Origin of the sequence: Actinomadura sp. 1N219 (assembly GCF_044326405.1) — a bacterium.
In the GTDB taxonomy this organism is placed as follows: Bacteria; Actinomycetota; Actinomycetes; order Streptosporangiales; family Streptosporangiaceae; genus Spirillospora.
In genome coordinates, this window is the sequence record NZ_JBIRAY010000002.1 from 627,713 (window position 1) to 721,434 (window position 93,722).

Below are 93,722 nucleotides of genomic sequence, written 5' to 3' on the forward strand. Positions count from 1 at the left end.
GCCCCGGCATGGTGATGCTGCGGCCGACGACCGCGCCGATGCTCCCGGACGACGACCTGTACGACACGCTCCGGCACGTGCGGGACCTCGGCGAGAAGGACCTGTCGCTCGCCGTCGAGCTGGCGGGAGAGCTGGGCGTGGACGTCCCGCTCGCCCGGCTGTCCCTCGACAGTCTCGCCACCGGCCTCGGCCTGATGGGAGAGAACGATGGATGAGCGGAGCGAACCGGGGGGCGTGGGGGGTCGTCCCCCCACAAGAGGCAGGGATGAGCGGCGGGAGCGGGGGCTGGAGATGATGCGGGAGGTCTACGGGTGGGAGGTCGGCGACGCGCCCGGCGACTTCTTCGGGATCACCGTCGACCACCTCTTCGGCGAGATCTGGACGCGCCCCGGGCTGAGCATGCGCGACCGGCGGCTGCTGCTCGTCGGCGTCCTGGCCGGTCAGGGGCTGAACGACGTCCTCGACATCCAGATCCCGGCGGCGCTGGCCCGCGGCGACCTGTCGCCGGACGAGCTGCGCGAGATCGGCGTCTTCCTGACCCACTACGTCGGCTGGCCGCTAGGGTCCAGGCTGTGCGTGCAGATCGACCGGCTGATCGCCGAGCACGCGAAACGCCGGTAGGCCGAAAAGTCGGCACTTAGGCGGAACCTGGCGGGCGGAGCGAGCGTCCAAAGTCCATGCGTGGACGTTCCTTCGTGTCGGTCGCGACCGTACTGGTGCTCGCCGGATCCGCAGGCTGCAGCAGGTCGTCCGGCCCCCATGACCCACCGGTTCCGGCGCCGCCGATGCGGCTCGTCGCCTATGACGGCTGCGACGCCCTCCTGGACGGTCTGCGCAAGGCGACGGCGGACAAGGTCGGCCCGTACGGGCTGAGCGACGGCGTCCCGATGTTCGGAGTGCCCGAGGGCGACACCGCGCTGCGGAAGGGCCCGCAGGCGGCCCAGGCTCCGGGCGGGGCGCAAGGTTCGCCGCCGCAGCATTCCACGACCAACTCCCACGAGGCGGGCGCGGACGAGCCCGACCTCGTCAAGACCGACGGCCGCCGGATCGTGACGCTCGCGGACGGCGAGCTCCAGGTCATCGACCCCGCCACCCGCAAGGTCGCGCACACGCTGGACATCCCGGGGCCCGAAGGGATCGGCCCGCACGGCAACGGGCAGATGCTGCTGAGCGGCGACCGCGTGCTCGTGATGACCCAGCGTCCGATGATGATCCCCTACGGGCGCCCATCGGGCCCGGAGCTGGACGGCTCGTCCAAGCCCGCGCGGCCCGGCGAGCCGGGGCGGCCGACGCCGTCGACCCGGCTGACGCTGATCGACATCTCCGGTGCCCCGAAGGTCGTCGGGACCATGACGACCGAGGCCGACTACATGGACGCGCGGCAGAGCGGCTCCACGGTGCGGGTCGTGATGCGGTCCAGCCCGCGGATCGACTTCCCGACCCGCGACGGACACGCCCCGAGCGAGGGCCCGCGGGACGAGGAGAAGGCCATCGCGGCGAACCGGGCGGCCGTGATGAAGGCGCCGCTCGACTCATGGCTCCCCGCCTTCCAGGTGGACGCCGGAAACGGCAGTGCCGGGAACGGCGGCTCCGGGAAGAAGTACCAGCCTCCCTGCGACCAGGTCAGCCGTCCGGCCTCGTACGCTGGCTCGTCCATGCTGAGCGTGCTGACGTTCGACCTGTCGCAGGGGATCGGTGACCCGCAGGCCATCGCCGTCACCGCCGAGGGGACGACCGTCTACGGCAACGGGAAGAGCCTCTACGTCACCGGCACTCCCCCGCAGCCGTTCGTCCCGATGCCGAGGAGGTCGTCGGCGAAGCCGCCCGAGCAGCGCACCGACGTGTACAAGTTCGACGTCGGCGGCAAGGGGCGTCCCCGCTATGTGGCGTCCGGTTCGGTGAAGGGCGACCTGCTCAACCAGTACTCGATGTCGGAGCACGACGGGAACCTGCGCCTGGCGACGACGACCAGCCGGTTCGACCCGGGCAACCGGTCGTCGGAGAGTTCGGTGTACGTCCTCGCGCAGCGCGGCGCCCGCCTCGACGAGATCGGACGCGTCGACGGCCTCGGCAAGGGCGAGCGGATCTACTCCGTCCGGTTCATGGGCGCCGCCGCGTACGTCGTGACGTTCCGGCAGGTCGACCCGCTGTACGTGCTCGACCTGACGGACCCGCGCCGCCCCCGCCGCACCGGCGAGCTGAAGATCCCCGGCTATTCCGCATACCTGCATCCGGCCGGCGACGGACGGCTCATCGGCGTCGGGCAGGACGCCGACGGGTCCGGCCGCAGGCTCGGCCTCCAGGTCTCGCTGTTCGACGTGAAGTCGGCGCCGCGGCGCCTGGACGCCTACCGGCTCCCGGGGGCCAACGCCGCCGCGGAGTTCGAGCCGCACGCGTTCCTGTACTGGCCCGCGACGGGCCTGACGGTCATCCCGGGCACCGGCGGACGGGACGGCGGAGGCGAGGCGCTCGTCCTCAAGGTCGAGGGCGACAAGGTGCGCCGCGTGGGCACGGTGACCCACCCGAAGGACGGCGACTACGGGCGCTCGATCCGGCGGTCGCTGATCGTGGGCGACACGCTCTGGACGATCTCCGACGAGGGCGCCCGTGCGACGGGCATCGCCGACCTGAAGGAACGCGCCTGGCTCGCCTTCGACTAGCGCGGGCGGGGCGAACCCCGGCGTCGGCTAGCGCAGGCCGGTCGGGCGGTGCAGCGCCGTCTGGATGAGGCGGTCGACCAGCGCCGGGTAGTCGAGCCCGGTCGCGGCCCACATCTGCGGGAACGCCGACGCGGGCGTGAAGCCGGGCATGGTGTTGATCTCGTTGAGGATCCACCGGCCGTCCGGCGTGTGGAAGAAGTCGACGCGGGCGAGGCCCTCGCAGTCGAGGGCGTCGAACGCCCGGACGGCGAGGCGGCGGACCTCCTCGATCGCGGCGGGCGGCAGGTCCGGCGGGATCGCCATGCTGGTGGCGCCGTCGAGGTACTTGGTCTCGAAGTCGTAGAAGTCGTGGCCGCCCGCCATCAGCACCTCGGCGGGCAGGCTCGCCTCGGCGGGTCCGTCGTCGAGGCCCTGCAGCACGCCGCACTCGACCTCGCGGCCGTCGACGGCGGTCTCCACGATGACCTTCGGGTCGTGCTCGCGGGCCGCGTCCACGGCGGCCTCCAGGTCGGCCTCGCCGGTGACGCGGCTGATGCCCATGCTGGACCCGGCGCGGGACGGCTTGACGAACACGGGCCGGCCGTCCGCGAGGCCCAGCTCCTTGATTTCGTCGATCTTGCGCTTGCGCTCGCGCCGCCACTCCCGGTCGCCGACCAGGACGTACGGTCCGACGGGCAGCCCCTGCGCCTGCCAGACGAGCTTCATGAACCCCTTGTCCATGCCGACCGCGCTGGCCAGCACCCCGGCCCCGACGTAGCGGACGCCGGCCAGGTCGAGGAGGCCCTGGATGGTGCCGTCTTCCCCGTAGGGGCCGTGCAGGAGCGGCAGCACCACGTCGACCTCGGCGAGCCGCTCGGGGACCTTGCCCTGCTCGACGACCATCAGGCCGCGGCTGTCGGGATCGAACGGCAGCGCGAGGACGCCGCCGGAGCCCGTCACCTCGGGCAGCCGGCCGTCCTCGATCGCGAGCCGCAGGTCGTGGGGCGGCAGCACCCAGCGCCCGTCGCGGGCGATGCCGATCGGCACCACCTCGTACCGGTCCCGGTCGATGGCGGCCAGGACGGCCCCCGCGGTGACGCAGGAGATCGCGTGCTCGGAGCTGCGTCCGCCGAAGACCACGGCCACGCGGATCTTTGATGCCTGGGACATGGGGCCCGACCTTACCGCCGATCAGCCGGGGTCGGCCATGAGCGGCCGGGCGCGGCGACAACGTCGGACCTGTGGCATGTCACACCCCGTACCGCTCGGGCTTCGGAGAGCGGGAGATCAGCGCGATGGCGGCCTCCTTGATCGGCATGCCGTGGTGCAGGACGGCGGTGACGGCCTCGGTGATCGGCATCTCCACGTTGTGCTTGCGGGCCAGCTCCAGCACCGCCTCGGACGACTTGACGCCCTCCGCGGTCTGCTTGGTGACGGCGACGACCTGCTCCAGCGTCATGCCGCGGCCCAGGTTCTCGCCGAACGTCCGGTTCCGCGACAGCGGGGACATGCACGTCCCGACGAGGTCGCCCATCCCGGCGAGCCCGGCGAACGTGTGCTCGTCGGCGCCGAGCGCGGCGCCGAGCCGGGCGATCTCGGCGAGCCCGCGCGTCATCAGCAGCGCCTGCGTGCTGGCGCCGAACCCGAGCCCCACCGACATCCCCACGCACAGCGCGACGATGTTCTTCACCGCTCCGCCGAGCTCGCAGCCGACGACGTCCGTGGTGGTGTAGACGCGGAAGTACGGCGTCATCGTCGCGGTCTGGAGGCGCTGCGCGGCGTCCTCGTCCACGCAGGCGGCGACGGCCGCGCCGGGTTCGCCGCCGGCGACCTCGCGGGCCAGGTTCGGGCCGCAGAACACCCCGACGCGCTCCTCGGGGACGTCCGCGACCTCGGCGATGACCTCCGACATCCGCCGGGACGTGCCGAGCTCGACGCCCTTCATCAGGCTGACGAGCACCGTGTCCGGCGGCAGCAGCGGCACCCACGCGGCGAGGTTCTGCCGGAGCGTCTGCGCCGGGACGGCCAGCGCGACGAAGTCGGCGCCCCGGAGGGCCTCGGCCGGGTCGAGCGTCGCGCGGACGGCCTCGGGCAGCGTCACGCCGGGCAGGTAGTCGGGGTTCTCGTTCCGCTCGTTGACGGCCTCGACGACCTCGCGGCGCCGTCCCCACAGGACGACGTCGCCGCCCGCGTCGTGCAGCAGCTTGCTGAACGTCGTCCCCCAGGACCCGGCCCCCATCACCGCGGTGCGGAACGTCACGAGCCGTCCGCCTTCGGCTCGGCGGGTTCCGCGGGGCCGAGGGCCGCGGCGGCGCGGCGCTCCTCCAGGACGCGGTGGTGGTCGTAGCGGTCCTTCGGCGGCTCCTGGCCGCGCAGGTCGGCGAGCAGGCCGGTGATGGCGGCCATGATGTCGCCGGTGGCGGCGCGCAGCGTCTCCCGGCTGAGCGGCTTCCCCTGGTACGCCGACAGGTCGACGGGCGGCCCGGCGACCACCTTCATCTTCTTGCGGGGGAACGGGTGGAACCCCTTCTTCAGGCTGCCCGCGAGGCCCGTCTGCTCGGCCTTCTTGTACGGCATCAGCTCGTGCGCGCCCCAGTTCGCCACCGGGACGACCTTCGCGCCCGTCTTCAGCGCCAGCCGCGCCACCCCGGTCTGCCCGGTCATGGGCCACAGCTCGGGGTCGCGGGTGCAGCTGCCCTCCGGGTAGACGACCAGGCATTCGCCGTCCAGCAGGGCCTGCTCGGCGTCCTTGAGCGCGAGGGCCGCGTCGTCGTGGTCGCGGTAGACGGGGATCTGGCCGGTGCCGCGCAGGACGCTCCTGATGAACCTCACGTCGAACAGCGTTGATTTCGCCAGGTAGACGGGATAGCGGCCGGACGCGCAGACGAAGTGCGCGAGCGCGAGCGGGTCGGCCTCGGAGATGTGGTTGGCGGCGATGACGACGCCGCCGTCCCCCGGCACGTTGCCCCGGCCCCGCCAGTCACGTTTCAACAGCCCGAACAGCACCGGGCGCAGGATGACGATCGTGAGCTTCCGCCAGCCCGGCGAATACGCGTGGCCCATGGCTCGTCTCCTCCTCATCCGTTCCGACGTGAACGCGGGGTGTACTCAAGTGTCGCGGTTGCGTGCGCATAGTGTCGAGTTGCCATGTCTACCGCAGAGGACTTCCAGTGGTCGCTCGTCGTGCCGGTCAAAGTGCTGGCCCGGGCGAAGACCCGCATGTCGGCGGCCGCGGGCCCGCACCGCGAGCGGCTCGCGCTGGCGGTGGCGGCCGACACGGTCGCCGCGGCGCTGCGCTGTGACCGGGTTCGCACCGTGATCGTCGTCACCGACGACCCCCTTCCCGCCGCCGAGCTGGCCGCGCTCGGCGCCCGCGTCGTGCCCGACGTCCCGGACGCCGGCCTGAACCCGGCGCTCGTCCACGGCGCCCGCCGGGGCCGCGAGTTCGCCGCGGCCGCGGGCGTGTCCGCGGGCGTCGGCGCGCTCTCCGCCGACCTGCCCGCTTTGCGCCCCGTTGAACTCGCGCGCGTCCTGGACGCGGCCGCCGGGTCGCCCGAGGCGTTCGTGCCGGACGCGGCGGGCACCGGGACGACCCTGTACACGGCGCGTCCCGGCGTCCCGTTCTCGCCCGCCTTCGGCGCCGACTCCCGCGCCGCGCACCGCGCGCGCGGCGCCCGCGAGCTCCTGCTGCCCGGCACCGACACCGTCCGGCGCGACGTCGACACGCTCGACGACCTCCGCGCGGCGCTGGCGCTCGGCACCGGCCCCCGGACCGCCGCCGTCGCCGCCGAACTCCCCGCCCTCGCCTAGAGCCCGGATATGCCTATGGTTGCGGTATGCAAGGCACGGTGAAGGACTACGACGCGGAGTCCCGCTCGGGCAGCGTGCTGCTCGACGACGGGACGGAGCTGCCCTTCGACGCGGACGCGTTCGCGGCCGGGGGCCTGCGCCTGCTGCGCTTCGGCCAGCGGGTGAACCTCGCCCTCGACGGCGACCGCATCTCAGTGGTGACGCTCTCAACGTTCCCGCTCGGCTAGTTCAGAAAAAACCTCAGCCGGGGCCACGGGTTGTGCGGCCGGAGGCCCCCAAGGGCCGGAGGTCGCACGACCCGAGCACGGTGGGTGCGTTTCACGAGACGCGCCAGCGGCTCGGGAAACGTGGCCCGCCGTGCCTGACGGGGGTTCCAGGGGGTCGCCCCCCTGGAAAACTGCGACAGCGCCCGGGTCCGTGTCGGCACGGGCCCGGGCGCTGTCGCGGTGAGGCTACTTCTTGCCGGCCACCAGGTTCTTGAAGTCCGCGCCGGCCTTGAACTTCGGCACCTGCGTCGCGGGAACCTGAATGGTCTTGCCCGTTGAAGGGTTGCGGGCCGTACGGGCAGGCCGGTCGGCCCTCTCGAACGAACCGAACCCGGTGATCGCGACCTTGTCGCCCTTCGCGACGGCGGTCTGGATCGCCTCCAGGATGGCGTCGACGGCCTCGGCTGCGGCCTTCTTGCTGCCCAGCCGGTCAGAGATGGCGTCGACCAGCTCACGCTTGTTCATGGGTTACTCCTCTAGTTCCCCCCTTGCCCGAACGAAACTATGGGACCCTCGGCATGGACACAATCACCTGCACGCACGAGTTGGCGTGTCGCTGGCGTTTTGTCGGCCTCGCCCCCGTCTCGCCGGGTGACCGGACCGGATCCGGCCACTGCGCACGCTAACCGACGTCAGGGGTCTCGTGGAAATCGGCGAGGAACGTCTCCAGCCTGCGGGCGGCCAGTCCGGGGTCCCTTTTCGCCAGATCGGTGATCGCCAGCAGGTGGCGGATCAGCCGCCGGCGATCGGGCGCGGGCAGCGGCGCGACGGCCCGGTGGGCGTCGCGCAACTGCCGCGCGAGCTGGGTCAACGCAGGGTCGTCCCATTCGGGACCGGCCCACGGGACCGGCGTCAATAGGTCCTCCGAACGGTCGAACGGGTCTTCGCACTAAGGGAATTGTCCCTGCTCGCGGTTCCCGTCCGTCCACCCGGGGGCGGAAAGAGCCCTGAACGCCCTGCGCCAGGGCGCTAGACGGTCGTCGGGAACCAGTCGCGGCGGTCGGCCTCGAAATCGGTTATCGCGTCGGCGTGGCGGAGGGTGAGGCCGATGTCGTCCAGGCCCTCCATGAGGCGCCAGCGGGTGTAGTCGTCGATCTCGAAGGACGCGGCCCGGCCGTCCCAGCGGACCTCGCGGTTCTCCAGGTCGACGGTGATCTCCAGCGCGGCGTCCTTCTCGATGCGCGTCTGGAGGTCGTCGACCTCCTCGCCGGTGAGGACGACGGGCAGCAGGCCCATCTTCGTGGAGTTGTTGCGGAAGATGTCCCCGAAGCGCGGCGCGATGACGACGCGGAATCCGTACTGCTGCAGCGCCCAGACGGCGTGTTCGCGGGACGACCCGGTGCCGAAGTCGGGCCCGGCGACCAGGACGCCCGCGCCGTCGTGCCGGGGCTGGTTCAGGACGAAGTCCGGGTCCTCGCGCCAGGCGGAGAACAGGCCCTTGTCGAACCCGGTGCGGCTGACCTGCTTCAGCCAGACGGCCGGGATGATCTGGTCGGTGTCGACGTTGCTGCGGCGCAGCGGGACGCCGCGCCCGACGAAGGTGGTGAAGGCTTCCATTTTCGATTCCTCAGAGGTCGGCGGGGGCCGTCAGGCGGCCGGTGACGGCGGTGGCGGCGGCGACGGCGGGCGACACCAGGTGGGTGCGGCCGCCGGGTCCCTGCCGGCCCTCGAAGTTCCGGTTGGACGTGGACGCGCTGCGCTCCCCGGGCGTGAGCTTGTCGGGGTTCATCGCCAGGCACATCGAGCAGCCCGCCTCGCGCCATTCGGCGCCGGACGCGGAGACGACCTCGTCCAGGCCCTCGGCCTCGGCCTGCTTCTTGACCTTCATGGAGCCGGGGACGACCAGCATGCGGACGCCGTCGGCGACCTTGCGGCCGCGCAGGACGTCGGCGACGGCGCGCAGGTCCTCGATGCGGCCGTTGGTGCAGGAGCCGACGAAGACGGTGTCAACGGCGATGTCGCGCAGCGGCGTCCCGGCGGTCAGGCCCATGTACTCCAGGGCGCGCTCGGCGTTCTGGCGCTTCACCGGGTCGTCGAAGGAGGCGGGGTCGGGCACGGAGCCGGCGAGCGGCAGGCCCTGGCCCGGGTTGGTGCCCCAGGTGACGAACGGAGTCAGCTCGGCCGCGTCGATCACGACCTCCTGGTCGAAGACGGCGTCGTCGTCGGTGCGCAGGGACGTCCAGTACTCGACGGCCCGGTCCCAGTCGTCGCCGGACGGCGCGTGCGGGCGGCCCTTGAGGTACTCGAAGGTGGTCTCGTCCGGCGCGATCATCCCGGCGCGGGCGCCCGCCTCGATGGACATGTTGCAGACCGTCATGCGGCCCTCCATCGACAGCGACCTGATCGCCTCGCCGCGGTACTCGATGATGTGGCCCTGGCCGCCGCCGGTGCCGATCCGCGCGATGATCGCGAGGATGAGGTCCTTGGCGGTGACGCCCTCGGGCAGCGCGCCGTCCACGGTGACGGCCATCGTCTTCGGCTGGATCTGCGGCAGCGTCTGCGTGGCGAGGACGTGCTCGACCTCGCTGGTGCCGATGCCGAACGCGAGCGCGCCGAACGCGCCGTGCGTGGACGTGTGCGAGTCGCCGCACACGACGGTCGTGCCGGGCTGGGTGAGGCCGAGCTGCGGGCCGATGACGTGGACGATGCCCTGCCCGTCGTCGCCCATCGGGTGCAGCCGGATCCCGAACTCGGAGCAGTTCTTGCGCAGCGTCTCGACCTGGGTGCGGGACACGGGGTCGGCGATGGGCTTGAGCAGGTCCGTCGTCGGGACGTTGTGGTCCTCGGTGGCGATCGTGAGGTCGGGGCGGCGGACGGCGCGGCCCGCCATCCGCAGCCCGTCGAACGCCTGCGGGCTGGTGACCTCGTGCACCAGGTGCAGGTCGATGTAGAGGAGGTCCGGCTCGCCCTCGGCACGCCGTACGACGTGCGCGTCGTACACCTTCTCGGCCAGTGTTCGGCCCATCGCTCTCCCACCTCGCTGTGTGACGGTCGTCTGGTCGCCTTCGCCGACTTGCATCTCAAATAACGAGACGGCAATATCAAGGCATGGACAACTCTAGCGGAGTCGGCGTACTTGACAAAGCGGTTCTCGTGTTGAATGCGCTGGAAGCCGGGCCCGCGTCGCTCGCGCAGCTCGTCTCGACGACCGGACTGGCCCGTCCCACCGCGCACCGGCTGGCCGTCGCGCTGGAGCACCATCGTCTCGTCCACCGGGACACGCAGGGACGTTTCATCCTCGGGCCGCGGCTCGCCGAGCTGGCGGTCGCGGCCGGTGAGGACCGCCTCCTCGCGATCGCCCAGCCGGTGCTGGCCCAGCTCCGCGACCTGACGGGCGAGAGCGCCTCGCTGTTCCGCAGGCAGGGGGACGTCCGCGTCTGCGTGGCCGCCGCCGAGCGCACCAGCGGCCTGCGCGACACCATCCCGGTCGGCGCGGCGCTCCCGATGACGGCGGGCTCGGCCGCGCAGGTCCTGCTGGCCTGGGAGGAGCCCGACCGGCTGCACCGCGGGCTGCGCGGCGCCAAGTTCGAGGCGGCCACGCTGGCGTCCGTCCGCCGTCGCGGCTGGGCGCAGAGCGTCGGCGAGCGCGAGCAGGGCGTCGGCTCGGTCTCCGCCCCGATCCGCGGCGCCGCCGGACGGGTGATCGCCGCCGTCTCGGTGTCCGGTCCGCTCGAACGGCTGACCCGCTCCCCCGGCCGCCTCCACGCGGCCCCGGTCGCGGCCGCCGCCGAGAAGATCTCGGACGGGATGCGCCGCACCGCGTCCTGACCCCCGTCCTGACCCGCCCCGCGCGCTCCGCAGCGCCCTGACCTGACCCGACGTTCCCCCATAACTCGGACACCCATTGGATAGTGCCGGTATCTAATTGGCCGCCCCCGATACCGTTAACCTCCGGTAAAGGGGGTGCGGCGGTGCAGATCTCCGAGCTCAGTGATCGGAGCGGCCTCACGGTCCAGACGATCAAGTTCTACATCCGGGAGGGCCTGCTCCCGAAGGGCTCGGCGGTGAGCGCGACGCGGTCGGAGTACGACGGCCGCCATCTGGAGCGGCTGCGGCTGATCAGCGCGCTCCGCGAGGTCGGCGACCTGCCGGTGTCGGCGATCCAGCAGATCATCGCGGCGATCGAGGACGACCGCGTCACCCTGCACGACCTGTTCGCCACCACGCAGCACGCCATCGGCCCGCACGTCGCCGCGCCCCACGACCCGCACTGGCGCGCCGCCCGCGAGGACGTGGACGCCCTCGTCCGCGAGCTCGGCTGGGACGTCGGCGACCGCGCCCCCGCCCGCGACCTGCTCGCCCACACGTTCGTGGCGCTGCGCCGCCTCGGCTTCCCGATCACCCTGCGAGACCTGCGCCCCTACGTGAACGCGGCGCGGGACGTGGCCGAGCACGAGATCGGCCGCGTCGCCGCCGGGACGCCCCGCGCCCGGACCGTCCATTCGCTGCTCGTCTCGACCGTCCTGTACGAGCAGGTTCTTACGGCCCTGCACCGGCTCGCGCAAGAAGACGCCTCGTCCCGTCGCTTCGGCAAATCCTGAACCGGCGCCGATCCGCCCCGCCCCGGCCCCGACCTGCGACGTTGTCACAATTCCGGGATATCAAGTCGGAATTGGCATTCATATACCCGGCGGTAGGGCATTTGCGTTCATCGCCTAATATGAATGGACGATGACCGCCACCCAGCCACCGGGGCCCCGCGGCGGCAGGTGGGCCGATCGCCTGCTGGCCGAGGGCAGCGACCCCGACCCGCGCTTCTCGCTCGCCAACGAGCGCACCTTCCTCGCCTGGATCCGGACGGCGCTGGCACTGATCGCCGCCGGCATCGGGCTCGCGCTCGCCGACGACCTGGTCGAGGCGCCGCTCCGGCACGTCCTCGCCGTCGGCTTCGCCGGGGCCGGAGCCCTCGTCGCCGCGCTGGCGTTCCGCCGCTGGCTGCGCACCGAGCGCGCCCTGCGCCGCGCCGAGACGCTCCCGCCGCCCGCGCTCGCCCCGATCATGGCCTACGGGCTGGCCGCCGCCGCGATCGTGCTGCTGGTGGCCGTCCTGGCGACCCGGTGAGGCTCTGGGATCCGGGCGCGCAGCCGGAGCGGACGGCGCTGGCCTGGTCCCGCACCACGCTCGCCCTGGTCGGCGCGGGACTGCTGTGCGTGCGGCTCGCGCCTTCGGTGTCCGGGGCCGCGGTCGCGGCGGCCGTCGTCTGCGGCGGCACGGCGCTCCAGCTCCGCCGGACCCGGGCGAGCTTCCACCACCGGCGGCGCCGCCTCGCCGCGGGCGACGGCGCGGCCGACCCCGCCTCCATCCTGATCGCCACCGCGCTGACGATCCTGCTCGCCGCGACGGCCGTCCTCCTCGCGCTCTAGCCATGCCGTGGCCGCATGATGGCCATGCGAAGTCTTCGCTGGTGTCATAGCGGATGGCCGCCTAGCGTCGAACCGCCAACTTCGTCGGACAAATCAAGAAGGAAGTCACGGATGCGCGTCACGTTCGACAATCCCGAGAGCGTCCCTCCGCCGCCGAGGCCCGTCTACTCCCACACCGCGCTGGTGACGCCGGGCCCGCTGCTGTACGTGTCGGGGCAGGTCGCCCTGGACGAGAACGGCAAGATCGACGCGCCCGGGGACATGAAGCGCCAAGCGGAGGTCGTGTTCACCTACATCGGGAAGATCCTCGCCGCGCACGGGGCGGGCTTCGCCGACATCGTCAAGGTCCAGACGTTCCTCACCGACATCGACCTGCTGCCGGACTACGTGGCGGGCCGGGAGCCGTTCCTCAAGGACCTCCGCCCGGTGAGCACGACCGTCGAGGTGTCCCGCCTGTTCCACCCGGACGCCCTGCTGGAGGTCGAACTCGTCGCCATCCCCGGCGCCTGACGACGTCGTCTATGGGCGCAGCTCTCCGGCCACGTCCCGCAGGTCCGCCAGGAAGGCGGTGACGGCCGGGGACCTGCGCGCGTGCCGTCCCACGGCGGCATAGACCGTCCTGCGCGGCTGATCGGGGGCCACGCCGCGCAGGACGACGCCGTCCCGCGCCACCGCCGTCGCGGCGAGCGCCGGGACGAGCGTCACGCCGAACCCCTCCGCGACCAGCCCCAGCTTGGAGATCCACTCGGCGGCCCTGATCGGCGTCTCCGGCACGAACCCGGCGACCTCGCAGCGGGCGCGCATCGTGGCGACCGCCTCGGGGTCGTCGGCGACGATCCACGGCTCGTCCGCCAGATCGGCGAGCGAGACGCGCCGCCGGGTCGCGAGCGGATGGGTGCTGGGCAGCGCGACGAGGAGGGCGTCGTCCGCGAGCGTGACCAGCTCGTCGGCGGCGATGGACGGATGCTTGTGCGTGCTGACCACCGCGATGTCGAGGTCGCCCGCCTCCAGCATCGGCAGCAGCCGCTCGGTCATGCCCTCCCGCAGCAGCGGCCGGACGCCCGGATGCCGGGCCCGGAACCGGGCGAGCGCCCGCGGCACCAGCGCGGCGTTCGCCGTGGGGAACGCGCCGAGCCGCAGCGTCCCGGTGTCGAGGCGGCGCAGCCCGTCGAGCGCGCGGGCGGTGTCGGCGAGCCGGTCCAGGAGCCCGCGCGCGTGCGGCAGCAGGTAATCCCCGGCCGGAGTGGGCCGGACGCCCCGCGCGCCGCGCGCGAACAGTTCCACGCCGCACACGTCCTCCAGCGCCGCGATCTGCCGGGACACGGCGGACTGCGTGTAGCCCTCGGCGGCCGCGGCGGCGGTGAACGAGCCGAGGTCGGCGACGGCGACGAACGTCCGCAGCAGGACGGGATCAAGGGCTTCGGCGCGCACGTCCCGGAGCATACGTGCACGCCGACGGCGGATAGGGTCGTGCGCATGCCCGAGAGCAGGCCGTTCGTCAGCCTCGCCACCGATTTCGGCGCCGCCTACACCGGCATCTGCGCGGGCGTCGTGCACTCCATCGCCCCGGCGGCGACCGTGCTCGTCCTCTCCGACGAGATCACGCCGTACGCGGTCGCCGAGGGCGCGATGCTGCTCCGGCAGGCGCTGCCCTACCTCCCGGTCGGCGTGCACGCCGGGATCGTCGACCCGGGGGTCGGCACGCGGCGGCTTCCCGTCGCGATCGAGACCGGACGCGGGGACGTCCTCGTCGGCCCCGACAACGGACTGCTCGTCCCGGCGGCGGAGGCGCTGGGCGGGGTCGTCCGGGCGCGCGTCCTGGAGAACCCGGCGTACCGGCTGCCCGGCGGCGTGTCGGCGTCGTTCCACGGACGCGACGTCTTCTCCCCCGCCGCCGCCCACCTCGCCGCCGGCGTCGACCTGGCCGAGTTCGGCGCGCCCGCCGAGCCGCTGCCGCTGGACGTCCAGGCCCCCGTGGTCGCGGCCGGTGAACTGACAGCCCTGATCCTGTACACCGACCGCTTCGGCAGCCTCGTCCTGAACGCAGGCCCGGACGACCTGCGCGCCGCGTTCGGCCCGCTGGAGCACGGCACGCCGCTGGAGCTGGCCTGGCCCGACGGCGGCTTCGAGCGGGTCACGTTCGAGGAGACGTTCGGCGGGGTCGCCCCTGGTGAGCCGCTCGTGTGGGTCGACTCGTCCGGACTGCTGGGCCTGGCGGTCAACCGGGGCTCCGCCGCCGACCGCTTCGGCCTCCGCGAACCGGGCGCCGTCACGCTCCGTCCGGCAGACTGACCGCCGTGGAAGATCTCGACGTCGTCGCGTGGATCCAGGTGTCGGACGGGCGGATGCTCGCCGTCCGCTCGCGCGGCCGCGACCTGCTCTACCTGCCGGGCGGCAAGCGCGAGCCGGGCGAGGACGACTGGTCGGCGCTGTCCCGGGAGGTCCGCGAGGAACTCGACCTGGAACTGGACGAGGCCACGTTCCGCGAGCTCGGCGTCGTCCGCGCGCCCGCCCACGACCAGCCTCGCCATGCCCATGTGCGCATGGCGTGCTTCACGGCGTCCTACCGGGGCGCGATGGCGGCGACCGGCGAGGTGGACGAGTACCGCTACGTCGGCCAGCGCGAACGCCACCTCCTCGCCCCCGCCGCCCAGGCCGCCCTCGACCTGGCCGACCGCCACGGCCTCCTCACCTGATCGTCACTGGCGCCACTTCCGGCCCAACTTCCCCTGCGGCCTCCGTTTTGATGATCTGACGACGCGCGACGCCATCGATTGGGCGACCTGATGCCCGAGTGTGGCCATTTCCAGCACGGACGGCCGATTTGCGAAAATTATCCGGCTAAGCTGTGCCGCCGATCACGCCACATGAGATGCCGGGGGATCACATGGCGGAGGTCCATCACTTTTCCTACGGGCTGCTGACGCCCGTCCTTGCCTATGCCCTGTCCGTCACGGGTTCGCTGCTCGGACTGCTGTGCACCGCGCGGGCGCGGGGCTCCGCCGGCCGCTCGCGCGGCGCGTGGCTGATCCTCGCGGCGCTGGCGATCGGCGGAACCGGGATCTGGGTGATGCACTTCATCGCGATGCTCGGCTTCAACGTCCAGGGCGCCGAGATCCGCTACGACGTTCCGCTCACGATGCTGAGCTGCGCCATCGCCGTCGTGATGGTCGCGATCGGGCTGTTCATCGTCGGTTTCGGGGTCGCGGGCCGGGGCTCGATCGTGACCGGCGGCGTCATCACGGGGGTCGGCGTGGCGAGCATGCACTACATGGGCATGGCGGCGATGAACATGTCCGGGCATGTCGGCTACCGGTCCGACCTGGTGGCGCTGTCGGTGGCGATCGCCGTGGTGGCGGCCTCCGTGGCGCTCTGGTTCGCGCTGAGCATCCGGGGCGGATGGACGACCGCGGGGGCCGCGCTGATCATGGGTGTCGCGGTGACCGGCATGCACTACACCGGCATGGCGGCGATGCACGTCACCGTCCACGAGGACATGGCGGCGCCCACCGGAGCGACCGCCACGGACTTCCTGATGCCGCTCATCGCCTGCATCGGCGTGGTGTCGGTCATCATGCTGGCGATCATCGCGATGGCCCGGACCGAGGACGAGCTGCGCGTCGACGCGGCCCTGCGGGAACGGATCCGGGTGCGGCAGGCCGGACGCGCGTCCCATCCGCCGAACATGCCGACGGGTCCGGTCGAGCCGCCGCGGACCCGTTCCACCGGCGAATGGTTCGACGGCCGCGCCGACCCTGACGGCGTCGGCCGGGAGTACGTCCCTTAGTCCGTCTCAGGGTCGTCCCCTACGCCCGGGGCGGTACCGGGAGGGGCCTGCATGGTCGGACCGCTGTAGATCATGTGTCTCTTCCCGGCCGATGCCCAGCGGTATGCCGTACACGCAGCATCATCGGCATGACGAACACGACGCAGACCCTCACCCGTCCGGACGCCCCCTCCTCCGCCTCAGCCCACGCCGGCCCGCCGAAGCTCACCCCGGTCGAGCTGCGCGCCGCGCAGATCGAGACCCTCGAGACCCCGCGCCTGAAGTACGGCTTCCTCGCCCGGATGCTGTTCAAGCAGATGGACCTGGTCTACGGCCGCGAGCGCACGCTCGTGAAGTTCACGATGCTGGAGTTCATCGCCCGTGTCCCCTACCAGGCGTGGGAGCGGATGGGCTACCTCTCGATGTCGCGCCACCGCCGCCGTTCCGCGCTCGCCAAGCGCGTCTACGAGCGGATCGTGGAGACCCGCGAGGAGCAGGACAACGAGCAGTGGCACCTGCTGATCCTCCAGGACATCGTCCAGCGGGACGGGACGAAGCAGTCGTTCGTCCTGCACCGGCTGGCGCCGTGGCTCGTGGCGTTCTTCTACTACCACGTGTCGTGGCTGCTGTTCCTGGTGCGGCCCGAGCTGAGCTACCGCCTGAACGCCGACTTCGAGGACCACGCCGAGCACGAGTACATGTCGTACGTGGCCGAGCACCCGGAGCTTGAGCACGTCCCCGCGCCGACGACGTACGCCGCCGAGTACGGCGAGTACGCCTCCGTCGCGGACCTGCTCCGCCAGATCGGGCACGACGAGCGCGTCCACAAGCTGGACAGCCTGGTGAACATGCGCGCGCCCCGCTTCCAGGACGTCCCGGACGCGAAGCACACGGCTATGACAGCTCGTCGATGATCTTCTCCAGGGCGCTGCGGACGCAGCGCCGCTCCTCCTCCGTCAGCGCGGCGGCGACTCGCTCCTCCAGTCGCCGCCGCGCCTCCTCTATGGGCGCCCGCACCTCGCGGGCCTTGCCGGTCAGGTAGAGCCGGACGAGCCGCGCGTCGGACGGGTCGCGCCGCCGGACGACGAGGTCCGCCGACTCCATCCGGGTGGCGGTGTTGACGATGGTCGGCGTCGTCAGCCCGAGCCGCGTCGCCAGCTCGCCGGGCGTCAGGCCGTCCTCCTCCCACAGGATCTCCAGGACGAGGTTCTGCCCGACGCGCACTCCGTGCCTGCTCATCGCCGCGTCGGACGCGGCGCGCAGCAGCTTGTGGGCCCGCGCGGCCAGCCGCACCAAGTCTTCCATACGGAAATCATAGTGATCGCTACACCCAGTTACTAAAGCAGTCACTTGACTATCGACCTGTCCGCCCATACAGTTAAGAATGTGCTTAACAATGAGGAGACCCCGGACCGGGTGTTCCACGCGGTCGCCGACCCGACGCGGCGGGCCATCGTGGAACGGCTGACCCGCGGACCGGCGTCGGTCAGCGAACTGGCCGGCCCGCTGCCCATGTCGCTCCCCGCGGTGGTGCAGCATCTGCAGGTCCTGGAGGCCGCCGGGCTGGTCCGGTCGGAGAAGGCCGGACGGGTCCGCACCTGCCGCCTCGAACCCGCGGGCCTCCGGACGGCCGAGGACTGGCTGCGCCGGCAGCGCACGGCCTGGGAGAGCCGCCTCGACCGCCTTGGCGACGTCCTCACCGAAACCGCCCATGACCCGGACGAAAACGACGAAGGAGCACTGTCATGACCGAGCATTCCGCCCTGCACTCGACGTTCACCCTGGAGCGCGTGTACCCGGCGACGACGGGCCGGGCGTTCGCCGCCTGGGCCGATCCCGCGTCCAAGTTCCGCTGGTTCGCCAATCCCGGCGACGAACACGACCTCGACTTCCGCCCCGGCGGGAGGGAATCCCTTCTGCACCACGGCAAGGACGGCAAGCCCACGCTGCGGTTCGAGTCGCTCTACAACGACATCGTGCCGGACGAGCGGATCGTCTATTCGGGCACGCTCTTCGCAGACGACCGGCCGGCCACCGTCTCGATCACGACCGTCGAGTTCGAGACGTCCGCCGAAGGCACGCGACTCGTCCTCACCGAACAGGGCACGTTCCTGGACGGCCTGGAGGAGCCGGCCTGGCGCGAGCAGGGCACCGCCGACTGGCTGGACAAGCTGACGGCGGAACTCACCTGAAGGAAGGACCGTCGTTCCGTGGCCGACTTCGTCGAGAACCCGAGCACCTGACGCTAGCCGTGACCAGTGGTGCCGTGCGCGCTGTGGCGCTCCCGGTCGGCGGCCGCGGCGCCGAGGATCATCTCGTCCACGACCCAGCGGGCCTCCGGGGACAGGTCGACGAGCGCGCGCAGCACCTCGGGCCGGATGACGCCGTTCTCGACGTCGCGCCGCAGCGCCTTGAGCGTGAGGTCCTCCCCGATCGGCTCGGCCTCGCTCGGGAAGCCGAAGAACCCGATCGGCACGCCGAAGAACGTGGCGAGCGCCGTGAGCGTCTTGAGCTGCGGGTTCTCCTGCCGTCCCGTGCGCAACTTCCACACGGTGGTGGACGAGATGTCCTCGCCGGTGGCGTGCGCGATCGCGGCGGCGGTCTCCACGTTGTTGCGCGGCGGGTCCGCGTGCGCGGGCCAGAGGTTCCGGATCAGCCATTCGACCTTGTCGGCCAGCGACGCGGCCGGCGACACCTCGTCCGTGCGGTCCCGCATCATGACCTCCCACCCGTGCTCAGTGATTTTAGTTGACCACAGACGCGCCGATCAGCCAAGGACACACGCCCCCTCCGAAAGTCGCACCGCTCCGACCCTCCGTCACGACTATCGGCACCCGGCTCCCTCCGTCCGGCGCTGCCCCGCCGCGGCGCCCCTCCGCTGGAATCGGGGAGAACGGAAAGGGGCGCCCACGTGACCGAGTTCGCCGCACGAACCGAAGACCTGCGCAAGACCTACGGGACGGGCGACGCCCGCGTGACCGCGCTGGACGGCGTCACGGTCGGCATCCCCCGCGAGCGGTTCGTCGCGGTGATGGGCCCGTCCGGGTCGGGCAAGTCGACGCTCATGCACGTCATGGCCGGTCTCGACTCGCCCGACGCGGGCCGCGTCCACATCGCCGGCACCGAGATCACGGGCCTGGACGACCGCGGCCTCACCCGGCTCCGCCGCGACCGGATCGGCTTCGTGTTCCAGGCGTTCAACCTCGTCCCGACCCTCACCGCGCTGGAGAACATCACGCTCCCCGCCGACATCGCGGGCCGCGGGCTCGACCCGGCCTGGCTGGACGAGGTCATCGGCACGGTCGGGCTCCGCGAGCGGCTCTCCCACCGTCCGGCCCAGCTCTCCGGCGGCCAGCAGCAGCGCGTCGCCTGCGCCCGCGCCCTCGCCGGACGCCCCGAGCTGATCTTCGCGGACGAGCCGACCGGCAACCTCGACTCCCGCTCCGGCGCCGAGGTCCTCGCGTTCCTGCGCCGCTCCGTGGACGAGCTGCGCCAGACGATCGTCATGGTCACCCACGACCCGTCCGCGGCCGCGCACGCCGACCACGTCATCACCCTCACGGACGGCCGCGTCATCGACCAGACCTGAGAGTGAGGCCGCGCCCGCTCGGGTCTCCCTCTCAGGTCGCAGTCCCTCATCCTCTCCGGTGAACCTTGCCAAGAACCGTTGCAAAGGCCCTTTGCAACTCCTACGGTCCAAGGCATGAAGGAACAGCCGCCGCCCGAGACGATCACCGATCCGCAGCAGGTGCGGCTGCTCGCGCACCCGCTGCGGCAGCGGATCGCGGAGCTCACGCGGCGCGGTCCGGTCTCGTCCACCACCCTCGCCCGCGAGCTCGGCCAGAGCACCGGCGCGACGAGCTACCACCTGCGGCAGCTCGCCAAGCACGGGTTCGTCGAGGAGGCCCCGGAGCTGGCGCGCGGACGGGAGCGCTGGTGGCGGGCCGTGCCCGCCGACCGGCGGCTGCCCCCGCGCAGCGAGCAGTCCCCGGAGCTGCGCCGGGCGGTGGATGAGCTGACCCGCCTGGAGTTCGCGAACGAGCTGGACATGCTCACCCGCTACCAGCGCGAACGCGACCGTCTCGGCGAGCCGTGGTCGGACGCGCTGCTCTTCTCGTTCGCCACCGTCACGCTCAGGCCGGAGGAGGCCCGTCCCTTCTTCGAGGAGTACATCGCGCTCCTCTACCGCTACAAGCGCTCCGACGACGACCCGCCGCCGGACGCCCGCACCTTCCACGCCAGATTCCTGGCATTCCCCGAAGTCTGAAGTCCGGGCCGCCGAGTTGCCCCTCGGCGGCCCGGACGGGCGGGGCCCGCATCACCACGCCGAACGGCGTGTTTCGCACGCGACAACGAACCCCACGGAAAGGAGAGCACTCCATGCTGCTCTCACGCAAACACCGATCGGACGCGCCGCGGGCCCGCCTGCCGAAATGGGCGGTGCCGCTGAAATGGGCGGTGCTGCTGCTCTGGGTCGCGATCACCGTCCTGGCCGTCCCGGCCGCGAGCAGCCTGCCGGACGTCGTCGAGGGGAAGGCGTCCGCCGAACTCCCGCGCGGCGCCCAGTCCACGAAGGTCGAGGAGCTGGCCCCGCGCTTCTCCGGCGGCGAGCTGGCCCCGGGCATCGTCGTCTACGCCCGCTCCTCGGGCATCACGCCCGCCGACCGGGCGAAGGCCGAGACCGACCGCCGCGCGCTCGCGCCCATCGCCGCGCGGCCGATCGCGCCGCCGCGACCGTCCGGCGACGGCAAGGCGCTGATGCTGAACGTCCCGCTGCCGGACGACGACACCCTCACCGACAAGGCCGAGAAACTCCGCGACCAGTCCCGCGCCGGAGCACCCGACGGCCTGGACGTCCGCCTGACCGGCCCCGCCGGTTCCGCGCTCGACGTCGGCGACGCCTTCGAGAGCATCGACAAGCCGATCCTCATCATCACGATCCTCGTGGTCACGGCCGTCCTCCTGCTCACCTACCGCAGCCCGATCCTGTGGCTGCTGCCGATCGTGAACGCGGCGATCGCGCTCCAGGCGGCGAACGCGGTCGTCTACCTCCTCGGCAAGCACGCCGGGCTCTACGTGGCGGACGGCATGTCCACCATCCTCAACGCGCTCGTGTTCGGCATCTCGACCGACTACGCGCTGCTCCTCCTGGCCCGCTACCGCGAGGAACTGCGCCGCCACCCCGACCGCCACCGGGCGATGGCGATCGCGCTCCGCCACGCCGCCGCCCCGATCGTCGCGTCCGCCGCGACGGTCTCCCTCGGCCTCCTCTGCCTGCTCGCCGCCGACATGGGCTTCAACTACGCGCTGGGCCCGATCGGCGCCATCGGCGTCCTCGCCGGGCTGGTCGTCGTCATGACCCTGCTGCCCGCCCTCCTCGTGATCTTCGGACGCTGGATCTTCTGGCCCCGCATCCCCCGCTACGGCGATGCCCCGCCCACCCGAGGCGCGTGGTACCGCGTCGGCGACCGCATAGCGGCGCATCCGCGCCTGGTCTGGATCGGCGGCCTGGCCGTCCTCGGCGGGCTCGCGGCCGCCGCCCTCGGCATCAACACGGGCCTGGACCGCGCGCACTTCCTCACCGACACGCCCAGCTCCACGATCGGCGAACGCCTCCTGACAGCGCACTACCCCGGCGGCCAGGGCCGCCCCCTCCAGGTCATCACCGAAAAGCCAGAGACACCCCACGTAACCGCAGCCCTCCGCGACGCCCAAGGCGTGGCCCGCGTAGAGAACGCTCAACCGTCGAAGGACGGGCGTCTCACCAGGCTCGAAGTCGTCCTCGAAGACCCGCCGGACAGCGCAGCGGCGAAGCAGACCGTCCGCGACCTCCGCCGGACGATCCCGGACGCCACCATCGGAGCGAGCACCGCGAGCGAGATCGACCTGGCCGACGCGCAGTCCCATGACCGCCGCGTCGTCATCCCCCTCGTCCTGGCCGTCGTGTTCCTCATCCTGATCGCGCTGCTCCGCGCCCTGGTCGCCCCGATCCTGGTGATCGCCACGGTCGTGGCGTCCTACTTCGCCGCGCTGGGCGCGTCCTGGCTGCTGTTCCGGTACGCCTTCGACTTCCCGGCCCTCGACACGCAGGTCGCGCTCATGGGCTTCCTGTTCATGGTCGCGCTGGGCGTGGACTACAACCTGTTCCTCGTCGCCCGCGTCCGCGAAGAGGTGAAGAGAACCGACCACCGGACCGGCGTCCTGCGCGGCCTCGGCGTCACCGGCGGCGTCATCTCCAGCGCCGGACTCGTCCTGGCCGCGACGTTCGGCGTCCTAGGCGTAATGCCGATAACGATGATGGTGCAGATCGGCGTCCTGGTCTCCCTGGGCGTCCTCCTGGACACCTTCTTCGTCCGCTCGATCATCGTCCCGGCCCTGGCCCTGGACACCGGCCCCCGCTTCTGGTGGCCCACCCGCCCGAGGTGACCATCCCGGACGTGCGGGGCCGCGGTGCCAAAAGCCACCGAAGCCCCGCACGCCCACATGCAAGACCGTGCCGGGTGAGATCGCGGCTACGACTTCTCAGCCGTCACCATCACCGGGTGGCCGTCGGGGTCGGCGACGTAGGCGATGCGCTCGCCCCAAGGGGTGTCGGCGGGCGGCATGAGCACCGGATGTCCGAGTGCGGCCAGTTCCTCGACCGAGGAATCGACGTCATCGCAGTACACGCAGAGCTCGAAGAAGCGCCCGGAGATCGGTCGCTGCGGGAGCCCGTGAATGCCGGCGCCGCCGTCCGGCAGGACGCCCAGCCCGATGGACGAGCCGTCTCCCAGCCGCAACGCGACGTAGGTCGCCGTTCCGCCTTCCTCGAACCGGTAGGTCTCCTGGAAGCCGAGCGCATCGCGGTAGAACTCGAGCGAGCGCTGCAGGTCATCACAGGCCAGCATGGGAAACGCCGATCGAAAAGCCATGCCGCGACGCTACCGCCGGCCAGTGACAATTCCGAGAGCCGGGACCGGCGGACTGCGGGAGGGGCGCCTTCTAGTCTGGTGGGGTGCGACTCGACCTGATCGCGATCGTCGTGGACGACTATGACCGGGCCATCGAATTCTTCACCGGCGCCCTGGGCTTCGATCTCGTCGAGGATTCCCCGTCGCGCACCGGCGACGGCCGTCCCAAACGGTGGGTCGTCGTCCGTCCACCGGGCGCCGAGACCGGAATCCTGCTGGCCCGCGCGGACGGCGACCGTCAAACCGCCGCTGTCGGAGAGCAGGTCGCGGGCCGCGTCGGATTCTTCCTCCGGGTGGACGACTTCGACGAGGCCCACCGGCGGATGAAGGCCGCAGGCGTCGAATTCGTCACCGCACCTCGCACCGAGCCCTATGGGCGGGTCGCCGTGTTCGTCGACATAGCCGGCAATCGGTGGGACCTCCTGGGGCCCGCCTGAACACCAACCGACGACATGGTCGTGCAATAGGGTTGCCTTTACCTGGAATCGGGGACCCGCCTGCTCGGAGCGGCCGGCGTGCGAGCCATTGGGAAGGACCTATGTCGGCTGCGCTGCTCAACGTCGTGATCGGCCTGGTGACCAGCGTCTTGAGCGGCGGAGGCGTATGGCTGCTGAACCGCGCGAAGCACGCGCGGACGCTGCACCGGAAGGCCGCTTTCTTCGGGCTCGAAGGCGGTGCGCCGTGTGTCGTGGTGATGAACGACAAGTACAGCAAGACCGGCAGCACGGCCCAGGACGACGTCCACGCCCTCGTCGAGATCGCGATGCTCGGGAGAGAACTGGGCAGTCCCGTCGCCATCCGCCAGGCGCGGGAGTTCCGGGAAGGCAACGGCTCCAGCACCGAATTCTGCATCGGCGGCCCGTCGGGCGGCTCCAATCCGCGGACCGGCGGACATCTGGCCGCGCACCTGCCCGGCGTCACCATCCTGCCCTACGGCGACGGCGACGACTCAACGGCGTTCCTGATCGGCGGTGAGAAATTCCGGTACGAGCGGGGTCGGCGAGAACGCGCTCTGGTGGCCAAGTTCCGTCCCGACCCCGATTCTCGGCCGGTCTTCCTCATTTCCGGGCAGACCGCCCTCTCCAACCGCGCCGCCGTCCACTTCCTGAAACGACGGCACCGCGACCTAGCCGAATCATTGGAGAGCGCCGAAAGGTTCTGCCTGATCATCCGAGCGGACGATATAGAAACGTACGGTCACGAGGCGGCCACGCTAGAGCGTGACGTCACTCATGCCGCCTTCGTCCCGGCAAACGGCGGCGACGAAACGTAAGGAAACACGCGATCAGATTCCCTCTTCGAGGGAAGGCCGGTCATGCCACAAACCCAAAAGCCGCAGATCAGACGATCTGCGGCTGCTTCATTCGCGTACCCCCGAGCGGATTCGAACCGCCGTTACCGCCTTGAGAGGGCGGCGTCCTAGGCCACTAGACGACGGGGGCCTGCCTGTTCACCCACGCGATCTCCCGCGAGGACCCCACCCACCTTACCGGACGCCACCACCCACCTCGACCGAGTTTCCACCCACCACACCAAGGAGCTTCACCTGGCAAGAGCCTGCACCGTTGGCAGCGACCGCAACCACAAGGGGGCGTGGGGGCGGAGCCCCCACATCGGGGGTCTGGGGGTCGCCCCCCAGATAAACACAAGATCCGGCGAAGGCGGCCCAAGGGCCGACGAGTAGGGGTACCCCCGAGCGGATTCGAACCGCCGTTACCGCCTTGAGAGGGCGGCGTCCTAGGCCACTAGACGACGGGGGCGTGTGTCCGCTGTGTACGGACGCAGCTGGGGTACCAGGACTCGAACCTAGACTAAGTGAACCAGAATCACTCGTGCTGCCGATTACACCATACCCCAGTGAGGTACGGGCGCCCGTGCCGTTTGAGGCCTGGGTCGCTCGCGCCTCGATGAGAATACAGGACCTTGGGACTGCGACCAAAACGATTGGCGCAGCCGGCTCGCCGGGCCGGAGCCCCCGTCCGCCCGGCCCGGCGAGCCGTCATCCAGGCGAGTCTGCGGACGACTCGGCGGGCGACTCCGCGGGCGGGTCCGTGGGTTCTATGGCGAACAGTTCGAGCTGGACGTCGTCGGGGTCGCGGAAGCACAGGACGGGCCCGAACGGCGTATCGGCGACCGGCGAACAGGTGACGCCGAGGTCGACGAGGCGGGCGTGCCACTCTTCGAGGGCGGCGCGGTCGGCGACAGCGAAGGAGAGGTGGTCGAGGCCGGCGCGGCGGTGGTCGAAGGGGCCGGCGGCGTCCCGGTGCTGGACGAGGCCGAGGACGGTCAGCCGGTCGGGGAGGATGCAGATGGTCTCCAGCCAGCGGTCGTCGTCCTGCACGTAGAACGGGGTGAAGCCGAGGACGTCCCCGTACCACTGGACGCTCCTGTCCCGGTCGGTGACAGAGAGGGAGAGGTGGGAGAAACCGGTGACCGACGGCGGCATGCGCGCTCCTTTACTCCGGTTCGGAGTATCGACGATACTCTGGATCGGAGTATCGTCAAGCCCCATGCCACGGGAACTCACGACGACGTCCTTCGCGATCCTGTCGTTGCTGGCCGTCCGTCCCTGGACGACGTACGAGCTCAAGGAGCAGATGAAGCGCGCTCTGCAGTCGGTGTGGCCGCGGGCGGAGAGCGTCCTGTACGAGGAGCCGAAGAAGCTGGTCGAGCACGGGCTCGCCCGGTCGCGCACCGAGTACACGGGGCGGCGCAAGAGCACGGTCTACGAGATCACCGAAGAGGGGCGCGCCAGCCTGCGGCAATGGCTGGACGAGCCCGGCGCCGGACCCGTGCTGGAGTTCGAGGCCCTGCTCAAGGTGGCCTTCGCCGACCACGGCGATCTCGAACAGTTGCGCTCGACGCTGCGCCGCATACGGGACGACGCCGCGCGGCGCGTCGCCATCACCGAGGCCAGGATGGCCGAGTACGAGGAGGGCGGCCCGTATCCGGATCGGCTCCCCGTGATCGCGCTGCCCTCGAAGTTCCTGCGGGAGCAGAACGCGCTGCTGCTGCGCTGGGCCGAATGGGCGCTGGCCGAGGTGGAGCACTGGGACGGCGTGACCCCGCAGACCGGCGCACGCGTCCCACCGGACGCCTTCACCGGATAACGCCGCGCCGGAGCCCGCGCGATCACCGCAGCCCGCGCGGTCAGCGCGGTCAGCGCGGTGGGGCGGTGGGGCGGTCAGCGGGTGAAGTCGGGTGGGCCTATGTGGTGCCGGCCCCAGTCGACGAGGGGACGCAGCCGCCGCCATGATTCGCGGACCCGCGTCACCACCTCCGGCGTCTCCATCCACGGGTCGGCGGGCCAGCCTTTGTGGGCGTAGAGGGAGCGGTGCCGTAGCAGGTCCAGCCGTGGATGGTCTTCGGGCGTGCCGCGCGGACGGGTCTTGAGCCTGTCCCCCGCGATCTCCATCCCGGCGGAGCGCAGGTCGTCCACGATGCTCTGGAGTTCTGGGCCGTAGAAGTCCGAGCCGACCGCCTCGCGGTAGCGGCGGAGCTGGTCGGGCGTGGGGGCGTACATGCCGCCGGCGACCATCAGCCCGTCCGCGTCGACCTGGACGTAGAACCCCTCACTCGTATGGCCGCCCTGGTGCGTCTTGTACGGCGTCTTGTCCTTGCTGAACCGGACGTCCCGGTACGGACGGAAGAGCTTGACCGCGCCGAACTCCTCCTCCAGTTCGGCGCACAGCTCGACCAAGGGTTCGCGCACGTGGCGCTCGTACGTTTCCTTGTGCGCCGTCCAATACGCCTTGCTGTTGTCGACCTGCAAGCCCTCATAGAACGAGAACGCCTCGTCGGTGAAGCCGCCGATCGGCATGGCTCTCCCCTTCAGTCCCGGGCGACGACGCGGTTGGTCAGGCTGCCGATGCTCTCCACGGTGACGGTGACCTCGTCCCCGATCTCCAGGGGTCCGATGCCGGCGGGCGTGCCGGTGAGGATCACGTCGCCGGGCAGCAGCGTCATGACCTGGCTGACGTACTCGACCAGGGCCGGGATGTCGTGCAGCAGCAGGGAGGTGCGGGAGTCCTGCCGGACCTCGCCGTTGACGGTCGTGCTGATGGCCAGGTCGGCGGGGTCGGCCTCCGTCTCGATCCACGGGCCGATCGGGCAGAACGTGTCGAAGCCCTTGGCCCGCGTCCACTGCCCGTCCTTCGCCTGCACGTCGCGGGCCGTGACGTCGTTCGCGCACGTGTAGCCGAGAATGACATCGGCGGCGCGGGACGCCGGGACCTCGCGGCACATCCGGCCGATGACGACGGCCAGCTCGCCCTCGAAGTCGACCCGCTCGGACAGCTTCTGCGGGTAGGCGACCGCCTCGCCCGGCCCGATCACGGCGGTGGACGGCTTGGAGAACACCACCGGCTCGGCGGGCGGCGTGTCACCGCCCATCTCGCGGACGTGGTCGGCGTAGTTCTTGCCGATCGCGATGACCTTGCTGGGCAGGATCGGCGCGAGCAGCCGGACGTCGGCGAGCGGGAGGCGCTGTCCGGTGAACGTCAGATCACCGAACGGGTGGGCCGCGATGGCCGCGACGGTGTTCTCCTCCACCACGCCGAAGGACATGCCGTCGTCGGTGGAGAACCTGGCGATACGCATGGTCGAGAGCCTAGCCCCTGCCAGGGACACGCCCCTGACGACCCTGAGACGGAGCGTGCACCGGCGGTCAGAAGCCGCAGGGCCGGCCGTTGAGTTCGCAGCCCTTCGGGGCGGACGTCGCGCCCGACGCGCCGAACTGGACGTCCCACGTCCCGCCGGGCGGGATCGCGGGCGCGCCGTCCAGGTTCGTGATCTCGACGCTCGAGCCGCCGCTGACGAGCCGCGCGCCCCAGATGTTCTTCACGACCGCGCCGGGGACCTGGAACGTGAGACGCCACGTCCGCATCGGCCGGCCGGTGTCGTTCGTGATGACCATCTTGCCCTCGTAGTACCCCTGGCTCTGCTGGACGAGCTGGTACGTGATGCCGTCACCGTCCTGCACAGGGCCGATCGGCACGCTCGGCGCGGCCGGAGCCTGGGACGCGGGCGGCTGTCCGGGCACACCGCCCGAGGGACCGGCGGTCGACGGAGGCGTCGCGGGCGCCTCGCTGGGCGGCGGCCCGCCGGGGTCGCCGGGCGACGACGGAGCGGCGGACGCAGGAGACGACGGTGCGGGCGCGGCCTTCCCCGTCGTCTCGGAGCCGCGGTTATAAAGGAGCACACCGACCGCGGCGACGGCGAGGAGCAGCACTATGCCGATCAGCGCGACCAGCAGCAGCGGACGACGTGAGCGGGACTGCCCGGACGGCCCGACCGGCCCGACCGGCGGCACTCCCCCGGACGGCGATGCGGCCTGCGGCATCGCCGGTGCGGTCGCCTCGTAGGACGGCGGCACCGTCGACTCAGCGGAAGGCGGCGGCGCGTACGCCTGCGCCTGCGGCTGCCCTTGCGCCTGCGCGGGGGCCGGGGTCGCAGCGCCGGGGTTCGTCGACTCCGCCTCGGCGCCGAACTGCTCCGTCCAGGGCGCCTCCTCGACCACGGGCCGCGCGGCCTGCGGTTCGGCGGGCGGAGGCGGCGCCTGCTCGTGCATCGCCGCCTGTTCGGCCGCGGGAGCCTCCTCGACTTCCTCGGGCACCGTGACCGGCTCGGACGCCGACGCCTCCTGACCGGGAGCGGACGCCTCCGGGCCGGGCATCTCGAAGGCCATCACCTTCGGCGGCACGCGAATGTCGGAGACGGTGACGGACGCGCGATCCTCCTGCTCGTCCTCCGGATCGTCTACCGGGTCGTCCTCCAGGTCGTCCTCCAGGTCGTCCGCCGGGACGTCTTGGAGCGTCGCGTCCGCGAGCCCTCCCGCGCTCTCCGCAGGGCCCTGGACGTCGTCGTCCTCGGGGTCGTCGACCGGCACGTCGGCGAACGTCGCTCCCAGGTCGTCCTCCGGCGCGACGTCCTGGGAGGTCACGCCGGGGTCGATGAGATCGTCCACGGGCTCGTCGACGATGGTCGCCTCCGGCCCCGGCTCGGCGGCGGGCTGGGGATCCGCGACCGTTCCGGGGACGCGGAACTCGGCGGTGGTCTTGTGGTCCGGGGGCACGTACCCGGGCTCCTCGCCGCTCACTTCGTCCACCTTCCGCTGTCGTCGATCTCATGGTGTCCGACGATGAGCACGGCGGTTCGGTTCATGACGAACCGGGAGGTGTCCGAAAGGCCTCAGCCCGTGGGGGCGGGTTCCAGCCCGCGCCGCGCCGCCTGCCGCAGCTGCCGGTTGAGCATGTCGGTGATCAGCTCGATGGCGTCGGGGGTGGTGGCGTCCTGCGCGCCGCTGAGCCAGCGGGTGGCCTCGGCGAGCAGGTCCTCGGCCGAGTCGGCGTCGGAGTCGGCGTCGGCCAGGCGGCCGAGGACGGCGCCGAGACGCAGCGCCGCGTCCGCGCGGCCCGATTCGGCGGCCCGCCGGTACCAGCCGGCGGCCTGCTCCAGGTCGCCCTCGCGCTCGTAGGTCTCGCCGAGGCCGAACGCCACGTCCGCCCACGTCCCGTCCGTCGGACGCCCAAGGTCCTCGGGGCTCCAGGGTCGGACAGGCATGCGATCACTCCGGCGGGTCGGTCAATTGAGAGACGGCACGTGGAACCATCACACGTGCCATCCGGGTCCCATGATCGACGCATCGCTCGAAATCCGCCACCGCTTTTCTGACTTTCGGCGAAATTTCTGCGTAGCGACACCGATACCGGCGGAAAGACGCTCGTTTCCGAGCGGACGGGTCAGCTCACGGAGTAGCGGGCGAGCGCGTCCTCCAGCCCGTCGTGCCCGCTGGTGAAGGAGCGCGGCCGAGCCTGGGAGCCCTCGACGCCCGCATCCAGCAGCACGGGGACGGACCGCGGGTCGGGCAGCACGCCGTCCCCCAGCCGGACGGGATCGCGCAGGACCGTCCGCACACCGGGTTCACCCGACACGAAGTCGCCGAGGACGAACCCTTCGGATTCGTTCCACACGAGGGCGCGGAGCCCGAGGACGAACGTCGCGTCCCGCGGATCGCATGGATCGAGCCATACGTCCGAGAGCCGCACCCCGCCGGCCTGCAGCGCGTCGGCGACGCCGGTGATGTATCCGCGGGTGGCTTCGACGAAGGGGTCCGGGTGAGGCAGAGGTCGAATGTGGCCGGTCACGGGAGATCGTCCCTCTCTTCTCTTGTCCAGGCAGACTTCCGTCCCTAGAAGTATGAGGGAAAAAATCCCTTATGTCCCGTTCAGTGGCGGAGAAATCTGGCCGAAGGCAGCGCAAAATCCCCCCTTCACCCCATTCCTCCCTTCCGTACCGTTCGTCGCTCTCGTTACCGGCCCGTCGGGGCGCGGCGGGACGCCGCCGGCGTGCCACAGGGGGTGCCTGCACGCCGACGGCTCGGCTGCTTGCGACGCGTGTCGCTACACGAGTCGCTCCACGGATCGCTCATCGCGCCGCGATGGCGGACGGATGGCGGAACCGCGGGCGCGGCACCGCGGAGACGAGGTGGGGGACGACGATCACCACGGCGCAGCCCCCCGTCGAGTAGAGCGCGGTCATCCGCGCGGAAGCGCCCGCCCGCCGTCCCAGCTCGGCCGTGGCCACCAGCACCGCGATCCCGGCGACCACGACGGGCCAGTCGACACCGGGCCGGACGGCCCGCACCGAGCGGGTCTCGCCGATAGGGGTCAGCACCATGAGCGGATGGGCATGCTCGCTCGGCGCCACATCGATCCGGCTGTCTTCCACCTCGAATTCTCCTTAGGTCAGCGGCCCGCCCCGCGGCGACCGGAGATCATGTGCCAGGGCCGCCCGCCGGCGGCTCTCCGGCTGGTAGCACCACGTTGACGAACAGCGCCCTGCGGCCGAGAGGCGGCGCCGGGGCGTTCATCCGGGTGCGGAACCTCAGGTCCTTCGTGCGAAGGCCCATGAGGAGGACGTAGAGCGTCAGGAACAGGAACAGTGCCGCGGGACCGAGGACCCACAGGACGACTGCAGCGGTCATGTTGATCCCTCCTCCGACTGGTTGCCGATATCCGTCACATCCACGACATCCTGCTGCTAGTGTTATCCGAGTTCTCTGCTGGTGAACTTATACCAACAAGTCTCTCACTCAAAGTGTTACCATTGCCAGGGATTACAAACACGTTGGTCGGGAACGACTTGTTCAGATCATGAAGACCGGTTCTGTGCAGGTTCCTCGTCCGGTGAGGGTGCACGGCCGGGTGGACAGGCCGGGAAGGAGCGGATCCGATGCCTCGCACGACCCCACTCCGCTGGCGCGACATAGCCGATGACCTGCTCCGTCGCATCGAGTCCGGCGATCTCACACCGGGCGACGGCTCGAACTCCCGGCGGCGCCTGCCACCCGAGAAGGATCTGGAGAGCCACTACAGCGCGTCCCGCAACACCGTCCGGGACGCGCTGTCCTACTTGCAGCAGCAGGGATACGTCGTCTCGGAACAGGGGAAGGGGACGTTCGTCCTCCGCCGGCCCGACATCGTCCACGTCACGCTGTCCGCCGTGGACCTGGGTCTCGGGCCGGGCGCCGGGTCGGGCGAGTGGTACAACCGCGACGCCCACGTCCCCAGGGACCGCGAGGTCACGGTGTCACCGGTCAAGGTGGAGGTGCAGGAGGGCACCAGGGTCATCGCCCGGTACCTGCAGACCAACGCCGACGCCGAGTTCATCTCCCGCCACCAGGAGCTCTTCCAGGACGGACGCCCCCTCGCCCTGCAGACCTCGTTCTACCCCCTCGACTTCGCCACCGGCGGCGCGTCCCGCCTCCTCTACCCGCGTGACATCCCGGAGGGTGCCGTGGCGTACCTGCAGGAGACGCTCGGCTACAGCGAGGTCGGCTTCCACGACGAGATCAAGGCCCGGGTGCCGAACGAGCACGAGAAGCGGTTCTTCGGCCTGGGAGAGTCCGCCGCAGACGCGGTGTTCGAGGCCGTCCGGACGGCGTACTCCCCCGACGGCACGGCGTTCCGGCTCACCGTGACGGTCTGGCCCGCCGACCGGACCCGGCTGCACTACAACGACGGGCAGGTCCCCGACGACGTGCTCAGGGCGCCCGGACTGGGGGCGTCCAAGGGCGCTCCGGGCAAGCCACAGCGGGCCGCCGACGCCGAAAGCGGATAGGGCGCCGCCGTCCGACGACGGTGGCCGTCCCAGACCTATCCACGCGCCCCCTTCCCGACCGATCTCGATGCCGGGTTCCTCCCCAGGACCGGCCGGGAAGCGGGGCCTCGGTATTTTCGGAGTGCAGGAACACATGGACACAGAAGCCGGAGCCCGCCAGCGCAGTCGGGCTCCTCACCCCAGGTACGACATCCGCCTCGCCCGGCTGGAGGAACCCGACCTCGCCCAGCAGGCCAAGACCGACATCGCCCAGCAGGACAAGGCCGACATCGACCTCGTCCTCGAGCTCATCGACCACGCCGCCGACTGGCTGCGGGACAAGAAGAACACGACGCAGTGGGCCCGGCCGTGGCCGAGTCCGTACGGCCGGTGGAAGCGCGTCCACGACGCCATCCGCGACGAGGAGACCTGGCTCCTGTTCCATGGGACGCGCCCGATCGGGACCGTCAGCATCAAACTGGAAGGCCACGAGGAACTCTGGACGCCGGAAGAACGCGAAACCGAGGCCGTCTACCTCCACCGCCTCGTCATCCACCGCGACTACGCGGGCGGCGGCCTCGGCACCGAGCTGATCGACTGGGCGGGCCGCAAGGGCGCGTCACTCCAGCCCGACGCCGAGCTGGTCCGGATCGATGTCTGGACCGACAACGGCGAACTCCACGACTACTACCGCCGCCAGGGCTTCAAGGACGTCGCCGTCCGCACCACCAGCGACAAGACGCCGTCCGGTGCCCTGTTCGAGAAACCCCTGGAACCGTCCGCGCCCGCCGCTCACCCGCACATCGTCGAATCGCAGCTCGCCAGGGTTCCTCGGCACCCGATCGGGCCTCTAGTCATCCCCGGCCCGAAGAACTCGCTCCCGCACCCCGCCGGATCACGGAGCTGACGACGCCCTGGCCGCTTGCGGCCACCGAACCGGGCTGGGAGCCGGCGGTCAGACGAAGCGGACGAGCATGAGGTCGCTGTCGGGGCTCTCGCGCCAGTAGACGGCGCCCGGTTCGCGGGACATGCCCTCGATCTCGCCGGCGATGATCAGCGCCCGGTTGATGCAGTCGGTCTTGTTGTAGCCGGTCAGCTCCTGAAGGCGCTGGAGCGACTGGACGGCCTTGCCGGTCAGGTTGATCGTCACGCGTTCGGGCTGCGGAACCGGATCGCCGCGGTGGGGCGGTTCGCCGTCGTTCATGCTTCCCCCGGAAGTATCGGACGCTGCTCGGGAGTTCGTCATGAGCGCATTCTCCAATCCGGGGGCGGCAGGCTCGCCGTCCGTCCGGCGCGAGGCGCCCGGGTGTCAACCGGCCAGCAACGATACAGCCTTCCGTCAGCAAACCCATGCCCCACGCTGAGGGTGCACGTCTAGTGGTTCCCCGCCGGACGATCGGAAAACCTCCGCCATCTCGACTCCGCATCACTGTTGTCATCAAGATACCAGAAACTCACCTGTTTTTATACAGTCTTCGTATGGCCATCGCATGCATCGATGCGTAGTCTGTCGGATGGGGGAGAAGTGGGGACACGACGCCGGGAGGGCGGGCGCACACGCCGCACCTTTCCGGGGGAAGGACTACTTCGTGAGCACCGACCGATTCGGGGCGCGGCTGCGGAGGCACACGGCCTCCCGCGGCGGCACGCCCTCGCGGGACACCGCTCCGCGGGGCGGCACCAGCCTGCTGAGCGCGAGGGTCACCACGCCCGCGACGCTCCTGGCCGTGGTCCTGGGGTACGCGCTGGACGGCTCGCCCGGCGCCGTGATCACCGGCGGCCTGACGTTCCTGACGTTCCCCGTGGTGAGCATGACCAACGCGTTCGTCCAGTACCTGCGGGCCGGGACGCTGCAGGCGGCGCCCGAGCCGCCACCGACCGAGCCCGCGTCGGCGCTGACGGTCGCCGTCCCGTCCGGGGAGATGGTCGAGACGCCGCCGGCCGCCGACTACGACGGGACGACCTTCTGGGGGTCGCTGGCGCCGGACGAGCAGCGCACCCTCGTCGCCCTGGCGCGGCGGCACGTGTTCCGCAAGGAGGACGTGCTGTGCTGCGAGGGCGGCCCCGCCACCGAGGTCATCGTGATCCTGTCCGGCTGGACGCGGGTGTGGGTCGACGAGGGCCCTGACCAGCGGATCCTCGCGTTCCGGGGCGCGGGCGAGCTGATCGGCGAGCGGGCGGCGCTGATGGTCAAGGACCGGTCGGCCAACGTGACCGCCGAGGGCGACGTCGAGGCGCTGCGGGTCGGCGCGCGCGACTTCGGGATCTTCCTGGACGCGCATCCGCGCGTCCGGGCCGTCCTGGAGCGGCAGGTCTACCGGAGGCAGGTCGAGCGGCCCGAGGCGCCCGAGCGACCCGAGCAGGCCGAGGGGCCGGAGCAGGCCGAGCGGCCCGAGCAGGGCGGGCGGCCCGAGGTGCCCGCGCCCCGCGCTCTGCCGGACTGGTCCGGCGGCAACTGCACGATCCTGATCACCGACATCACCGGGTTCAGCTCGCCCACGCGCACCGACGCCGACCGCAGGCACGTCCTGGACGCCATGTACCGCCTGCTGGACGAGTCGTTCACCGCGTCCGGCCTCTGCCTGGCGGACTTCTACCAGGAGGACCGCGGCGACGGCGCGCTCATCGTCGTCCCGCCGACGACGCCGACCGAGGCGGTCGTCGACCCGATGCTCGCGCACCTGGCCGTGGCGCTGCGCCGCCACAACCGCCGCGCCGCCGACGCCGCCCGGATGCAGCTGCGGGCCGCGCTGCACGTCGGTCCGGTGCAGCGCGGGCCGAAGGGCGTGTCCGGCATCTCGATCATCACGGCGCGGCGGATGGTGGACGCGCCCGCGGTGAAGAAGCGGGTCGCCGACACGGGCGCCGACCTGGCCTTCGTCACGTCCGACTTCGTCTTCGAGACCGTGATCACGTCCGCGCCGGGATTCGTCGACCCCGGCCGCTACGCGCGGGTACGGGTGCGGGTGAAGGAGACGTCGCAGTCGGCGTGGCTCACGCTCGAAGGCGGCGAGTCGCGGCTCCGGGCCGTCTGAAGCCCGCCGTCTGAAGCCCGCCGGGCGTCAGGCGGCGACCAGGTCCTGGTAGTCGGGGTGCTTGTCGATCCACCGCTTGATGAACGGGCAGACCGGCACCACCGACAGGCCCCGCGCGCGGACGTCGTCCAGGACGCCCCGGGCGAGCGCACCGCCGACGCCCTTCCCCTCGAACGCGGACCCGACCTCGGTGTGGACGAGGGCGACGGCGCCCTCCTGCAGCTCGTACTCGACGAACCCGGCGAGCTCGCCGTCCAGCCTGATCTCGTAGCGGTTCTGCCCGGCGTTGTCGGTGATCTCGGTGCTCATGCCCCCGATAATGCCCACCGGGTCGAAGTAATTCCCCGGGCAAGCGGTTAGCCCGCCTCGTAGCCTGCTCGGAGGAGGCAGTAGGTGACGGCCTCCTCCAGGGCCTGCCAGGACGCGGCGATGACGTTGTCCTCGACGCCGACCGTGCCCCATTCGCGTTCGCCGTCCCCGGACTCGACCAGCACTCGCGTGCGGGCGTCGGTGCCGTGCGCGCCCTCCAGGATGCGGACCTTGTAGTCGACCAGCTCCAGCCGCGCCAGCTCCGGGTAGAGGCGGCCGAGCGCGATGCGCAGCGCGTTGTCGAGGGCGTTGACGGGGCCGTTGCCCTCGCCGGTGGCGATGATCCGCTCGCCCTTGGCGTGCAGCTTGACGGTGGCCTCGCTGATCATGGACCCGTCCGGACGGCGCTCCACGATGGACCGCCACGACTCGACCTCGAAGTGCCGCTGCCGGACGCCGGTCAGCTCCTCGCGCAGCAGCAGCTCGAACGAGGCGTCGGCGGCCTCGAAGGTGTAGCCGTCGGACTCCAGCTTCTTGACCTTGTCCACGACGGCCTTGGCCTTCTCGCCGGACAGGTCGTAGCCGAGCTCGCGTCCCTTCAGCTCCACGGACGCGCGTCCGGCCATGCTGGACACCAGCATCCGCATGTCGTTGCCGACGGCGGCCGGGTCGATGTGCTGGTACAGGTCCGGGTCGACCTTGACGGCGGACGCGTGCAGCCCCGCCTTGTGCGCGAACGCCGACACGCCCACGTAGGGCTGTTGGGAGCCGGGCGCGATGTTGGTGACCTCGGAGACGGCGTGCGCGATCCGGGTCATCTCGGCGAGCTGTGCGTCCGAGACCAGCGGCATCCCGCGCTTGAGCTGCAGGTTCCCGACGACGGTGAACAGGTTGGCGTTGCCGCTGCGCTCGCCGTACCCGTTCGCGCACCCCTGGACGTGGGTCGCCCCGGCCTTCACGGCGGCGAGCGAGTTCGCGACCGCGCAGCCGGAGTCGTCGTGGCAGTGGATGCCGACGCGGACGCCGAGCGACACGACGTCGTGGACGACGTCGGCCAGCTCGTCCGGCAGCATGCCGCCGTTGGTGTCGCACAGCGCGACGACGTCCGCGCCCGCCTCGGCGGCGGCGCGGACGGCCTCCAGCGCGTACGCGCGGTTCGCCTTGTAGCCGTCGAAGAAGTGCTCGGCGTCCAGGAAGACTCGTTGGCCCTCCGCACGCAGGTGGGAGACCGTGTCGCGGATCATCGCGAGGTTCTCCTCCAGGGTGGTGCGGAGGGCCAGCTCGACATGCCTGTCGTGACTCTTGGCGACAAGGGTCACGACGGACGCGCCGGAGTCGCGCAGCGCGGCAACCTGAGGGTCGTCGGCGGCCCGCACACCGGCCCGGCGGGTCGCGCCGAACGCGGTGAGCTGCGCGTGCGTCAGGTCGAGCTCTGTTCGAGCGCGCCTGAAGAACTCGGTGTCCTTGGGGTTGGCTCCGGGCCAGCCGCCCTCGATGAAGCCCACGCCAAGGTCGTCCAGGTGCCGCGCGATGGCGAGCTTGTCGGGCACGGAGAGGTTGAGCCCCTCCTGCTGCGAGCCGTCGCGCAGGGTGGTGTCGTAAACGTGGAAAGCGTCGCCTTGCATTGCGTGGTACCCCCAAGGGGCTGCGCCAGGACACAAAAAAGACCCCTCACGGACGTGAGAGGTCTGCGCGCCGGCGCTGTCCCGTTAGCTGCTGCCGGCGCGCCAGCCGATAATCACGAGGCTGTCGCGCATGATGTGCGCCAGTCTGCCACATGGTTCACGTTCGTGGGACATCCGTCTCAGATAGCGAGACGGGCGGGTGGGCGCCGAGACGCGGCAGCCCCGGCGCGCACGGCACCGGAGCTGCGGAAACGCGAATCAGACGATCTTGTGGACCCAGCCGTAGGGGTCGGGACGGGTGCCGTACTGGATGCCGACCAGCGCCTCGCGGAGCCGCATCGACACCTCGCCCGGCTCGCCGTCGCCGATCGTCCACTCGCGGTCGGCGCCCTTGACCCGGCCGACCGGGCTGATGATCGCGGCGGTGCCGCAGCCGAACACCTCGGTGATCTCGCCGGACCTGCAGCCCGCCTCCCACTCCTCGATGCTGATCTTGCCCTCCTCGGCGGGGATGCCGAGGTCGGGCGCCAGCTTGAGCATGGAGTCGCGGGTGACGCCGGCGAGGAGCGTCCCGGTGAGCGCGGGCGTGAGGACCCGGGCCTGCGTGCCGGCGCCGTAGACGAACAGCAGGTTCATCGAGCCGACCTCCTCGACCCAGCGGTGCTCGACCGCGTCCAGCCAGACGACCTGGTCGCAGCCCTCCGCGACGGCCTGCGCCTGCCCGGCGAACGAGGACGCGTAGTTCCCGCCGGTCTTGGCCTCGCCGGTGCCGCCCGGCGCGGCGCGGGTGTAGTCCTGCGACAGCCACACCGAGACCGGCTTGATCCCGCGCGGGTAGTACAGGCCGGACGGGGACGCGATGACCATGAAGAGGAACTCGTTCGCAGGGCTGTTGACGCCGAGCGCGCGGGTGGTCGCGAACATGAACGGGCGCAGGTAGAGGCTGTGCCCCTCGGTGTCGGGCACCCAGTCCTTGTCGGTGCGGACGAGGAGTTCGATCGCATCCACGAACAGCTGCTCGGGGATCTCCGGCATCGCCATCCGGCGCGCCGACCGGTTCATCCGGGCCGCGTTCATGAACGGGCGGAAGGTGACGACCGAGCCGTCCGGCTGCTTGTAGGCCTTGAGGCCCTCGAACAGCTCCTGGGCGTAGTGGAACACCTGGCTGGCCGGGTCCATCGGGATCGGACCGTACGGCTCGAGTCTCGCGTCGTGCCAGCCCCGGTCCGCGGAGTACCGGATCGTGACCATGTGGTCGGTGAAGTACCGGCCGAAGCCGGGATCGGCCAGGACGCGCTCGCGTTCGGCGGCGGTCGCGGGCCGGTCCGTGCGCGTGATCTCGAAGTCCAGGGTGTCGCTCATCGCGGTTCTCGTCCTCTCGCGGATCGCCGGCACGGCCCCATCGCCGTTGCGGCTTCCTAGTCCCTATTGTCGTACTTCGTCCAGACTCACTCCTTCACCGACCACTCATCCTCCGGCGCGGGGCGACCCGGGGAGGAAGAGTGTTCGTCACGGCGCACACTAAACCGGGCGCGCCGCGAGGGCACGCCCGGAGTTTCTCTGTTCCGCTGACCGGCAGAGAGGCGCGCCCTCAGCCGGATACTCGCTTGGCGATCGCGTCGCCGATCTGGGACGTGGACCGCTCGCCGAGGGCGGCGCGCTCGGCGAGGTCGTCCGAGACGGCCTGCTCGACGCGGCGGGCGGCGTCGCCCGCGCCGATGTGGTCGAGCAGCATCGCGACGGACAGGATCGTCGCGGTCGGGTCGGCCTTGCCCTGCCCGGCGATGTCGGGGGCGCTGCCGTGCACCGGCTCGAACATCGACGGCGCGGTGCGGTCGGGGTTGACGTTGCCGGACGCGGCCAGCCCGATGCCGCCGGCGATCGCGGCGCCGAGGTCGGTGATGATGTCGCCGAACAGGTTGTCGGTGACGATCACGTCGAACCGCTGCGGCTGCGACACGAAGAACATGGTGGCCGCGTCGACATGCAGGTAGTCGGTCGTGACCTGCGGGTACTCCTGCGCGACCTGCTTGAGGACGCGCTGGTACAGCTCTCCCGCGAACGTCAGGACGTTGTCCTTGTGGACGAGCGTGAGCCGCTTGCGGGGACGCGCGGCGGCGGCCTCGAACGCGTACCGGACGACCCGCTCGACGCCGAAGGCGGTGTTGACGCTCTCCTGCGTGGCGACCTCGTGCGAGGTGCCCTTGCGCAGGACGCCGCCGACCCCGGTGTACGGCCCCTCGGTGCCCTCCCGGACGACGACCATGTCGACGTCTTCGGTGGTCACGCCCGCCAGCGGCGTCACGACGCCCGGGAACAGCTTCACCGGGCGGAGGTTGACGTAGTGGTCCAGCGCGAACCTGGCCCGCAGCAGCAACCCGCGCTCCAGCGTCCCGCTCGGCACGCTCGGGTCGCCGACGGCGCCCAGCAGGATGACCTCCTGCTCGCGCAGCTCGTCCAGGACCGAGTCGGGCAGCGTCTCGCCGGTCCGGTGCCAGCGTGCGGCGCCGAGGTCGTAGGACGTCCGCTCGAACGCGAGTCCGCTGGACGGCGACACGGCGTCGAGGACCTTCAGCCCTTCGGCGACCACCTCGGGACCGATCCCGTCACCCGGGATGACGGCCAGACGAACACTGCGGGAAACCATGCGGGCACTCTACTGCAAACGTCTCAGTGCGTGGGCTTTGATCTCACATCTCGGGACGATCGTCGCGTTTCAGCAGGGAGCAGTCACCGCACATCCCGCCGCCCGGGACGCGGTAGTACAGGCAGCAGCTCCGCCGGACGTACCCGTCCGGCCCGAACGCCCCCGCCCCGGCCAGCGGCTCCCGCGCGAGCAGCGCCCGGACGACGTCGCGCCGCGCCGCGTCGGGCGGCCCCACGTTCAGGCTCCCGGCGAGAGCGGAGGCCGCATTGCCCCAGACCAGGCCGTCCGCGAGGCCGACGAAGGTCGACATCGCATCGCGAAGTGGCTTGAGCAGGCCGTCCACGACCATGGGCCGGATCAGTGCGGCGGCCTGGGCGGCGTCGTCCACCCGCCACCCGGACGGCTCGTCCAGCCGGAAGGCGATCGGCTCCCCCGGCGCCCAGCGCCAGCGCAGCCCGGCCAGGTCGGGCACGATCCCGCGAGCCGCCGCCGCGACGACCGGCGACCAAAGCCGCGCCGCAAGCCCTTGAAAGACCAGCGACCCCGCCACCCGCCGCTCTCCCGTGCCGAGCCGCTGGGCGTAGTCCCCGGTCAGCGCGACGAGGCGAGCGGAATCGCCAGGAAACGGCTCCCAAGCGAGGCCGTCCTCCGCCCCGGTGGCGATTTCGAAGTACGGCCCGAGCCGGGCCACCTCCCCCAGCACCCGGGCCACCTCGGCGGAACCCACGTCGAGCGCCATGGCCCCAGTGTCCCAGGGTGCGAAGGAGGAGAGGACGCTAGTCGGCCCTTCTGTCCAAGGCCGCTTGCAGGGCGCGGGCGGCTTCTTCTTCCGCGTCGTCGTTGGGGGCGTTGTTCAGGGTGTCGTACATGGTGATCCGCTCCGTGTCGCTGTGCTGAGACCAGTGGGGCCGCCGGGACGCCGTGGTTCGCACGGTCCGGCGCCGAGATCGGACTCACGGCCAGGCAGAGCCTCCGCAGCGGGTGCCGGCCTGCCGATGATCAGGCCCCGCTGCGGCAGCGAAGGATTACTACGAAGCGCCGCATGACTACCTGCGAGATTACCCCCGGTGCGGCGGACTGTCCCGACCCGTGGCGGAAAATCTCACGATCTGAGACGTGGAGCGCGTGAGAACCGCCACGGGTTGGGACGTGCCAGGAAAATCAGCCTTCGAGGTCGACCCGGCGGCCCATGTCGGCGCCGACCGCTGCGGTGATGGCGTCGACGAGCTGCGGCGGGATGGCCGAGTCGACGGTCAGCGCGATCAGCGCCTTGCCGCCCTTGGCGTCCCGGCCGACCTGCATGCCGGCGATGTTGACCTGCTCGTCGCCGAGGATCTTGCCGACCGCGCCGACGATGCCGGGACGGTCGACGTAGGAGAAGAACGCCATGTGCTCGGTCGGGACGAGCTCCATGTTGTACCCGTTGATCTCGATGATCCGCTCGGCGTGCTTCGGGCCGGTGAGCGTGCCGGACACCGACACGACGCCGCCGTCGGCCATCGTGCCGCGCACCTGCACGACGTTGCGCCAGTCGGGGCTGTCCTCGCTGGTGGTGAGGGTGACCTCGACGCCGCGGTCGCGGGCGAGGAGGGGGGCGTTGACGAACGTGACCGTCTCCTCGATCACGTCCAGGAACATGCCCTTGAGCGCCGCGAGTTCGAGGACCTTGACATCGTGTTCGGCGATCTCGCCGCGGACGACGACGTCGAGGCGGACGGGGACGCCGCCCGCGAGGGAGGTGAAGATGCGGCCGAGCTTCTCGGCGAGCGGCAGGCCGGGCTTGACGTCCTCGGCGACCGCGCCGCCCTGCACGTTGACCGCGTCCGGGACGAACTCGCCGGACAGCGCGAGCTTCACCGACCGGGCGACCTGCGTGCCGGCCTTCTCCTGCGCCTCGTGGGTGCTGGCGCCGAGGTGCGGGGTGACCACGACGCTGTCGTGGTGGAACAGCGGGCTGTCGGTCATCGGCTCGGTGGTGAACACGTCGATGCCGGCGCCGGCGACGCGGCCGTCCTTCAGCGCGAGGTCGAGGGCCTCCTCGTCGACGATCCCGCCGCGGGCGGCGTTCACGATCCGCACGGTCGGCTTGACCTGGCGCAGCTCGCGGTCGCCGATGAGGCCGAGCGTCTCGGGCGTCTTCGGCAGGTGGACGGTGATGAAGTCGGACTCGCGGAGCAGCTCGTCCAGCGTGACGAGTCTCACGCCGAGCTGGGCGGCGCGGGCGGCCTGCACGTACGGGTCGAACGCGATCACGTTCATGTCGAAGGCGGCCAGGCGCTGCGCGACGAGGACGCCGATGCGGCCGAGGCCGAGGACGCCGATGGTCTTGCCCTGCAGCTCGACGCCGGTGTACTTGGACCGCTTCCACTCGCCCTGCTTGAGGGCGCCGTGGCCCTGCGGCACGTTCCGGGCGGTGGCGAGCAGCAGCGCGATCGCGTGCTCGGCGGCGGTGACGATGTTGGACGTGGGCGCGTTGACGACCATGACGCCGGCCTTGGTCGCGGCCTCCACGTCGACGTTGTCGAGGCCGACCCCCGCGCGGGCGACCACCCGCAGCCTGGCGGCGTGCCGGAACACCTCGGCGGTGACCTTGGTGGCGCTGCGGACGATCAGCGCGTCGACGTCGGCGACGGCGGGCAGCAGCCGCTCGCGGTCGGCGCCGTCGACGTGGCGGACCTCGTAGTCGGCTTCCAGCACGGCGATGCCGGCGGGGGAGAGTTCTTCGGCGACGAGGACGACGGGCTTGCTCAAGGCAGACAGTCCTTCGGAAAGTGGATGGCCGTGTGAGTGTGTGCAGGTGACGTCACGGGTCACCTCGTCGTGCCCTCGCCCCCAGGCGTCGAGTCTATCTCCCGGCGGCGGGCGCGATTCGCGGCAGGGAGACACCTGCCGGTAAGTCCTTCTTTGCCGGGATGCGCGCAGGGCGAGGCCCCGTCCGCGCCTGCGGCGTCCCGCGGTCTGGTCCGGTCGAGGCCGGGCCGGTCCGGTCCAGGCCGGCGATCAGGTCGTGGGCGGTCCGGGCAGGGCCGAGCCTGGGCGGTCAGGCCGCGTTGGGCTCGGGCATCGCGAGCAGGACGCACGCGACCCGCTCCGCGTCGGCGACGTGGACGTGCGGGACGTCCACGTACACGCGCAGCGGCCCGGCGGGCAGCCCCAGCTCGTCGGCGACCTGGACCTGCACCTCGCGAAGCGGGATGTAGGTCAGGTAGCCGCGGTAGACGTTCTGCGACCGGAACATCGCCGTCATGATCAGCCGGTAGCCGCGGATGCGGAAGGACAGCGCCGTCAGGCTGGGCAGTCCGTCCGCCGGCTCGCCGGGGATCGTCAGCGAGATCCACGCGCTGGTCGTCCAGGGCCTGGCCCGCAGCAGGTCGACGACCCAGCGGATCTGGTCGTTGCCCTCGAGGTCGTGCAGCCGCGGCCAGTACCGCCCGCGGACGACGCGGCGGGTGCGCTCCTGGGCCCGCCGGACGATCCGCGCGCGGTCGCCGTGCTCGTGCAGGATCGGGTCCTCCCAGCTCAGCGAGGTGACCTCGAACAGCAGCGGCGGTCCCTCGATGATGGGGCCGCCCTCCTCGAGGCCGGCCTCGCCGGCCGTCCAGACGTGCCGCAGGACGCCGATCCATGCCTGTCCGCAGCTCTCCCAGCGCCGGACGTCCTTCTCCTCGTCCGCCGGCACGTCACGACTCCCCGCCGCAATTCGTCCCTTGGCCCGCATTGCGGATCCGGGAATAGGCCGCACGCGGCATTGGCGCGCGGGGGATGATTTCCGCGTCGTCTCCGGCCCGTGGCTCTCCGTCGTTCTTGAACAGCATCACACCACTCATGCTCTCCGCCCCAATGCCGCCACGGCGGCGGTCGCACGAGTGTTTGCGCGGGGTCCCCGCGCCGGCCGCGGCCGTCACGGCTTTCTTCAAGTATCAGGCAAGAAGCGCTAAAACGACAGAGCAATTTAGCCAGAAGGTGCCTTCACCGTCATTCTGACCCGCGCTTCGATGATCGGTCACTTGGACAATCTGTCCAAAATGTCGTGATTATCGTGGGTTGCGGGTCCCGGACGTGCGGTGCAGCACGATGTAGCCGTCCCGCCGGAAGACCTCGCGGTACCCCTCGGCCTCCAGTTCCGCCACCCGCCGCCGCTGGTCGGCCACGCTCGGGAACGGGAACTCCAGCCGTCCGACGTAGGCGACGACCCAGGGCGCGCCGCGCGAGTGATCGTCCCACAGCAGGACGCGGGCGCGGGACGTCAGCGCCGGGCCGACGCCGTTGGCCGCCTCGACGAGCGCGCCGTCCGGGATCTTCGAGGCCGCGGCGGACGCGGCGCGGGCGCGGTCGTTCTGCGCCCACAGCGCGGGATCGGCCAGGTGGCGGTACGCGAAGAACGGCACGCAGACGACCATCGCCGCCAAGATCGCAGCCGTAGGCAGCATGGACGGGCCCCGTCTCAAGGCAGGGATTCTGCCGCGCAGCCGGGTCGCGCCGTCCACCGCCGCGAGGACGAGCACGGCGATGATGAACGCGTTGTAGTGGTAGTGCGGCTCCCACCAGTTGCTGAAGCGGCTGTTGAGCATCCGTTCGGCCAGTAGGGGCAATGCGGTCAGAGTCAACGGCGATGCCAGCGGAAGCAGAAGCAGCGGAAGGACGACCAGCGCCATTGTCAGTACCTTCTGCGGCGGTGTGCCGAGAACGGCGACGACGTCCCACGGATGGGTCAGCGCATGGACGGCCGCATGGGGCAGGTCCGGGCCGAGCGACCCGTACGCCCAGTAGTAGTCATTGTCCCCGCCGAACGCAGCAATGATCACGCGAGAGGACACCCACGTGGCGACGAGCCCGACGACGACATAGGCGAGTCCCGTCCGCCGCTCGCCTTTCGGCAGCAGGTCGCGCAGCCGCCTGGGCCGTCCTTCGTGCCGGGTGAGCAGGTACAGGCCGAAGCCCGCGAGGAGCAGCCCCATGTCCTCCTTGACCAGCAGCAGGACGAACGCCGCCAGCGCCGCCTGGCCCCGCCGTCCGGCGTCGTGGCGCTCCACCATCAGCGCCGACAGCAGCGGGACGAACGCGACCTCGTGGAAGTCGAACGCGAGCGCCTCGGCGATCGGCCACGACAGCGCGTAGGCCCCGGCGGCGCAGTACGCGGCGCGGGCGCCGAGCCTGCGCTCGGTGAACCGCCAGATCGGCACGATCGCGAGCGCGAGCAGGACGGCCTGCGCGAGCAGCAGCGTCACCGGCCCGTCGTGGATCCAGTACAGCGGCGCCAGCAGGACGAGGATCGGCGAGAAATGGTCGCCGAGGACGGAGAAGTCGGGCCCGAACTCGTTGTGGACGCCCTTCACCATCGCGACCGGCCACTCGAAGCGGCTGTACGAGCGGATCGCCTGGTCGAAGATGACCAGGTCGTAGCTGCCCGACCGGAACGCCCGCAGCCGCATCAGCGAGTACGCCGCGTACAGCACGGTGCTCGCGACGATCATCGCCGTGAGCGCCGTCCGCCGGCGTCCGGCCCCTCCCCCGCGGCCCGCCGGGACCTGCTCGGCAGGCCCCTCCACCGCAACCGCCTCAGCCACGCGCCGGACGCTATCAGCAGCGTCCGGCGCGCGACCGACCCCCTAGCGGTGCTCTAGGACAGGACGCGGTGCGTCATGGGGAGGCGGTCCCGGGTGAACGTGGCGGCGACGAGGGCCGCGGCGCACGGGATGAGCACGCCGATGGCGAGCAGCAGCGTCCACGGGACGTCGATGATCGTGCCGTGATCGGCGACGCCCGCCTGCTCTGGCTGGCTCGTCAGCGGCCGCGCCACCGCGAGGCCGGGGACGAGCCCGCCCGCGATGCCGAGCCAGCAGCCCAGCACGGCGACGAACAGCGCCTGGCACATCGTCAGCACCCGCCAGGTCAGCGGGCGGGCGCCGACCGCGGCGAGGGTCGCGAGGTCGGGTCTGGCGTCGGCCGCCGCCAGGCTCGTGGCGATCAGCGCGCCGCCGAGCGCCAGGACGGCAGCCACCGACGCCAGCAGCAGCGTGACCGTGCCGAAGGATTCGGTGAAGCCCCGCTCGACGTACACGGCGTCCGAGTACGGGTTGTAGGGCGTCATGGTCTTCGTCAGCCGGGCCTCCTCGGCCTTCGTGACGCGGTGGTCGGCGCGGTCCACGCCGAACGCCTCCGTCCCGACGGGCAGGCCGATGCGCTCGGCGAGCTTCGGCGGGACGATGGCGCGCACGCCCGGATCGCCGCCCGCGGCGACGGCCGGCAGGCCCTCGACCCGCCTGAGCGTGCGCTCAGCGCCGTCGTCGTCCCACACGAACACCCTGCCGGTCGTCGTCCCGCCGTCGGTGGGCTTCGCGCCGAACAGGACGACCTTGCCGGCGTCCAGCGCGGACGTGACGGCGGGGTCGTCGCGGCCGAGCAGCATGCGCGCCTCGCGGGCGCCCCCGACGACGTTGTCCAGGAGGACGGTCATGCCCGCCGGGTCCTCGCGGGCGATGAAGCTGAGGGCCGGGCATTGCGCCGTGTCGGCGCTCAGGCACGTCCCGCCGACGCCGGGCAGGGTCTTCAGCGGGAGGACGGGGACGCCGGGCAGGTCGCGCCGGATGGCCCGCTCCGCCTCGTCCGCCTGGGTCTGCGGGGCGCGGATCAGCGCGCTTCCCATCGGCAGCGTCGCCTGGTATTCCAGCCGGCTCTGCCGGAAGTCGCTGGCGCCCCCGATGGCCAGCGCGGTGATTCCGGCGACGGCCGCGGTGATCGCGGCGACCGCCGGCGCGGTGCGGGCGCGGTTGCGGGCGCCGTCCCGGACGGCGAGCCGCAGCGGCAGCGGGAGGCGAGGCGCGAGCCGGCCGGCTGTCCCGACGATCCACGGGCACGCCAGGACCAGGCCGACGATGATCGCCGCCGCGCCGAACGCGGCCCCGAACTCGCGCAGCGGGACGACGCCGACCAGGGCCGTCGCGACGCCCGCGAGGACGAGCACGCCGCCGGCGATCGGCCAGCCGCGCCTGGACCGGCCGGGCGGGTCGCGGCGTCCGGCGAGGGCGGCGGTGACGTCCATCCGGGCGGCCTGCGCGGCGGGCAGCAGCGCGGCCAGCACCCCGCTGCCCGCGCCGAGCAGCATCGTCACGGCGACCTGGAGCCACGGCACGCGGAACGGCCCGAACGGCTCGCCCCCCGCGGCTTCGAGGGCCGGGACGGCCGCGGCCGCGGCGAGCGTCCCGAGGGCGGCCCCGCCCACCGCGGCGATCCCGCCGAGGACCAGGCCGGACGCGAGGACGACGGCGCGCAGGTGCCGGTCGGTCCCGCCCGCCGCGGCGACGAGCGCGAGGTCGCGGCGACGCCTGCGGGCGTCCACCACCAGCGCCGGCCCGGCGAGGAGGACGACCTGCAGCAGGATCATCGTGATCGCCATCCCGGTGATGGCGCTCTCGGCGGCGCCGCCGCCCGAGTCTCCGGTGCTCTCCTTCGTCCCCTGGCCCGTCCGCCACAGGACGGCGAGCGCGACGATGGCCGCGACCGGCAGCCCGATCATGCACAAGATCAGCGCGGTGCGGCCCTTGGCCCGCAGCGCGTCCTGCCGGGCGATGCGCAGCGCGAATCGGTAGCGGTTCACGGCGCCTCCTGGAGGAGGGTCTCGGGGCCGGTGCGGCCCGGCGTGGCGTCGACGACCCGGCCGTCGCGCAGGAACACGACCCGGTCCGCCCAGGCGGCGTGCCTCGACTCGTGCGTGACCATTAAGCAGGACGCGCCCGCGTCGCAGCGGCCGCGCAGGACGCGCATGACGTCCTCGCCGGTGTGGCTGTCGAGCGCGCCGGTCGGCTCGTCGGCGAGGACGAGCCGGCGGTCGCCGACCAGCGCGCGGGCGATCGCGACGCGCTGCTGCTGGCCGCCGGACATCTCGTCCGGGAACCGGCCCGCCAGGTCCTCGACGCCGACCTCCGCCAGCGCCTCCCCCGCCTCGCGGCGGGCGCGGCGGGAGCGGACGCCGTCGAGCTCGCGGGGCAGCATGACGTTCTCGGCGGCGGTCAGGCTCGGGATGAGGTTGAGGTCCTGGAACACGTACCCGACGCCGCGGCGGCGCAGGGCGGCCCGTCCGGACGGGCGGAGCGCGCCGAGGTCGGCGCCGTCGAGGAGGATACGTCCGGACGTCGCCCGGTCGAGGCCGCCGGCGAGCGTCAGCAGCGTGGACTTGCCGGACCCGGACGGCCCCATCACGGCGACGAACTCCCCGGCCGCGACGTCCAGCGTCACGTCCCGGAGGGCGTGGACGAGGGCGGGTCCGCTCCCGTGGTCGCGGGATACGTCCCGCATGGCGAGCAGGCTCATCGCCGGGCCTCCTCGTCGGTCTCCACCGGCAGGTGGGCCGGCGCCGCCGGCGGCGTGGCGCGGGCGACGTAGGTCTCGCAGTGGTCGAGCCAGCGCACCTCGGCCTCCGCCTGGAAGATCATGGATTCGAGGACGAGCCGCCACGCGCGGTCGCCCTGCTCGGCGGGGACGGCGGGCGCGTCGGCCTTCAGCCGGGTGAGGTCCTGGAGGGCGCGCAGCGTGGCGCCGCGCTGGGTCTGGACGACCTGCGCGACGTCCACGCCGGGCGTGGTGACGGCCATCGCCAGCTTGATCGCCAGCTCGTCGCGGGGCCGGTCGGCGCGGACGAGCGGGGTGGCGAACCACCGCCGCACGTCCGCCTCGCCCGCCGGGGTGATCCGGTAGACGAAGCGGCCCTCGTCGTCGGCCCCGACGCGGGTGACGAGCTCGTCGCGTTCGAGGCGGGACAGGGTGGAGTAGACCTGGCCGATGTTGAGCGGCCAGGTGGCGCCGGTGGACGACTCGAACTCGGCGCGGAGCTGGTAGCCGTAGCGGGGCCCCTGGGACAGCAGTGCCAGCAGGCCATGACGGATCGACATACCTACCAAGTATGCATACCGAGTATCCCTAGGGCAATACCGAGTATGCATCCACGGCGACACACCACCCGGAATTCACTGTACGCAACCGTCCGGAGGCTTAACGTAACTGTCGTTCCCGGCCGATCAGGAGACTCCGTGAGCTCGGACTGCACCATCAGCGTCCTGCACGACGTCCTGCGCGTGTACGACCACCGCTACCTGAGCCTCGACCGCGTGCAGCGCGAGCGCCTCGTCGACGGCACCCGCCGCGTCATCGGCGAGGAGGGCCTCAGCGAGGCCGCCCGCGCCGCGATGCCCGCGTCCGTCCGGCTCAGGGCGTTCTGCATCCAGCACGGCCTGGACGACGAGCTGGAGCGGCTCATCCGCGACGAGAACGACGGCGTCCTGGCGGGCGCCGTCGTGGTCGGCGGGCGGATCTACGCCATGTACCCGTACCTGCGCGGCGTCTCCCGCCAGGACGCCGACATCACCACCGAGGTCGGGGTGGACCACCGCCTGGACGCCGTCACCTGGCAGAGCAGGAAGATCCGCATCCGCGGCTTCGCGGCGCTGCAGCGCGTCGAGACGAACCGGACCGCCGTGGACGTCATCCTGCGGGAGCGGACGTCCGGCCGGGAGCACGGCTTCCTCGCCGAGCCCCGCCAGGAAATCCCCGGCGCGTTCGAGGCCGTCGCCGACCCGGCCGTCGTCGAGCCGGGACGCTGGGACGTGCACGTCTCCGCGACCAGCCTCGGCGTGACGCGCGAGGCCCGCTTCGGATCGGTCAGGGGCGACGGCGTGAAGACCGTCCAGCAGCGGCGCACCGCCGAAGCCAAGGACGTCACCGTCTACTTCACCAAGGGCGGCCACCTGGCGCTGGTCGTCGCCGACACCGGCGGCCGCCCGCCGCTCCGCACCAGGTTCCGCCGCCTCCGCCGCAACCGCTGAGCGCGGCGTGTTGAGCGCGGCGTGTTGCCCTCACGAATTTCACGCGAGGGCAACACGTCGGTCAGCGGTCCGTCTGGAAGACGGTCAGTCGTCGTTGAGCCAGCTCATCATCGGACGGAGCTCGGCGCCCGTCTTCTCGATCGGGTGCTCGGCGAGCTCCTCGCGGTACTTGCCGAACTGCTTCTGGCCGCCCTCGAACTCGTCCACCAGCTCCTTGGCGTACTGGCCCGACTGGATCTCGCCGAGGATCTTCTTCATCGCGGCCTTGGTCTCCGGCGTGACCACGCGCGGGCCGCGGCTGTAGCCGCCGTACTCGGCGTTGTCGGACACCGACCAGTACATCTTCGACACGCCGCCCTCGTACATCAGGTCGACGATCAGCTTCATCTCGTGCAGGACCTCGAAGTAGGCGACCTCCGGCTGGTAGCCGGCCTCGGTCAGCACCTCGAAGCCCGTCTTGATCAGCTCGGAGACGCCGCCGCACAGTACCGTCTGCTCGCCGAACAGGTCGGTCTCGGTCTCCTCGGTGAACGTCGTCCTGATGCCGCCCGCGCGCAGGCCGCCGATCGCCTTGGCGTAGGAGAGGGCCAGCGGCCAGGCGTTGCCGGACGGGTCCTTCTCCACGGCCACGATCACCGGCACGCCGCGTCCGGCGACGAACTGGCGGCGGACGAGGTGCCCCGGGCCCTTCGGCGCGACCATCGCCACGTCCACGCCCTCCGGCGGCTGGACGAGGTCGTACCGGATGCTGAACCCGTGGCCGAAGAACAGCGCGTCGCCCTCGACCAGCGCCGGGCGGATGTCCTTCTCGAAGATCTCCCGGTGGTGGTGGTCGGGGGCCAGCAGCATGATCAGGTCGGCCTCCTCGGCCGCCTCCGCCGGGGTGACGACGCGCAGCCCCTCGGACTCCGCCAGCTCCCGGCTGGCCGACCCCTCGCGGAGCCCGACCCGCACGTCGACGCCGGAGTCGCGCAGGGAGAGCGCGTGCGCGTGCCCCTGGCTGCCGTAACCGATGACCGCGACGTGCCGGCCCTGGATCACGCTCAGGTCGGCGGCGTCGTCGTAGAACATCTCAGCCACAGTGCTATTGCCTTTCGTTGGTTTCGTGAATTCGCCCAAGGTGCGGGGGCGCGCCCCCGCGCGGGTCACGCGCTGCGCTCGATGGCCCGCAGCGACCGGTCGGTGATGGACCGGGCGCCGCGGCCGATGGCCACCATGCCCGACTGCACCAGCTCCTTGATCCCGAACGGCTCCAGGACCTTGATGAACGCGTCCAGCTTGTCGCGGTTGCCGGTGGCCTCGATGGTGACGGCGTCCGGCGCGACGTCCACCACCTTGGCGCGGAACAGCTGGACGGTCTCCAGCACCTGCGAGCGCGTCTCGGCGTCGGCGCGCACCTTGACCAGCACCAGCTCCCGCTGGACGGACGCCGACGAGTCCAGCTCGACGATCTTCAGCACGTTGATCAGCTTGTTGAGCTGCTTGGTGACCTGCTCGAGCGGCAGGTCCTCGACGTTGACCACGATCGTCATCCGGGAGATCTCCGGGTGCTCGGTGGTGCCGACCGCGAGCGACTCGATGTTGAAGCCGCGCCGGGAGAACAGCGCCGCGACCCGGGCCAGGATGCCGGGCTTGTTCTCCACGAGCACCGACAGTGTGTGCAGGCTCATCGGGGTCAGTCTCCGTTCTCCCACTCGGGCGCCATGTCCCGCGCGATCTTGATGTCGTCGTTGGTGGTGCCGGCCGCGACCATCGGCCAGACCATGGCGTCCTTGTGCACCACGAAGTCGATCACGACGGGCGCGTCGTTGATCTCCATCGCCTTGGCGATGACCTCGTCCACGTCCTCGGCCTTCTCGCAGCGCAGGCCGACACAACCGTACGCCTCGGCGAGCTTCACGAAGTCGGGGATGCGCTTCGCGGCGAGCCCGGACTCGGACTCCGACTGCAGGGTCGTGTTGGAGTACCGCCCGTCGTAGAAGAGCGTCTGCCACTGCCGGACCATCCCGAGGTTCCCGTTGTTGATCACGGCGATCTTGACGGGGACGCCCTCGATCGCGCAGGTCGCGAGCTCCTGGTTGGTCATCTGGAAGCAGCCGTCGCCGTCGATCGCCCACACCGTCGAGCCGGGCGCGCCGACCTTGGCGCCCATCGCGGCCGGGACGGCGTAGCCCATCGTCCCGGCCCCGCCGGAGTTCAGGAACGCGCCGGGGCGCTCGTACTTGATGAACTGCGCGGCCCACATCTGGTGCTGGCCGACGCCCGCGACGTAGTAGGCGTCGGGACCGGCGAGGTGACCGATGCGCTCGATGACGTACTGCGGGGACAGCGAGCCGTCGTCCGGCGTGTCGTAGCCGAGCGGGTACGTCGCGCGCCACGCCTCGAGCTGCCGCCACCAGTCGCCGTAGTCGCCCTTGCGCCCGGCCTCGTGCTCGTTCTGCACGGCGACGATCAGGTCGGCGATGACCTCGCGGGCGTCCCCGACGATCGGGACGTCGGCGTGCCGGTTCTTGGAGATCTCCGCCGGGTCGATGTCGGCGTGCACGATCTTGGCGCCGGTGGCGAACCCGTCCAGCTTGCCGGTGACGCGGTCGTCGAACCGGGCGCCGAGCGCGACCAGCAGGTCGGACCGCTGCAGCGCGCCGACCGCGCCGACGGCGCCGTGCATGCCGGGCATGCCCATGTGCAGCGGGTGGCTGTCGGGCAGCGCGCCCTTGGCCATCAGCGTGGTGACGACGGGCGCGCCGGTCAGCTCGGCGAGCACCTTCAGCTCGGCGGACGCGCCGGCCTTCAGCACGCCGCCGCCGACGTACAGCACCGGCCGCTCCGCCTGGACGATCAGCCGCGCCGCCTCGCGGACCTGCTTGGAGTGCGGGCGGGTGACCGGCCGGTACCCGGGAAGCTGCAGCGGGACCGGCCACTCGAAGTTCACCGTGGCCTGCAGCGCGTCCTTCGCGATGTCGACGAGGACCGGTCCAGGACGGCCGGTGCCCGCGATGTGGAACGCCTCCGCGATCGTCCGGGCGATGTCGCCGGCCTTGGTCACCAGGAAGTTGTGCTTGGTGATCGGCATCGTGATGCCGGCGATGTCGGCCTCCTGGAAGCCGTCCGTCCCGATCAGCGACGACGCCACCTGGCCGGTGATCGCCACGATCGGCACCGAGTCCATGTAGGCGTCGGAGATCGCGGTGACGAGGTTGGTCGCGCCGGGCCCGCTGGTGGCCATGCACACGCCCACCTTGCCGGTGACCATCGCGTAGCCCTGGGCCGCGTGGCCGGCGCCCTGCTCGTGCCGGACGAGGATGTGGCGCAGCTTCGCGGAGTCGAACAGCGGGTCGTACGCCGGGAGGATCGCGCCGCCCGGAATGCCGAACACGGTGTCGACGCCGACGTTCTCCAGGGCGCGGACCAGCGCCTGGGCTCCCGTCATCTGTTCGGTCGTCATGATTCTGCGTTCCTTGGGGAGAAATTCGGGGTTCGGGCTCCGGGCAACAAAAAACCCTCGCCGCCGTGAGGCGATCGAGGGGAGGCGCGCAGGTCGGAGAGCTCGGTCAGCCTGCGCGCCGACCAAGTACTACGAGAATGCCAAGGATGCTCTGCACGAGCCCCACTTTCGCCGATGACGGGCCACCGGTCAAATCCTTGGACACTTTGTCTCACATATTGAGACACGGTGGGCGGGTGGTCAACCCGGAAGGGGCAGCGGGACGTCGCCGGAAAGCGCCCTGCCTTCCAGGTTCGTCCGCACCAGCGACTCGACCCGCTCCGCCGCCATCGGACGCGCCACGAGGAAGCCCTGCCCGCGCGGGCAGCCCATCTCCCGCAGCAGCTCAAGCTGCTCGGGACGCTCGATGCCCTCCGCCACCACGGTCAGCCCGAGGTCGCTGCCGAGCCGCACGATCGTCCGGGTGAGCAGCGTCAGCGTCTCGTCCGAGCCGAGGCCCGCCACGAACGACGGGTCGATCTTGATGATGTCGACGGGCAGCTGGCCGAGGTAGGCCAGCGAGGCGTACCCGGTGCCGAAGTCGTCGATCGCAAGCCGGACGCCGAGGTCGCGCAGTTCCACCAGGCGCTCCACGTTCTGGCCCGCGTCCTCGACGAGGACCTCCTCGCGCACCTCCAGCGTCAGCGCGTGCGGCGGCAGCCCGGTCTCCTCCAGCGCCGCCGCGACCGACTCCACGAACCGCGGCGCGGCGATCTGCCGGGCGGTGAAGTTCACCGACAGGCCCACCGCCCACGAGTCCCGGCGCCAGCGGGCGACCTCGCGGCACGCCTCCCGCAGCACCCAGCCGCCGAGCGGGATCATCAGGCCGGACTCCTCCGCCGGGCCGATGAACTCCTCAGGCGGCACCGCCTCGCTCCCCCGCCACCAGCGCAGCAGCGCCTCCACGCCCGTGACCCGGGACGTCGCGAGGTCCACCACCGGCTGGAACTCGACCGCGAACTGCTCCTCGGCCATCGCCCGCTGCAGGTCGCTGCCGAGCTCCAGCCGCCGGACGACGTCGGCGTGCATGTGCGGCGCGTACACCTCGACGCGCCCGCCGCCGAGCTCCTTCGCGCGGGCCATCGCCAGGTCGCCGTTGCGCATCAGGTCGGCGGCGGTGCGGCGGAGCCTGCGCCCCGTCACCGGTGCGCCGCCCGCCGACCCGGGCCCCTCGTCGTCGCCGGCGAACGCGATCCCGACACTCGCCGTCAGCACGATGTGCTTGTCACCGACCTGATAAGGGTCGGCCGAAAGGACGCGCAGCAGGCGTCCGGCCAGTTCCACTGTGGCGCGCGTCTCACGGTCGTCCGGCGGGAGCTGGACGAGGACGGCGAACTCGTCGCCGCCCCAGCGCGCCACCGTGTCGTCCGCCTGGACGTTCGCGCGCAGCCGCCGCGCCGCCTGCGCCAGCACCTGGTCGCCGGCCGCGTGCCCGTCGGAGTCGTTCACCGCCGTGAAGCCGTCCAGGTCGACGAACACGACCGCGACGCCGCCGCCGGACGGGTGCCGCGACAGCACCTCCCTGATGCGCTCCTCGAAGTAGGACCGGTTCGGCAGGCCCGTCAGCCCGTCGTGGAACGTCAGGTGCGCGACCTGCCGCTGCAGCGCCGCCTGCTCGCTGAGGTCGCGGGTCGTGACCAGCAGCCGCGCGGGCGCGCCGTCCGTGCCGCTGTACCGGGAGATCGTGGACTCGGTCGGCAGCCAGGTGCCGTCCGCCGCGCGCACCCGGAACGACACGCGCAGCGCGTCCTGCAACCCGCCGGGGCGTGCGCTCGCGGGGTCGTCGTCGAGGAACTCGGTGAAGACGTCCTGGACGCGCGGCAGGTCCTCCGGGTGGATGAGCTCGCTCAGCGGACGTCCGAGCAGCTCCTCGGACGTGTACCGGTACGTGCGGAGCGCACCGGCGCTGGCGTGCTGGACGGTGGCGTCCATGTCGCAGATGAGCACGGCGTCGTTGATGCTCTCCGACAGGGCACGGAAGTGTTCCTCGCCGGTGACGACGGCGCGGCGCAGCGCGTCGTTCTCCTGCAGCAGGCCCGCGAGCCGGGCGATCAGCACCAGCGCGGCCGAGCCCGCGGCGATCGAGATGCCGGGTTCGAGGCCGTTCTCCCCCGTGACGGAATGGCCCGCGATGAACAGCCCGGCCGCGGCGGCGACCGCGGCGGGCGCGAGCCCGGGGCCGATCATGCGTCCGCACCGCTCCTCGGGGGCGGGCTCGCCCTCGGGGACGTCGTCGACCGGCAGCTCGGGCTCGGCGGCCGGGCCCGTCCACGGCGCCAGCAGCAGGAGCAGCAGCCCCGCGAGCCGCAGGATGTCGGACGGGTCGCCGGCCTGGTTCCCCCCGTCCAGCCGGACGAACGTCGTCACGATGTCGGCGACCGCGATGGCCGTCAGCGCCCCGTACCCCATCCACGCGAGCCGGCGGCCCCCGCGCGCCGCGCCGAGGACGAACGGCAGCGCGCCGCAGATGAACACGATGTCGATCAGCGGGTACAGCAGTTCGAGCAGGAACTCGGACGGAGACTCCCCCGACCGGTGGTAGAGCGTTCCGAAAACGGCGACCCAGCCGAGGACGAACAGCGCGCAGGCGCAGACGTAGGTGTCGGCGGCGTAGCGCAGCCACACCCCCGTGTCGCGCGGCAGCCTGATCGGCGCGACGAGGCCGACGACCAGCGCCACCAGGGCGAACAGGTAGAAAAGATCGGGTACGGACAGCGAGAGCGCGCTGCGCGCGTGACCGTCCGACAAGGCGCTGCCCAGGGCGCCCAGGAACCAGGACGCGGCGGCGATCCCGTACCAGCGCCAGGACGCGCGCCACAGGCCGCCGGAGAGCGCGCCGGGCCCGCCGTCCGCCGGGATGCCGTCCGGCCGCCGGGCCGACAGGAGCAGGGAGACCGCGGCGGCGCCCGCGGCGCCCACCTCGGCCCATGCGATGAAGGCGCGGCCGCCCCAGCCCAGCAGCGAGCCGATGGCGTACAGCACGCCGACGACCGCGGCCATGGCGACCGGCAGCGCACGCGGCGGCACCCGCCTGGCGTAATCGCCGCTCATCGCGCCGTGTCCCTTCCTGCCCCCGGTGGAGCGTCCAGTCCCCGCGTGGCCGAACCGCGCCGGGGGAGATGCCGGGTTCACGACCCTCACCGCACGGATAACGGTCGGAAGGTCCTGAATCGTGCCCCGCGCGGGATCGGCGCGGGCCGGTGGCGAACCACGCCGGCTCGCCCGCCGGGAGATCAGCGACATTGCTGCACTACGGGATCACCGTGTCGCTCAATGTACGTTCGGTAGGTCACGGAGCGATTGAGGCTGGGCGTCCTCCCGGCGACAAACGACCTCGTCGGATCACGGTTTGGGACACCCGAAAGGCGAACGTCCGTGATGTTCCCCCATGGTCGGCATTACGCTGAGTGACCACATCCGGGCCGGGCGCCGGACGCGTCCGCGCGGTGCCGGAGGCGGGCGGGAACGGCGGGCCGCCCGGATCCGTACTACCTGCGGGAGGCGCTCATGCGACTGCACACGATCGTCCTGGCCACGGCCGCGGTGCTCCTGGCGGCCTGCTCGTCGGACGGGTCCGGGGAGGGCAGCGCGCACACGCCGCCGCCCCTCACCACCGCCGCGACGCCGGGGACGGGGAGCCCGGGCGAACCGCGGAGGATCGCCACCGGGCTGAAGACGCCGTGGGCGATCGCGTTCCTGCCGGGCGGCGACGCGCTCGTGACCGAACGCGACAGCGCGAACCTCGTGCGGGTCAAGGCGTCCGGCGAGTGGGAGCAGGTCGGCAAGGTGCCGGGCGTGGAACCCGGCGGCGAGGGCGGTCTGATGGGCGTCGCCGTCTCCCCCGCCTACGCCACCGACCACCTGATCTACCTCTACTACACGGCCGCGTCCGACAACCGGGTCGTCCGGGCCACGTTCGACGGACGTCTCGGCACGCCGCAGCCCATCGTCACCGGCATCCCGAAGGGCTTCAACCACAACGGAGGACGCCTGGAGTTCGGCCCCGACAAGATGCTCTACGTCACCACCGGCGAGGTCGGCGAGGAAGGGCTCTCCCAGGACAAGGAGTCCCTCGGCGGCAAGATCCTCCGCGTCGCCCCCGACGGGAAGGCCGCGCCCGGGAACCCGTTCGGCAACCGCGTCTGGACGTACGGGCACCGCAACGTCCAGGGCCTCGCCTGGGACGACAGGGGCCGCCTCTACGCCACCGAGTTCGGCCAGAACCGCTTCGACGAGATCAACCTGATCGAGAAGGGCGAGAACTACGGCTGGCCCGACGTCGAAGGGGTCGGCGACCGCGACGGATTCACCGACCCCCTCCTCACCTGGTCGACCGGCGAGGCGTCCCCGTCCGGCCTCGCCTACGCGGGCGGGTCCCTGTGGGTCGCCGCGCTGCGCGGCGAGCGCGTGTGGCAGGTCCCGCTGGACGACGGCAGGACGGCGCGTCCGGTCTCCCGGCACACGTCCGAGTACGGGCGCGTCCGCGCCGCCGTCCGGGCCCCGGACGGCTCGGTCTGGATCGCCACCAGCAACCACGACGGCCGGGGCGAGCCGAAAGCCGACGACGACCGGATCCTCAGCATCCCGGTCCGATAACGGGGGTCAGGACGCGCCGAGCTTCTCCAGGATCAGCTCGCGGGCCCGTCCGGCGTCGGCCTGGCCGCGGGTCGCCTTCATGACGGCGCCGACCAGGGCGCCCGCCGCGGCGACCTTCCCGGCGCGGACCTTGTCGGCCACGGCGGCGTTGTCGGCGATCACCTGGTCGACGACGGACGCGAGTTCCCCCTCGTCGCTGACGACCTTGAGGCCCCGCGCGGCGACGACCTCGTCCGGCGTGCCCTCCCCGGCGAGGACGCCCTCGAACACCTTGCGGGCCAGCTTGTCGTTCAGCTCCCCCGCGGTGATCATCGCCTGGACGCGGGCGACCTGCTCGGGCGTGACGGGCAGCTCGGCCAGCTCGACGCCCTGCTCGGTCGCGTGCCTGGACAGCTGGTTCATCCACCACTTCCGCGCCGACGTCGCGTCGCCGCCGTGCGCGATCGTCGCCTCGATCAGGTCGACGGCGCCGGCGTTGACGACGTCCCGCAGCTCCAGGTCGGACAGGCTCCACTCCTTCTGGATGCGGCGGCGGCGCGCGGCCGGAAGCTCCGGCAGCGAGGCGCGCAGCTCCTCCACCCAGTCGCGGGACGGGGCCATCGGCACCAGGTCCGGCTCGGGGAAGTAGCGGTAGTCCTGCGCCTCCTCCTTGCTGCGCCCGCTGGTGGTGCGGCCGGTGTCCTCGTGGAAGTGCCGGGTCTCCTGGACGACGCGGCCGCCGTCCGACAGCACGCCGCCCTGCCGCTCGATCTCCGACCGGACGGCCCGCTCCACCGAACGCAGCGAGTTGACGTTCTTCGTCTCGGAGCGCGTGCCCCACTCGGTCGCGCCGCGCGGCATGAGCGAGACGTTCACGTCGCAGCGCATCGAGCCCTGCTCCATGCGCACGTCCGACACGCCCAGCGACCGGACCAGCTCGCGCAGCTCCGTCGCGTAGGCGCGGGCCACCAGCGGCGCCTTGTCGCCGGTCGCGACGATCGGCTTGGTCACGATCTCGACCAGCGGGATGCCCGCCCGGTTGTAGTCGACCAGCGAGTACTCCGCGCCGTGGATGCGGCCCGTCGAGCCGCCGACGTGCAGCGACTTGCCGGTGTCCTCCTCCATGTGGACGCGCTCGATCTCGATCCGGTAGGTGTCGCCGTCGACGTCCACCTCCAGGTGGCCGTCCACGCAGAGCGGCTCGTCGTACTGCGAGATCTGGTAGTTCTTCGGCATGTCCGGATAGAAGTAGTTCTTCCGGGCGAACCGGCACCACTCCACGATGTCGCAGTTCAGCGCGAGGCCGATCTTGATGATGCCCTCGATCGCGGCGTGGTTGGTGACGGGCAGCGACCCGGGCAGCCCCAGGCACACCGGGCACACCTGCGTGTTCGGCTCGGCGCCGAACCCGGTCGGGCAGCCGCAGAACATCTTCGACGCGGTGCCCAGCTCGATGTGCGTCTCGATGCCGAGGACGGGCTCGTACCGCGCCAGCGCCTCGTCGTACGTCAGCAGCGTCGGGGTGCTCACTTCGCCTCCACCAGTTCCGGTGCCTTGGCCAGGAGAGGGCCGTTCCAGCGGTCTTCGAGGGCCCGCTCGACGGCGGCGCCGACGCGGTAGACGCGGTCGTCGCCGAGGACGGGGGCCATGATCTGCAGGCCGACCGGGAGGCCGTCGGCCAGCCCGCACGGGACGGAGATCGCGGCGTTGCCGGTGAGGTTGGCCGGGATCGTGCACAGGTCGGCCAGGTACATCGCGATCGGGTCGTCGGCGCGCTCGCCGATCGGGAACGCGGTGGTCGGCGTGGTCGGCGAGACGAGCACGTCCACCTGCTCGAACGCGGCCTCGAAGTCGCGCTTGATGAGCGTGCGGACCTGCTGCGCCTTGCCGTAGTAGGCGTCGTAGTAGCCGGACGACAGCGCGTACGTGCCGAGCATGATGCGCCGCTTGACCTCGGGCCCGAAGCCCTCCGCGCGGGTCAGCGCCATGACCTCCTCGGCGCTGCGGGCGCCGTCGTCGCCGACGCGCAGGCCGTACCGCATCGCGTCGAAGCGGGCCAGGTTGGACGAGCACTCCGACGGCGCGATCAGGTAGTAGGCGGGCAGCGCGTAGGTGAAGTTCGGGCAGGACACCTCGACGACCTTCGCGCCCAGGGATTCGAGGAGCTCCACCGCCTCGGTGAAGCGCGCCGAGACGCCCGGCTGGTAGCCGTCGCCCGCGAACTCCTTGACGACGCCGACGCGCAGCCCGTTGACGTCGGCGCGGCGGGCCGCCTCCACGACCGGCGGGACGGCCTCGCTCACCGACGTGGAGTCCATCGCGTCGTGGCCGCTGAACGCCTCGTGCAGGAGGGCCGCGTCCAGGACGTTCCGTGCGAACGGGCCAGGCGTGTCGAGCGACGACGCGAACGCGATCACGCCGTAGCGGGACGAGCCGCCGTAGGTGGGCTTCATCCCGACGATCCCGGTGACGGCGGCGGGCTGCCGGATCGAGCCGCCGGTGTCGGTGCCGGTGGACAGCGGCGCCTCGTAGGCGGCGACGGCCGCGGACGACCCGCCGGACGACCCGCCGGGGACGCGTTCCAGGTCCCACGGGTTGCGCGAGGTGAAGTAGGCGCTGTTCTCCGTGGACGAGCCCATCGCGAACTCGTCCATGTTCGTCTTGCCGAGGATGACCAGGCCGGCCTCGCGGAGCCGGGCCGTCACGGTCGCGTCGTACGGCGGCCGCCACCCTTCGAGGATCTTGGATCCGGCGGTGGTGGGCATGTCCTTGGTGGTGAACACGTCCTTGTGCGCGACGGGGACGCCGGCCAGCGGGCCGAGGTCCTCGCCCGCGGCGCGGCGCTCGTCCACCCGGCGGGCCTGCGCCAGCGTCGTGTCGCGGTCGACGTGCAGGAACGCGTTGACCTGGCCGTCCACCGCGGCGATGCGGTCCAGATGGGCCTCGGCCACCTCGACCGCCGACACCTCGCCGGCGGCGAGCAGCGCGCCGAGTTCCGCCGCGCTCTTCCTGACCAGCATCGTCACGCCTCCTCGTCCAGGATCCGCGGGACGCGGAAGCGCTGTCCCTCGGCCGCGGGCGCCCCGGAGAGGGCCTGCTCCGGCGGCAGGCACGGGCGGACCTCGTCCGTCCGGTAGACGTTGGTCAGCGGCAGCGCGTGCGAGGTGGGCGGGATGTCCTCCGCGGCGACCTCCTGCACCCGCGCGACCGCGGAGATGATCTGGTCGAGCTGGGCGGCGAGATGGTCGAGCTCATCGTCGCCGAGCGCCAGCCGGGACAGCCGGGCGAGATGCGACACCTCGTCACGGGTGATGGCGGACATGAGAAACAACCGTTCCTGCGAAGTGTTGGGTTCACCGGCCATCCTATGGGCCGCGTCCCCGTCCGCCCGACCGGTTTACGCGGGCGCGATCAGGCGCGCCGTTTCAGATCCCGGTGGCGGGAACGATGGTGGTCACCACCCCCGGACGACGAGAGGAGGACGCCATGACCATCGGCGGCAGCATCGCCCTGCTCATCATCGGCGCGATCCTGGCCTACGCGGTCGACTACGAGCTCAGCGGCGTCGACATCCGGCTGGTCGGGGTGATCCTGATGATCGGCGGCCTGATCGGGCTCGTCATCGGCGTCATCCGGATCGTCTCCGCCCGCCGCGCCGTCGCGCGCCGCCCCCCGCCGCAGCACGTCCGCGAGGAGTACTACGACTACGACGAATACGAGACCCGCCGCCGTCCCTACTGAGTGATCTAAGCGGCCGGTTCGGGGGCGCGCTGCATGTGGCGGCGGAGCCAGTCGGTGGCGGCCTCGGCGTCCATGGGGCGGCCGAAATGCCAGCCCTGGGCGGCGTCGCAGCCCATCTCGCGGAGCGCGCGGGCGGTGGCCGGGTCCTCGACGCCCTCGGCGACCGAGCGCAGGCCGAGGGTGCGGGCGAGGTCGACGATGGAGCGGACGATGACGGCGTCCTCGGTGGACTCGGCGAGCCGCCCCACGAACGACGAGTCGATCTTGATCTCCTCGACCGGGAGCCGGTTCAGCCGGACGAGCGAGGAGTAGCCGGTGCCGAAGTCGTCCAGGCTGAGCGGGATGCCGAGCTCGGCGAGCGCGCCGACGGTGTCGGAGGCGTAGGCGGGCTCGTTCATCAGGATCCGCTCGGTGATCTCCAGCTGGAGGGCGGCGGCGGGCAGGCCGCGGGCGAGCAGGCCCTCCTCGATCGTCTCGGTGAGGCCGGTGTCGAACAGGTCGCGTCCCGAGGCGTTCACCGCGACCTGGACGGTGAGGTCCTCGCGCCACCAGGCGGCGGCCTGCGCGAGCGCGTTCGTGACGACGTGGTGGGTGATCGAGCGCATCAGGTACGTCTGCTCGGCGACCGACAGGAACGCCTCGGGTTCGAGGATCCCCTTGTCGGGGTGCCGCCAGCGCAGCAGCGCCTCCATGCCGACGAGCTGGCCGTCCCGCAGGGACACCTTGGGCTGGTAGAACAGCTCCAGCTCGGAGCGATCGATGGCGCGGCGCAGGTCGCCGAGCATGCTGAGCCGGGCCGGGGAGTTGCGGTCCTTGCGGGCGGAGTAGATCTCGACGCCGGACCGGGCCTCCTTCGCGTTGTACATGGCGACGTCGGCGCGCTGGAGGAGGAGCTCGAAGTCGGGCGCGTGGTCGGGGAACAGCGCGATGCCGACGCTGCCCTCCAGGTCGAACGACATGCCGTCCAGCCGGACGGGTTCGCTCAGCGCGGCGCGGAGGCGGGCGGCGACCTCGCGGGCGGCGGCCTCGTCCCGGACGGACGGCAGCAGCACCGCGAACTCGTCGCCGCCGAGCCGGGCCACGAGGTCGCCGGGGCGGACGCTGTGCGTGAGGCGGTGCGCGACGAGCTGCAGGAGGCGGTCGCCGGTGGGATGCCCGAGGGTGTCGTTGACCTCCTTGAACCGGTCGAGGTCGAGGAGGAACAGCCCGGCTCGGTGCCGCGGCGGGTCGGCCGCCTTGCGGCGGCGCGGCGCGAGGGCGGCGCGCGGCGCGAGCTTGGCGGCGCCGCGCTGCTCCGCGCTCAGCTTCTCCGCGCTGCGCTTCTCGGCGCCGCGGGCCTCGGCGAGGGCCTCCTCCGTCCGGACGATCAGCAGCTTGCGGTTCGGGAGGCCGGTGAGCCCGTCGTGCAGGGCCTGGTGCTCGCGCCGGACGGACACCGACGCGTTCAGGTACACCGCGATGAACGGCAGGACGATCAGCGGCACGAAGGCGGCGGACCGGTCCATGGCGATGACCATGAGCGGCGCCAGGCCGAGCAGCGCCAGGTGCACGAGGACCTGGTAGCCGAGGTCCCAGCGGAGCGCCTTGACCAGCGAGACCCGCTCGTGCAGCGCGACGGCGGAGCTGACGAGCGTGTCGTTGCAGATGAAGTAGACGGCGCCGGCGAGCGCGATCGCCGCGAGGTCGGCGCCGTCGGGCACCCACAGGCTCGTGGGGGTGGCGAGGTCGCCGAACAGGGCGAGGACGAGCTGCGCGGCGGCGAGGCTGAGGGTGTACTGGGCGACGTTGAACGCGATGCGGTGCGGGGTGCGGCCGCGGAAGATCCCGCAGGTGATGACGGCGACGGCCTGCAGCGCGGCGGCGATCGGCAGGCCGGCGTACAGCAGCGCGGCGAACGAGAAGGTCGTGGACGTGGTCGCGCCGTTGTTCTCGGTGGAGCCGGGCGTGATGATCGGGCGGAGCTCGCCGAAGATGATGAAGCAGCCGAGGATCCAGAACACGGGCGTGCTCGCGAGCGCGTCCAGGTCGTCGGCGGTCAGCCCGGAGAACGCGACGCCGCCCGCGGCGACGCCGAGCAGGATGACGACGACGAAGTAGATCCACAACGGGGATCCACGGCGCGGCGCCGTGTTCCGCGTGTTGTTCGGGTCCTTCATCACATCCTCGGGGGGGATTCGGGGGGCGCATCCTCGGGGGGATTCGGGGCCGGCCCCGGCACCGGACGTCCCCGACCTTGAGGGACGCCCCTCGGGTGTTACGTCCGGAGATTCAGGTGTAGGTCGTGATGAGAGGGAGGGTACGGCCTTTGCTCAACTTCGCGAAACCATTTGGGTACGTTCCGTTATGCCTGATCCCTGCCCGCCGCTCACCGTTGGGTAGTTGAAGTGTACCCCTGAGTAACGCAACCCTGGTGGCGGGGTTTCGACCACGCGGCGTTATTCGTCGGCGCTGACGGTTACGGCCTTGGCCGCATCCGGTCCGTCGGCGAGGAGAACACGGAACCCTTCCTCCCCCAAGACCGATACGCCCAACTTGACCGCTTTGTCATATTTCGACCCAGGGCTGTCACCTGCGACGACGAAGTCCGTTTTCTTGGACACCGACCCGGACACCTTGCCGCCGAGCCGCTGCACCGCCTCGGTCGCCGAGTCCCGGCTGAACCCCTCCAGCGACCCGGTGATCACCACGGTCACGCCGGCCAGCGGACGCGGGCCGGCCGCGCCCTCGTCCTCCATCCGCACGCCCGCCGCCCGCCACTTCTCGACGATCTCCCGATGCCAGTCGTCCTCGAACCACGCCCTGATCGCGGCGGCGATCGTCGGGCCGACGCCGTCCACCGCGGCCAGCTCCTCCTCGGACGCGGTCGCGATCGCGTCCATCGAGCGCATCTCGCGGGCCAGGTCCTGCGCCGCCGCCGGGCCCACGTGCCGGATCGACAGCGCCACCAGCACCCGCCACAGCGGCTGCCGCTTGGCCTTCTCCAGCTCGTCGAAGAGGATCTCGACCGTCTTCTTCGGCTCGCCCTCCTTGTTCGCGAAGAACGACACGACCTTCGGCTCGCCGGTCTTCGGGTCGATCTTGGACGTGCCCGTCTTCTGGTCGAGGACGAGGCTCCTGATCGGCAGCAGCTCCGCCACGGTCAGATGGAACAGGTCGCCCTCGTTCTTGACCGGGGGCTCGGCGGGCTCCAGCGGCTGCGTCAGCGCCGTCACGGCGACATAGCCGAGCGCGTCGACGTCGAGCGCGTTGCGGCCCGCCACGAAGAACAGCCGCTCGCGCAGCTGCGCGGGGCAGTACCGGGCGTTCGGGCAGCGGATGTCGGCGTCGCCCTCCTTCTCGTACGCCAGCTCCGTGCCGCACTCGGGGCAGTGCGAGGGCATCGCGAACTCGCGCTCGGAACCGTCCCGCAGCGCGGTCACCGGCGCGAGGATCTCGGGGATCACGTCGCCGGCCTTGCGCAGCACGACCGTGTCGCCGATCAGCACGCCCTTGCGCTTCACCTCGCTCGCGTTGTGCAGCGTGGCGCGCTCGACGGTCGACCCGGCGACCTTCACCGGCTCCATCACGCCGTAGGGGGTGACGCGTCCCGTCCGGCCGACGCCGACCTTGATGTCGAGCAGCCTGGTGTTGACCTCCTCCGGCGGGTACTTCCACGCGATCGCCCAGCGCGGCGCGCGGCTCGTCGAGCCGAGCCGCCGCTGGAGGGAGAACTGGTCGACCTTGACGACGACCCCGTCGATCTCGTACGCGGTGCCGTGCCGGTCCTCGCCGTACCCGGCGATGTACGCGCGGACGGCGTCCATCCCGCCGAGGACCTTGTACCGGTCGCTGACCGGCAGGCCCCAGCCGCGCATCAGCTCGTACGCGCCGGACTGGCTCTCCGGCTGCGTCCCGCCCCGCCAGGCACCGAACCCGTGGACGAGCATGCCGAGCGGCCGGTGCGCGGTGATCCGCGGGTCCTTCTGCCGCAGCGACCCGGCGGCGGCGTTGCGCGGGTTGGCGAACGGCTCCTTGCCGGCCTCGACCTGGGCCGCGTTCACCTGCTCGAACCCCTCGACGGGGAGGAAGACCTCGCCGCGCACCTCGAGGACGTCCGGCCAGCCGTCGCCCGCCAGCCGGGACGGGATGTCGGCGATGGTGCGGACGTTGTTGGTGACGTCCTCGCCGGTGCGCCCGTCGCCGCGCGTGACGCCGCGGACGAGCCGCCCCTGCTCGTAGGTCAGCGCGATCGCCAGGCCGTCGATCTTCAGCTCGCACAGGTAGCCGGCGACCTCGCCGACCTCCCGCACGACGCGCTCGTCCCACGCCCGCAGCTCGTCGTCGCTCATCGCGTTGTCGAGGCTCTGCATCCGCTCCAGATGCTCGACGGTCGCGAAGTCGGTGACGATCGGCGCGCCGACCCGCTGCGTCGGCGAGTCGGGCGTGACCAGCTCCGGATGCCGCTCCTCCAGGTCGCCGATCTCGCGCATCCGGGCGTCGTACTCGGCGTCGGTGAGCGTCGGCTGGTCGAGGACGTAGTAGCGGTAGTTGGCCTCGTCGATCTCCCGGCTCAGCTCCAGATGCCGCTGCCGTGCCTCACTCGGAACCGTGTCGCTCATGGTCATGCCCCTATTGTCTCCGTCGCGTCCGACAATACGAGGCCGCCGCGCCCCAGGTCAGTCGGCCGCCTCGTAGATCATCCGTGCCGTGTCGCGGCAGTGTGCCAGGGCCTCGCGGACGTAGCGCGGCGACGCGCCCGCCATACCGCATGCCGGGGTGATCACGACCAGCCGCGCCAGCTGCGCGGACGGGAAGCCGAGCCGCCGCCACAGCTGCCGCACCGGCTCGGCGGTCGTCTGGAGGGACGGCAGGACGCCGTCCGCCGCGCGCACCGCGCCGACGAGGAGGCCCGTCCCCGCGTCGATCGTCTCGCCGACCGCGTCGTCGTCGCGCCTCGGGACGAGGCTCAGATCGACCGAGATCCCCTTCGCGCCCGCGCCCCGCAGCAGCGCGAACGGGACGTTCCGCGCGCAGCAGTGAACGATCGGGAACGCGTCCGTCGCCTCGATCACCGTGCGGAGCGTCTCCTCTGCGATGGGCTCCTCGACCGCACGGAGCCGCGAGAAGCCGCTGGCGGTCGGGACCGTCCCGGCGAGGGCGGCGGGCAGGGCCGGCTCGTCCAGCTGGAGGACGATCTCCGCGGCGGGCAGGCGGCGCCGGACGTCCGCGACGTGCGCGGCGGCGCCCTCGGCGAGCGAGGCGGCCAGGTCGCGGACGGCGCCCGGGTCCTTGAGCGCCCGGTCGCCGTGCTTCAGCTCGATCGTCGCGGCCAGCGTCCACGGCCCGCACACCTGGATCTTGAAGGGCCCGTCGTGCCCGCCCGCGACCTCCTCCAGGACGTCCAGGTCGCGGGCCAGATGGTCGCGGGACCTGGACGTGTCGAGCCCCGGACGGTCGGAGAACCGCCAGCCGGACGGCTCCAGGTGGATCGCCATGTCGACCAGCAGCCCGGCCGTCCGTCCCGTCAGGTCGGCGCCGGGACCGCGCGCGGGCAGCTCCGGCAGATGCGGCATCTCGGGCAGCTCGCCCAGGACGACCCGCAGCGCCTCCGCCGGGTCGCCGCCCGGATACGACCCGACACCGGTCGCCGTCCCCGCCTGCCACGGATAGCTAGTCGTCACAGGTGCGACCCTATCGGCGCGCCGCCCGCGCACTCCCCCAGGCCGGGACGCGGGCGCACTCCCCTAGGCCGGGACGCGGGCGGTGTCGGCGATCGTCGCGGACGCGAGCACGCGGTCGCCGTCGTACAGGACGGCGGCCTGCCCCGACGCGACCCCGCGGGCGGGGCTGGACAGGCGGATGCGCAGGACGTCGCCGTCCCGCTCGGCCGTGCAGCCGTAGACCTCGCCGTGCGCGCGGAGCTGGACGTGGCAGCCGAACGGCCCCGCCGGCGCGTCGCTCAGCCACACCGGACGCTCGCCGGTGATCTCGTCGACGTCCAGCGAGTCGCGCGGCCCCACGGTCACCGTGTTCGTCACCGGGGAGATGTCCAGGACGTACCGCGGACGCCCGTCGGGCGCGGGCGTGCCGATCCGCAGCCCCTTGCGCTGCCCGATCGTGTAGGCGTAGGCGCCGTCGTGGCGTCCGACCTCGTTGCCGTCGGCGTCGACGATCGGGCCGGGCGCCTCGCCGAGCCGCTCGGCCAGGAAGCCGCGCGTGTCGCCGTCCGCGATGAAGCAGATGTCGTGGCTGTCGGGCTTGTCGGCCACCTGGAGGCCGCGCCGCTCCGCCTCCCGCCGGATGTCGGCCTTGGACGTGTCGCCGAGCGGGAACAGCGCGTGCGCGAGCTGCTCGGGCGTGCACACGGCGAGGACGTAGGACTGGTCCTTGCCGGCGTCGACGCCGCGGCGCAGGACGCCGTCGTCCAGCCGCGCGTAGTGGCCGGTGCAGACCGCGTCGAAGCCCAGCGCCCTGGCACGATCCAGCAGCGCCGCGAACTTGATCTTCTCGTTGCAGCGCAGGCAGGGGTTCGGGGTGCGGCCCGCCGCGTACTCGCTGACGAAGTCCTCGACGACGTCCCGGTGGAAGCGCTCGGCGAGGTCCCACACGTAGAACGGGATGCCGATCACGTCGGCGGCGCGGCGCGCGTCCCTGGAGTCCTCCAGGGTGCAGCAGCCCCGGGCGCCCGACCGGTACGACTGCGGGTTGCTGGACAGGGCCATATGGACGCCGGTGACGTCGTGCCCGGCCTCGGCGGCGCGGGCGGCGGCCACGGCGGAGTCGACGCCGCCGGACATGGCGGCGAGTACACGGAGAGCCATAACCCTTCGAGGGTACGCGCCGCGGGGCCCTCACCCGTCATCGATTTCCGGACCCGGGCGGGCGGCGGCGGGAAGCGCGGCGGCTCACGTAGGGTTTACCGGGACGGGCATGGCCTCGCCGGACTCCCGGCCGAGCCCCGCGCCATGCCGGGACACATCCTCCAGCGACCTCATCGGCCCCGGTCCTGAGGCGGCTCGGCCGCTTGACCACGACAAGGAAGAGACGACAGTTGGGAATCTTCCGTCGTCCGCGCGACGCGTCCGCGGTGACGCCGCCCGCGATCAGCGAGTTCTGGGAGTGGTGGGCGCAGGCCCGCCCGACGATCGAGGCGTCGCTGGCCGCCGGGCCCGACCAGCCCGAGCCCGAGACGCCCGGCGAGGGGCTGTCCGCGGACGCGATCGAGGAGCTGTCCCGGCGCATCCACAAGATCCACCCGGGGCTGCTGTGGGAGATCGGCGGCGCGGAGGACCGGGCCCCCTCCCTCACCGTGACCGGCGGCGGGAACCCGGAGCTGCGCGGCGTCACCGAGCGCTGGGCGCGGTCCGCGCCGTCCGGGGCGGCGGCGGGCGGCTGGGTGTTCCACCCGGCCCGGCAGGCCGACCCGGAGATGCTCGGCCAGGACCTCGTCCTCGGCGACCACGAGTTCGACCTGGAGTACGTCCGGCTCGGCATGCGCGCCGACTCGGGCCGCGCCCGCGTGCACCTCACCGCCTACCACCCCGACTTCCTGTTCGTCGCGGCGGAGCAGCAGATCCAGGTCGCGATGAACGTCCTGCACTGGGCGCTCGGCGAGGACGACGTCGCCCGCTGGGTCGGCGAGGTCACGATCGCGACGGAGGCGCCGATCGACGCGCTGCCGCCGTCGATGCTGCCGTCGGTCATCGAGCAGGTCTCCGAGCCGTTCGCCGAGCCCGCGTGGCTGACCGGCGAGGGACGCACCCCGCGGGGCCATCCCGCCCGCCTCGGCGCCCGGTTCCCGCTGCACCGGCAGGACTACCCGCTCTGCGACCTGCACGTGGCGATCAGCGTCCCGTACGCCAACAGCAACCCCGACCGGCTGCCCGTCGAGCCGTCCTCGGGCGCGCTGCGGGCGTTCGAGAAGAAGCTCGCCAAGCTCGGCGACCGCGCGGTCCTGGCCGTCCGCGAGACCGGCGACGGCCTGCGCGTCTTCCACCTCTACGCCGACCCCGACTCCGGCGTGATCTCCGAGCTCGATCAGCTCGCCGCCGGATGGTCGGAGGGGAAGGCGAAGGTCGCGTCCACCAGCGACCCCGGCTGGAAGGCCCTTACGCCCTACCAGCCGTGAGGCCGGTCAGCTGAGGCCGGTCAGCTGAGCCCGGCCTGGCGGGCGCGCTCGACGGCGGGGGCGATGGCGTCGGCGAGGGCCTTGACGTCGGCCTCGGTGGAGGTGTGGCCGAGGGTGAAGCGCAGCGAGCCGCGGGCGTGCTCCGCGGTCGAGCCCATCGCGGTCAGGACGTGGCTGGGCTGGGAGACGCCGGCGGAGCAGGCCGAGCCCGTGGAGCAGGCGATGCCGCGCGCGTCCAGCAGCATGAGCAGCGCGTCGCCCTCGCAGCCGGGGAACGAGAAGTGCGCGTTGCCGGGGAGCCGGTCGGCGGGGTCGCCGTTCAGGACCGCGTCCGGCACGGCGGCGCGGACGGCGTCGATCAGCTGGTCGCGCAGGTCGGTGAGCCTGCGCGCCTCGGCGTCCCGGTGCGCGACCGCGACCTGGACGGCGGCGGCGAACCCGGCGATGGCGGGCGTGTCGAGCGTCCCGGACCGGACGTCGCGCTCCTGGCCGCCGCCGTGCAGCAGCGGCACCGGGTCGACGAGGACGGGCGGGTACGGCTTGGCGAGCAGCAGCGCGCCGACGCCGACGGGGCCGCCGAGCTTGTGCCCGGTGACCGTGAGCGCGTGCGCGCCGCTCGCCGCGAACGAGACGGGCAGCGTCCCGGCGGCCTGGACGGCGTCGGTGTGCAGGGGGACGCCGTGCTCGCGGCCGGTGGCGGCCAGTTCGGCCACCGGCTGGACGGTGCCGACCTCGTTGTTGGCCCACATCACGCTCGCGAGCGCGACGTCGTCGCCCAGCGCGTCGGCGAGGGCCTCGGGACGGACGCGTCCTGCGTCGTCCACGGGAATCCAGTCGACGCGGGCGCCCTCATGGTCGGCGAGCCACTGCACGGAGTCCATGACGGCGTGGTGCTCGACGGCGCTGGCCAGCACGCGGGTGCGGGCGGGGTCGGCGGCGCGGCGGGCCCAGTAGAGGCCCTTGACGGCGAGGTTGTCTGCCTCGGTGCCGCCGGAGGTGAACACGACCTCGCTCGGACGGGCGTCGAACGCCTCCGCGATGATCTCGCGGGACTCCTCGACGACCCGGCGGGCGCGCCGGCCCGCCGCGTGCAGCGAGGACGGGTTCCCGATCTCGCGCAGCTCCGCCGTCATCGCCTCGATGGCCTCGGGCAGCATCGGGGTGGTCGCCGCATGGTCGAGGTAGGTCACCACGCGCACAACAGTATCCGCGTGCCGGATGTTCCCTTCGCGGTGCCCCGGCGCGACGGCGGCTCCCGCGCGGGAATCGCGCCGGAATACGGGCGGGAATCGGGCGGGAATACGGGCGGCGGCGGCCCGGTTGGCCGTCTGTACCGTCCAGCCGGTACAGTAAAATGACCATGATGAAGGACGCCCTCCTCGACGCCGCCGAAGCCGTCCTCTCCGAGCAGGGGACGCAGGCGCTGACGCTCACCGCGGTCGCGGACCGCGCGGGCGTCAGCAAGGGCGGGCTGCTCTACCACTTCCCGACCAAGGAGGCCCTGGTCCGGGCGATGGTGGCGCGGGTCATCGACGAGTTCGACGACCTGATCGCGACCTACCTCGACTCCTACGGGGACGGCGTCCCCGGCGCCTACACCCGGGCCTACGTCGAGGCCACGTTCGAGATCCTGACCGGGGAGGCCCGCGCGTACCGGCGCTGGTCGGCCATCACGGCCGCCGCCGCCGATCCGGAGCAGGCCGCGCCGCTGAACGAGGCGATGCGGCGCTGGCACGGGAGCGCCCCCGCGGACGACCCCGACCCGGGCATCGCGACCGTCGTCCGGCTGGCGGCCGAGGGGCTCTGGGAAGTGGTGAGCCACGATCCCGGCCTGTACGGCGAAGAGCAGCTCGAAGCGCTGCGACGGCGGCTGCTGGGCCTGCTGGAGCTTTGACGCCGGACGGCGCCCGCCGTCCATCCCGACCGATCCGCCCCATCCCGACCGACCCGCCCGAACGCCCCCGGACCCACGCCTGGAGCGTTCCACGACTGCCAGAAAGAGGTGAACCATGCTGTTCCGCGCCCGTTCGGGAACGTTCCTGACCTTCGCGCTCGCCGGCCTGCTGACCGGTGTGTGGGTGGCGCGCATGCCCGCGCTCGCCGCCAAGTTCGGGACGAGCGAGGCCGAGATCGGCGTCGTCGTCCTCGTCTGGGGGCTCGGCGCGGTCGCGGCCATGCAGGCGCTGCGCGGCGTGATGGCCCGCGCCGGGAGCCGCGCCGCCCTGCAGGTCGCGCTGCCGCTGACCGCGCTGTCGTACGCGGCCGTCGCGCTCGCGCCCACGTACGGCGTGCTGCTCGCCGCCGTGGTGCTGTTCGGCATGACGTTCGGGATCACCGACATCGCGATGAACGCGCAGGGCAGCGTCGTCGAGCGGGCGTACGGGCGGTCGATCATGAGCGGCATGCACGCCGGGTGGTGCGTCGGCGCGATGAGCGGCGGGCTGTTCGGCGTCGTCACCGCCGCTGCCGGGCTCGGGTTCACCGCGACCGTCCTGACCGCCGCGCTGCTGACGCTGCCCGCCGGGCTCGCGCTCGGCCGCACCTACCTGCCCGACCCGCCGGCCCCGGCCGCGTCCGGGACGGGACGCGGGGCGCGCCGCCTGCCGCCCGCCGTGTACCTGATCGGCGTCCTCGGGTTCATCGCGTTCATGGCCGAGGGCTCGATCGCGGACTGGAGCGGGCTGCTGCTGCACGACGAGATGGGCGCCACCGAGGCCGTCGCGGCGGCCGGGTACCCGATGTTCGAGCTGGCGATGCTGCTCGGACGGCTCGTCGGCGACCGCGTCCGGATGCGACTCGGCACCCGCCGGCTGCTGACCGGCGCGGGGCTCGGCACCGCGCTCGGGATGACCGTCGTCGTGCTGGCGCCCGCGCCGTCCGTCGCGATCGCCGGGTTCTTCGTGACGGGGCTGGTGGTCTGCACGGTCGTCCCGACGACGATCTCGCTGGCCGGGACCGCGGCGCCGGACCGTCCCGCGGCGGCCGTCGCGCAGGTCGGCGCGATGGGCTACGGCGGGCTGCTGCTCGGCCCGGTCGTGGTCGGGTTCCTGGGGGACGCCACGTCCCTGCGCGTCGGCGTCGGCACGGTCGTCGTGCTGGCGCTGCTGATCGCCGCGGGCGCCCGCTACGTCCCGCTCGGCGCCGGCGGCGACGTCGCCGCGCCGGCCGAGGTCCCGGTGGACGCGGGCCGCGCGGGCGACGCGCGCCCGGAACCCGTCGCGGCCTGACCTTCCTGGTCCGCCGCGCGATCCGATATAACCCCATCGGTGTTCTTTCCTGGTGATGGGGGCGGTGGATGAGCGAGTGGCGGGTGCCGGGCTACACGGAGATGCGGGTGCTCGGCGAGGGCGGGCAGGGTCGCGTCGTGCTCGCGCGGCACGACGCGACCGGCCTCCCGGCGGCGATCAAGTACCTCGCGGAGTCCCTGGCCGGGGACGAGGGTTTCCGCACGCGGTTCCGCGCCGAGGCCGGGCTGCTGCGGCGGCTGCGCAACCCGTTCGTCACCCAGCTGTTCGGGCTGGTCGAGGCGCCGGACGGCGCCGCCATCGTCATGGAGGCGGTGGACGGCGCGTCCCTCAAGGCGGTCCTCGCCGAGCGCGGGCCGCTGGAGCCCGAGGCCGCGCTGACCGTGCTGAAGGGCTCGCTGCTGGGCCTGGCGGCGGCGCACGACGTCGGGATCGTCCACCGCGACTACAAGCCCGCGAACGTGATCGTGCGCGGCGACGGGCTGAGCAAGCTCATCGACTTCGGCATCGCCGTGGACGCGGGCGAGGCCGGACGGTCGGGCACCCCCGTCTACATGGCGCCGGAGCAGTGGCGGGACGAGCCCGCCTCCCCCGCCACCGACGTGTACGCGGCGGCGTGCGTGTTCTTCGAATGCGTGACGGGCCGGCGGCCTTACACCGCCGAGGATCAGGTGGGGCTGATGGGCCGCCATCTGACGGCGCCGATCCCGGTGGAGGACGTCCCCGAGCCGCTCCGCCCGCTGATCGAGCGCGGGCTGGCGAAGAACCCGTGGGACCGTCCGCTCGGCGCGTCCGGGTTCGTCGCTGAGCTGGAGTCGGTCGCGTCGGGCGCGTACGGGCCGGGCTGGGAGGCGAACGGCGTCCGGACGCTCGCGGGGGCGGCCGCCGCGCTGTCCATGCTGTTCCCGCTCACCGCGCTGGGCATCGCGTCCGGCGGGTCGGCCTCGGGCGCGGCGGGGGCGGCGGGAGCCGCCGGAGCCGGGGCCGCCGGTGCGGGCGGTGCGGGCGGCGCGGGCGCGGGCGGTGCGGGCGCGGGAGCCGCCGGGGCCGCGGGCAAGGGCGGGGTCATCAGCGTGCTGGGCGCGAAGGGCACGGCCGCCGTGGCCGCGGGCGGAGCCGCCGCCGTGGCCGCGGGCGGCGGCGCGGCGGTCTACGTCGCCACCGCGGACGAGACGCCGAAGGCGCCGCCGATCGCGACGCAGCTCGTCTCGCTCAGCGAGCCGCAGCAGGACCTGGGCCGCGGGATGACGTTCCAGGCGCAGGGTCAGATCGTCCGGGTCACGGGCGGCGACCCCGCGCTCACCCGGAAGATCAACCAGGCGCTGCGGGCGCCGCTCGAACAGCGCTGGACCAAGACGCGGAACGGCCTGGAGGACATCGGCAGGGGCCGCTACACCGACCTGGTGAGGCCGCAGATCCTGATGCGCAACGACCGGCTGCTTTCGGTCTGGTACACCGTCGCGCTGCAGGGCGAGCGCGGGTCGGGCTGGGACACCCCCACCGCCGCGGTCGTCGACCTGCGGACCGGCACGCTCTACCGGCCGCCCGGCCTGTTCCGCGCCGCGACCCCGCAGGCGCTCGCGCCGCTGGACGCGCGGATCGCGGCGAACATGCCCGGCGGCGACTACTGCGGCGGCAGCGCGGACCAGGCCGCTCCGCCGGGCGGGGCCGAATCCCCGTCCAAGTTCGTCAACACCGCCGACGTCGCGATGGCGCTCACCCCGAAGGGCGTCCGGGTCGCGTTCCACGCCGGGCTGCTGGGCTACACCATGGCGTGCGGGACGCAGGACGCGGTCGTCCCGTACGGCGAGGTGGACGCGCTGCTGAAGCCGGAGCTGCTGGCGGCCGTCCGGTCCCCGTCGCCGGAACGTTCCTGAGACGCGAAGCGCCCCGGCGACGGTCTGCCGCCGGGGCGCTCGCGCGTGATCACTTGCGCTTGGTGATCTCCTCGGTGAGCTGCGGCGCGACCTGGAACAGGTCGCCCACGATCCCGTAGTCGACGAGCTCGAAGATCGGCGCCTCGGGGTCCTTGTTGATGGCGACGATGGTCTTCGAGGTCTGCATGCCGGCCCGGTGCTGGATGGCGCCGGAGATGCCGACCGCGATGTAGAGCTGCGGCGACACGGTCTTGCCGGTCTGGCCGACCTGGAACGAGTGCGGGTACCAGCCCGCGTCGGTCGCGGCCCGGGACGCGCCGACGGCCCCGCCGAGCGAGTCGGCCAGGCCCTCGATGATCGAGAAGTTCTCGGCGCCGCCGACGCCGCGCCCGCCGGACACGACGATCGCGGCCTCGGTCAGGTCCGGGCGCTCGCCCTTCTCCTGGACGACCTTCTCCACGACCTTCGCGGCCTTGTCGGCGTCCGACAGCGCGACCGTGACCTGCTCCTCCGCCGGAGCGGCCGCGGCGGAGGACGCCTCGGGCGCGACCGAGTTCGGCCGGACGGCGATGATCGGCGTGCCGGTCCGCACCCGGGCGTGCGCGATGATGCCGCCGCCGAAGATGGAGTGCTCGGCGACGAAGCCGTCGGTGACGTCCACGACGTCGGTGAGCACGCCGGAGCCGGTCTTCACCGCGAGGCGTCCGGCGATCTCCTTGCCCTCGGCGGTCGCGGCGACGAGCACCGCGGCCGGGGACTTCTCGTTCACCAGCTGCGCCAGCAGCGCGGCCTTCGGCGCGACGACGTAGGAGGTCAGCTCCTCGTCGGCGGCCACGTACACCTTGCCGGCGCCGTACTCGGCCAGCCTGTCCTTCGCACCCTCGTAGCCGGGGCCGACCCATACCGCGGCGGCCTCGCCGTGCCGGTTCGCCAGCGTCAGCAGTTCGAGCGTGACCTTCTTGACCTCACCGTCGACATGGTCGACGAGGACGAGAATCTCCGCCATTGTTCGCTAATCCCCTTCCCCGGTCAGACGAACTTCTTCGACGCGAGGAACTCGGCGATCTTCGCGCCGCCGTCGCCCTCGTCGGTGACGATCTGACCCTTCGCGCGCGGCGGCGCCTCGGCGAAGTCGACCACCTCGGTGGCCGCGTTCGCCAGGCCGACCCGGTCCGCCTCGATGCCGGCGTCGGCCAGGCCGAGCGTCTCCACCGGCTTCTTCTTGGCCGCCATGATCCCCTTGAACGACGGGTACCGCGGCTCGTTGATCTTCTCGACGACGCTGACGACCGCGGGCAGGGTGGCCTCGACCCGGTCGAAGCCGTAGTCGGTCTGCCGCTGCACCTTGATGGACGTCCCGTCGATCTCGACCTTGTTCGCGAGCGACAGCTGCGGGACGCCGAGCCGCTCGGCGAGCATCGCTGCGAGCATCCCGGTCCGCGCGTCGGTGGACTCCGACCCGAGGATCACCAGGTCGAACCCGGTGCGGCCGAGCGCCTGCTGGATCGCGTAGGACGTCTGCAGCGCGTCGGAGCCGGCGAGGCCGTCGTCGAGGAGGTGGACGGCCTTGTCGGCGCCCATCGCCAGGGACTTGCGGATGGACTCCGAGGCCTTGTCGGGGCCCATGGACAGCACGGTCACCTCGCCGTCGCCCCGAGCCTCCTTGATCCGCAGCGCCTCCTCGATCGCGTACTCGTCGAGTTCGTTGATGACGCCGTCCGCCGCGGCGCGGTCCAGCGTGCTGTCATCGGACTTCAGCTTGCGCGGGCTCTCCGTATCGGGAACCTGCTTCACCAGGACGACGATGTTCATGGCCGGTGGCCGACCTCCCTGCACTCAGTTGGCCGCTGAGGTCAGCGGCGGATTCGATGTCACAGCCTGCCAAACACCCGAACGGGCTTCGGACCCGGGTCCCGGATTCGGCCATGCCCCTCGATGTTACTCGCGGGTAGTGCCCGGGCAAAATTCACTAGAACCGGTTCACGGCGGTCTGCAGCCGGTCCATCGTGCCCTCCAGCGAGCTCTGCAACCCGTACATCGGGGAGAAGCTCGGCGTCAGCGACAGCACGCCGAACACCGCCGCCAGCGCCAGCACGCCGAGGACGATCCCGGCCGCCGCGATGCGCCTCGGCCTTCGCGCCACGGACAAGAACATCCGCTCCAGCTGGCGGCGGGGGCCGCTGACACCCGGGGCCGTCCACAGCACCGCCGCTCCCGTCCCGGCCCCGAACGCGCAGGCGCTGAGCGAGTCGATCTCCCCGCCGACCGCCGACACCGCGACGAGGCCGAGCGGCACGGCGACCGTGAACGCCGCCGCGTACGGGACGGTCAGCAGCGTCCGCCCGAACGCCCACGCCCAGCCGCGCGCCGTCGTCCCCGCGACCCGCAGCAGCGTCACCGCGCCCAGCGACAGGACGAGCCCGGCGATCGGCGCCATGATCACGATGCCGACCGCGATCACCACGACCATGGCGGCGAGCAGCCGCGCCCATCCTCGCGCCACGGCCAGCTCATGCCCGTCCGCCGCCGTCGCGGAGGCGGGCGCGGGCGATGCGGAGGCGGGCGATGCGGAGGCGGGCGTCGCGGAGGCGGGCGTCGGCGCGGGCGATGCGGTCGGGGGCGTGGCAGGCGGCGGCACGGAGGCCGGTGGTTCGGGACGGCGTGGCGCGGGGGCCGTGGGCATGGTCAGCCGGGAGGTCGCCTCGGCCAGTTCGTCCGCCGAGGGACGGGCGTCCGGGTCAGGGTCTGCGGCCGCGATGACCAGGGGGCGAAGGCCGGTGGGCAGGTCGTCGGCGGGCGCCTCGTGGTCGCCGGTGGCCGCGAACGTCACGGTCGCCGCCCATGCCCGGACGTCTCCGCCGGCGCTCGGGCTCCCCGTCAGCGCGAAGTCGACGACGACCGGCGCGCCGTCCACGACGAGGACCGTCTCCTGGCCCAGCGCGCCGTGCGCGAGACCGGTCCGGTGGATGGCGGCGAGCGCCCTGGCCAGCCCGAACGCCATGCGGTGCAGCGCGTCCCCGGACACCGGCCCCTGCTCGGCGACCGTCTCCGCCAGCGGCCGTCCGGGGACGAAGCGGGACACCACATACGGCTGGGTCGCGGTCGCGTCGCCGTCCAGGACGTCCACCACGTAGGGGCTGAGGACCTCGCGCATGCGGGCGATGTCGGGCGCGGCGCCCGGCGGGAGCAGCCTGATCGCCACGTCGCGGCCATCGGCCCCCGCGGCGCGGTGGACGACGCCGCCGGAACCGGCGCCGCCGCCCAGCCGGGACAGCAGCCGGTACGGACCGATGTGCTCCTGGTGGCCGATCTCGCCGCTCATATCGCACGCCACCCTACCGACCGGAGGCGTCCCGCCGAGACGCGTCCGGCCGCCTGTGGGAGGACGACCCCCACGCCGCCCGGAACGGCCTTGTCACATGCCGGGCAGGTCGTACACGAGGTCGCGGACGTCGGCGCGCAGGCTCTCCAGGTCCTGGCCCATGCCGTCCAGCGGGGTGGTGTCGGGCGGCTGCTCCTGGGACAGGACGACCAGCACCACCGCGAAGATCCCGACGACCAGCGCGCCCGCGAGCGCGGCCTCCGTGCGAGGGAAGATCGCGCCCCAGACCCGGGCGAGCTGCCGCCGGGGCGCGCCGCTGCCCGGCGCGAGGCAGAGCAGCCCGATCACCGCCATGGCGGAGTACGCGATGGCGTTCGAGGCGGTCATGTCGGACTTGGCGAAGATCAGCACGACGAGCATGACCAGCCCGGCGATGACGCTGAGGGACGTCCACAGCACGGTGGACATCAGTGCGCCCGGCAGGTGCAGCGGCGTCCTGAACGCGGCGGCCACGGCGTCGCCGGAGCGCGGTCCGCGCCGCGTCTGGCGTCCCTCCATGCCCTTGGCGGCCTTGTCGGCCATCCGCAGGACGAGCACGCCGGCGATGGTGACGCCGACCGCGAGCAGCGGCGCGATGTCGGCGAAGCCGAGCAGCGCCACCAGGACGAGAACGCTGAGGAACCGGTACCAGCCGTAGGGCTTGCGGCGGTCTTTCTCCGCCCGCTCCGCGACGCGGCGCTGCGCGTCCTGCGTCTGCGGGTCGTAGGGGCCTGGGCCGCGTTGCAGCCCGCCCGGCGGCGGCTGGTTCGGCGGCGCGTACTGCGGCGGGTATCCGCCCTGGTCGTACGGGCCGGGCGGGGCGTAGCCGCGCTGCTGGAACTGCTCGCCCGCCTTGTACGGCGCGGGTCCTGGCGGCGGGACGGGCGGCGGCGCGGCGGGCGGCAGCTGCCCGACGAAGTCCCTCGGCTGCGCCGGGGCCGGGGCGGGCGTGGGCGGCGGGCCCGGCACCGGGATGGCGGTCGAGCCGGGCGTGGTGGGACGCGCCTGCTGCACCTCCTGCGGCGGCGGAGCAGACACCGGCATGGAGAACTGCCGGGAGTGGTCGGCCGCGGTCTCCTCCAAGGGCTGCGACGTGCCGGGCGTGCTCGGCGTGCTGGGTGTCGGCTGCGACGTGCCAGGCCCCTGCGACGCGCTCGGCGACGGGTAGTGCCGGTCGACGCGGGTCTGGTCGGTGATGGTGGCTTCGAGGTGGATGCGGCGGGTGAGCTGCACCAGGTTGACCGCCGTGGGACGTTCGGCGGGGTGCCGCGCCATCGCCGAGCGGAGCACGGGCAGCATCGCGTCCGGGACGCCTCCCAGGTCGGGCGTGCCCTGCATGATCTTGTAGAAGATCGACTCGAAGGTGCCGGAGCCGAACGGCGGGCGGCCGGTCGCGGCGTAGGCGACCGTCCCGGCCCAGGCGTGCACGTCCGACGGCGGGCCCGCGTCCTCGCCCTCGATGATCTCCGGCGCCAGGTAGCCGGGCGTGCCGATGACCATCCCGGTCGCGGTCAGCCGGGTCGCGTCGGCGGCCTGCGCGATGCCGAAGTCGATCACGACGGGCTCGCTGTCGACGAGCATCACGTTGCCGGGCTTCATGTCCCGGTGGACGATCCCGGCGCCGTGGATCGCCGACAGCGCGGCCCCCAGCCCCACGGCGAGCCGCTGCAACGCGGGCCCGTAGATCGGCCCGGAGTCCTCGACGATCTCCTCGAGCGTCCGGCCCGGCACGTACTGGGTGACGATGTAGGGCTGGTCGGCGGTCACGTCGGCGTCGAGGATCTCCGCGACGTGGGGGCTGTGCACCCGGCGCATCGAGTCGACCTCGCGGGCGAGCCGGCGACGCGCCGTGGCGTCCCCCGCGACCGCGGGCCGCAGCACCTTGATGGCCACGTTCCGCCCCTCGGGGTCGGCGCCGAGGTAGACGACGCCCATTCCCCCTTCCCCGAGGGTCTGGAGCAAGCTGTAGTGGCCGATTCGGTCCCCGGACGTGACGGCTCCCTTCATCGTTTCCGAAACCCTACCCCCGTCGATCGTGCCCGAAGATCTCATCCGCATCAGGCCGCGGACACCCCGCGACGCCTGGTCGCGGCCCCGTCGCCGTCAGCGAGGGCGCCGGCGAGCCAGCGCGCCGACGGGCGCTCTGCCGGGTCGCGCCGGAACGCCGTCCGCAGCAGCCCGGCCAGCGGCTCCGGCACGCCGTCGAGGTCGGCCTGGCCGCGCAGGATGCGGAAGCAGACGCCGTGCAGCGAGCCGCGCCCGAACGGCGGGCGGCCCGTCGTGGCGTACGCGACCGTCGCCGCCCACGAGAACACGTCGGACGCGGTGGTGGCGCGCTCCCCCTCGATGAGCTCCGGCGCCAGGTAGGCGGGCGTCCCCACGACCATCCCGCGCCTGGTGATCTGCTCGGCGCCCGACTCGTGCGCGATGCCGAAGTCGATCAGCGTCGGCCGGTCGCCCATCACGATCACGTTGCCGGGCGCGACGTCCCGGTGCAGGACGCCCGCGTCGTGGACGTCCCCGAGCGCGAGCGCCAGCCGCCGCGCGAACCGGGCGAGCCGGTCGCGGCGCAGCGGCCCGTACGCCGGGACCAGGTCGTTCAGCGGGCAGCCCGGCACGTACTGCATGACCACGTACGGCCGCTCCGCCGTGATCTGGCCGTCCAGCAGCCGCGCGACGTAGTCGCTGCGCACGCGCGCCTGCGCGGACATCTCGCGCGCCAGCCGGCTGATCGCCTCCGGCTCCCCCGCGGCCTCCGGGCTCAGCTCCTTCACCGCGACCTCGCGGCCGCCCGGGTCCATGGCCAGATGGACCACGGCGGTGCTCCCCCGGCCGATCTCGTCCAGCAACCGATAGCCGCCCAGCCGTCGATGCTTCCCCATGCCTCTTTTGACGCCGGAAACCGGGCCGACGTTCCGGACAAATCGGACCAAACGATCGAGGCGGCCGACCAGGTCAGGCGCGGCGGGCGGCCTGGCGGGCGCGGCGCTCCTCGCGGCGGGTCTCGAACTTGGTCGCGGACGCGTCGAGCGCGTCCAGGAACTCGGCCAGTTCCTCGCGGGCCTTCTCGCCCTCGCCGGACAGGTCGGTGCGCTCGAAGATGCTCCACTTGCGCAGCACCGGGATGAGGACGTCGTCGTGGTGCAGGCGCAGGTCGTAGATGCCCGCGTTGGCGATCACGACCGACTTGCGGAGGAACCCGTCGATGCTGTGGCCGGGCATCTGGAACCCCTTGACGACGTCGGTGATCGCCCGCATCGTCGCGTTCGGCGCCGCCTCCAGCGCGGCGTTCAGCAGGTTCCGGTAGAAGATCATGTGGAGGTTCTCGTCCGCGGCGACGCGGGTCAGCATCTGCTCGCACAGGGGGTCGCCGGACGCCATGCCCGTGTTGCGGTGCGAGACGCGGGTGGCGAGTTCCTGGAACGACACGTACGCGGCGCCGTGCAGGAACGAGTCGCCGTGGTCGGCGTCGTAGCCGGCCTCCATGTGGCGCATGCGGGCGCGCTCCAGCGCGATCGGGTCGACCGCGCGGGTGGCGGTCAGGTAGTCGCGGATGACGATGCCGTGCCGGTTCTCCTCGGCCGTCCACCGGTTGACCCAGGTGCCCCAGGCGCCGTCGCGGCCGAACGCGGTGGAGATGGCGTTGTGGTAGCCGGGCAGGTTGTCCTCGGTGAGCAGGTTGACGACGAGCGACTCGCGCGCCTCGGGGCTCAGCTTCGACTGCTCGAGCGACCACGGCTCGCCGCCCAGGGGCCCGTCGAAGTCGCGGCCTTCGCTCCACGGGACGTACTGGTGCGGGAACCACTCCTTGGCCATCGACAGGTGCCGGTTCAGTTCGTTCTCGACCACCGGCTCGAGGTCGACCATGAGGCCGGTCTGGAACTTCTCTTCGGGGGTCACGGACATGCGGTTCCTTCGCTGGACGAGGGCGGTCTGCCGGACGGCGCCGCCGTGTCCGCGACGCCGAGAGGGCTCCTAGCAGGCCGGACGTGCATAACCTACTAAAGCGTAGGTTCGATCGTCGCCACTGAGCGTGAGCCCCGTCAAGTAAGCCCCGCGACAAGCGACCGGCGGCGAGTTTTGTAGATCCGAGCAATACGGGGGCGTGCGGGACAGGTCACCGCGTGTCGGCGGCCTGCTGCCACATGCGGTTCACCGCGGCCCTGAGCAGCGGCCTCGGGACGAGCCGCAGCGCCGGGAACGCGGCCTTGTACTGCATGCCCGGGATGCACAGCGCCCGCCCGGTGGCCACCGCCTCCAGCCCGGCCCTCGCCACGTCGTCGCGCCGCAGCCACAGCAGGTTGGACGGGACGTCGTCGTCCGTCCGCGTGAACCCGGGGCACAGCGCCGTCACGTGGACGCCCTTCCCCGCGACCTCGGAGTGCAGGCTCTCGGAGAAGGCCGCCACGTACGCCTTCGTCGCGCCGTAGGTGGCGCTGCCGGGCGACGGCGCGAACCCCGACATCGACGACACGTTCAGGACGCCGCCCCGCCCGCTGTCGAGCATCCCCGGCAGCACGGCGTGGGTGAGCCGGACCAGCGCGGTCACGTTCAGCTCGACCTGCGCGAGCTGGCCGTCGAGCGGCGCCTCCGCGAACGCTCCAAAAGCGCCGTGGCCCGCGTTGTTCACCAGAAGTTCCACCGGGTCGGCGCTCAGCCGTCCCTCGACCTCGGCGCGCTGCACCGGGTCGGTCAGGTCGGCCGCCAGTACCTCCACCGCGACGCGGTACCGCTCGACCAGCTCGCGGGCCAGGCCGTCCAGCCGCTCGGCCCGGCGCGCCACGATCACCAGATCGGTGCCGCGGCCCGCCAGGAGGCGGGCGAAGCTCTCACCGATCCCGCTGGACGCACCCGTCACAAGAGCGGTGCGGTACGCGTGTCGCATGGCGGGAGATGCTATCGGCGGATCTTGACAGGGCCGGGCGGCTCGCCCAAGAAACTGTCGAGATTCACCCAGATGTGCGCTGCGGGGCTCCGCCGGCGTACTCGGGCGGCGGCATCATGGCGGACGGGTCCTCGCCCGCGAACCACAGTCCGACCATGAACGCCGTGGCCGCCTCCAGCAGCCCGGCCCGCTCGAGACCGCCGCCGTCCATCGGGACGCATCCAAGGTCGGCCACCAGTTCCCGGACCACCGCCAGCGCCTCCTCGTCATCGCCGCACAGCGGGACACCGAGGGGCCGCCCGCCGAACACGGGCGGCGTCATCCGCCACACGCTCTCGTGGCACAGGTTGAACGCCTTGACCACCCGCGCGCCGCTCGCGTCGGCGACGCGCCGCGCGGCCGAGGGGCCGCCGTCCGTCTTCAGCGTCTCGAACGGCGGCTCCATCGGGTTGGTGCAGTCGATGAGGACCCGTCCGTCGAGCGGGCCCGCTTCGCGCAGGACGTCCTGGACGCCCTCGTGCCAGACGGCGAGGAGGACCACGTCCCCGAATTCGGCCGCCTCGCGGAGCGTGCCGCCGGTCGCGCCGTGGCCCGTCCGCTCCGCGAGCGAGGCGGCCTTCGCGGGCGTCCGCGCCCCGAACCTGATCTCGTGACCCTTGCGCGCCCACTGCGTGGCCAGCGCGTCCGCCATGTTCCCCGCGCCCAGAACACCGATCCGCATGGTTGACCTCCCGGTCGATTACCGTCGGACGGGACGCTAAGCGGTCCGTTCGGCACCATCCGGTACGTATCGGGCGCTGCAGAATCGCGGAGTGCGCATGGACGAGATCCAGCTGGACGAGTTCCAGGTCGACGAGTTCCAGGACGAGGTCCGGTTCGCGGCCGACTGCCAGACGCGGCTCGGCCTCGACCTGCTGTCCGGCACCTGGACGGGCGTCGTCCTGTGGACGCTGCGCAACGGCCCGCTCCGTCCACGCGAACTCCAGGACAGGATCGGCGGCATCAGCCACAAGGTCCTGAACGAGACGCTCCGCCGCCTCGAACAGAACGGCCTCGTCACCCGCCGCCGCTACGCCGAGGCGCCGCCGCGCGTCGAGTACGGCCTGACCGGCCCCGGACGCGGCATGCTCGAACCCCTCTTCGCCCTGAGTCGCTGGACGGAGCAGTACGCCGACGAGGTCCTCGACGCCCAGGAGCGCGCCCTCACCGGCCGGTGAATTTCGCCTTTCCGGGGCCCTCTTCCATGAAGCTCCGCATGCCGCTGGCCTGGTCCTCGGTGGCGAACAGGGCGGCGAACTGCGTCCGCTCGATCTCCAGCCCCGTCTCCAGATCGACCTCAAGGCCCGCGTCGATGGCCTGCTTGGCGGCACGCAGCGCGATCGCGGGCCCGCCGACGAACGACGCCGCCCACTCCTTCGCTGCCGGGTAGACGTCAGCGTCCGGGACGACCCTGTCTACCAGCCCGATCGCGAGGGCCTCGTCCGCCGCCACGTGCCGCCCGGAGAACACCAGGTCCTTGGCCTTGGACGGCCCGATCAGCCGGGACAGCCGCTGCGTCCCGCCCGCCCCGGGGATGATGCCGAGCTGGATCTCCGGCTGCCCCACCTTCGCGCCCTCGCCCAGCACCCGGAAGTCGGCGGTCAGCGCCGTCTCCAGGCCGCCGCCGAGCGCGTACCCGGTGATCGCGGCGATCACCGGCTTGGGGATCCCGGCGAGCGCCCGCGCGAAGTCCTGCAGCAGCCGCGAATGCCCCGCCGACATCTGCGCGTACGACATCGGCGCCATCTCCTTGATGTCCGCGCCGGCCGCGAACACCTTCTCCCCGCCGTACAGGACGACCGCGCCGACGGCGTCGTCCTGCGTGACCTGCCGGGACGCGTCGATCAGCTCCCGCTGCATCTGGGCGTTCAGGGCGTTCATCTTCGGACGGTCCAGCCTGATCGTCGCGATCCCGTCCTCGACCTCGACCCGTACGAACTCGCCCACGGCGACCCTCCTGCGTGATATCGGCGGCAACGTCCCGAGCCTAACGCGGCGGTTCGGGCCTGCTGTGACGGCAGTCGGGCGGGCGACGCCAGTCATGGGCAGGGACGTCGGAGGCTGCTGATAGCTTCGGGAACCATGCTCGTCGCCCACGCCACCTGGCATGGCGGTGCGCTTTGCCTGTGGGCTGAACGCACCGGCCCCTACGAGCTTTCATCTGACGTCCACCCCTTCGCGACCTGCGACTTCGCCGGGACGTCCTACGAGCCGCTCGTCCGCACCGCGTTCCGCGTCGAGCTGGCGATGTCGCTGCCCACGGCCGGCGACCATCCGCTGCCGTCCGCCGAGCTGGGCCCCGAGCCGGTCTCGGACGAGCCCGAACTGCGCCCGTGGCGGGTGCCCGCGCTCGTCCTGGAGCCGTTCCCGGCGATGGCGCTGCTCCAGGCCGCCGAGCACAGCGCCGACGTCGTCCCCGGCACCGACCTGCGCTTCCTCTGCATGATCGCGGACGAGGCCGTCCACCTGACGGGGCGCGGCCAGGTCCTGCCCGCGCTGCTGCGCGAGGACGGCGATCTCGTGGCCCGCTGGCGCCCGGTGATCGACGACCCGGCGCGGTACCGGGCGCTGGCCCGCGCGATGCCCGCCGCCTGCCGCGCCGCGGACGGCGGCCGCCCCGCCGGCGAGGTGCTGCGCGAGGCCCTGTCCGGCCTGGTCGACACGGCCGTCCGGGGCGTGGTGCCGCATCCGCTGCTGGTGTCCCGGCGGAAGGAGCTGGACCGGCTGCCGCTCGCCGAACGGTGGGTGGCGGCGCTGACCGGCCCGTCCGCCGCTGTCGCCCGCGAGCCCCGCGACGACCCCGACGACCTGATCGCCGAGCTGGACGCCTGGGCCGCCGGGGCGCGCCGCCCGTCCGGCCCGCTCCGCGCCTGCTTCCGCCTCGCCGAACCGGACGCAGAGCAGGAAACCGACGGCGGCGATTCCTGGCGCATCGAGTTCGCCCTCCAGGGCACCGACGACCCGAGCCTGTACGTCCCCGCCGCCCTCGTCTGGGCGGGCGAGGCGACATCGATCGCGACCGCCGAGGAGACGCTCCTCACCGGCCTCGGCCGCGCCCTGCGCCTGTTCCCCGACCTGGCCCCGGCGCTGGACGGCCCCGAACCGTCCGAGCTCGTCCTCGACACCGCCGGCGCGTTCCGGTTCCTCCGCCAGGCGGCCCCGATGCTCGCCGCCGCGGGCTTCGGCGTCCTGCTCCCGCAGTGGGCGGGCAAGGCGAAGCTCGGCATGAAGCTGACGACGCGCGGCGAGGACCCCGAGGCGTCGTCCGGCTCGGCCGTGGCGTCGGGCTTCGATATGAAGGCCATGGTCGACTTCCGCTGGGACCTCGCCATCGGCGACGACAGCATCGACGAGGCCGAACTGGAGGAGCTCGCCCGCCTCAAGACGCCCCTCGTCCGCCTCCGCGGCCAGTGGGTCGAGCTGGACGAGCGCCAGCTGGAGGCCGCCCTCGACTTCCTCCGCCACCCCCGCCGCGGCCGCATGACCGCCGCCGAGGCGATCCGCGCGGTGATCCACGCCGGCGACGACGTCCTCCCCCTCACCACCGTCGACCCGGACGGCGCCCTCGGCGACCTCCTCTCCGGCGAAGCCGACCGCCGCCTCACCCCCATGCGCACCCCCGACGAGCTGGGCGCCGAACTGCGCCCCTACCAGGAGCGCGGCCTCGCCTGGCTGACGTTCATGGACGGACTCGGTCTCGGCGCCCTGCTCGCCGACGACATGGGGCTGGGCAAAACGATCTCCGTCCTGTCGCTGCTGGTGCACGAGCGGGAGAACGGCGCCCGTCCCGATCCGACGCTGGCGATCCTGCCGATGTCGCTGGTGGGGAACTGGCAGCGGGAGGCGGCGCGGTTCACGCCCAAGCTGCGCGTGCACGTCCATCACGGGACGGGGCGGCATCGCGGCGCGGAGCTGGTCGAGGCGGTGGCGGGGGCCGACCTGGTGCTGACCACCTACGGGACGGCGACGCGGGACGCGGAGACGCTCGCGCGGATCGAGTGGGGACGGGTCGTCTGCGACGAGGCGCAGGCGCTGAAGAACAGCGGGACGCGCCAGGCCAGGGCCGTGCGGAGCATCCCGGCGCGGAACCGGATCGCGCTCACCGGGACGCCGGTGGAGAACCATCTCACCGAGCTGTGGTCGATCATGGAGTTCGCGAATCCGGGGCTGCTCGGGCCGCGCGCCGCGTTCCGGCAGCGGTTCGCGATCCCGATCGAGCGGGACGGCGACGAGCGGGCGGCGCTGGCGCTGAAGCGGGCGACGCAGCCGTTCGTCCTGCGCCGCCTCAAGACCGACAGGTCGATCATCTCGGATCTGCCGGAGAAGCAGGAGATCAAGGTCTACTGCAACCTCACCGCCGAGCAGGCGTCGCTCTACCAGGCCACCGTGGACGACATGCTCGCCCAGATCGCCGAGGCGGACGAGAAGCAGCGGCGCGGCCTCGTCCTGGCGACGATGGCGAAGCTCAAGCAGGTCTGCAACCACCCGGCGCAGCTGCTGAAGGACGGCTCGCGCCTCCCGGGCCGCTCCGGGAAGCTCGAACGTTTGGAGGAGATCTGCGCGGAGGTCCTGGAGCAGGGCGAGAAGGCTCTCGTGTTCACCCAGTACGCGGAGTTCGGGTCGATGCTCCAGCCCTATCTGGCGGGACGGCTTGAGCGGCCTGTCCTGTGGCTGCACGGCGGGACGTCCAAGCAGGGGCGGGACGATCTCGTCCAGCGGTTCCAGGACGACCCCGAACCGGCGGTCTTCCTGCTCTCGCTGAAGGCCGCCGGGACGGGCCTGACCCTCACGGCCGCCAACCACGTCGTCCACGTCGACCGCTGGTGGAACCCGGCCGTCGAGGACCAGGCCACCGACCGCGCGTTCCGCATCGGGCAGACGCGCAACGTCCAGGTCCGCAAGTTCATCTGCGTCGGGACGATGGAGGAGCGCGTCGACGAGATGATCGAACGCAAGAAGGCCCTCGCCGACTCCATCGTCGGCACCGGCGAGGACTGGCTCACCGAACTGTCCGTGGCCGAGCTGCGGGACGTCCTCCGCCTGTCCCCCGAGGCGGTGAGCGGCTGATGGGCGAGGGCATCAGGGCCCGGACGAAGCGCGGGTCGATCGGCTCGCAGTGGTGGTCGCGCCGGTTCATCGACCTGGTCGAGTCGTTCGCCGACACGGGACGTCTCCAGCGCGGCCGGACCTACGCCCGCAAGGGCAACGTGGTCGACCTCAAGGTCGCCCCCTACGAGGTGACCGCGAAGGTGCACGGCTCGGCGCCCGAGCCGTACGAGGTGGCGCTGGGCATCGAGGCGATCGACGCGGATGGGTGGCGGGCCGTCGAGGCGGAGCTGGCGTCGCGCGCGGTGTTCCGGGCGCGGCTGCTCGCCGGGGAGATGCCGCCGGAGATCGAGTGGGTGTTCGCCGAGCTGGGCCTTGCGCTGTTCCCCGGCTCGGCCGCCGACCTGCACCTGATGTGCGACTGCCCGGACTGGGGCGACCCGTGCAAGCACGCCGCGGCCGTCCTGTACCTGCTGGCCGAGGCGTTCGACGACGACCCGTTCCTCATCCTGCAATGGAACGGCCGGGGCAGGAAGCAGCTCCTGGCGGCGCTGCGTCGCGGCGCCGAGACCGAGCCCGACCCCTTCGAGATGGCGGACGAGCCGCTCACCGCCTCCGGTTTCTGGACGCCCCCGTCCGGCCTTGGGCGCCTCCGCGACCGTCCGGCGGCGCCGCCCGTGCCTCCCGGCTTCGTCCTTCAGGTGGCCACTCCGCCGCCGATCAGGATCCGCCGCCGTCCGCTCACCGACGTGCTCGCACCCGTCTACGAGGCCCTGGCCGCCGAGCCCGACGTCTAGGCGGCGGCGCGGGCCGAGGCTCAGGCGGGGAGGCGGGCGCGGACGGCGAAGCCGCCGCCGGGGTGGGCGCCGGCCTCGAAGTCGCCGCCCAGGGCCTCGGCGCGGTCGCGCATGCCGCGGATTCCGCTGCCGTCCCCGGACGGTGCCGTGGTGGGCGCGCCGTCGTCGTGCACCTGGACGGTCACGTCGCCGTCCCCGTAGCGGATGCGGACGACGGCGGCCGACGCGCTGGAGTGCCGCGTCACGTTGGTGAGGGCCTCCTGGACGATCCGGTAGGCCGCCAGGTCGGCCTCGGCGGGCAGGGACCGCGGCTCGCCCTCGACCTCGGTCCGGATGGTGAGGCCGGCGGTGGCGAGGCCGTCGGCCAGGTCGTCCAGCCGGGCGAGGCCGGGCGCGGGGGTGACCGGCGCGGCCTCGTCGACGCGGCGCAGGACGCCGAGGGTGGCGCGCATCTCGCGGAGGGTGTCCTTGCTGGCCTGCTTGATCGCGGTGAGGGCGTCCTCGGCGCGTTCCGGCTCGCGGCGCAGGCCGTGCAGCGCGGCCGTGGCCTGCACGTTGATGAGCGAGATGTTGTGCCCGAGGACGTCGTGCAGCTCGCGGGCGATGCGCAGCCGCTCCTCGATGGCGCGGCGGCGGGCCTCCGCCTCCCGGCCCCGCTCGGCGACCCGCGCGCGTTCCTCGGCCTCCCGCAGGTAGGCGCGCCGGTTCCGGACGACGCCGCCGACCGCCATGACCGCGACGAACCAGCCGGCGAGCAGGAACCCGGCCGCGTCCGCGAGGTGGTTGGCGTCGCCGCGGTAGTCGCCGTACAGGGTCGCGGCCATCGAGAGCGTCACGAGGACGCCCGCGACGACGAGATGCCCGGCGGCGGCCACGGTGTAGAGCGCGATCACGAACGAGATCACGACGGGGCCGTCCGGCTCGGTCACCGGGTAGTAGACGGAGCACGCGGCGAACGTCACGATCGCCACCGCGACGGGGTGGCGCCGCCGGAAGTACAGCGCGCCGCACGTGACAACGAGCAGGATCCAGCCGAGCCAGGGCATGGGCCCCCGGCCGTCCTTCTCGATCACGGTCAGGACGGCCCCGACCGTCACGACGAGGCATCCCGCGGTCAGGAGCAGGTCGGCGGAGCGGCCGCGCGGCGGCCACCAGTCCGGAGCTCGCACATGATCCATCCTGCCAGGCCCCCGCAGCTTGCATTACTGCGATGAAATGTAGTACATCTACTACATCAAGTTGTAGTGATGCAGCAGACGGTCGAAGTCCCCGTATCCGGAGGTGGTCATGAACGAGCACGTCTACAACCGGATCACGGTGCTGCGCGCCGAACGCGGCGTCTCGCGCCGCGACCTGGCCGCGGCGCTGGGCGTGCACTACCAGACGGTCGGCTACCTGGAGCGGGGCGAGTACAGCCCGAGCCTGCACCTCGCGCTGCGCATCGCCGACTACTTCGAGGTGCCCGTAGAGGTCGTCTTCTCCCTGAAACCGTTCCCGAGAATCGGAGGCACGTCATGACGAACAGCACGGCGCGTTGGCTGGAGCGCTCTCGCCGCAAGCGCGCGGACCGCCTGGCCGCCCTCGAGGAGCAGATGGACCGCCGCATGCCCGCCCGCTACGGGCGCCGGCGGCCCCGCCGGGTGCTGGCCGGGGCGGGCGCGGTGACGCTGGGCCTGCTCTGGGCGGACGCCGCCGTGTCCTGGGTCATCGCGCCCAGCGACACCGCGATGATCGTCAACTTCGTGGTCCTGGGCGTGCTGGTGGTCGTCGGGCTCCCGCTCGCGACCCAGCTGGTCGCGCTGACCCGGGGCCTGACCGCCAAGCGCGAGTGGGAGCTGGACGAGCGCCAGCTCACCGCGCGGCTCCGCGCGTTCGCGACCGCCCACCGGGCGTCCACCGTCGTGATCGTCGCCGTGCTGCTGGTGACGATGATCGCCGACCGTGACGGCCGGGAGTCGCAGATCCCCGGCGCCGCGCTGTTCCTGATCCTGTTCGCCCTGCTGGTGACGCACATGTTCCTGCCGCTCATCGTCGCCGCCTGGCAGACGGCCGACCCGCCCACCGAGGACGACGAGGACCAGGACCAGGGCCAGGACCAGCCCTAACGCAGGTCGCCGTTCGTCATGCCGGGCGGGGCGGGCGGGAGGGCGACCAGGCCCATCTCCGCGCGGCCCGACAGCATCGGGTGGCTCGGGACGACGCGGACGCTGTACCCGAACGCCCCGCTGCGTCCCAGCGGAACCTCCCCGACGTACCGGACGCGCCCGTCGTCGGCCGGTTCGCCGCCGTCCAGCTCCAGATAGGACGGGTCGACCAGCGCGTCGGAGCCGTCCACCCGGCCGTAGACGACCTCGACGGCGACGTCGTCGGGAGCGAGACCGGCCAGATCGACGACGACGCGCACCGACAGCCGCGATCCGACCTGCGGGCTTTCCGCCCCGTTCGACTCGACGTGCTCGACGGCGACGCCCGGCCACGCCTTCCGGACCCGCTGCTTCCAAACGGCCAGCGCCCTGGCCCCCGCGAACTTGTCGGCCGCCATGGCGCGCGCGGACGCGGCGGCCGGGGCGTACAGGTCCTCGACGTAGTCGCGCAGCATCCGGGACGCGAGGACCTTCGGGCCGAGCGTCGCGATGGTGTGCTTGACCATCTCCAGCCAGCGGCGCGGCAGCCCGTCGGCGTCCCGGTCGTAGAACGTGACGGACACGTGGTCCTCGATCAGCTCGTACAGCGCGGCGGCCTCCAGCTCGTCCCGCCGGTCGGGGCCCGCGAGGCCGTCGGCGGACGGGATCGCCCAGCCGTTCTGGCCGTCGTACCACTCGTCCCACCAGCCGTCGAGGATCGACAGGTTCAGCGCCCCGTTCAGCGCCGCCTTCATCCCGGACGTGCCGCACGCCTCCAGCGGGCGCAGCGGGTTGTTCATCCACACGTCGCAGCCCTGCACCATCAGCTGCCCGAGCGCCATGTCGTAGTCGGGCAGGAACACGATCCGGTGCCGGACGTCCTCCGACTCGGTGAACCGCACGATGTCCTGGATGAGGCGTTTGCCGCCCTCGTCCGCCGGGTGCGCCTTCCCGGCGATCACGATCTGCACCGGCCGCTCGGAGTCCAGCAGGATCGCGCGGAGCCGGTCCGGGTCGCTGGTCATCAGCGTGAGCCGCTTGTAGGACGGGACGCGCCGCGCGAACCCGATCGTCAGGACGTCCGGGTCGAGGGCGTCGTCGATCCAGGAGATCTCCGCCTCGCTCGCGCCGCGCTGCCGCCACGACTCGCGGAGCCTGCGCCGCGCCTCGAGGACGAGCCGCCGCCGCAGCGCCCCGCGGATCCGCCACAGCTCGATGCCGGGACGGGCGAGCACCTCCTCCCAGCCCCGTCCGGACTCGACGATGGACGGCAGCTCGCGGGCGGCCAGCTCCAGGATCTCCCGCGCCACCCACGTCCCCGCGTGCACGCCGTTGGTGATCGACCCGACCGGGACCTCGGCGATGTCGAACCCGCCCCACAGCCCGCCGAACATCTCCCGGCTGACGTGCCCGTGCAGCTCGCTGACGCCGTTGACGCGCTGCGCCAGCCGCATCCCCATCACGGCCATGTTGAACACGGTCCGGTCGCCGCCGGGGTAGTCCTCGGCGCCGAGCGCGAGGATCCGCTCGACGGGGACCTGCTCCTCCTCGGCCGCGCCGCCGAAGTACCGGCCGATCAGGTCGCGGGGGAACCGGTCGATGCCCGCCGGGACCGGCGTGTGGGTGGTGAACACCGTGCCCGCGCGGGTCGCCTCCAGCGCCTCGTCGAACGTCAGGCCGTCCTCGGCCGCCAGCTCGCGGATGCGTTCCAGGCCGAGGAACCCCGCGTGGCCCTCGTTGGTGTGGAACACCTCCGGCGCGGGATGCCCGGTGACGCGGCAGTACGCGCGGATCGCCCGCACGCCGCCGATGCCGAGCAGCATCTCCTGCAGCAGCCGGTGGTCGCCGCCGCCCCCGTACAGCCGGTCGGTGACGTCCCGCGCGGACTGGTCGTTCTCCTCGACGTCGGAGTCGAGGAGCAGCTGCGGGACGCGTCCGACCTGCGCGATCCAGACCTGCGCGTGCAGGCCGCGCCCCTTGGGGAGACCGATGACGACGCGGACGGGCGACCCGTCGCGTTCGCGGAGCAGGGTGAGCGGCAGGCCGTTCGGGTCGATCGGCGGGTAGCGCTCCAGCTGCCAGCCGTCCGGCGACAGCGACTGCGAGAAGTAACCGTGCCGGTAGAGCAGGCCGACGCCGATGATCGGGACGCCGAGGTCGCTGGCGGTCTTCAGATGGTCGCCGGCGAGGATGCCGAGGCCGCCGGAGTACTGCGGCAGCGCGGCGGTGATCCCGTACTCGGGCGAGAAGTAGGCGATGGAGTCCGGCGTGCCCGGCCTCGACTGGTACCAGCGGGGCGCGGTCAGGTATTCGCGCAGGTCCTCGGCGGCGTCCCGCAGCCGCCGCAGGAACCGCCGGTCCTTCGCCAGCCGTTCCAGCCGCTCCGGCGCGACCTCGCCGAGCAGCCTGACCGGGTCGTGGTGGACGGCCTTCCACAGCGCGGGGTCCACGGCGCGGAACAGGTCGAGCGTCTCGTGGTGCCAGGACCAGCGCAGGTTGAGGACCAGCTCCTCAAGCTGCCGGAGCGGCTCCGGAAGGACGGTGCGTACCGTGAAACGTCGGATTGCCTTCACGCAACGTCACGCTATGCGGTGGGGTCCGATGGTGCGACAAGCGGGGTTGCGTGTACGGGTCATCGCACAGAGTCACCCCACGAGTTCTTCGCTGTAGCCGCCGCTTTCCGGGCATGGGGACGTTTTGGAGATTTCGCACGGGTAGGGGTGGCTCATGCACGTCGAGTCCGGGACGTCCAGCGAGACCGGCATTCCGCGGCTTGGCCGTATTCCGATCCTTGAGGTGTCGCCGGTGGTGGGGTGCGGCCGGTGGCCGGCCAAGGCGGTGGTGGGTGAGTCGGTCGTGGTGTCGGCGACGGTGTTCCGCGAGGGGCATGAGCGGTTGGGTGCGGCGGTGGTGTTGCGGACGCCGGACGGCGAGGAGTTGCCGGGTGTGCGGATGAGTGCGGTGGATGCGGGTTTGGATCGGTGGTCGGCGGTGGTGACGCCGACGGAGATGGGGTCGTGGTCGTTTCGGGTGGAGGCGTGGGGTGATCCGATCGCGCATTGGTGGCATGACGCGCAGATCAAGGTGCCGCGGGGGCAGGACGTCGAACTCATGC

92 protein-coding genes and 3 tRNA genes (1 of these 95 cut by a window edge) are annotated in these 93,722 nt (G+C 72.1%); 38 read left to right on the forward strand and 57 right to left on the reverse strand.

Annotated features, from left to right (window positions below):
• The 3 genes from ACH35V_RS11665 to ACH35V_RS11675 all read left to right on the forward strand — a co-directional run.
• Positions 1–215, forward strand: partial view of an NAD(P)-dependent oxidoreductase gene (locus ACH35V_RS11665; protein WP_395971913.1) — the 3' end only. The gene continues 625 nt to the left of window position 1, outside the view; the window shows 215 of its 840 coding nt (coding positions 626–840); its start codon lies off the left edge, out of view; its stop codon occupies positions 213–215.
• Positions 216–291: 76 nt separating this feature from the next.
• Positions 292–621, forward strand: a complete 330-nt coding sequence (locus ACH35V_RS11670) for a carboxymuconolactone decarboxylase family protein (protein WP_395971915.1) — start codon at positions 292–294, stop codon at positions 619–621.
• 56 nt (positions 622–677) lie between these two features.
• On the forward strand, positions 678–2,660 hold the full coding sequence (locus ACH35V_RS11675) for a beta-propeller domain-containing protein (protein WP_395971917.1): 1,983 nt from the start codon (positions 678–680) through the stop codon (positions 2,658–2,660).
• A 27-nt stretch (positions 2,661–2,687) separates the two neighbouring features.
• On the opposite strand, the gene ACH35V_RS11680 is transcribed toward ACH35V_RS11675, so the two are convergent.
• From ACH35V_RS11680 to ACH35V_RS11690, 3 genes are all read right to left on the reverse strand, one after another.
• Positions 2,688–3,809 (reverse strand): D-alanine--D-alanine ligase family protein, encoded by a 1,122-nt coding sequence (locus ACH35V_RS11680; RefSeq protein WP_395971918.1) that lies wholly within the window; start codon positions 3,807–3,809, stop codon positions 2,688–2,690.
• Positions 3,810–3,888: 79 nt separating this feature from the next.
• Positions 3,889–4,878, reverse strand: coding sequence for an NAD(P)H-dependent glycerol-3-phosphate dehydrogenase (locus ACH35V_RS11685; RefSeq protein ID WP_395972057.1), 990 nt, complete (start codon positions 4,876–4,878; stop codon positions 3,889–3,891).
• Positions 4,879–4,895: 17 nt separating this feature from the next.
• Positions 4,896–5,702 (reverse strand): lysophospholipid acyltransferase family protein, encoded by an 807-nt coding sequence (locus ACH35V_RS11690; protein ID WP_395971919.1) that lies wholly within the window; start codon positions 5,700–5,702, stop codon positions 4,896–4,898.
• An 84-nt stretch (positions 5,703–5,786) separates the two neighbouring features.
• Between ACH35V_RS11690 and cofC the strand changes: the two genes are divergently transcribed.
• Together cofC and ACH35V_RS11700 are read left to right on the forward strand one after the other, a co-directional pair.
• Positions 5,787–6,449, forward strand: coding sequence for a 2-phospho-L-lactate guanylyltransferase (gene cofC / locus ACH35V_RS11695; protein WP_395971920.1), 663 nt, complete (start codon positions 5,787–5,789; stop codon positions 6,447–6,449).
• Positions 6,450–6,475: 26 nt separating this feature from the next.
• Positions 6,476–6,676, forward strand: a complete 201-nt coding sequence (locus tag ACH35V_RS11700) for a hypothetical protein (protein ID WP_395971921.1) — start codon at positions 6,476–6,478, stop codon at positions 6,674–6,676.
• A gap of 225 nt (positions 6,677–6,901) precedes the next feature.
• Here the strand turns inward: ACH35V_RS11700 and ACH35V_RS11705 are convergent, their stop codons facing one another.
• The 4 genes from ACH35V_RS11705 to leuC all read right to left on the reverse strand — a co-directional run bounded on the left by ACH35V_RS11705 (position 6,902) and on the right by leuC (position 9,680).
• Entirely contained in the window at positions 6,902–7,180 is a 279-nt protein-coding gene (locus tag ACH35V_RS11705) for an HU family DNA-binding protein (RefSeq protein WP_395971922.1), read from the reverse strand.
• Between the two features lie 157 nt (positions 7,181–7,337).
• On the reverse strand, positions 7,338–7,571 hold the full coding sequence (locus ACH35V_RS11710) for a hypothetical protein (protein WP_395971923.1): 234 nt from the start codon (positions 7,569–7,571) through the stop codon (positions 7,338–7,340).
• A 113-nt stretch (positions 7,572–7,684) separates the two neighbouring features.
• A complete protein-coding gene (gene leuD / locus ACH35V_RS11715; RefSeq protein WP_395971924.1) occupies positions 7,685–8,272 on the reverse strand; it encodes a 3-isopropylmalate dehydratase small subunit in 588 nt (195 codons plus the stop codon).
• A 10-nt stretch (positions 8,273–8,282) separates the two neighbouring features.
• On the reverse strand, positions 8,283–9,680 hold the full coding sequence (leuC, locus tag ACH35V_RS11720; RefSeq protein ID WP_395971925.1) for a 3-isopropylmalate dehydratase large subunit: 1,398 nt from the start codon (positions 9,678–9,680) through the stop codon (positions 8,283–8,285).
• An 83-nt stretch (positions 9,681–9,763) separates the two neighbouring features.
• Here leuC and ACH35V_RS11725 point away from each other — a divergent pair, with 83 nt between their 5' ends.
• From ACH35V_RS11725 to ACH35V_RS11745, 5 genes are all read left to right on the forward strand, one after another.
• The gene (locus ACH35V_RS11725; RefSeq protein WP_395971926.1) at positions 9,764–10,483 is read left to right on the forward strand and encodes an IclR family transcriptional regulator; all 720 of its coding nucleotides are present in this window, start codon (positions 9,764–9,766) and stop codon (positions 10,481–10,483) included.
• Between the two features lie 143 nt (positions 10,484–10,626).
• The gene (locus ACH35V_RS11730; RefSeq protein WP_132176330.1) at positions 10,627–11,256 is read left to right on the forward strand and encodes a MerR family transcriptional regulator; all 630 of its coding nucleotides are present in this window, start codon (positions 10,627–10,629) and stop codon (positions 11,254–11,256) included.
• Between the two features lie 130 nt (positions 11,257–11,386).
• Positions 11,387–11,776, forward strand: a complete 390-nt coding sequence (locus tag ACH35V_RS11735) for a YidH family protein (protein ID WP_395971928.1) — start codon at positions 11,387–11,389, stop codon at positions 11,774–11,776.
• The gene (locus ACH35V_RS11740) at positions 11,773–12,078 is read left to right on the forward strand and encodes a DUF202 domain-containing protein (protein WP_395971929.1); all 306 of its coding nucleotides are present in this window, start codon (positions 11,773–11,775) and stop codon (positions 12,076–12,078) included. The genes ACH35V_RS11735 and ACH35V_RS11740 overlap by 4 nt, the downstream gene beginning before the upstream one ends.
• 111 nt (positions 12,079–12,189) lie before the next feature.
• Positions 12,190–12,588 (forward strand): RidA family protein, encoded by a 399-nt coding sequence (locus ACH35V_RS11745; RefSeq protein ID WP_395971930.1) that lies wholly within the window; start codon positions 12,190–12,192, stop codon positions 12,586–12,588.
• A gap of 9 nt (positions 12,589–12,597) precedes the next feature.
• Here ACH35V_RS11745 and ACH35V_RS11750 read toward each other — a convergent pair whose 3' ends face one another.
• Positions 12,598–13,509 carry a LysR family transcriptional regulator gene (locus ACH35V_RS11750; RefSeq protein WP_395971932.1) on the reverse strand — a complete coding sequence of 304 codons (912 nt, stop codon included), beginning with the start codon at positions 13,507–13,509 and terminating at the stop codon, positions 12,598–12,600.
• A gap of 45 nt (positions 13,510–13,554) precedes the next feature.
• Between ACH35V_RS11750 and ACH35V_RS11755 the strand changes: the two genes are divergently transcribed.
• The 4 genes from ACH35V_RS11755 to ACH35V_RS11770 all read left to right on the forward strand — a co-directional run bounded on the left by ACH35V_RS11755 (position 13,555) and on the right by ACH35V_RS11770 (position 16,758).
• Positions 13,555–14,370, forward strand: coding sequence for an S-adenosyl-l-methionine hydroxide adenosyltransferase family protein (locus ACH35V_RS11755; protein ID WP_395971933.1), 816 nt, complete (start codon positions 13,555–13,557; stop codon positions 14,368–14,370).
• A gap of 5 nt (positions 14,371–14,375) precedes the next feature.
• Positions 14,376–14,774, forward strand: coding sequence for an NUDIX domain-containing protein (locus tag ACH35V_RS11760; protein ID WP_395971935.1), 399 nt, complete (start codon positions 14,376–14,378; stop codon positions 14,772–14,774).
• Between the two features lie 191 nt (positions 14,775–14,965).
• On the forward strand, positions 14,966–15,865 hold the full coding sequence (locus ACH35V_RS11765; protein ID WP_395971936.1) for an MHYT domain-containing protein: 900 nt from the start codon (positions 14,966–14,968) through the stop codon (positions 15,863–15,865).
• A 128-nt stretch (positions 15,866–15,993) separates the two neighbouring features.
• The gene (locus tag ACH35V_RS11770) at positions 15,994–16,758 is read left to right on the forward strand and encodes an alternative oxidase (protein WP_395971937.1); all 765 of its coding nucleotides are present in this window, start codon (positions 15,994–15,996) and stop codon (positions 16,756–16,758) included.
• On the opposite strand, the gene ACH35V_RS11775 is transcribed toward ACH35V_RS11770, so the two are convergent.
• On the reverse strand, positions 16,739–17,149 hold the full coding sequence (locus ACH35V_RS11775) for a MarR family winged helix-turn-helix transcriptional regulator (RefSeq protein WP_395971938.1): 411 nt from the start codon (positions 17,147–17,149) through the stop codon (positions 16,739–16,741). The genes ACH35V_RS11770 and ACH35V_RS11775 overlap by 20 nt on opposite strands.
• A gap of 81 nt (positions 17,150–17,230) precedes the next feature.
• Between ACH35V_RS11775 and ACH35V_RS11780 the strand changes: the two genes are divergently transcribed.
• Positions 17,231–17,593, forward strand: a complete 363-nt coding sequence (locus ACH35V_RS11780; RefSeq protein WP_395971939.1) for an ArsR/SmtB family transcription factor — start codon at positions 17,231–17,233, stop codon at positions 17,591–17,593.
• Entirely contained in the window at positions 17,590–18,036 is a 447-nt protein-coding gene (locus tag ACH35V_RS11785; RefSeq protein ID WP_395971940.1) for an SRPBCC family protein, read from the forward strand. The genes ACH35V_RS11780 and ACH35V_RS11785 overlap by 4 nt, the downstream gene beginning before the upstream one ends.
• Before the next feature lie 53 nt (positions 18,037–18,089).
• Here the strand turns inward: ACH35V_RS11785 and ACH35V_RS11790 are convergent, their stop codons facing one another.
• Entirely contained in the window at positions 18,090–18,560 is a 471-nt protein-coding gene (locus tag ACH35V_RS11790; RefSeq protein WP_395971941.1) for a hypothetical protein, read from the reverse strand.
• Between the two features lie 195 nt (positions 18,561–18,755).
• Here ACH35V_RS11790 and ACH35V_RS11795 point away from each other — a divergent pair, with 195 nt between their 5' ends.
• The 3 genes from ACH35V_RS11795 to ACH35V_RS11805 all read left to right on the forward strand — a co-directional run bounded on the left by ACH35V_RS11795 (position 18,756) and on the right by ACH35V_RS11805 (position 22,270).
• Positions 18,756–19,433: an ABC transporter ATP-binding protein gene (locus ACH35V_RS11795; RefSeq protein ID WP_395971942.1), complete on the forward strand. Its 678-nt coding sequence runs from the start codon at positions 18,756–18,758 to the stop codon at positions 19,431–19,433.
• A 114-nt stretch (positions 19,434–19,547) separates the two neighbouring features.
• Positions 19,548–20,111, forward strand: a complete 564-nt coding sequence (locus tag ACH35V_RS11800; protein ID WP_395971943.1) for a helix-turn-helix domain-containing protein — start codon at positions 19,548–19,550, stop codon at positions 20,109–20,111.
• A 113-nt stretch (positions 20,112–20,224) separates the two neighbouring features.
• Positions 20,225–22,270 carry an MMPL family transporter gene (locus ACH35V_RS11805; protein WP_395971945.1) on the forward strand — a complete coding sequence of 682 codons (2,046 nt, stop codon included), beginning with the start codon at positions 20,225–20,227 and terminating at the stop codon, positions 22,268–22,270.
• A gap of 86 nt (positions 22,271–22,356) precedes the next feature.
• Here the strand turns inward: ACH35V_RS11805 and ACH35V_RS11810 are convergent, their stop codons facing one another.
• Positions 22,357–22,755, reverse strand: a complete 399-nt coding sequence (locus ACH35V_RS11810) for a VOC family protein (RefSeq protein ID WP_395971947.1) — start codon at positions 22,753–22,755, stop codon at positions 22,357–22,359.
• Positions 22,756–22,838: 83 nt separating this feature from the next.
• On the opposite strand from ACH35V_RS11810, the gene ACH35V_RS11815 reads away from it, so the two are divergent.
• Positions 22,839–23,231: a VOC family protein gene (locus ACH35V_RS11815; protein WP_395971949.1), complete on the forward strand. Its 393-nt coding sequence runs from the start codon at positions 22,839–22,841 to the stop codon at positions 23,229–23,231.
• 125 nt (positions 23,232–23,356) lie between these two features.
• Complete coding sequence (locus tag ACH35V_RS11820) at positions 23,357–24,067, forward strand: hypothetical protein (protein WP_395971951.1); 711 nt, start codon at positions 23,357–23,359, stop codon at positions 24,065–24,067.
• A 96-nt stretch (positions 24,068–24,163) separates the two neighbouring features.
• Here the strand turns inward: ACH35V_RS11820 and ACH35V_RS11825 are convergent.
• The 4 genes from ACH35V_RS11825 to ACH35V_RS11840 form a co-directional block, all read right to left on the reverse strand.
• Positions 24,164–24,236 (reverse strand) — tRNA-Glu (locus ACH35V_RS11825).
• A 245-nt stretch (positions 24,237–24,481) separates the two neighbouring features.
• Positions 24,482–24,554, reverse strand: a tRNA-Glu gene (locus ACH35V_RS11830).
• A gap of 25 nt (positions 24,555–24,579) precedes the next feature.
• A tRNA-Gln gene (locus tag ACH35V_RS11835) sits at positions 24,580–24,651 on the reverse strand.
• A gap of 142 nt (positions 24,652–24,793) precedes the next feature.
• Positions 24,794–25,240 carry a VOC family protein gene (locus ACH35V_RS11840; RefSeq protein WP_395971952.1) on the reverse strand — a complete coding sequence of 149 codons (447 nt, stop codon included), beginning with the start codon at positions 25,238–25,240 and terminating at the stop codon, positions 24,794–24,796.
• A gap of 64 nt (positions 25,241–25,304) precedes the next feature.
• Here ACH35V_RS11840 and ACH35V_RS11845 point away from each other — a divergent pair, with 64 nt between their 5' ends.
• Positions 25,305–25,904, forward strand: coding sequence for a PadR family transcriptional regulator (locus tag ACH35V_RS11845; protein WP_395971954.1), 600 nt, complete (start codon positions 25,305–25,307; stop codon positions 25,902–25,904).
• Positions 25,905–25,978: 74 nt separating this feature from the next.
• Here the strand turns inward: ACH35V_RS11845 and ACH35V_RS11850 are convergent, their stop codons facing one another.
• From ACH35V_RS11850 to ACH35V_RS11880, 7 genes are all read right to left on the reverse strand, one after another.
• Entirely contained in the window at positions 25,979–26,614 is a 636-nt protein-coding gene (locus ACH35V_RS11850) for a DUF2461 domain-containing protein (RefSeq protein ID WP_395971955.1), read from the reverse strand.
• Between the two features lie 11 nt (positions 26,615–26,625).
• On the reverse strand, positions 26,626–27,393 hold the full coding sequence (locus tag ACH35V_RS11855; RefSeq protein WP_395971957.1) for a fumarylacetoacetate hydrolase family protein: 768 nt from the start codon (positions 27,391–27,393) through the stop codon (positions 26,626–26,628).
• Positions 27,394–27,460: 67 nt separating this feature from the next.
• A complete protein-coding gene (locus ACH35V_RS11860; RefSeq protein WP_395971959.1) occupies positions 27,461–28,891 on the reverse strand; it encodes a cellulose binding domain-containing protein in 1,431 nt (476 codons plus the stop codon).
• Between the two features lie 92 nt (positions 28,892–28,983).
• On the reverse strand, positions 28,984–29,355 hold the full coding sequence (locus tag ACH35V_RS11865) for a tol-pal system YbgF family protein (protein ID WP_395971961.1): 372 nt from the start codon (positions 29,353–29,355) through the stop codon (positions 28,984–28,986).
• Between the two features lie 179 nt (positions 29,356–29,534).
• Entirely contained in the window at positions 29,535–29,939 is a 405-nt protein-coding gene (locus ACH35V_RS11870; RefSeq protein WP_395971963.1) for a DUF6292 family protein, read from the reverse strand.
• Between the two features lie 280 nt (positions 29,940–30,219).
• Positions 30,220–30,522, reverse strand: coding sequence for a hypothetical protein (locus ACH35V_RS11875; RefSeq protein ID WP_395971965.1), 303 nt, complete (start codon positions 30,520–30,522; stop codon positions 30,220–30,222).
• A 46-nt stretch (positions 30,523–30,568) separates the two neighbouring features.
• Positions 30,569–30,778 (reverse strand): hypothetical protein, encoded by a 210-nt coding sequence (locus tag ACH35V_RS11880; protein WP_395971966.1) that lies wholly within the window; start codon positions 30,776–30,778, stop codon positions 30,569–30,571.
• 248 nt (positions 30,779–31,026) lie between these two features.
• Here ACH35V_RS11880 and ACH35V_RS11885 point away from each other — a divergent pair, with 248 nt between their 5' ends.
• Positions 31,027–31,914 (forward strand): GntR family transcriptional regulator, encoded by an 888-nt coding sequence (locus ACH35V_RS11885; protein ID WP_395971967.1) that lies wholly within the window; start codon positions 31,027–31,029, stop codon positions 31,912–31,914.
• A gap of 133 nt (positions 31,915–32,047) precedes the next feature.
• Complete coding sequence (locus ACH35V_RS11890) at positions 32,048–32,800, forward strand: GNAT family N-acetyltransferase (protein WP_395971968.1); 753 nt, start codon at positions 32,048–32,050, stop codon at positions 32,798–32,800.
• 48 nt (positions 32,801–32,848) lie between these two features.
• Here ACH35V_RS11890 and ACH35V_RS11895 read toward each other — a convergent pair whose 3' ends face one another.
• Positions 32,849–33,097, reverse strand: coding sequence for a hypothetical protein (locus tag ACH35V_RS11895; RefSeq protein ID WP_395971969.1), 249 nt, complete (start codon positions 33,095–33,097; stop codon positions 32,849–32,851).
• Between the two features lie 385 nt (positions 33,098–33,482).
• Between ACH35V_RS11895 and ACH35V_RS11900 the strand changes: the two genes are divergently transcribed.
• Positions 33,483–34,928 carry a cyclic nucleotide-binding domain-containing protein gene (locus ACH35V_RS11900; RefSeq protein WP_395971970.1) on the forward strand — a complete coding sequence of 482 codons (1,446 nt, stop codon included), beginning with the start codon at positions 33,483–33,485 and terminating at the stop codon, positions 34,926–34,928.
• A gap of 27 nt (positions 34,929–34,955) precedes the next feature.
• On the opposite strand, the gene ACH35V_RS11905 is transcribed toward ACH35V_RS11900, so the two are convergent.
• The 11 genes from ACH35V_RS11905 to ACH35V_RS11955 form a co-directional block, all read right to left on the reverse strand.
• Positions 34,956–35,237, reverse strand: a complete 282-nt coding sequence (locus ACH35V_RS11905; RefSeq protein ID WP_395971971.1) for a GNAT family N-acetyltransferase — start codon at positions 35,235–35,237, stop codon at positions 34,956–34,958.
• Positions 35,238–35,284: 47 nt separating this feature from the next.
• Positions 35,285–36,862 carry a citramalate synthase gene (gene cimA / locus ACH35V_RS11910; RefSeq protein ID WP_395971972.1) on the reverse strand — a complete coding sequence of 526 codons (1,578 nt, stop codon included), beginning with the start codon at positions 36,860–36,862 and terminating at the stop codon, positions 35,285–35,287.
• Between the two features lie 258 nt (positions 36,863–37,120).
• A complete protein-coding gene (locus ACH35V_RS11915; RefSeq protein WP_395971973.1) occupies positions 37,121–38,224 on the reverse strand; it encodes a branched-chain amino acid aminotransferase in 1,104 nt (367 codons plus the stop codon).
• Between the two features lie 229 nt (positions 38,225–38,453).
• Positions 38,454–39,509, reverse strand: coding sequence for a 3-isopropylmalate dehydrogenase (locus ACH35V_RS11920; protein WP_395971974.1), 1,056 nt, complete (start codon positions 39,507–39,509; stop codon positions 38,454–38,456).
• Between the two features lie 43 nt (positions 39,510–39,552).
• The gene (locus ACH35V_RS11925; RefSeq protein WP_395971976.1) at positions 39,553–40,248 is read right to left on the reverse strand and encodes a (2Fe-2S)-binding protein; all 696 of its coding nucleotides are present in this window, start codon (positions 40,246–40,248) and stop codon (positions 39,553–39,555) included.
• Between the two features lie 422 nt (positions 40,249–40,670).
• Entirely contained in the window at positions 40,671–42,260 is a 1,590-nt protein-coding gene (gene serA / locus ACH35V_RS11930; RefSeq protein WP_395971977.1) for a phosphoglycerate dehydrogenase, read from the reverse strand.
• A gap of 289 nt (positions 42,261–42,549) precedes the next feature.
• Complete coding sequence (locus ACH35V_RS11935) at positions 42,550–43,188, reverse strand: hypothetical protein (protein ID WP_395971979.1); 639 nt, start codon at positions 43,186–43,188, stop codon at positions 42,550–42,552.
• Between the two features lie 355 nt (positions 43,189–43,543).
• On the reverse strand, positions 43,544–45,076 hold the full coding sequence (locus ACH35V_RS11940) for a DUF2079 domain-containing protein (RefSeq protein WP_395971980.1): 1,533 nt from the start codon (positions 45,074–45,076) through the stop codon (positions 43,544–43,546).
• A gap of 53 nt (positions 45,077–45,129) precedes the next feature.
• Positions 45,130–47,106: an FtsX-like permease family protein gene (locus tag ACH35V_RS11945; RefSeq protein ID WP_395971981.1), complete on the reverse strand. Its 1,977-nt coding sequence runs from the start codon at positions 47,104–47,106 to the stop codon at positions 45,130–45,132.
• Positions 47,103–47,819, reverse strand: coding sequence for an ABC transporter ATP-binding protein (locus ACH35V_RS11950; protein WP_395971982.1), 717 nt, complete (start codon positions 47,817–47,819; stop codon positions 47,103–47,105). The genes ACH35V_RS11945 and ACH35V_RS11950 overlap by 4 nt, the downstream gene beginning before the upstream one ends.
• Positions 47,816–48,397, reverse strand: coding sequence for a PadR family transcriptional regulator (locus ACH35V_RS11955; RefSeq protein ID WP_395971984.1), 582 nt, complete (start codon positions 48,395–48,397; stop codon positions 47,816–47,818). Before ACH35V_RS11955 ends, ACH35V_RS11950 begins: the two co-directional genes overlap by 4 nt.
• A 138-nt stretch (positions 48,398–48,535) precedes the next feature.
• Here ACH35V_RS11955 and ACH35V_RS11960 point away from each other — a divergent pair, with 138 nt between their 5' ends.
• The gene (locus tag ACH35V_RS11960) at positions 48,536–49,327 is read left to right on the forward strand and encodes a hypothetical protein (protein WP_395971985.1); all 792 of its coding nucleotides are present in this window, start codon (positions 48,536–48,538) and stop codon (positions 49,325–49,327) included.
• A gap of 84 nt (positions 49,328–49,411) precedes the next feature.
• On the opposite strand, the gene ilvC is transcribed toward ACH35V_RS11960, so the two are convergent.
• From ilvC to ACH35V_RS11980, 4 genes are all read right to left on the reverse strand, one after another.
• Positions 49,412–50,398, reverse strand: a complete 987-nt coding sequence (ilvC, locus tag ACH35V_RS11965) for a ketol-acid reductoisomerase (RefSeq protein WP_395971987.1) — start codon at positions 50,396–50,398, stop codon at positions 49,412–49,414.
• Between the two features lie 74 nt (positions 50,399–50,472).
• Positions 50,473–50,997 carry an acetolactate synthase small subunit gene (gene ilvN, locus ACH35V_RS11970; protein ID WP_328353170.1) on the reverse strand — a complete coding sequence of 175 codons (525 nt, stop codon included), beginning with the start codon at positions 50,995–50,997 and terminating at the stop codon, positions 50,473–50,475.
• A 5-nt stretch (positions 50,998–51,002) separates the two neighbouring features.
• The gene (locus ACH35V_RS11975; RefSeq protein ID WP_395971988.1) at positions 51,003–52,898 is read right to left on the reverse strand and encodes an acetolactate synthase large subunit; all 1,896 of its coding nucleotides are present in this window, start codon (positions 52,896–52,898) and stop codon (positions 51,003–51,005) included.
• 114 nt (positions 52,899–53,012) lie between these two features.
• Positions 53,013–55,862: a putative bifunctional diguanylate cyclase/phosphodiesterase gene (locus tag ACH35V_RS11980; protein ID WP_395971989.1), complete on the reverse strand. Its 2,850-nt coding sequence runs from the start codon at positions 55,860–55,862 to the stop codon at positions 53,013–53,015.
• A gap of 456 nt (positions 55,863–56,318) precedes the next feature.
• Between ACH35V_RS11980 and ACH35V_RS11985 the strand changes: the two genes are divergently transcribed.
• Positions 56,319–57,407 carry a PQQ-dependent sugar dehydrogenase gene (locus tag ACH35V_RS11985; RefSeq protein ID WP_395971990.1) on the forward strand — a complete coding sequence of 363 codons (1,089 nt, stop codon included), beginning with the start codon at positions 56,319–56,321 and terminating at the stop codon, positions 57,405–57,407.
• Positions 57,408–57,413: 6 nt separating this feature from the next.
• Here ACH35V_RS11985 and gatB read toward each other — a convergent pair whose 3' ends face one another.
• The 3 genes from gatB to gatC are packed head-to-tail and all read right to left on the reverse strand — an operon-like array spanning position 57,414 to position 60,708.
• Positions 57,414–58,898, reverse strand: coding sequence for an Asp-tRNA(Asn)/Glu-tRNA(Gln) amidotransferase subunit GatB (gene gatB / locus ACH35V_RS11990; RefSeq protein ID WP_395972059.1), 1,485 nt, complete (start codon positions 58,896–58,898; stop codon positions 57,414–57,416).
• A gap of 14 nt (positions 58,899–58,912) precedes the next feature.
• Positions 58,913–60,406, reverse strand: coding sequence for an Asp-tRNA(Asn)/Glu-tRNA(Gln) amidotransferase subunit GatA (gene gatA / locus ACH35V_RS11995; RefSeq protein ID WP_395971991.1), 1,494 nt, complete (start codon positions 60,404–60,406; stop codon positions 58,913–58,915).
• A 2-nt stretch (positions 60,407–60,408) separates the two neighbouring features.
• A complete protein-coding gene (gene gatC, locus ACH35V_RS12000; RefSeq protein WP_395971993.1) occupies positions 60,409–60,708 on the reverse strand; it encodes an Asp-tRNA(Asn)/Glu-tRNA(Gln) amidotransferase subunit GatC in 300 nt (99 codons plus the stop codon).
• Between the two features lie 164 nt (positions 60,709–60,872).
• Between gatC and ACH35V_RS12005 the strand changes: the two genes are divergently transcribed.
• A complete protein-coding gene (locus tag ACH35V_RS12005; RefSeq protein ID WP_395971995.1) occupies positions 60,873–61,127 on the forward strand; it encodes a DUF6458 family protein in 255 nt (84 codons plus the stop codon).
• A 5-nt stretch (positions 61,128–61,132) separates the two neighbouring features.
• Here the strand turns inward: ACH35V_RS12005 and ACH35V_RS12010 are convergent, their stop codons facing one another.
• The 4 genes from ACH35V_RS12010 to mnmA form a co-directional block, all read right to left on the reverse strand.
• Positions 61,133–63,283 (reverse strand): putative bifunctional diguanylate cyclase/phosphodiesterase, encoded by a 2,151-nt coding sequence (locus tag ACH35V_RS12010; RefSeq protein ID WP_395971997.1) that lies wholly within the window; start codon positions 63,281–63,283, stop codon positions 61,133–61,135.
• A gap of 279 nt (positions 63,284–63,562) precedes the next feature.
• Entirely contained in the window at positions 63,563–65,731 is a 2,169-nt protein-coding gene (gene ligA / locus ACH35V_RS12015; protein ID WP_395971999.1) for an NAD-dependent DNA ligase LigA, read from the reverse strand.
• A gap of 51 nt (positions 65,732–65,782) precedes the next feature.
• On the reverse strand, positions 65,783–66,787 hold the full coding sequence (locus ACH35V_RS12020) for a methionine synthase (RefSeq protein WP_395972000.1): 1,005 nt from the start codon (positions 66,785–66,787) through the stop codon (positions 65,783–65,785).
• Between the two features lie 63 nt (positions 66,788–66,850).
• Positions 66,851–67,927: a tRNA 2-thiouridine(34) synthase MnmA gene (gene mnmA / locus ACH35V_RS12025; RefSeq protein WP_395972002.1), complete on the reverse strand. Its 1,077-nt coding sequence runs from the start codon at positions 67,925–67,927 to the stop codon at positions 66,851–66,853.
• A 230-nt stretch (positions 67,928–68,157) separates the two neighbouring features.
• Between mnmA and ACH35V_RS12030 the strand changes: the two genes are divergently transcribed.
• Positions 68,158–69,234 carry a DUF695 domain-containing protein gene (locus ACH35V_RS12030; protein ID WP_395972004.1) on the forward strand — a complete coding sequence of 359 codons (1,077 nt, stop codon included), beginning with the start codon at positions 68,158–68,160 and terminating at the stop codon, positions 69,232–69,234.
• Between the two features lie 20 nt (positions 69,235–69,254).
• Here the strand turns inward: ACH35V_RS12030 and ACH35V_RS12035 are convergent, their stop codons facing one another.
• Positions 69,255–70,424, reverse strand: coding sequence for a cysteine desulfurase family protein (locus ACH35V_RS12035; RefSeq protein ID WP_395972060.1), 1,170 nt, complete (start codon positions 70,422–70,424; stop codon positions 69,255–69,257).
• 164 nt (positions 70,425–70,588) lie between these two features.
• Between ACH35V_RS12035 and ACH35V_RS12040 the strand changes: the two genes are divergently transcribed.
• From ACH35V_RS12040 to ACH35V_RS12050, 3 genes are all read left to right on the forward strand, one after another.
• Positions 70,589–71,128, forward strand: a complete 540-nt coding sequence (locus tag ACH35V_RS12040; RefSeq protein ID WP_395972006.1) for a TetR/AcrR family transcriptional regulator — start codon at positions 70,589–70,591, stop codon at positions 71,126–71,128.
• Positions 71,129–71,243: 115 nt separating this feature from the next.
• Positions 71,244–72,461, forward strand: a complete 1,218-nt coding sequence (locus ACH35V_RS12045) for an MFS transporter (protein WP_395972007.1) — start codon at positions 71,244–71,246, stop codon at positions 72,459–72,461.
• 68 nt (positions 72,462–72,529) lie between these two features.
• On the forward strand, positions 72,530–74,356 hold the full coding sequence (locus ACH35V_RS12050; protein ID WP_395972008.1) for a serine/threonine-protein kinase: 1,827 nt from the start codon (positions 72,530–72,532) through the stop codon (positions 74,354–74,356).
• A 49-nt stretch (positions 74,357–74,405) separates the two neighbouring features.
• Here the strand turns inward: ACH35V_RS12050 and ACH35V_RS12055 are convergent, their stop codons facing one another.
• The 8 genes from ACH35V_RS12055 to ACH35V_RS12090 all read right to left on the reverse strand — a co-directional run bounded on the left by ACH35V_RS12055 (position 74,406) and on the right by ACH35V_RS12090 (position 83,323).
• Positions 74,406–75,362, reverse strand: a complete 957-nt coding sequence (locus ACH35V_RS12055) for an electron transfer flavoprotein subunit alpha/FixB family protein (protein WP_395972010.1) — start codon at positions 75,360–75,362, stop codon at positions 74,406–74,408.
• 23 nt (positions 75,363–75,385) lie between these two features.
• Positions 75,386–76,168, reverse strand: a complete 783-nt coding sequence (locus ACH35V_RS12060) for an electron transfer flavoprotein subunit beta/FixA family protein (RefSeq protein WP_395972012.1) — start codon at positions 76,166–76,168, stop codon at positions 75,386–75,388.
• Between the two features lie 157 nt (positions 76,169–76,325).
• Positions 76,326–77,678: a hypothetical protein gene (locus ACH35V_RS12065; protein ID WP_395972014.1), complete on the reverse strand. Its 1,353-nt coding sequence runs from the start codon at positions 77,676–77,678 to the stop codon at positions 76,326–76,328.
• A 93-nt stretch (positions 77,679–77,771) separates the two neighbouring features.
• A complete protein-coding gene (locus ACH35V_RS12070; protein ID WP_395972016.1) occupies positions 77,772–79,775 on the reverse strand; it encodes a protein kinase in 2,004 nt (667 codons plus the stop codon).
• Entirely contained in the window at positions 79,775–80,599 is an 825-nt protein-coding gene (locus ACH35V_RS12075; protein ID WP_395972017.1) for a serine/threonine-protein kinase, read from the reverse strand. Before ACH35V_RS12075 ends, ACH35V_RS12070 begins: the two co-directional genes overlap by 1 nt.
• A 73-nt stretch (positions 80,600–80,672) precedes the next feature.
• On the reverse strand, positions 80,673–81,623 hold the full coding sequence (locus ACH35V_RS12080) for an acyl-ACP desaturase (protein WP_395972018.1): 951 nt from the start codon (positions 81,621–81,623) through the stop codon (positions 80,673–80,675).
• Between the two features lie 211 nt (positions 81,624–81,834).
• Complete coding sequence (locus ACH35V_RS12085; RefSeq protein ID WP_395972019.1) at positions 81,835–82,602, reverse strand: SDR family NAD(P)-dependent oxidoreductase; 768 nt, start codon at positions 82,600–82,602, stop codon at positions 81,835–81,837.
• Between the two features lie 64 nt (positions 82,603–82,666).
• A complete protein-coding gene (locus ACH35V_RS12090; protein ID WP_395972020.1) occupies positions 82,667–83,323 on the reverse strand; it encodes an NADPH-dependent F420 reductase in 657 nt (218 codons plus the stop codon).
• Positions 83,324–83,420: 97 nt separating this feature from the next.
• Between ACH35V_RS12090 and ACH35V_RS12095 the strand changes: the two genes are divergently transcribed.
• Positions 83,421–83,819: a winged helix-turn-helix transcriptional regulator gene (locus ACH35V_RS12095; protein WP_395972021.1), complete on the forward strand. Its 399-nt coding sequence runs from the start codon at positions 83,421–83,423 to the stop codon at positions 83,817–83,819.
• Here ACH35V_RS12095 and ACH35V_RS12100 read toward each other — a convergent pair.
• Complete coding sequence (locus ACH35V_RS12100; RefSeq protein WP_395972022.1) at positions 83,806–84,588, reverse strand: enoyl-CoA hydratase/isomerase family protein; 783 nt, start codon at positions 84,586–84,588, stop codon at positions 83,806–83,808. The two genes, ACH35V_RS12095 and ACH35V_RS12100, sit on opposite strands and share 14 nt — an antisense overlap.
• Before the next feature lie 135 nt (positions 84,589–84,723).
• Here ACH35V_RS12100 and ACH35V_RS12105 point away from each other — a divergent pair, with 135 nt between their 5' ends.
• Complete coding sequence (locus tag ACH35V_RS12105; protein WP_395972023.1) at positions 84,724–87,708, forward strand: DEAD/DEAH box helicase; 2,985 nt, start codon at positions 84,724–84,726, stop codon at positions 87,706–87,708.
• Positions 87,708–88,484: an SWIM zinc finger family protein gene (locus tag ACH35V_RS12110; RefSeq protein ID WP_395972024.1), complete on the forward strand. Its 777-nt coding sequence runs from the start codon at positions 87,708–87,710 to the stop codon at positions 88,482–88,484. Before ACH35V_RS12105 ends, ACH35V_RS12110 begins: the two co-directional genes overlap by 1 nt.
• Before the next feature lie 20 nt (positions 88,485–88,504).
• Here ACH35V_RS12110 and ACH35V_RS12115 read toward each other — a convergent pair whose 3' ends face one another.
• Positions 88,505–89,653: a sensor histidine kinase gene (locus tag ACH35V_RS12115; protein WP_395972025.1), complete on the reverse strand. Its 1,149-nt coding sequence runs from the start codon at positions 89,651–89,653 to the stop codon at positions 88,505–88,507.
• Between the two features lie 118 nt (positions 89,654–89,771).
• Between ACH35V_RS12115 and ACH35V_RS12120 the strand changes: the two genes are divergently transcribed.
• Together ACH35V_RS12120 and ACH35V_RS12125 are read left to right on the forward strand one after the other, a co-directional pair.
• Positions 89,772–90,002, forward strand: a complete 231-nt coding sequence (locus ACH35V_RS12120; protein WP_395972026.1) for a helix-turn-helix transcriptional regulator — start codon at positions 89,772–89,774, stop codon at positions 90,000–90,002.
• Positions 89,999–90,589, forward strand: coding sequence for a hypothetical protein (locus ACH35V_RS12125; protein WP_395972027.1), 591 nt, complete (start codon positions 89,999–90,001; stop codon positions 90,587–90,589). Before ACH35V_RS12120 ends, ACH35V_RS12125 begins: the two co-directional genes overlap by 4 nt.
• Here the strand turns inward: ACH35V_RS12125 and glgP are convergent.
• Positions 90,586–93,180 (reverse strand): alpha-glucan family phosphorylase, encoded by a 2,595-nt coding sequence (glgP, locus tag ACH35V_RS12130; protein ID WP_395972029.1) that lies wholly within the window; start codon positions 93,178–93,180, stop codon positions 90,586–90,588. The two genes, ACH35V_RS12125 and glgP, sit on opposite strands and share 4 nt — an antisense overlap.
• 154 nt (positions 93,181–93,334) lie before the next feature.
• Here glgP and ACH35V_RS12135 point away from each other — a divergent pair.
• Positions 93,335–93,722: maltotransferase domain-containing protein (locus tag ACH35V_RS12135; RefSeq protein ID WP_395972030.1), on the forward strand; the 388-nt coding region annotated here is incomplete at its 3' end.

Bases quoted from the DNA above. Each gene is read 5' to 3' on its own strand.
- ACH35V_RS12050 (WP_395972008.1), top strand. From the start codon at position 72,530: ATGAGCGAGTGGCGGGTGCCGGGCTACACGGAGATGCGGGTGCTCGGC.
- leuC (WP_395971925.1), bottom strand. From the start codon at position 9,680: ATGGGCCGAACACTGGCCGAGAAGGTGTACGACGCGCACGTCGTACGG.
- ACH35V_RS11785 (WP_395971940.1), top strand. From the start codon at position 17,590: ATGACCGAGCATTCCGCCCTGCACTCGACGTTCACCCTGGAGCGCGTG.
- ACH35V_RS11775 (WP_395971938.1), bottom strand. From the start codon at position 17,149: ATGGAAGACTTGGTGCGGCTGGCCGCGCGGGCCCACAAGCTGCTGCGC.
- leuD (WP_395971924.1), bottom strand. From the start codon at position 8,272: ATGGAAGCCTTCACCACCTTCGTCGGGCGCGGCGTCCCGCTGCGCCGC.
- ACH35V_RS12095 (WP_395972021.1), top strand. From the start codon at position 83,421: ATGGACGAGATCCAGCTGGACGAGTTCCAGGTCGACGAGTTCCAGGAC.
- ACH35V_RS12005 (WP_395971995.1), top strand. From the start codon at position 60,873: ATGACCATCGGCGGCAGCATCGCCCTGCTCATCATCGGCGCGATCCTG.
- ACH35V_RS11685 (WP_395972057.1), bottom strand. From the start codon at position 4,878: ATGGGGGCCGGGTCCTGGGGGACGACGTTCAGCAAGCTGCTGCACGAC.
- ACH35V_RS11895 (WP_395971969.1), bottom strand. From the start codon at position 33,097: ATGAACGACGGCGAACCGCCCCACCGCGGCGATCCGGTTCCGCAGCCC.
- ACH35V_RS11915 (WP_395971973.1), bottom strand. From the start codon at position 38,224: ATGAGCGACACCCTGGACTTCGAGATCACGCGCACGGACCGGCCCGCG.
- ACH35V_RS11725 (WP_395971926.1), top strand. From the start codon at position 9,764: ATGGACAACTCTAGCGGAGTCGGCGTACTTGACAAAGCGGTTCTCGTG.
- gatC (WP_395971993.1), bottom strand. From the start codon at position 60,708: ATGTCCGCCATCACCCGTGACGAGGTGTCGCATCTCGCCCGGCTGTCC.
- ACH35V_RS11745 (WP_395971930.1), top strand. From the start codon at position 12,190: ATGCGCGTCACGTTCGACAATCCCGAGAGCGTCCCTCCGCCGCCGAGG.
- ACH35V_RS11735 (WP_395971928.1), top strand. From the start codon at position 11,387: ATGACCGCCACCCAGCCACCGGGGCCCCGCGGCGGCAGGTGGGCCGAT.
- ilvN (WP_328353170.1), bottom strand. From the start codon at position 50,997: ATGAGCCTGCACACACTGTCGGTGCTCGTGGAGAACAAGCCCGGCATC.
- ACH35V_RS12125 (WP_395972027.1), top strand. From the start codon at position 89,999: ATGACGAACAGCACGGCGCGTTGGCTGGAGCGCTCTCGCCGCAAGCGC.
- ACH35V_RS11865 (WP_395971961.1), bottom strand. From the start codon at position 29,355: ATGCCTGTCCGACCCTGGAGCCCCGAGGACCTTGGGCGTCCGACGGAC.
- ACH35V_RS11800 (WP_395971943.1), top strand. From the start codon at position 19,548: ATGAAGGAACAGCCGCCGCCCGAGACGATCACCGATCCGCAGCAGGTG.
- ACH35V_RS12110 (WP_395972024.1), top strand. From the start codon at position 87,708: ATGGGCGAGGGCATCAGGGCCCGGACGAAGCGCGGGTCGATCGGCTCG.
- ilvC (WP_395971987.1), bottom strand. From the start codon at position 50,398: ATGTTCTACGACGACGCCGCCGACCTGAGCGTGATCCAGGGCCGGCAC.
- ACH35V_RS12075 (WP_395972017.1), bottom strand. From the start codon at position 80,599: ATGGGGAAGCATCGACGGCTGGGCGGCTATCGGTTGCTGGACGAGATC.
- ACH35V_RS11955 (WP_395971984.1), bottom strand. From the start codon at position 48,397: ATGTCGATCCGTCATGGCCTGCTGGCACTGCTGTCCCAGGGGCCCCGC.
- mnmA (WP_395972002.1), bottom strand. From the start codon at position 67,927: ATGGCTCTCCGTGTACTCGCCGCCATGTCCGGCGGCGTCGACTCCGCC.
- ACH35V_RS12040 (WP_395972006.1), top strand. From the start codon at position 70,589: ATGACCATGATGAAGGACGCCCTCCTCGACGCCGCCGAAGCCGTCCTC.
- ACH35V_RS12060 (WP_395972012.1), bottom strand. From the start codon at position 76,168: ATGAACATCGTCGTCCTGGTGAAGCAGGTTCCCGATACGGAGAGCCCG.
- ACH35V_RS11980 (WP_395971989.1), bottom strand. From the start codon at position 55,862: ATGAGCGGCGATTACGCCAGGCGGGTGCCGCCGCGTGCGCTGCCGGTC.
- ACH35V_RS11845 (WP_395971954.1), top strand. From the start codon at position 25,305: ATGCCACGGGAACTCACGACGACGTCCTTCGCGATCCTGTCGTTGCTG.
- ACH35V_RS12105 (WP_395972023.1), top strand. From the start codon at position 84,724: ATGCTCGTCGCCCACGCCACCTGGCATGGCGGTGCGCTTTGCCTGTGG.
- ACH35V_RS11755 (WP_395971933.1), top strand. From the start codon at position 13,555: ATGCCCGAGAGCAGGCCGTTCGTCAGCCTCGCCACCGATTTCGGCGCC.
- ACH35V_RS11680 (WP_395971918.1), bottom strand. From the start codon at position 3,809: ATGTCCCAGGCATCAAAGATCCGCGTGGCCGTGGTCTTCGGCGGACGC.
- ACH35V_RS11850 (WP_395971955.1), bottom strand. From the start codon at position 26,614: ATGCCGATCGGCGGCTTCACCGACGAGGCGTTCTCGTTCTATGAGGGC.
- ACH35V_RS11840 (WP_395971952.1), bottom strand. From the start codon at position 25,240: ATGCCGCCGTCGGTCACCGGTTTCTCCCACCTCTCCCTCTCTGTCACC.
- ACH35V_RS11920 (WP_395971974.1), bottom strand. From the start codon at position 39,509: ATGGTTTCCCGCAGTGTTCGTCTGGCCGTCATCCCGGGTGACGGGATC.
- ACH35V_RS11805 (WP_395971945.1), top strand. From the start codon at position 20,225: ATGCTGCTCTCACGCAAACACCGATCGGACGCGCCGCGGGCCCGCCTG.
- ACH35V_RS12120 (WP_395972026.1), top strand. From the start codon at position 89,772: ATGAACGAGCACGTCTACAACCGGATCACGGTGCTGCGCGCCGAACGC.
- cimA (WP_395971972.1), bottom strand. From the start codon at position 36,862: ATGCAAGGCGACGCTTTCCACGTTTACGACACCACCCTGCGCGACGGC.
- cofC (WP_395971920.1), top strand. From the start codon at position 5,787: ATGTCTACCGCAGAGGACTTCCAGTGGTCGCTCGTCGTGCCGGTCAAA.
- ACH35V_RS12080 (WP_395972018.1), bottom strand. From the start codon at position 81,623: ATGTCCGTGACCCCCGAAGAGAAGTTCCAGACCGGCCTCATGGTCGAC.
- ACH35V_RS11885 (WP_395971967.1), top strand. From the start codon at position 31,027: ATGCCTCGCACGACCCCACTCCGCTGGCGCGACATAGCCGATGACCTG.
- ACH35V_RS11770 (WP_395971937.1), top strand. From the start codon at position 15,994: ATGACGAACACGACGCAGACCCTCACCCGTCCGGACGCCCCCTCCTCC.
- ligA (WP_395971999.1), bottom strand. From the start codon at position 65,731: ATGACCATGAGCGACACGGTTCCGAGTGAGGCACGGCAGCGGCATCTG.
- ACH35V_RS11675 (WP_395971917.1), top strand. From the start codon at position 678: ATGCGTGGACGTTCCTTCGTGTCGGTCGCGACCGTACTGGTGCTCGCC.
- ACH35V_RS11670 (WP_395971915.1), top strand. From the start codon at position 292: ATGATGCGGGAGGTCTACGGGTGGGAGGTCGGCGACGCGCCCGGCGAC.
- ACH35V_RS11950 (WP_395971982.1), bottom strand. From the start codon at position 47,819: ATGAGCCTGCTCGCCATGCGGGACGTATCCCGCGACCACGGGAGCGGA.
- ACH35V_RS12070 (WP_395972016.1), bottom strand. From the start codon at position 79,775: ATGCGGATGAGATCTTCGGGCACGATCGACGGGGGTAGGGTTTCGGAA.
- ACH35V_RS11765 (WP_395971936.1), top strand. From the start codon at position 14,966: ATGGCGGAGGTCCATCACTTTTCCTACGGGCTGCTGACGCCCGTCCTT.
- ACH35V_RS12090 (WP_395972020.1), bottom strand. From the start codon at position 83,323: ATGCGGATCGGTGTTCTGGGCGCGGGGAACATGGCGGACGCGCTGGCC.
- ACH35V_RS12055 (WP_395972010.1), bottom strand. From the start codon at position 75,362: ATGGCGGAGATTCTCGTCCTCGTCGACCATGTCGACGGTGAGGTCAAG.
- ACH35V_RS12045 (WP_395972007.1), top strand. From the start codon at position 71,244: ATGCTGTTCCGCGCCCGTTCGGGAACGTTCCTGACCTTCGCGCTCGCC.
- ACH35V_RS11705 (WP_395971922.1), bottom strand. From the start codon at position 7,180: ATGAACAAGCGTGAGCTGGTCGACGCCATCTCTGACCGGCTGGGCAGC.
- ACH35V_RS11905 (WP_395971971.1), bottom strand. From the start codon at position 35,237: ATGAGCACCGAGATCACCGACAACGCCGGGCAGAACCGCTACGAGATC.
- ACH35V_RS11855 (WP_395971957.1), bottom strand. From the start codon at position 27,393: ATGCGTATCGCCAGGTTCTCCACCGACGACGGCATGTCCTTCGGCGTG.
- ACH35V_RS11700 (WP_395971921.1), top strand. From the start codon at position 6,476: ATGCAAGGCACGGTGAAGGACTACGACGCGGAGTCCCGCTCGGGCAGC.
- ACH35V_RS11880 (WP_395971966.1), bottom strand. From the start codon at position 30,778: ATGACCGCTGCAGTCGTCCTGTGGGTCCTCGGTCCCGCGGCACTGTTC.
- gatA (WP_395971991.1), bottom strand. From the start codon at position 60,406: ATGCTGGTCAGGAAGAGCGCGGCGGAACTCGGCGCGCTGCTCGCCGCC.
- ACH35V_RS12010 (WP_395971997.1), bottom strand. From the start codon at position 63,283: ATGAAGGACCCGAACAACACGCGGAACACGGCGCCGCGCCGTGGATCC.
- ACH35V_RS11810 (WP_395971947.1), bottom strand. From the start codon at position 22,755: ATGGCTTTTCGATCGGCGTTTCCCATGCTGGCCTGTGATGACCTGCAG.
- ACH35V_RS11690 (WP_395971919.1), bottom strand. From the start codon at position 5,702: ATGGGCCACGCGTATTCGCCGGGCTGGCGGAAGCTCACGATCGTCATC.
- ACH35V_RS11890 (WP_395971968.1), top strand. From the start codon at position 32,048: ATGGACACAGAAGCCGGAGCCCGCCAGCGCAGTCGGGCTCCTCACCCC.
- ACH35V_RS11985 (WP_395971990.1), top strand. From the start codon at position 56,319: ATGCGACTGCACACGATCGTCCTGGCCACGGCCGCGGTGCTCCTGGCG.
- ACH35V_RS11790 (WP_395971941.1), bottom strand. From the start codon at position 18,560: ATGCGGGACCGCACGGACGAGGTGTCGCCGGCCGCGTCGCTGGCCGAC.
- ACH35V_RS11925 (WP_395971976.1), bottom strand. From the start codon at position 40,248: ATGGCGCTCGACGTGGGTTCCGCCGAGGTGGCCCGGGTGCTGGGGGAG.
- ACH35V_RS12085 (WP_395972019.1), bottom strand. From the start codon at position 82,602: ATGCGACACGCGTACCGCACCGCTCTTGTGACGGGTGCGTCCAGCGGG.
- ACH35V_RS12065 (WP_395972014.1), bottom strand. From the start codon at position 77,678: ATGAGCGGCGAGATCGGCCACCAGGAGCACATCGGTCCGTACCGGCTG.